At 66.5% G+C, this 110,865-nt stretch carries 106 protein-coding genes and 3 tRNA genes (1 of these 109 cut by a window edge); 49 read left to right on the top strand and 60 right to left on the bottom strand.

Going from position 1 to position 110,865, the window contains the following annotated elements:
- Positions 1–1,179: a glutathionylspermidine synthase family protein gene (locus ACW6W5_RS00710; RefSeq protein ID WP_121040774.1), complete on the top strand. Its 1,179-nt coding sequence runs from the start codon at positions 1–3 to the stop codon at positions 1,177–1,179.
- A gap of 3 nt (positions 1,180–1,182) precedes the next feature.
- Here ACW6W5_RS00710 and ACW6W5_RS00715 read toward each other — a convergent pair whose 3' ends face one another.
- The 9 genes from ACW6W5_RS00715 to ACW6W5_RS00755 all read right to left on the bottom strand — a co-directional run bounded on the left by ACW6W5_RS00715 (position 1,183) and on the right by ACW6W5_RS00755 (position 11,768).
- Positions 1,183–2,481: a DUF58 domain-containing protein gene (locus tag ACW6W5_RS00715; RefSeq protein ID WP_121040772.1), complete on the bottom strand. Its 1,299-nt coding sequence runs from the start codon at positions 2,479–2,481 to the stop codon at positions 1,183–1,185.
- A 31-nt stretch (positions 2,482–2,512) separates the two neighbouring features.
- A complete protein-coding gene (locus ACW6W5_RS00720) occupies positions 2,513–3,526 on the bottom strand; it encodes an AAA family ATPase (protein ID WP_121040770.1) in 1,014 nt (337 codons plus the stop codon).
- Positions 3,523–4,701: a DUF4350 domain-containing protein gene (locus ACW6W5_RS00725; RefSeq protein WP_152152168.1), complete on the bottom strand. Its 1,179-nt coding sequence runs from the start codon at positions 4,699–4,701 to the stop codon at positions 3,523–3,525. The genes ACW6W5_RS00720 and ACW6W5_RS00725 overlap by 4 nt, the downstream gene beginning before the upstream one ends.
- Positions 4,698–6,371: a DUF4129 domain-containing protein gene (locus tag ACW6W5_RS00730; protein WP_152152170.1), complete on the bottom strand. Its 1,674-nt coding sequence runs from the start codon at positions 6,369–6,371 to the stop codon at positions 4,698–4,700. The genes ACW6W5_RS00725 and ACW6W5_RS00730 overlap by 4 nt, the downstream gene beginning before the upstream one ends.
- Positions 6,361–7,353, bottom strand: a complete 993-nt coding sequence (locus ACW6W5_RS00735; RefSeq protein WP_121040766.1) for a stage II sporulation protein M — start codon at positions 7,351–7,353, stop codon at positions 6,361–6,363. Before ACW6W5_RS00735 ends, ACW6W5_RS00730 begins: the two co-directional genes overlap by 11 nt.
- On the bottom strand, positions 7,350–8,039 hold the full coding sequence (locus ACW6W5_RS00740; RefSeq protein WP_121041324.1) for an RDD family protein: 690 nt from the start codon (positions 8,037–8,039) through the stop codon (positions 7,350–7,352). Before ACW6W5_RS00740 ends, ACW6W5_RS00735 begins: the two co-directional genes overlap by 4 nt.
- A 153-nt stretch (positions 8,040–8,192) precedes the next feature.
- Positions 8,193–8,723, bottom strand: coding sequence for a gamma carbonic anhydrase family protein (locus ACW6W5_RS00745; RefSeq protein WP_121040764.1), 531 nt, complete (start codon positions 8,721–8,723; stop codon positions 8,193–8,195).
- A 135-nt stretch (positions 8,724–8,858) separates the two neighbouring features.
- Entirely contained in the window at positions 8,859–10,748 is a 1,890-nt protein-coding gene (mnmG, locus tag ACW6W5_RS00750) for a tRNA uridine-5-carboxymethylaminomethyl(34) synthesis enzyme MnmG (RefSeq protein ID WP_152152173.1), read from the bottom strand.
- Positions 10,749–11,243: 495 nt separating this feature from the next.
- Positions 11,244–11,768 (bottom strand): hypothetical protein, encoded by a 525-nt coding sequence (locus ACW6W5_RS00755; RefSeq protein WP_152152175.1) that lies wholly within the window; start codon positions 11,766–11,768, stop codon positions 11,244–11,246.
- Between the two features lie 148 nt (positions 11,769–11,916).
- Here ACW6W5_RS00755 and ACW6W5_RS00760 point away from each other — a divergent pair, with 148 nt between their 5' ends.
- Together ACW6W5_RS00760 and ACW6W5_RS00765 are read left to right on the top strand one after the other, a co-directional pair.
- Entirely contained in the window at positions 11,917–12,876 is a 960-nt protein-coding gene (locus ACW6W5_RS00760; protein WP_121040755.1) for a pyridoxal-phosphate dependent enzyme, read from the top strand.
- Positions 12,861–13,472 (top strand): YdcF family protein, encoded by a 612-nt coding sequence (locus ACW6W5_RS00765; RefSeq protein WP_193222775.1) that lies wholly within the window; start codon positions 12,861–12,863, stop codon positions 13,470–13,472. Before ACW6W5_RS00760 ends, ACW6W5_RS00765 begins: the two co-directional genes overlap by 16 nt.
- A gap of 69 nt (positions 13,473–13,541) precedes the next feature.
- Here ACW6W5_RS00765 and bioC read toward each other — a convergent pair whose 3' ends face one another.
- The 5 genes from bioC to bioB form a co-directional block, all read right to left on the bottom strand.
- A complete protein-coding gene (gene bioC / locus ACW6W5_RS00770; RefSeq protein ID WP_121040751.1) occupies positions 13,542–14,426 on the bottom strand; it encodes a malonyl-ACP O-methyltransferase BioC in 885 nt (294 codons plus the stop codon).
- A 36-nt stretch (positions 14,427–14,462) separates the two neighbouring features.
- Positions 14,463–15,245, bottom strand: a complete 783-nt coding sequence (locus ACW6W5_RS00775; protein ID WP_121040749.1) for an SDR family oxidoreductase — start codon at positions 15,243–15,245, stop codon at positions 14,463–14,465.
- A gap of 60 nt (positions 15,246–15,305) precedes the next feature.
- Positions 15,306–16,067 (bottom strand): pimeloyl-ACP methyl ester esterase BioH, encoded by a 762-nt coding sequence (gene bioH / locus ACW6W5_RS00780; protein ID WP_152152177.1) that lies wholly within the window; start codon positions 16,065–16,067, stop codon positions 15,306–15,308.
- 16 nt (positions 16,068–16,083) lie between these two features.
- Positions 16,084–17,295, bottom strand: a complete 1,212-nt coding sequence (gene bioF, locus ACW6W5_RS00785; RefSeq protein ID WP_152152180.1) for an 8-amino-7-oxononanoate synthase — start codon at positions 17,293–17,295, stop codon at positions 16,084–16,086.
- Between the two features lie 62 nt (positions 17,296–17,357).
- The gene (gene bioB, locus ACW6W5_RS00790; protein WP_121040743.1) at positions 17,358–18,392 is read right to left on the bottom strand and encodes a biotin synthase BioB; all 1,035 of its coding nucleotides are present in this window, start codon (positions 18,390–18,392) and stop codon (positions 17,358–17,360) included.
- A gap of 70 nt (positions 18,393–18,462) precedes the next feature.
- Between bioB and ACW6W5_RS00795 the strand changes: the two genes are divergently transcribed.
- The 3 genes from ACW6W5_RS00795 to ACW6W5_RS00805 all read left to right on the top strand — a co-directional run bounded on the left by ACW6W5_RS00795 (position 18,463) and on the right by ACW6W5_RS00805 (position 20,356).
- Positions 18,463–19,176 (top strand): ComF family protein, encoded by a 714-nt coding sequence (locus ACW6W5_RS00795; protein WP_121040741.1) that lies wholly within the window; start codon positions 18,463–18,465, stop codon positions 19,174–19,176.
- Between the two features lie 71 nt (positions 19,177–19,247).
- A complete protein-coding gene (locus ACW6W5_RS00800) occupies positions 19,248–19,808 on the top strand; it encodes an HdeD family acid-resistance protein (protein WP_121040739.1) in 561 nt (186 codons plus the stop codon).
- Between the two features lie 47 nt (positions 19,809–19,855).
- A complete protein-coding gene (locus ACW6W5_RS00805) occupies positions 19,856–20,356 on the top strand; it encodes a SecDF P1 head subdomain-containing protein (RefSeq protein WP_152150835.1) in 501 nt (166 codons plus the stop codon).
- Positions 20,357–20,380: 24 nt separating this feature from the next.
- Here the strand turns inward: ACW6W5_RS00805 and ACW6W5_RS00810 are convergent, their stop codons facing one another.
- The 6 genes from ACW6W5_RS00810 to ACW6W5_RS00835 are packed head-to-tail and all read right to left on the bottom strand — an operon-like array spanning position 20,381 to position 27,606.
- The gene (locus ACW6W5_RS00810; RefSeq protein WP_152150837.1) at positions 20,381–22,186 is read right to left on the bottom strand and encodes an MFS transporter; all 1,806 of its coding nucleotides are present in this window, start codon (positions 22,184–22,186) and stop codon (positions 20,381–20,383) included.
- Between the two features lie 54 nt (positions 22,187–22,240).
- Entirely contained in the window at positions 22,241–23,356 is a 1,116-nt protein-coding gene (gene nagA, locus ACW6W5_RS00815; RefSeq protein ID WP_152150839.1) for an N-acetylglucosamine-6-phosphate deacetylase, read from the bottom strand.
- Positions 23,353–24,129, bottom strand: coding sequence for a DeoR family transcriptional regulator (locus tag ACW6W5_RS00820; RefSeq protein WP_121040731.1), 777 nt, complete (start codon positions 24,127–24,129; stop codon positions 23,353–23,355). The genes nagA and ACW6W5_RS00820 overlap by 4 nt, the downstream gene beginning before the upstream one ends.
- Positions 24,130–24,163: 34 nt before the next feature.
- Complete coding sequence (locus ACW6W5_RS00825; RefSeq protein ID WP_152150841.1) at positions 24,164–25,492, bottom strand: D-tagatose-bisphosphate aldolase, class II, non-catalytic subunit; 1,329 nt, start codon at positions 25,490–25,492, stop codon at positions 24,164–24,166.
- Positions 25,493–25,515: 23 nt separating this feature from the next.
- On the bottom strand, positions 25,516–26,442 hold the full coding sequence (locus ACW6W5_RS00830; RefSeq protein ID WP_152150843.1) for an ROK family protein: 927 nt from the start codon (positions 26,440–26,442) through the stop codon (positions 25,516–25,518).
- 6 nt (positions 26,443–26,448) lie between these two features.
- Complete coding sequence (locus ACW6W5_RS00835) at positions 26,449–27,606, bottom strand: SIS domain-containing protein (RefSeq protein WP_152150845.1); 1,158 nt, start codon at positions 27,604–27,606, stop codon at positions 26,449–26,451.
- Between the two features lie 333 nt (positions 27,607–27,939).
- On the opposite strand from ACW6W5_RS00835, the gene ACW6W5_RS00840 reads away from it, so the two are divergent.
- From ACW6W5_RS00840 to ACW6W5_RS00850, 3 genes are all read left to right on the top strand, one after another.
- Entirely contained in the window at positions 27,940–31,299 is a 3,360-nt protein-coding gene (locus ACW6W5_RS00840) for a TIM-barrel domain-containing protein (RefSeq protein WP_152150847.1), read from the top strand.
- A gap of 133 nt (positions 31,300–31,432) precedes the next feature.
- Positions 31,433–34,405: a TonB-dependent receptor plug domain-containing protein gene (locus ACW6W5_RS00845; protein ID WP_152150849.1), complete on the top strand. Its 2,973-nt coding sequence runs from the start codon at positions 31,433–31,435 to the stop codon at positions 34,403–34,405.
- Between the two features lie 53 nt (positions 34,406–34,458).
- On the top strand, positions 34,459–35,814 hold the full coding sequence (locus ACW6W5_RS00850; RefSeq protein WP_152150851.1) for a Gfo/Idh/MocA family protein: 1,356 nt from the start codon (positions 34,459–34,461) through the stop codon (positions 35,812–35,814).
- 142 nt (positions 35,815–35,956) lie between these two features.
- Here ACW6W5_RS00850 and ACW6W5_RS00855 read toward each other — a convergent pair.
- Positions 35,957–36,033 (bottom strand) — tRNA-Arg (locus ACW6W5_RS00855).
- A gap of 158 nt (positions 36,034–36,191) precedes the next feature.
- Between ACW6W5_RS00855 and ubiA the strand changes: the two genes are divergently transcribed.
- The 3 genes from ubiA (at position 36,192) to ACW6W5_RS00870 (ending at position 39,103) form a co-directional block, all read left to right on the top strand.
- A complete protein-coding gene (gene ubiA / locus ACW6W5_RS00860) occupies positions 36,192–37,085 on the top strand; it encodes a 4-hydroxybenzoate octaprenyltransferase (protein WP_152150853.1) in 894 nt (297 codons plus the stop codon).
- 218 nt (positions 37,086–37,303) lie between these two features.
- On the top strand, positions 37,304–38,695 hold the full coding sequence (locus ACW6W5_RS00865) for a short-chain fatty acid transporter (RefSeq protein WP_152151094.1): 1,392 nt from the start codon (positions 37,304–37,306) through the stop codon (positions 38,693–38,695).
- A 267-nt stretch (positions 38,696–38,962) separates the two neighbouring features.
- The gene (locus ACW6W5_RS00870) at positions 38,963–39,103 is read left to right on the top strand and encodes a hypothetical protein (RefSeq protein ID WP_193222729.1); all 141 of its coding nucleotides are present in this window, start codon (positions 38,963–38,965) and stop codon (positions 39,101–39,103) included.
- Positions 39,104–39,168: 65 nt separating this feature from the next.
- Here the strand turns inward: ACW6W5_RS00870 and ACW6W5_RS00875 are convergent, their stop codons facing one another.
- Positions 39,169–39,840: a VOC family protein gene (locus ACW6W5_RS00875; RefSeq protein ID WP_121040708.1), complete on the bottom strand. Its 672-nt coding sequence runs from the start codon at positions 39,838–39,840 to the stop codon at positions 39,169–39,171.
- A 195-nt stretch (positions 39,841–40,035) separates the two neighbouring features.
- Between ACW6W5_RS00875 and ACW6W5_RS00880 the strand changes: the two genes are divergently transcribed.
- Positions 40,036–41,010, top strand: a complete 975-nt coding sequence (locus ACW6W5_RS00880; RefSeq protein ID WP_152150855.1) for a glutathione S-transferase family protein — start codon at positions 40,036–40,038, stop codon at positions 41,008–41,010.
- 74 nt (positions 41,011–41,084) lie between these two features.
- Here ACW6W5_RS00880 and ACW6W5_RS00885 read toward each other — a convergent pair whose 3' ends face one another.
- From ACW6W5_RS00885 to ACW6W5_RS00900, 4 genes are read right to left on the bottom strand one after another with little or no spacing between them, the layout of a single operon-like run.
- Complete coding sequence (locus ACW6W5_RS00885) at positions 41,085–42,260, bottom strand: ABC transporter permease (protein WP_193222730.1); 1,176 nt, start codon at positions 42,258–42,260, stop codon at positions 41,085–41,087.
- Between the two features lie 4 nt (positions 42,261–42,264).
- Entirely contained in the window at positions 42,265–43,152 is an 888-nt protein-coding gene (locus ACW6W5_RS00890; protein WP_193222731.1) for an ABC transporter ATP-binding protein, read from the bottom strand.
- A gap of 55 nt (positions 43,153–43,207) precedes the next feature.
- Positions 43,208–44,131, bottom strand: coding sequence for a transposase (locus ACW6W5_RS00895; protein WP_152150859.1), 924 nt, complete (start codon positions 44,129–44,131; stop codon positions 43,208–43,210).
- Complete coding sequence (locus tag ACW6W5_RS00900) at positions 44,121–45,116, bottom strand: HEAT repeat domain-containing protein (RefSeq protein ID WP_152150860.1); 996 nt, start codon at positions 45,114–45,116, stop codon at positions 44,121–44,123. Before ACW6W5_RS00900 ends, ACW6W5_RS00895 begins: the two co-directional genes overlap by 11 nt.
- A 704-nt stretch (positions 45,117–45,820) precedes the next feature.
- On the opposite strand from ACW6W5_RS00900, the gene ACW6W5_RS00905 reads away from it, so the two are divergent.
- Positions 45,821–46,183: a helix-turn-helix domain-containing protein gene (locus ACW6W5_RS00905; RefSeq protein ID WP_226956563.1), complete on the top strand. Its 363-nt coding sequence runs from the start codon at positions 45,821–45,823 to the stop codon at positions 46,181–46,183.
- Between the two features lie 221 nt (positions 46,184–46,404).
- Here ACW6W5_RS00905 and ACW6W5_RS00910 read toward each other — a convergent pair whose 3' ends face one another.
- A complete protein-coding gene (locus tag ACW6W5_RS00910) occupies positions 46,405–47,907 on the bottom strand; it encodes a YifB family Mg chelatase-like AAA ATPase (RefSeq protein WP_152150862.1) in 1,503 nt (500 codons plus the stop codon).
- 159 nt (positions 47,908–48,066) lie between these two features.
- Here ACW6W5_RS00910 and yidA point away from each other — a divergent pair, with 159 nt between their 5' ends.
- The gene (yidA, locus tag ACW6W5_RS00915) at positions 48,067–48,906 is read left to right on the top strand and encodes a sugar-phosphatase (protein WP_152150863.1); all 840 of its coding nucleotides are present in this window, start codon (positions 48,067–48,069) and stop codon (positions 48,904–48,906) included.
- Positions 48,907–48,915: 9 nt separating this feature from the next.
- On the opposite strand, the gene ACW6W5_RS00920 is transcribed toward yidA, so the two are convergent.
- Both ACW6W5_RS00920 and ubiK read right to left on the bottom strand, forming a co-directional pair.
- Positions 48,916–49,299 carry a hypothetical protein gene (locus ACW6W5_RS00920; protein ID WP_152150864.1) on the bottom strand — a complete coding sequence of 128 codons (384 nt, stop codon included), beginning with the start codon at positions 49,297–49,299 and terminating at the stop codon, positions 48,916–48,918.
- 88 nt (positions 49,300–49,387) lie between these two features.
- Positions 49,388–49,648, bottom strand: coding sequence for a ubiquinone biosynthesis accessory factor UbiK (ubiK, locus tag ACW6W5_RS00925; protein WP_152150865.1), 261 nt, complete (start codon positions 49,646–49,648; stop codon positions 49,388–49,390).
- Between the two features lie 126 nt (positions 49,649–49,774).
- Between ubiK and ACW6W5_RS00930 the strand changes: the two genes are divergently transcribed.
- Positions 49,775–50,113: a P-II family nitrogen regulator gene (locus ACW6W5_RS00930; RefSeq protein WP_123729924.1), complete on the top strand. Its 339-nt coding sequence runs from the start codon at positions 49,775–49,777 to the stop codon at positions 50,111–50,113.
- A gap of 31 nt (positions 50,114–50,144) precedes the next feature.
- On the opposite strand, the gene ACW6W5_RS00935 is transcribed toward ACW6W5_RS00930, so the two are convergent.
- The gene (locus tag ACW6W5_RS00935; RefSeq protein ID WP_070426140.1) at positions 50,145–50,798 is read right to left on the bottom strand and encodes an RIO1 family regulatory kinase/ATPase domain-containing protein; all 654 of its coding nucleotides are present in this window, start codon (positions 50,796–50,798) and stop codon (positions 50,145–50,147) included.
- 553 nt (positions 50,799–51,351) lie between these two features.
- Between ACW6W5_RS00935 and ACW6W5_RS00940 the strand changes: the two genes are divergently transcribed.
- The gene (locus ACW6W5_RS00940) at positions 51,352–52,257 is read left to right on the top strand and encodes an aspartyl/asparaginyl beta-hydroxylase domain-containing protein (RefSeq protein WP_176987925.1); all 906 of its coding nucleotides are present in this window, start codon (positions 51,352–51,354) and stop codon (positions 52,255–52,257) included.
- 135 nt (positions 52,258–52,392) lie between these two features.
- On the opposite strand, the gene speE is transcribed toward ACW6W5_RS00940, so the two are convergent.
- Complete coding sequence (gene speE / locus ACW6W5_RS00945) at positions 52,393–53,247, bottom strand: polyamine aminopropyltransferase (RefSeq protein ID WP_152150866.1); 855 nt, start codon at positions 53,245–53,247, stop codon at positions 52,393–52,395.
- Positions 53,248–53,439: 192 nt separating this feature from the next.
- On the opposite strand from speE, the gene speA reads away from it, so the two are divergent.
- Together speA and ACW6W5_RS00955 are read left to right on the top strand one after the other, a co-directional pair.
- Positions 53,440–55,329 carry an arginine decarboxylase gene (speA, locus tag ACW6W5_RS00950; RefSeq protein WP_152150868.1) on the top strand — a complete coding sequence of 630 codons (1,890 nt, stop codon included), beginning with the start codon at positions 53,440–53,442 and terminating at the stop codon, positions 55,327–55,329.
- A gap of 94 nt (positions 55,330–55,423) precedes the next feature.
- Complete coding sequence (locus ACW6W5_RS00955) at positions 55,424–55,747, top strand: DUF6122 family protein (protein ID WP_152150870.1); 324 nt, start codon at positions 55,424–55,426, stop codon at positions 55,745–55,747.
- 115 nt (positions 55,748–55,862) lie between these two features.
- Here the strand turns inward: ACW6W5_RS00955 and ACW6W5_RS00960 are convergent, their stop codons facing one another.
- The 3 genes from ACW6W5_RS00960 to ACW6W5_RS00970 are packed head-to-tail and all read right to left on the bottom strand — an operon-like array spanning position 55,863 to position 58,146.
- A complete protein-coding gene (locus ACW6W5_RS00960; protein WP_152150872.1) occupies positions 55,863–57,188 on the bottom strand; it encodes a sensor histidine kinase in 1,326 nt (441 codons plus the stop codon).
- Positions 57,185–57,847 (bottom strand): response regulator transcription factor, encoded by a 663-nt coding sequence (locus ACW6W5_RS00965; RefSeq protein WP_152150874.1) that lies wholly within the window; start codon positions 57,845–57,847, stop codon positions 57,185–57,187. The genes ACW6W5_RS00960 and ACW6W5_RS00965 overlap by 4 nt, the downstream gene beginning before the upstream one ends.
- The gene (locus tag ACW6W5_RS00970; protein ID WP_121040682.1) at positions 57,847–58,146 is read right to left on the bottom strand and encodes a PepSY domain-containing protein; all 300 of its coding nucleotides are present in this window, start codon (positions 58,144–58,146) and stop codon (positions 57,847–57,849) included. Before ACW6W5_RS00970 ends, ACW6W5_RS00965 begins: the two co-directional genes overlap by 1 nt.
- A gap of 140 nt (positions 58,147–58,286) precedes the next feature.
- Between ACW6W5_RS00970 and ACW6W5_RS00975 the strand changes: the two genes are divergently transcribed.
- A complete protein-coding gene (locus ACW6W5_RS00975; protein WP_152150876.1) occupies positions 58,287–58,721 on the top strand; it encodes a PepSY domain-containing protein in 435 nt (144 codons plus the stop codon).
- An 86-nt stretch (positions 58,722–58,807) separates the two neighbouring features.
- Here ACW6W5_RS00975 and ACW6W5_RS00980 read toward each other — a convergent pair whose 3' ends face one another.
- The 3 genes from ACW6W5_RS00980 to ACW6W5_RS00990 form a co-directional block, all read right to left on the bottom strand.
- A complete protein-coding gene (locus ACW6W5_RS00980; protein WP_152150878.1) occupies positions 58,808–59,314 on the bottom strand; it encodes a hypothetical protein in 507 nt (168 codons plus the stop codon).
- Between the two features lie 98 nt (positions 59,315–59,412).
- The gene (locus ACW6W5_RS00985) at positions 59,413–60,624 is read right to left on the bottom strand and encodes an NAD(P)/FAD-dependent oxidoreductase (RefSeq protein WP_152150880.1); all 1,212 of its coding nucleotides are present in this window, start codon (positions 60,622–60,624) and stop codon (positions 59,413–59,415) included.
- Positions 60,625–60,631: 7 nt separating this feature from the next.
- On the bottom strand, positions 60,632–61,126 hold the full coding sequence (locus tag ACW6W5_RS00990; protein WP_152150882.1) for a lipocalin family protein: 495 nt from the start codon (positions 61,124–61,126) through the stop codon (positions 60,632–60,634).
- A gap of 182 nt (positions 61,127–61,308) precedes the next feature.
- Here ACW6W5_RS00990 and ACW6W5_RS00995 point away from each other — a divergent pair, with 182 nt between their 5' ends.
- Positions 61,309–61,557 (top strand): hypothetical protein, encoded by a 249-nt coding sequence (locus tag ACW6W5_RS00995; RefSeq protein WP_121040674.1) that lies wholly within the window; start codon positions 61,309–61,311, stop codon positions 61,555–61,557.
- An 82-nt stretch (positions 61,558–61,639) separates the two neighbouring features.
- Positions 61,640–64,090, top strand: coding sequence for a DUF3772 domain-containing protein (locus ACW6W5_RS01000; RefSeq protein ID WP_193222733.1), 2,451 nt, complete (start codon positions 61,640–61,642; stop codon positions 64,088–64,090).
- Between the two features lie 170 nt (positions 64,091–64,260).
- On the opposite strand, the gene ACW6W5_RS01005 is transcribed toward ACW6W5_RS01000, so the two are convergent.
- Both ACW6W5_RS01005 and ACW6W5_RS01010 read right to left on the bottom strand, forming a co-directional pair.
- The gene (locus ACW6W5_RS01005; protein ID WP_121040670.1) at positions 64,261–66,363 is read right to left on the bottom strand and encodes a phosphoglycerol transferase I; all 2,103 of its coding nucleotides are present in this window, start codon (positions 66,361–66,363) and stop codon (positions 64,261–64,263) included.
- Positions 66,364–66,647: 284 nt separating this feature from the next.
- Positions 66,648–68,288, bottom strand: a complete 1,641-nt coding sequence (locus ACW6W5_RS01010; RefSeq protein WP_193222736.1) for an ABC1 kinase family protein — start codon at positions 68,286–68,288, stop codon at positions 66,648–66,650.
- Positions 68,289–68,469: 181 nt separating this feature from the next.
- Here ACW6W5_RS01010 and ACW6W5_RS01015 point away from each other — a divergent pair, with 181 nt between their 5' ends.
- On the top strand, positions 68,470–69,381 hold the full coding sequence (locus ACW6W5_RS01015) for a DUF808 domain-containing protein (RefSeq protein WP_121040668.1): 912 nt from the start codon (positions 68,470–68,472) through the stop codon (positions 69,379–69,381).
- Positions 69,382–69,393: 12 nt separating this feature from the next.
- Here the strand turns inward: ACW6W5_RS01015 and ACW6W5_RS01020 are convergent, their stop codons facing one another.
- The 3 genes from ACW6W5_RS01020 to ACW6W5_RS01030 are packed head-to-tail and all read right to left on the bottom strand — an operon-like array spanning position 69,394 to position 72,196.
- On the bottom strand, positions 69,394–70,053 hold the full coding sequence (locus tag ACW6W5_RS01020; RefSeq protein ID WP_152150886.1) for a hypothetical protein: 660 nt from the start codon (positions 70,051–70,053) through the stop codon (positions 69,394–69,396).
- Positions 70,054–70,063: 10 nt separating this feature from the next.
- The gene (locus ACW6W5_RS01025; RefSeq protein WP_152150888.1) at positions 70,064–70,588 is read right to left on the bottom strand and encodes an RNA polymerase sigma factor; all 525 of its coding nucleotides are present in this window, start codon (positions 70,586–70,588) and stop codon (positions 70,064–70,066) included.
- A gap of 45 nt (positions 70,589–70,633) precedes the next feature.
- Positions 70,634–72,196: a GGDEF domain-containing protein gene (locus ACW6W5_RS01030; protein ID WP_152150890.1), complete on the bottom strand. Its 1,563-nt coding sequence runs from the start codon at positions 72,194–72,196 to the stop codon at positions 70,634–70,636.
- Positions 72,197–72,328: 132 nt separating this feature from the next.
- Here ACW6W5_RS01030 and ACW6W5_RS01035 point away from each other — a divergent pair, with 132 nt between their 5' ends.
- The 5 genes from ACW6W5_RS01035 to ACW6W5_RS01055 all read left to right on the top strand — a co-directional run bounded on the left by ACW6W5_RS01035 (position 72,329) and on the right by ACW6W5_RS01055 (position 77,537).
- A complete protein-coding gene (locus tag ACW6W5_RS01035; RefSeq protein ID WP_152150892.1) occupies positions 72,329–72,967 on the top strand; it encodes an NAD-dependent epimerase/dehydratase family protein in 639 nt (212 codons plus the stop codon).
- Positions 72,968–73,038: 71 nt separating this feature from the next.
- Positions 73,039–73,917, top strand: coding sequence for a tryptophan 2,3-dioxygenase (locus tag ACW6W5_RS01040; RefSeq protein ID WP_088433557.1), 879 nt, complete (start codon positions 73,039–73,041; stop codon positions 73,915–73,917).
- A 243-nt stretch (positions 73,918–74,160) separates the two neighbouring features.
- Positions 74,161–75,663, top strand: coding sequence for a peptide MFS transporter (locus tag ACW6W5_RS01045; protein ID WP_121040656.1), 1,503 nt, complete (start codon positions 74,161–74,163; stop codon positions 75,661–75,663).
- Positions 75,664–75,671: 8 nt separating this feature from the next.
- Complete coding sequence (locus tag ACW6W5_RS01050) at positions 75,672–76,280, top strand: thioredoxin family protein (RefSeq protein ID WP_152150894.1); 609 nt, start codon at positions 75,672–75,674, stop codon at positions 76,278–76,280.
- A gap of 120 nt (positions 76,281–76,400) precedes the next feature.
- A complete protein-coding gene (locus tag ACW6W5_RS01055; protein ID WP_152150896.1) occupies positions 76,401–77,537 on the top strand; it encodes a hypothetical protein in 1,137 nt (378 codons plus the stop codon).
- Between the two features lie 24 nt (positions 77,538–77,561).
- On the opposite strand, the gene ACW6W5_RS01060 is transcribed toward ACW6W5_RS01055, so the two are convergent.
- Entirely contained in the window at positions 77,562–78,050 is a 489-nt protein-coding gene (locus tag ACW6W5_RS01060; protein ID WP_088433561.1) for a MarR family winged helix-turn-helix transcriptional regulator, read from the bottom strand.
- Positions 78,051–78,222: 172 nt separating this feature from the next.
- Between ACW6W5_RS01060 and hppD the strand changes: the two genes are divergently transcribed.
- A complete protein-coding gene (gene hppD / locus ACW6W5_RS01065; protein WP_121041316.1) occupies positions 78,223–79,293 on the top strand; it encodes a 4-hydroxyphenylpyruvate dioxygenase in 1,071 nt (356 codons plus the stop codon).
- Between the two features lie 106 nt (positions 79,294–79,399).
- On the top strand, positions 79,400–80,701 hold the full coding sequence (gene hmgA / locus ACW6W5_RS01070) for a homogentisate 1,2-dioxygenase (protein ID WP_121040650.1): 1,302 nt from the start codon (positions 79,400–79,402) through the stop codon (positions 80,699–80,701).
- A gap of 7 nt (positions 80,702–80,708) precedes the next feature.
- Here the strand turns inward: hmgA and ACW6W5_RS01075 are convergent, their stop codons facing one another.
- Positions 80,709–81,194: a hypothetical protein gene (locus ACW6W5_RS01075; protein ID WP_152150898.1), complete on the bottom strand. Its 486-nt coding sequence runs from the start codon at positions 81,192–81,194 to the stop codon at positions 80,709–80,711.
- Positions 81,195–81,324: 130 nt separating this feature from the next.
- On the opposite strand from ACW6W5_RS01075, the gene ACW6W5_RS01080 reads away from it, so the two are divergent.
- Positions 81,325–81,933, top strand: coding sequence for a hypothetical protein (locus tag ACW6W5_RS01080; protein ID WP_152150900.1), 609 nt, complete (start codon positions 81,325–81,327; stop codon positions 81,931–81,933).
- A gap of 100 nt (positions 81,934–82,033) precedes the next feature.
- Positions 82,034–82,990 carry a sodium:calcium antiporter gene (locus tag ACW6W5_RS01085; RefSeq protein ID WP_152150903.1) on the top strand — a complete coding sequence of 319 codons (957 nt, stop codon included), beginning with the start codon at positions 82,034–82,036 and terminating at the stop codon, positions 82,988–82,990.
- A 75-nt stretch (positions 82,991–83,065) separates the two neighbouring features.
- Here ACW6W5_RS01085 and ACW6W5_RS01090 read toward each other — a convergent pair whose 3' ends face one another.
- The 8 genes from ACW6W5_RS01090 to ACW6W5_RS01125 form a co-directional block, all read right to left on the bottom strand.
- Positions 83,066–83,479: a Na+/H+ antiporter subunit G gene (locus ACW6W5_RS01090; protein ID WP_121040642.1), complete on the bottom strand. Its 414-nt coding sequence runs from the start codon at positions 83,477–83,479 to the stop codon at positions 83,066–83,068.
- Positions 83,476–83,760 carry a K+/H+ antiporter subunit F gene (locus tag ACW6W5_RS01095; RefSeq protein WP_070472350.1) on the bottom strand — a complete coding sequence of 95 codons (285 nt, stop codon included), beginning with the start codon at positions 83,758–83,760 and terminating at the stop codon, positions 83,476–83,478. The genes ACW6W5_RS01090 and ACW6W5_RS01095 overlap by 4 nt, the downstream gene beginning before the upstream one ends.
- Complete coding sequence (locus ACW6W5_RS01100; protein WP_123729954.1) at positions 83,757–84,263, bottom strand: Na+/H+ antiporter subunit E; 507 nt, start codon at positions 84,261–84,263, stop codon at positions 83,757–83,759. The genes ACW6W5_RS01095 and ACW6W5_RS01100 overlap by 4 nt, the downstream gene beginning before the upstream one ends.
- Positions 84,260–85,795, bottom strand: coding sequence for a monovalent cation/H+ antiporter subunit D (locus ACW6W5_RS01105; RefSeq protein WP_121040638.1), 1,536 nt, complete (start codon positions 85,793–85,795; stop codon positions 84,260–84,262). The genes ACW6W5_RS01100 and ACW6W5_RS01105 overlap by 4 nt, the downstream gene beginning before the upstream one ends.
- On the bottom strand, positions 85,792–86,175 hold the full coding sequence (locus tag ACW6W5_RS01110) for a Na+/H+ antiporter subunit C (RefSeq protein WP_019185295.1): 384 nt from the start codon (positions 86,173–86,175) through the stop codon (positions 85,792–85,794). The genes ACW6W5_RS01105 and ACW6W5_RS01110 overlap by 4 nt, the downstream gene beginning before the upstream one ends.
- Positions 86,175–89,003, bottom strand: coding sequence for a monovalent cation/H+ antiporter subunit A (locus ACW6W5_RS01115; protein ID WP_152150905.1), 2,829 nt, complete (start codon positions 89,001–89,003; stop codon positions 86,175–86,177). Before ACW6W5_RS01115 ends, ACW6W5_RS01110 begins: the two co-directional genes overlap by 1 nt.
- A gap of 359 nt (positions 89,004–89,362) precedes the next feature.
- A complete protein-coding gene (locus ACW6W5_RS01120) occupies positions 89,363–89,845 on the bottom strand; it encodes an Mpo1 family 2-hydroxy fatty acid dioxygenase (protein WP_152150907.1) in 483 nt (160 codons plus the stop codon).
- Positions 89,846–89,980: 135 nt separating this feature from the next.
- Positions 89,981–90,907 (bottom strand): phosphoribosylaminoimidazolesuccinocarboxamide synthase, encoded by a 927-nt coding sequence (locus tag ACW6W5_RS01125; RefSeq protein WP_019185298.1) that lies wholly within the window; start codon positions 90,905–90,907, stop codon positions 89,981–89,983.
- Positions 90,908–91,050: 143 nt separating this feature from the next.
- Between ACW6W5_RS01125 and ACW6W5_RS01130 the strand changes: the two genes are divergently transcribed.
- From ACW6W5_RS01130 to ACW6W5_RS01175, 10 genes are all read left to right on the top strand, one after another.
- Positions 91,051–91,380: a J domain-containing protein gene (locus tag ACW6W5_RS01130; RefSeq protein WP_121040630.1), complete on the top strand. Its 330-nt coding sequence runs from the start codon at positions 91,051–91,053 to the stop codon at positions 91,378–91,380.
- A gap of 42 nt (positions 91,381–91,422) precedes the next feature.
- Positions 91,423–92,100 carry a ribulose-phosphate 3-epimerase gene (rpe, locus tag ACW6W5_RS01135; RefSeq protein ID WP_070426117.1) on the top strand — a complete coding sequence of 226 codons (678 nt, stop codon included), beginning with the start codon at positions 91,423–91,425 and terminating at the stop codon, positions 92,098–92,100.
- 12 nt (positions 92,101–92,112) lie between these two features.
- The gene (locus tag ACW6W5_RS01140) at positions 92,113–92,595 is read left to right on the top strand and encodes a GNAT family N-acetyltransferase (protein ID WP_152150909.1); all 483 of its coding nucleotides are present in this window, start codon (positions 92,113–92,115) and stop codon (positions 92,593–92,595) included.
- A gap of 190 nt (positions 92,596–92,785) precedes the next feature.
- Positions 92,786–93,718, top strand: coding sequence for a lipid kinase YegS (gene yegS, locus ACW6W5_RS01145; RefSeq protein ID WP_152150911.1), 933 nt, complete (start codon positions 92,786–92,788; stop codon positions 93,716–93,718).
- Positions 93,719–93,885: 167 nt separating this feature from the next.
- A complete protein-coding gene (trpE, locus tag ACW6W5_RS01150) occupies positions 93,886–95,361 on the top strand; it encodes an anthranilate synthase component I (RefSeq protein ID WP_152150913.1) in 1,476 nt (491 codons plus the stop codon).
- 60 nt (positions 95,362–95,421) lie between these two features.
- Positions 95,422–96,210 carry an SIMPL domain-containing protein gene (locus tag ACW6W5_RS01155; RefSeq protein WP_152150914.1) on the top strand — a complete coding sequence of 263 codons (789 nt, stop codon included), beginning with the start codon at positions 95,422–95,424 and terminating at the stop codon, positions 96,208–96,210.
- 2 nt (positions 96,211–96,212) lie between these two features.
- On the top strand, positions 96,213–96,791 hold the full coding sequence (locus tag ACW6W5_RS01160) for an anthranilate synthase component II (RefSeq protein WP_121040619.1): 579 nt from the start codon (positions 96,213–96,215) through the stop codon (positions 96,789–96,791).
- A gap of 32 nt (positions 96,792–96,823) precedes the next feature.
- The gene (gene trpD, locus ACW6W5_RS01165) at positions 96,824–97,861 is read left to right on the top strand and encodes an anthranilate phosphoribosyltransferase (protein WP_121040617.1); all 1,038 of its coding nucleotides are present in this window, start codon (positions 96,824–96,826) and stop codon (positions 97,859–97,861) included.
- Between the two features lie 64 nt (positions 97,862–97,925).
- Positions 97,926–98,720, top strand: coding sequence for an indole-3-glycerol phosphate synthase TrpC (gene trpC / locus ACW6W5_RS01170; protein ID WP_152150916.1), 795 nt, complete (start codon positions 97,926–97,928; stop codon positions 98,718–98,720).
- Positions 98,717–99,433 (top strand): haloacid dehalogenase-like hydrolase, encoded by a 717-nt coding sequence (locus ACW6W5_RS01175; RefSeq protein WP_121040613.1) that lies wholly within the window; start codon positions 98,717–98,719, stop codon positions 99,431–99,433. The genes trpC and ACW6W5_RS01175 overlap by 4 nt, the downstream gene beginning before the upstream one ends.
- 49 nt (positions 99,434–99,482) lie before the next feature.
- Here the strand turns inward: ACW6W5_RS01175 and ACW6W5_RS01180 are convergent, their stop codons facing one another.
- Together ACW6W5_RS01180 and crp are read right to left on the bottom strand one after the other, a co-directional pair.
- Positions 99,483–100,244 carry a sulfite exporter TauE/SafE family protein gene (locus ACW6W5_RS01180; protein ID WP_152150918.1) on the bottom strand — a complete coding sequence of 254 codons (762 nt, stop codon included), beginning with the start codon at positions 100,242–100,244 and terminating at the stop codon, positions 99,483–99,485.
- A 63-nt stretch (positions 100,245–100,307) separates the two neighbouring features.
- Positions 100,308–100,973 (bottom strand): cAMP-activated global transcriptional regulator CRP, encoded by a 666-nt coding sequence (gene crp, locus ACW6W5_RS01185; protein ID WP_088433580.1) that lies wholly within the window; start codon positions 100,971–100,973, stop codon positions 100,308–100,310.
- A gap of 170 nt (positions 100,974–101,143) precedes the next feature.
- On the opposite strand from crp, the gene speD reads away from it, so the two are divergent.
- Positions 101,144–101,938: an adenosylmethionine decarboxylase gene (gene speD / locus ACW6W5_RS01190; RefSeq protein ID WP_019185315.1), complete on the top strand. Its 795-nt coding sequence runs from the start codon at positions 101,144–101,146 to the stop codon at positions 101,936–101,938.
- A gap of 171 nt (positions 101,939–102,109) precedes the next feature.
- Positions 102,110–102,427 carry a quaternary ammonium compound efflux SMR transporter SugE gene (gene sugE / locus ACW6W5_RS01195; protein WP_152150920.1) on the top strand — a complete coding sequence of 106 codons (318 nt, stop codon included), beginning with the start codon at positions 102,110–102,112 and terminating at the stop codon, positions 102,425–102,427.
- A gap of 124 nt (positions 102,428–102,551) precedes the next feature.
- On the opposite strand, the gene coq7 is transcribed toward sugE, so the two are convergent.
- Complete coding sequence (coq7, locus tag ACW6W5_RS01200; protein ID WP_121040609.1) at positions 102,552–103,196, bottom strand: 2-polyprenyl-3-methyl-6-methoxy-1,4-benzoquinone monooxygenase; 645 nt, start codon at positions 103,194–103,196, stop codon at positions 102,552–102,554.
- 180 nt (positions 103,197–103,376) lie between these two features.
- Between coq7 and rplM the strand changes: the two genes are divergently transcribed.
- A complete protein-coding gene (gene rplM, locus ACW6W5_RS01205) occupies positions 103,377–103,805 on the top strand; it encodes a 50S ribosomal protein L13 (protein ID WP_038685795.1) in 429 nt (142 codons plus the stop codon).
- Positions 103,806–103,807: 2 nt separating this feature from the next.
- Complete coding sequence (gene rpsI / locus ACW6W5_RS01210; RefSeq protein WP_019185318.1) at positions 103,808–104,200, top strand: 30S ribosomal protein S9; 393 nt, start codon at positions 103,808–103,810, stop codon at positions 104,198–104,200.
- A 441-nt stretch (positions 104,201–104,641) separates the two neighbouring features.
- On the opposite strand, the gene ACW6W5_RS01215 is transcribed toward rpsI, so the two are convergent.
- Together ACW6W5_RS01215 and ACW6W5_RS01220 are read right to left on the bottom strand one after the other, a co-directional pair.
- Positions 104,642–104,716 (bottom strand) — tRNA-Gln (locus ACW6W5_RS01215).
- Between the two features lie 49 nt (positions 104,717–104,765).
- Positions 104,766–104,842 (bottom strand) — tRNA-Met (locus ACW6W5_RS01220).
- A gap of 121 nt (positions 104,843–104,963) precedes the next feature.
- On the opposite strand from ACW6W5_RS01220, the gene ACW6W5_RS01225 reads away from it, so the two are divergent.
- The 3 genes from ACW6W5_RS01225 (at position 104,964) to bfr (ending at position 106,497) form a co-directional block, all read left to right on the top strand.
- A complete protein-coding gene (locus ACW6W5_RS01225) occupies positions 104,964–105,596 on the top strand; it encodes an RNA pyrophosphohydrolase (RefSeq protein WP_121040607.1) in 633 nt (210 codons plus the stop codon).
- A gap of 116 nt (positions 105,597–105,712) precedes the next feature.
- Positions 105,713–105,919, top strand: a complete 207-nt coding sequence (locus ACW6W5_RS01230; RefSeq protein ID WP_121040604.1) for a (2Fe-2S)-binding protein — start codon at positions 105,713–105,715, stop codon at positions 105,917–105,919.
- Positions 105,920–106,026: 107 nt separating this feature from the next.
- The gene (bfr, locus tag ACW6W5_RS01235) at positions 106,027–106,497 is read left to right on the top strand and encodes a bacterioferritin (protein ID WP_121040602.1); all 471 of its coding nucleotides are present in this window, start codon (positions 106,027–106,029) and stop codon (positions 106,495–106,497) included.
- 1 nt (position 106,498) lies between these two features.
- Here the strand turns inward: bfr and ACW6W5_RS01240 are convergent, their stop codons facing one another.
- The 3 genes in view from ACW6W5_RS01240 to ACW6W5_RS01250 are tightly spaced (at most 57 nt apart) and all read right to left on the bottom strand, a layout consistent with a single transcriptional unit that may run on beyond the window.
- Positions 106,499–108,814 carry an ATP-binding protein gene (locus ACW6W5_RS01240; RefSeq protein ID WP_152150922.1) on the bottom strand — a complete coding sequence of 772 codons (2,316 nt, stop codon included), beginning with the start codon at positions 108,812–108,814 and terminating at the stop codon, positions 106,499–106,501.
- Between the two features lie 2 nt (positions 108,815–108,816).
- Complete coding sequence (locus ACW6W5_RS01245) at positions 108,817–110,676, bottom strand: EAL domain-containing protein (protein ID WP_121040598.1); 1,860 nt, start codon at positions 110,674–110,676, stop codon at positions 108,817–108,819.
- A gap of 57 nt (positions 110,677–110,733) precedes the next feature.
- Positions 110,734–110,865 carry the 3' end of a DUF4126 domain-containing protein gene (locus tag ACW6W5_RS01250; protein ID WP_121040596.1) on the bottom strand. The gene runs 495 nt beyond the window's last position, so 132 of the gene's 627 nt are visible here — the last part of the coding sequence; the start codon falls outside the window, past its right edge — the gene reads right to left on this strand; the stop codon is at positions 110,734–110,736.

Genomic DNA, 110,865 nt, shown 5'->3' on the forward strand with positions numbered 1-110,865 from the left:
ATGCAGCGCGTGCGTATCGCCGAGCGCAGCCAATGGCGCGCTCGGGCCGAAGAGTCGGGTTTCCGTTTCCACACCATCGATGGCCTGCCGTACTGGGATGAAACCGCGTACTACGCCTTCACCCTGCGCCAGATCGAACAGGACATCGAAGACCCCAGTGCCGAGCTGCATGCGATGGCGATGGACCTGGTGGACGAGGTGGTGGGCAGCCAGCAGTTGATGGACCAGCTGGCGATCCCGCCGCTGTTCCGCGACTGGATCGCTGACAGCTGGCGCCGCCGCGAGCCGCACCTGTATGGGCGGCTGGATTTCGCCTACGACGGCACCGGCCCGGCCAAGCTCTACGAGCTGAATTACGACACGCCCACCTCGCTGTTCGAAGCGTCGTTCTTCCAGTGGCAGTGGCTGGAGGACCAGCGCAACCAGAACCGGCTGCCACCGCATGCCGATCAGTTCAACGCGATCCATGAGGCGCTGGTCGAACGCTTCGGCGAACTGGCCGCGCAGCTGCCGCCGCCGCTGTATTTCAGTGCTGTCGGTGCGTCGGAGGAAGACCAGGGCACGGTCGCCTACCTGCGCGACTGTGCGGCCCAGGCCGGCCTGCGTGGCGACGCGATCGCGATCGAGGATATCGGCCTGTCCGAGGACGGGCGCTTCACCGCGCTCGACGACACCGTGATCGGCAGCCTGTTCAAGCTGTATCCGCTCGAAGACCTGATGACCGAGTCGTTCGGCCAGGCGCTGCCCGCTTCGGGCGTGCAGCTGCTGGAACCGGCATGGAAGGCGATCCTCAGCAACAAGGGCGTGCTGCCGCTGCTGTGGCAGCGTCACCGCGGCCACCCGAACCTGCTCGCCGCCGAGTTCGACGATGGCAGCGAGCTGCCGCGCGGCTGGGTCCGCAAGCCGTTGTTCTCGCGCGAGGGCGCGAACGTGGCGATGCACCTGGCCGATGGCAGCTGGCAGGAAAGCGAAGGCCCGTACACCGGCCCGGCGATCCGCCAGGCCGCGCATCCGCTCACCGCGTTCGATGGCGGTTATCCGCTGATCGGCAGCTGGATCGTGGGCGACCAGGCCTGTGGCATGGGTATCCGCGAAGACAACAGCCGGATCACCCGCGACAGCGCCCGCTTCGTACCGCACGCGATCATCGACGAAGCGCCGACGCGCATCTATCTCTGATCGTTACAACAACCCATCCCGCTTGACCGCCAGGTAGCGTTCCACCAGCGCGCCAGGCAGGGCCTCGGCGGTGACATCCAGCACCATCACCCGGTGGCTGCGCAGCGCGTCATGTGCGTCGCTGCGCTGCTGCAGGTAACGTGCGATCGCACCGGCCTGGGCAGCGTCCTGCAGGCTCTCCACCGGCTGGGCCAGCGCATCGTCCAGCGCGCGCTCGCGCAGGCTGGCCACGCAGACTAGATGCTGGCGCTGCAGCAGGCGCACGGCCGCGAGCAGATCTTCAATGTCCTCATCGCGCACGTTGGTGACCAGCATCACCAGCGAGCGACGGCGCTGACGCAGTGAAAGCTCGGTGGCTGCGGCGAGGTAATCGGTGGCGACCGGCTGCGCCTGCAGATCGTAGCTGGCGCGCAGCAGGGTATCGATGGTGCCCATGCCACGTTTCGGCGCGACCCAGCGGCTGTCGCCCCCGGCCGCGAACAGGCCCACGCCGTCGCCTTGGCGCAGCGCGAGGTAGGACACCACCAGCGCCGCATTGAGCACATGATCGAAGTGCGACAGCCCGCCTTCGCTGGCCATCATGCGCCGGCCGGTGTCGATCATCAGCACCAGCTGCTGGTTTTTCTCGTCCTGGTATTCGCGGGAGATCAGCTTGCGCGCGCGGGCGGTCGCCTTCCAGTCGACCTGGCGCAGGCTGTCGCCGACGCGGTACTCGCGCATCTGGTGGAAATCGGTGCCTTCGCCGCGGCGGCGCTTGAGGTGCGCGCCGACCAGGCGCGAGGCCTGTTCGGCACTGAACAAGGCGAAGCGCGTCAGCGGGGCGAAGTTGGGGTAGACGCGCACCGTCATCGCCGGCGGCAGCTGCCGCCGTTGATGCCACAGCCGCCACGCACTGTGCATGCGCAGGTGCACCCCCTCGAACACGAAACGGCCACGCGCGGTCGGGGTCAGTCGGTACGCCACGCTGCTGGTGACCAACGGTTTGAGCGCCAGTGACCGTGGCAGGCCCTGCAGGCTCCAGCCGCCGGGCACCAGATCGAATACCTCCACGCGCTGGTGCCGGCTCGATTCCAGCCGCAGCGTCGCCTCACGCTCGACATTCAGTGCCAGCGACTCCGGCAGCTCGCGGTGCACACTCGGCGAGGGTTGGCGACGCAGGCGCAGCAGGTCCACCAGCGCGATCAGCGCCACACCACCACCGATCGCCCACCAGACCGCGTGCGGCCAGGTGCCGATCACCACCGGCACGCCGAGCAGGCCCCAGCCGGCCAGCAATGCCAGCAGCAGTGCGCCCGGCCTCATGCCGGTCGCTCGCGATGGAGGACGCGCCCACTCATTTGCGCGGTGCGTCCACCTTGGCCAGCAGCGCGGTCAGCGCGTCGTCGGCGCTCTGTCCTTCGATCTGCAGTTCCGGTGCGAGGGCGATACGGTGGCGCAGGGCGGGCCTGGCGATATCGCGCACGTCATCGGGGGTGACGAAATCACGACCGGACAGCACCGCCTGCGCACGCGCCGCACGCACCAGCGCGATGCTCCCGCGCGGGCCGGCACCCAGCGCGATACCCGGCCATTGCCGCGTGGCGGCGACGATCCGTACCGCGTAGTCGATCACTTCCGGGTCGACCGTGATTGCAGCGGTCGCCTGCTGCAACGCGACCACCTCGGCCGCGTTCAGCACGCGTGGCACCTGCGACAGATCGAAATCGGCGGCGCTGCGGCCGGTGGTGATCGCATCGACCATGCGCTTCTCATCGTCCAGCGTCGGGTAGTCGATCAGCACCTTCAGCAGGAAACGGTCCAGCTGCGCTTCGGGCAGCGGGTAGGTACCTTCTTGTTCGACCGGGTTCTGCGTGGCCAGGGTCAGGAACGGCGGGGTCAGCGCGAACGCCTTGCCTTCGATGGTGACCTGGCCTTCCTGCATCACTTCCAGCAGTGCCGACTGGGTCTTGGCCGGGGCGCGGTTGATTTCATCGGCGAGCAGCAGGTTGGTGAACACCGGGCCGCGACGGATCTTGAAGCTCTCGGTCTTCGGGTCATACACCGCATGGCCGCTGACATCGCTGGGCATCAGGTCCGGGGTGAACTGCACACGGCCGTAATCCAGCTCCAGCGCCTGGGCGAGCGCGCGCACCAGCAGGGTCTTGCCCAGCCCGGGCACACCTTCGATCAGCACGTGGCCGCCGGCCAGCAGCGCGATCAGGATCTGGTCCAGCACCTCGGGCTGGCCGATGAAGGCGCGGCCCACGGCCTCGCGCACGGCATCGACGCGCTCGGACAACGGCGACGGCGATGGCGACGGCGTCACGGCGGGAGGGGACAGCGGCGGCGGAAGCGTCGGCTCGGTCATAGCAGGTTTCTCATCTGGATCAGCAGGCGGATGCGGTCGCGCAGGCCGGCGACGTCGTGGGAAGCGGGTGGAGTCAAGGCGGTCTGCACGCGCTCTTGCGACCACTGCAGCAGGCTGGCGACGGCCTGCACCCGGGCCTCGCCGGTCAGTGCGGCCGCACTCGGCGAACGCCGCCGCAGACGCGCCAGGAACGCGCGGCGGACCGCGTCATACAACAGCGGTGCCTTGCCGAAGCGCAGCAGGTGTTCGCCGCTGGCGCGGATGTGTTCGAGCAGCGAGCGGCGTTCCGCGGCAGGCGAGGGCAGCTCACTGCCCAGGCGCTGCGCGCGCTGCCAGAGCCAGCCGAGCAGCGCCAGCAGCAACGGCGCCCACACCGGCCAGCCGAGGTAGAACACGCGGTTCCACAACGACGGCGGGCGCGAGGCGTAGACCAGCCACATCGTGCCCTTGCCATAGTTGGGCGCCAGCACGTAGCGGGTCAGGTCGCGGTGGGCCTTGTCGTGCAGCCCATCAACGAGGGCGTTGGCGGCGTTCGGCGGGGCGGCCGGGTTGGGCCGGCCCTTGCCCTGCATGAAGGCCATGTCGGCCAACACATCGATGTGCCCCCGGCCGTGGCGCAGGCGGGCGAAGACCAGGTCGGCCGCGGTGCCCCACTCGCGCTCGACCGCCATGCCCGCGGCTGGCTCCACCGCGAAGCGACGGCCGGTGCAGAACTCCACATGCTGCGGGTCATCGCGCACGTGGAACTGCTGGCAATAGCTCCCGTAGCCCGCGCTGTCCACGCCGAGCGCGTCCAGCAGCGGGCCATTGCGGGCGGCGTCCTTGCCCACCGGTGGCGTGCGCACGATCAGGTGCCCACCACGCTCCACCCAGGCCATCAGCGTTGCTACGGCAGGTGCGGGCACTTCCGCGCTGTCCTGCAGCAGCACCACGGTATCGCCCGGTTCCAGCGGCATCCGGGTCAGGTCCAGGCGTGGCCGCGACTGCACGGTCAGCCCGTCCGCACGCAGCGCCTGGCCGAGTACGTACAGCGAGTTGTAGCTGGCTTCGCCCTGTGGCGGCAGGTGCTCTGTGTGCGTCACCCGCTCGTGGGTGCGCAGGAACAGGATCGCCAGCGGCACGCCGATCACCAGCAGGCCCAGGACGATCAGCAGCCAGCGCAGACGGACGCTCACGCGCGCCACCCGAACTGGGCCTGCAGAATCGTGGCCAGCGCATTGAAGTCTTCATCGCTGGGCAATCGGCCGGCATACGCCGCGTACTGCCAGATCCGCACGATGCGCGCGAACAGGCTGCGGTCGGCCTCGACCGGCATCCGACGCGAGGCACGCAGGCACTGCGCTTCGGTGGCACCCGGCGGAAGCGTGATCCCGGCGCGCTCGCTCATCGATTCCACACTGGCGCGGTACAGCAGCGCCAGCGCCTGGCGGGGGCGTCCTTCCTGCCACAGGGCACGCGCACGCGACGCCGGATCGGGCGGCACGACGTCCGGTATCCGGATTGGTTCTTCGATGACCGCTGCGGCCTTCGCACGACGGCGCTGGCCGGAGCCGCGCAGCCACGGCAGCCAGCGCGGTGCGGTGGCCAGCAGCAGCAACACCAGGACCCCGACCACCGCCCACAGCGTCCATTCGGCGATCCGGGCCGGCAACAGCGGCCCCTTGCTGCCGCGTTGGCCAGTGGCCTTGGCCGCAGCCTCACGTTTTGCCTTCTCCGCTTCGGTTGCGTCGCTTTCGATGCGCGTCCACTCGGTGACCTCGCGGGTCGGGCTCTGCAGCGGGTCTTCATACGCGCGCTGCACGGCTTGTCGGAAGCCAGCCGTATCCACCGCTTCAGCGCCAAAGATGACCGGGGGCGTGTTGTCCGGATCGTTGTCGTACGTACGCGGCGGGTCATCGGCGTCATCGTCTTCGCTACCGTCGGCGTCCGCGTCCGAAGCCGCATCGGCGTCTTGCGCAGGTGACGGAGCGTCATCGGCCGGCACCGGCAACGCACCCTTGGTGTTCGACTGCGCCGGCGCCTGTTGGGCGTGCAGTGCCGCGCCTGGCCAGACCAGCACGAGGGCCAGGACCAGCAGCGGCGCAGCCCGCTGCAACCGTGCATGCAGGCGCCGGAAGGCGATCTCCACATCCCATGCTTCCATCTGCGTGCGCCGGTCCAGGTACAGGCCGAAGCCGGCACCGACATAGAACGGCCCGATCAGCGTGGCGGCCAACCAGAACAGCAGGTTCACGCCCAGCTGCATCCATGCCGGCATGTCCTGCTTGGCCAGCTCCCACGCCGCGCGCCAGGACTCGGACAGCAGGTCCACCGGAATGAACAGGAACACCGCGGCGATGCCGCCGACCACCAGCACGATCTCGAAGACCATGCACACCAGCGTCAGCAGGACGGCATGGCCCATCGCACTCCCGGCGATGGCGCGCCGACGTTGGCGACGATGCGCCGGATCCGCGCCTTCCAACAGATTGACCGGCAGCAGCACCGAACGCAGCGGGCTCAGGCGCCGCCAGCCGAGATAGCCCCAGAAGCCCTCCCAGCCCCACGTGCGCTGCGCGCGCAATGTCTGCGGGGTGGTGGACGCATCGCCGAACACCCCGCGTGAGATCACGTACAGCGCGATGCGCTCGAACAATGGCTTGAGCCACCACATCGCCAGCCAGGCCCAGCCGAAGCTGTCGGTCCACCAGGCCAGCGCGTTGAGCAGCACGAATACCGGCAGCGACACGATGACCCAGGGCGCCCAGATCGCCGCGGCATGCCGGCGCACCAGCGCCATGCCCAGCTCCATGGCTTCCCAGCCCGAGCGTGCGCGAAGGACGACGTTGAGCCGATCAATCTGCATCGGCCGCTCCGCGTCCGCCGCGCCACAACCACACGAACACGGTGGTCCACAGCACGGCCGCCACGCTGTATTTGCCCCATGCCGGAACCGCGGCGATCGAGGACCAGAACGCTTCGATGAAGGCGGCGATCAGCAACATCGCCGCGACCCCCACGCACAGCCTGGCGCCGATCACGCCGCCCTCGACCAGCGCATCGATGCGCCGCCGGCGGCCGGGCGCGAGCAGTTTCATGCCCAGCTGCAATCCAGCGCCGCCGGCGATCACGATCGCCGTCAGCTCGAAGGCACCGTGACCGGCCACGAAGCGCCAGAACGGATCGCCATGGCCGACGTGCTGCAGATGGCCGGCGACCGATCCGATGCCGACGCCGTTGAACAGCATCACCAACACGGTGCCGACGCCGGCAATCAGCCCGAAGGCGAACGTGCGCAGGCCGATGCTGATGTTGTTCATGATGTAGTAGCCGAACATCGTCCAGTTGGTGCCGCTGTCGCGGCCCAGGTTCGGCGAGGCCGGGTCGTACATTCGTTCGAATTCGGCGATCCGCGCGTTGTCCATCAGCAGATGGATCAGTTCGGGGCGCCACAGGATCAGCGCGAAGCTGCCCACCAGCGGCACCACGAACAATGCGGCGGCCACCCACATGCTGCGCGCCTGGCTGCGCACCAGCTGCGGGAAATCGGCGAACAGGAAGGCGAGTGCGCGCTGCCACTGCGGACGTGGCGTGCGATAGAGCAACGTGTGGCCCTGCTGCATCAACTGCTGCAGGCGTGCGACCAACTGCGGGCTGTAGCCGCGTCGGCGCGCCAGCGCGAGCTGTTGGCACAGGCGGCGGTAGCGCTGCGGGAAATCGCCATCGTCCAGGCCCTCGTGGGCCGGCTGCCGGCGCGCCTGCCGCGGGCGCTCACCGCGCTGGGCCAGCCAGTGTTCCAGCGCCTGCCACTCGGCCTGGTAGCGGGCGACGAACTGCTCCTGTCTCATCGCCGTCCCAGCAGCCAGTTGGCCATCGCATACAGGCGCAGCACGCCGACCTGGCCGTGGCTCCCGGTCAGCGGCGAGGCGATGTCGGCCAGTTCCTGCTGGCGCGGCACCGACAGCCGCGGCGCGCGCTCGGCGAAGGCGACCACGGCGGCCTGTTCGGCCGGCTGCAGGGGCTGCGGCGGGGCCAGCACGCTGCCGACCGGTACGGTACCTCCCAACGGCGCTGCGCCCTGGTGGATCACCACGGTTCCCGCGACCAGGTCACCGAGACGGCGGCCATGGGTATCGAACAGACTCGACAGCAGTCCCAGCGCATAGCCGAACGGCAGCATGTCCACGGTGCGCAGCAGGTTGCGGGTGATCGCGCTCATCCAGCCGATGGGGCCGCCATCGCCCGCCACCACGCGCAGGCCCATCGCGCGCTTGCCCAGCGTGCGGCCCCAGCAGGCTTCCTGGACGATGGTGTAGGCCCACATCAGCAGGAACATCAGGCCCAGGTAGAGCCCTTGGCCGAACCCGCCGAGGAACGCCAGCGGAATGCTCAGCATCATCAACGCGCCAATGCGGATCACGAAGTCGATGGCCCAGGCCAGCGCACGCGGCAACGGCCCGGCCACGGGCAGGTGCAGAGGCACGCCTTCGGGGGTGATGACCTCCCGGTAGGTATCCAGCATGGGCGCGCTCATCGGCGGCGCATCACGGTGGATCGTACGGAAGGCCACAGGGGACGCCGGATTCCTCTCCGGTCTGCCAGCGGGGGCATGCGGTTCTCGACTGCTTCCTGGTCGGCTGAGGACTTTACCGCGCACGGATCCCGATGCCCAGCGGGGTGGCCGCAATCAACCCCGGTACTGGTCCTTCAGGCGCACGTAGTGATCGGCCGAGTAATGCAGCGACTCGATCTCCTTGTCGCTGAGCGTGCGCGCCAGCCGTGCCGGGTTGCCCAGCCACAGCTCGCCTTCGCCGACCACCTTGCCCGGGCCAAGCACCGCGCCGGCGCCCAGGAAGCCGTGCGTGCTTACCTGCGCGCCATCCAGGATGCAGGCGCCCATGCCGATCAGGCAGTAATCGCCGATCGTGCAGGCATGGATGATGGTGCCGTGGCCGACCGTGACGCCCTCACCGATGATCGTCGGGTAGCCGCCCTTGTTGAACGGGCTGTGGTGGCTGACGTGGATGATGGTGCCGTCCTGGATGTTGCTGCGCGCTCCGATCCGCACGTGGTTCACATCGCCGCGGATCACCGTGCCCGGCCACACCGAGACGTCATCGCCCAGCACCACATCGCCGATGATCGTGCACGCCGGATCGATGTAGACGCGCTCGCCGAGCATCGGCAGTGTGTCGAGGAAGGGGCGGATCGGGGACATGCGCAAACTCCGGCAACGCAGGGCTGGGACGCCGCCTGCAGCGTTGTCCCGGCCCCCGATGATAGCGCGGGTGCGCCCGCCACCTGCCGATGGTCCGTACACCACCGGTCGGCTCTACCGGCGGTCGGTGCCGTGTTACGCGGCGCGGGTACGGCGCGCGCGCTCCAGGTGCACCAGCAGCAGCGAGATCGCCGCCGGGGTCATCCCGGGGATGCGCTGGGCCTGGCCGAGGGTCTGCGGCCGCACGCGCTCGAGCTTCTGTTGCACTTCCGCCGAGAGACCGCGTACGCCGGCGTAATCGAAATCGGCCGCGATCGCGGTGTTCTCGTGACGCTGCTGGCGCTCGATCTCGTCGCGCTGGCGGTCCAGGTAGCCGGCGTACTTCACCCCGATTTCAACCTGCTCGGCGACCTTCGCATCGGCCACGGCCGGGCCGAGCGACGGCACCTGCATGAGCGTGGCGTAGTCCAGTTCCGGGCGCTTGATCAGATCCAGCACGTTGGTTTCGCGGCTGACCGCCACCCCCAGCGCAGCTTCCACCTCGCGGCCCAGCGCGTTGCCCGGCGTGGCCCACAGTGCACGCAGCCGTGCGGTTTCCTGCGTCACGGCGTCCTGCTTGGTCTGGAAGGCCGCCCAGCGGCGGTCGTCGACCAGGCCCAGCTCGCGGCCCAGGCCGGTCAGGCGCACATCGGCGTTGTCCTCGCGCAGCTGCAGCCGGTACTCGGCGCGGCTGGTGAACATGCGATACGGCTCGTTGGTGCCGTGGGTGATCAGATCGTCGACCAGCACGCCCAGGTACGCCTCGTCGCGGCGCGGGCACCAGCCGGCATCGTCGCGGGTGTAGCGCGCGGCATTGAGCCCGGCCAGCAGGCCCTGCGCGGCGGCTTCTTCATAGCCGGTGGTGCCGTTGATCTGGCCCGCAAAGAACAGGCCGCTGACGGTCTTGGTCTCCAGCGTGTTCTTCAGCCCGCGCGGATCGAAGAAGTCGTATTCGATCGCGTAGCCGGGGCGGGTGATGTGCGCGTTCTCGAAGCCGCGCATGCTGCGCACCAGCTCCAGCTGCACATCGAAGGGCAGCGAGGTGGAGATGCCGTTGGGATAGATCTCGACCACGTCCAGCCCTTCAGGCTCGACGAAGATCTGGTGGCTGGCCTTTTCGGCGAAGCGCACCACCTTGTCCTCGATGGAGGGGCAGTAACGCGGGCCGATGCCTTCGATCTGGCCGCTGTACAGCGGCGAGCGGTGCAGCGCATTGCGGATGATCTCGTGGGTGCGCTCGCTGGTGTGGGTGATCCAGCAGCTGACCTGCGCCGGGTGCTCGGCCACGCTGCCGAGGAAGGACATCACCGGGCGCGGATCGTCGCCGGGCTGTTCCTCCATGAGGCTGTAGTCCAGCGAGCGGCCATCGATACGCGGCGGGGTGCCGGTCTTGAGGCGGTCGATCACGAACGGACGCTCGCGCAGGCGCGCGGCCAGCGTGGTCGCCGGCGGGTCGCCCATGCGGCCGGCGGCGTACTGGGTCTCACCCACGTGGATCTTGCCGGCCAGGAAGGTGCCGGCGGTCAGCACCACGGCGGCCGCGCTGAAGCGCAGGCCGGTCTGGGTGATCGCACCGCGCACGGCATCGCCTTCGATGATCAGGTCATCCACCGCCGCCTGGAAGACGGTCAGGTTGGGCTGGGCTTCGACGATCTGGCGGATCGCCATCCGGTAGAGATTGCGGTCGGCCTGGCAGCGCGTGGCGCGCACGGCCGGGCCCTTGGAGGCATTGAGCGTGCGCCACTGGATGCCGGCGCGGTCGGCGGCATGCGCCATCGCGCCGCCCAGGGCATCGATCTCCTTGACCAGATGGCCCTTGCCGATCCCGCCGATGGCCGGGTTGCAGCTCATCGCGCCGATGGTTTCCACGTTGTGGGTCAACAGCAGGGTGCGCGCGCCACTGCGCGCGGCCGCCAGCGCCGCTTCGGTGCCGGCGTGGCCGCCGCCGATGACGATGACGTCGTAGCGATAGAAGGAGTCAGTCATTGGCGGGAGGAACTCGGGACGGGGCCGGGCGGCCCAGGGTCAGCCCTGGAGGCAGGGCGCGGGTGGCGATTTTAGCGCCATTCGTCGGGGGCGATGAAATCCACCCTCAAGTTGGCACGTTTTCTGCAGATAACCCAATAGCACCCAGGATGGCATGCGCCTTGTGCGTAACGGACCGGAATTGGAACAGGGGCCGGTCCAAGCGCATCGTGGGGAAGCAGAGGGGCCGGTAGTCGGGGGACTGCCGGCCCTGTTTTTTTGCCGGCGCGCGGCGGCTGGCTGGGCGCCAGATACAAAAGGCCCCGCCATTGGCGGGGCCTTCTGCGTTGTAGGTGCCGACATCCGACAGGGCCGGAACAGGGGGGATCCAGATGTTCCTGGCGGATATCGACATAGAGCCGAATGTGACGTCACTTGTCGCTTTTGGCACTTTGTGACCGTCACTGTCACTGCCCGACTAGAGTGAACTGCCGGGCGCGTGAAAATCAAGCCATCTCACGGCTCAACTGTGCGTTGGTTCGCATTGTTGAGATTCCGCCACGGGGAACCGTTCATCCTCGGCGCAGACGGACGCGGGGCCTGGGCCGGGCGTGCCTGGGGCGGTGGCGACGGGCGCTGCTGTTGCTGCTGCTGCGGGCGGCGCGGGGCACCCATCGAATCCATGTTCCGCCACGGCGAGCCGCCGTTGTTCGGACGCGGGCGATCCGGCGGACAGGTGGGGTTGCCGTTGCCGTTGCCGGGGCGCGGCGGCGGCCGATGATTGTGCGGCGGGCGATAGTTCGGGTACGGGCGATACACCGGATAGCCGTAACCACCGCCATACCCGCCGTAGCCGTAATAGCCACCGCCGCCGTAATAGCCGCTGCCGTAGCCGTAGGGATAGCCGGCCGGGTAGCGATACTCGACCGAGGGTGCGCCGTGGTAGTAGCCATTGCCGCCGCCACCGCCGACATAGTCGTACGTCGCGCAGCCGGACAGGGCCAATAACAGGCCACCGGCAAGAACAAGGCGCATTTTCATGATGGGGTCCCCCCAAAGGGCTGTAGGGCCAGCTTCAGCCCAGGGCATTGAATCGGCCCTTAACTCAGCCCGATCCGAATGAATGGTTGCCATGCTGACACGTTCATCCGGACGGGTGTGGGCATGGGGCATACGTTAATCTTGCGTCATGAGCGATTCACCCTTGCCCTGTGTTGACGACGTGCTGGCGGCGGCGGCGCGCATTGCCGTGCACGCCTGCGTGACGCCGGTACTGCGCTCGCGCACGCTGGATGCGATGACCGGCGCCACCGTGTTCTTCAAGGCCGAGCATCTGCAGCGCAGCGGGGCGTTCAAGTTCCGCGGTGCCTGCAATGCCGTCTGGGCGCTGGAGGAGGCGCAGGCCCGGCGCGGGGTGGTCACCCACTCCTCCGGCAACCATGGCGCGGCGTTGGCGCTGGCTGCGCGCACCCGCGGCATCGCCTGCCACGTGGTCGTGCCCGAGGGCGCGGTGGCCGCCAAGCTGGCCAACATCGGCCGTCACGGGGCGACGCTGTGGCGCTGCGATGCCTCGATCGCCGCGCGCGAAGCGATGTGCGCCCAGGTCCAGGCCGAAACCGGGGCGACCCTGGTGCATCCGTATACCGACCCGCAGGTGATCGCCGGCCAGGGCACGGCGGCGCTGGAGCTGCTGCACGCCAGCGAGGGCCTGGACATGATGGTGGTGCCGGTGGGCGGCGGCGGCCTGGCCTCGGGCACGCGGCTGGCGCTGCAGGCGGTCGCCCCGGCAACCGGGCTGGTTCTGGCCGAACCGCTGGGCGCGGCCGATACCGCACGCTCGCTGGCGGCTGGCGAGCGCCGCATCGACTTCACCCCCGACACCGTCTGCGATGGCCTGCGCGGGACGCTCGGCGCGCCCAACTTCGCCCTGCTGCAGGGCGCGGCGCAGGTCATCACCGTCGCCGATGAGGCCACCGTCGCCGCAATGCGGCAGATCTGGCAGGTGCTCAAGCAGGTGGTGGAACCGTCCTCGGCCATCGCCCTGGCGGCGATCCTCGCCGAACCGGCGCGCTTTGCCGGCAAACGGGTCGGCGTGGTGCTGTCCGGTGGCAATGTCGATCTGGATGCCCTGCCGTGGGGCGCGGCATGAGCCGGCGCACGCGGGTGGGTGTGTTCGGGTGGCTGTGGCGGCTGTGCATCGTGCTGGCGGTGTGGCTGCTCGGGGTCACCGCGTGGATCGTCTGGATCGGCGAGCGCGACCAGGCGCAGAAAGCCGATGCGATCATCGTGCTCGGCGCGGCGGCCTATGACGCCAAGCCGTCGCCGGTGTTCGAAGAGCGCATCCGGCACGGGTTGGACCTGTACCAGCAGGGCTATGCGCCGCTGCTGATCTTCACCGGTGGCTACGGCGGCACCGGCGCGCGCTTTTCCGAATCGCAGGTGGCGCGCCGCTATGCGCTCAAGCAGGGCGTGCCCGACGATGCGATCCTGATCGAGACCGCCTCACGCACCACGCGGCAGAACCTGATCGAGGCGCGGCGCTTGATGGATCAGCGCAAGCTGCACCGCGTGATCATCGTCAGCGACCCGCTGCACATGGCCCGCGCGCTGCGCCTGTGCCGCGAGCTGGGCATCGATGCGCTGGCCTCGTCCACGCCGAGCACGCGCTTCCGCAGCTTCCACACCAGCTGGCGGTTCCTGGCGCAGGAAATCTACTTCTTCCATCGCGATCTGTTCCCGTCGTAGAGCCGACCGTTGGTCGGCCGGACCACCGAGCCACCATACGGACAGCCGACCATCGGTCGGCGGGTCGGCTCAGGGCGTTTTGCGGCGGATCGGAATCGCCGAGACCGGCACCGTGGCAACATCGTGCCCGCGCTCGCGGATCGGCGCGCCGCCTTCCGGCGCCCAGGCGTGTGCGTAGATCACTTCCCAGCTGCTGGGCAGCGTGCCGTCTTCGCGCCGCAGCGGCTCGTAGGCCGCCCGCGCGGCATCGAAGCGCCCGCGCCCGGTCAGGGTGTGGCGGCGGTCCTGGCGCGCGTTGGTGGCGCCGATCGCCTGCAGCTCACGCATCAGTGCGGTCAGGTCGTCGTAGGTCAGGGTGAACAGGTCGCGGTCCAGCACCGGATCGCGGAAGCCGGACATCATCAGCGCATCGCCGAACTGTGCGATCGGTGCGAAACGGCTGACATGCGGCACCTCGTCGGCGGCGGCGAACGCATCGCGCAGTTCGATCAGGGTCTCCGGCCCGAACGTGGAGACCAGCAGCAGGCCCCCGGGCTTGAGCGCGCGGCGGAACCCGGCGAACACCGCCGGCAGATCCTCCACCCACTGCAGGCACAGGTTGCTGAAGATCACATCCACGCTCTGGTCCAGCACCGGCAGCGCCTGCGCATCGCCGCACACGCGCGAGAACGGCTTCCACCAGCCCGCCTGCTTCTTCGCCTCGCGCAGCATCGGCTGGGCCAGATCCAGCGCGATCACCTGGGCCTTCGGCCAGCGCTTCTTCATCACAGCGCTGGCATGGCCGGTGCCGCTGCCGACATCGAGCACCACCTGCGGCTGGCGGTTTTCCAGGTAATCCAGCGATTCGAGCAGGCGCTTTTCCACCTCGCGCTGCAGTGCCGCGGCGGCGTCGTAACTGCTGGCGGCGCGCGAGAAGGCGCGGCGGACGTGATGGGGATCGAAGCTGGACGTCATGGGGTACTCACGGCTCAAAACGGCGGTGCGGTGGACTCAGAAGGTGCCCGGGTAGGCGCCGCCATCGATCAGCAGGTTCTGCCCGGTGATGTAGCCGGCCTGTGCGCTGCACAGGAAGGCGCAGGCGGCACCGAACTCATCGGCGGTGCCGAAGCGGCCGGCGGGAATATGCGTGCGTTTGCGCTCGGCAAGCTGGCCGGCATCGATGCCCTGCTGCTGCGCCAGGTACGCGAAGTTGCCGCGCAGGCGATCGGTATCGAACTGGCCCGGCAGCAGATTGTTGAGGGTGACGTTGTGGGCGACGGTCTTGCGTGCCAGCCCGGCCACGAACCCGGTCAGGCCGGAGCGCGCGCCGTTGGACAGCCCGAGGATGTCGATGGGGGCCTTCACCGAGGAGGAGGTGATGTTGACCACGCGGCCGAAACCACGCTCGATCATGCCATCCACCGTGGTGCGGATCAGCTCGATCGGGGCCAGCATGTTGGCATCCAGTGCGGCAATCCAGTCCCCGCGGGTGAACTGGCGGAAATCGCCCGCCGGCGGGCCCCCCGCGTTGTTGACCAGGATGTCGACCTGCGGGCAGGCGGCCAGCGCGGCGGTACGGCCTTCCGGCGTGGTTATGTCGGCAACCACGCCGATCACCCTGCGTGCGCCCGGCAGGCCCTGCAGTTCGAGCACGGCGCGTTCCAGGGCCGCTTCACCGCGCGCGGCGATGACCACGTTGACGCCCTCGCGGGCGAGTGCGCGTGCACAGCCCAGCCCGAGGCCTTTGCTGGCGGCGCAGACCAGGGCCCAACGGCCGGCGATTCCAAGATCCATGGGGTCAGTCCTGTGGAGAAAGGCAGGCGTACATGATCGGCGATGCGCGGCCGGAACAGGTCAAGACAGCGCGGCAACAAAGTGTTGCAGCTGCGCGGCCACCTCGTCGGTATGGCCGAGAAAAGGGGCATGCCCGCCCTGGGCGATCACATGCGCCTGCGCGCCCGGCGCCAGCGCGGCGGCAGCCTGCATGGCGCGCGCCGAGACCAGCCGGTCGCGCTGGCCGGCCAGCCACAGGCTGGGCTTGCCCAGCTGGGCCAGGGCGCCGCGCAGATCGGTGTTCTCCAGCAGGTGCAGGCCTTCCTGCAATGCGCGTGGGGTGGGCTCACCGCGCGCGACGAGCATCCCGCGCAGCGTGCGCAGTTCCTGCCGGGCGTGTTCGGAGCCCATCGCATCCAGCGCGAGGAAGCGCTCCAGCGTGCCGCGATAATCCTGCGCGAGGTCCTGACCGAACTGTTCGAACACCGCCGGCTCCACCGCATGCGGCCAGTCGTCGCCGCGCACGAAACGCGGCGTGGCGGCGATCATCGCCAGCGCACGCACCTGGGGCAGGGTCGCGGCAGCATGCAGCGCGAACAGACCCCCTAGCGACCAGCCGCACCAGACCGCCGGCGGCGTGGCGGCGGCGATGGCATTGACCACGTACGGCAGGCGCAGCGGCGTGGTGTCAGCGCGGCTGGCGCCGTGGCCGGGCAGATCCACCAGGTGCAGCTGGAAGTGCGCCGACAGGCGGTCCACCAACGGTGCGAACACGCCGCCGTGCAGGGCCCAGCCGTGGATGAGGACCAGCGCGGGGCCCTGGCCGATGACATCGATCTGCATGCTCAACCCAGCGCTGTCACGCGGTCACGGCAGTCAGCGATGGCGGCTGCACCACAGTGTCGCGGGCGTGCGCGATCGCATCGACCAGTGCGCGCACCTCGGCAGGTGTGTGCAGGGCGGACAGGGTCACCCGCAGGCGCGCCTTGCCCTCCGGTACGGTGGGCGGACGGATCGCGCTGACCAGGAAACCGGCGGCTTCCAGCGCGGCCGACATGCCCATCACCGTCGATTCGGCGCCGCACAGCAGGGGTTGGATCGGGGTATCCGATGGCATCAGTTCCAGGCCGTGCTGGCGGGCGCCGGTGCGGAAGATGCCAATCAGTTCGGTGAGCTTTTCGCGGCGCCAGTCATCGCGGCGGGCCAGCTTCACCGCGGCCAGGGCGGCGGCCGCCTGCGCCGGCGGCACGGCGGTGGTGTAGATGTAGGGGCGCGCGGTTTCGGCCAGGTGCTGGATCATCGCCTCGTCGCCGAGCACGACCGCGCCGCTGCCGCCGAGCGCCTTGCCGAGCGTGGCCAGCTGCAGCGGCACATCGTTCACGCCCAGGCCCGCATCGGCCACGCAGCCGCGGCCGTGTTCGCCGACCACACCGATGCCGTGCGCGTCATCGACGTACAGCAGCGCTTCCTGCATGCGCGCCACCAACGACAGGGAACGCAGCGGGGCAATGTCGCCGTCCATGCTGAACACGCCGTCGGTGGCCAGCATCGCCGCGCCGCTGGGCGCGTGCTTGAGCTGACGCAGCGCGCCTTCGGTATCCAGATGCGGGTAGCGGCGCAGGCGGCAACCGGCCAGGCGCGATGCATCGAGCAGGCTGGCGTGGTTGAGGCGGTCCTGTACGCACACATCGTCTTCTTCGCTGAGCAGGGCCTGCTGCACCGCGAGGTTCGCCGCGAAGCCACTGCCGAACAGCAGCGCCCGCGGATAGCCGAGCCAATCGGCCATTTCCTGTTCAAGCGCTTCATGCAGCACGTGGTGGCCGCAGATCAGGTGCGATCCGGTGGCGCCGGTGCCTTCGCGCGCGGCCGCATCCTGCAGTGCGCTGACCACGCCGAACTGCTGCGACAGACCCAGATAGTCATTGCTGCAGAAACCGGTGAGCCACTGGCCATCGACGTCCAGCCGCACGCCATCGCGCCGGCTCACCACGCGGCGCACGCGAAGGCGCCCCTGCGCGTCGCGGAGCTTGCGCAGGGCCTGGATGCGGTCGTGCAGGTCAGGACGGGCCATGGTCGTCAGGGGGTCCGGGTGGGCCGTTAGCGTACCCGGTTGCCGGGCCCGCTGCTCGGGGCTCAGGCCGCCCGCCCGCAGCCGCCGCCGGCGGTGATGTCGGCGTGCACCGTGCCCGGGTGGTCGTGCCCGTCGGCATCCACCGTGACCGGCATCGGGCGCAGGCCCAGCCGCGCGAACAGGGCCAGGTCGCGCCCGGTGTCCGGGTTGCCGGTGGTCAGCAGCTTTTCGCCATGGAAGATGGAGTTGGCCCCGGCCAGGAAGCACAGCGCCTGCAGCTCGTCGCTCATCGCCTCGCGTCCGGCCGAGAGCCGCACCATTGCACGTGGCATCACGATGCGGGCCACCGCGATCATCCGCACGAACTCGAAGGGGTCCAGCTCGGCGGTGCCATGCAGCGGCGTGCCGGCGACCTGTACCAGGCGGTTGATCGGCACCGAATCCGGGTGGGCGGGCAGGGTGGCCAGCGCCAGCAGCAGGCCGGCGCGGTGCTCGCGGGTCTCGCCCATGCCGACGATGCCACCACAGCAGGTCTTCAGGCCGGCATCGCGCACGTGCGCCAGCGTGTCCAGGCGGTCCTGGTACTGGCGCGTGTGGATGATCGAATCGTAGTAGTCCGGCGCGGTGTCCAGGTTGTGGTTGTAGTAGTCCAGCCCGGCCTCGCGCAGGGCGGTGGCCTGCGCGCCGCTGAGCATGCCCAAGGTGGCGCAGGTCTCCAGGCCGAGTGCCTTCACCTCGCGGATCATCGCCGCCACCTTGGGGATATCGCGGTCCTTGGGCGAGCGCCAGGCCGCACCCATGCAGAACCGGGAGGCGCCGGCGGCCTTGGCCTGGCGGGCCTTGGCGACGACATCGTCGGTGGCCATCAGCTTCTGTGCGTCCACCCCGGTGCTGTAGCGCTGCGCCTGCGGGCAGTACGCGCAGTCTTCCGGGCAGCCGCCGGTCTTGACCGAGAGCAGGGTCGAAATCTGGACTTCCGCCGGATCGAACTGCTCGCGGTGCACGCTGGCCGCGCGGTGCAGCAGCGCCGGGAACGGCAGCGCGAACAGCGCCAGCAGTTCCTCGCGGTGCCAGTCGTGTCGGATGACAGAAGCCATGGGAGTGTCCTGACAGATAGTGGAACGAAAGGGCGGCAGTCTGGTGAGGCCGCCCCCATCTGTCAACCACATGGACTTATCAAAAGTTTACGGCGCCCTGGGCTGGCTCGGCTGGCACATCCTCCCGCTGCGCTGCCTGGTCTGCGAGTGCCCGGGCGAGGACGGGATGGATCTGTGCCGCGCTTGCCATCAGGCGCTACCGTGGAACGACCGCGCCTGCCGTCGCTGCGCCCTGCCGTTGGCGGCGACCGATCCCGGTGACGCAGCGGGGGACCACTGCGAGCGCTGCGTGGACGAGTATCCCCGCCAGGCGGCGGCCAGTGCCGCGTTCCTGTATGCGCCGCCGATCGACCGGTTGCTGATCCGGTTCAAATTCCACCAGGACCTGGCCGCCGGCCGGCTGCTGTCACAACTGATGCTGCAGCGCGTGCCGCCGTTTCTGGCCGGGCCGCTGCAGCCGATGCCGCTGCACCGCCGCCGGTTGCGCCAGCGCGGTTACAACCAGGCGCTGGAACTGAGCAAGCCGCTGGCGCGCGGGCTGTGCTGCCCGCTCTGGAACGGGCTGCAACGGACCCGCGAGACCGCGGCGCAATCGAACCTGGATGCGGATGCCCGGCGCTGCAACCTGCGCGATGCGTTCGCGGTACGCGGCCACCCGCCCGCCGGGCTGACCATCGTCGACGATGTAATGACCACCGGGGCAACCACCGATGCCGCGCTGCGCGCGCTGCAGTACGCCGGTGCCGGCCCGATGCAGGTCTGGGTCTGTGCGCGCGTGCCGTGAGCGCCGTTGCCGCGCCTTGCACGCTGCGAGGACGTACCATCGGGGTGTCATCACCCTCGCAAGGACGTCCCATGAACCTGCCGCCGGATCCGCGCACCTCGCCGCTTCTCACTGCCATCGGCCGCAGCTGGTGGGTGCTGATGCTGTACGGCGTGGTCGCCGTTGTCTTCGGTCTGGTCGCGATCGCACGGCCGCTCTCGGCCGCCACCGCACTGGCCTGGGCGATCGGCGTGATGGCGCTGGTGGAAGGCCTGATCAGCCTGTTCGCGCTGTTCGGCCGCAGTGGCGTGCCGCGCGGGTGGCTGCTGGTCTACGCGCTGGCCTCGGTGGTATTCGGTGTGCTGGCCGTGCTCAACCCGCTGGCCACGGCCAGTGTGCTGATCCTGTTGCTGGCCGCCTGGCTGATCGTCGCCGGTATCTACCGCATCGTGTTCGCGATCCGGGTGCGCAAGGAAATCCAGGGCGAGTGGCTGCTGATCCTCAGCGGCGTGCTGGCGATCGTGCTCGGCGCGATGATGGTGGCCAACCCGATTGCAGGCATTGCCGTCACCACGCTGTGGATCGGCATCGGCAGCCTGCTCTACGGCGTGCTGCAGATCGTGGTCGCCTGGCGCATCCGCCGCCTGCGCTGAGCACGCGCAGCGGCGATACTCGTGTCCTTCCTGATGGAGAGATACGCATGCGCAGCACCCTGTTGATCGTCATGATGGCGCTGGCGTCCGGCCTCAGCGCCTGCACCCAGGCGCCGCCTGCACCCGCCGCGCCCGAGACGCCGGCGGGCGTCGCACCGTTGGCGAACGCACGCATCCAGATGCGGGAGGTGGCCGAGGATGCCCAACGCCCCGGCGTCACCACGCTCAAGGACCGCGACGGCAACGCGCTGCCCTTGATCGAGCCGGCCTTCATCACCACGGCCGACATCGCCACGGTGGCCGTGGGCAGCGACGGCCACACCGGCCACGGGACCCTGATCCTGCGCTTCACGGATGACGCGGCACCACGCATCCTTGCGGCGACCGAAGCGCGCGTCGCCAAGCGTGTGGCGTTTACTGTCGGCGATCAGGTCCTCAATGTCGCCGTCATTGCCGGCCCCTTCGCCCAGACCATGCAGGTGAGCGGGCTGGACAGTACGGAAGAAGCGCACCGGCTGTATACGGAGATCACGGGCAAGGCTCCCTGAGCCCCAAGTCGGGCTGCGGACCGTTCAGCGGAAATTCGCCTCGATCTGCTCCAGCGATTTGCCCTTGGTCTCCGGCAGCCAGAACGCGGCGATCAGGAAGTACAGCAACGTACAGCCGGCCCAGAAGAAGAACATGCTGGCGTAACCATGATGGCCGACCGTGGGCAGGAAGATCGCGGCGATCACGGTGGAGACGAACTGGTTGATCAGCAGGGCGATGCTCATGCCGTTGGAGCGGATGCGGGTCGGCATCAGCTCGGACAGCGCCAGCCACACGCACACGCCCGGGCCCACCGCGAAGAACGCGACGAACAGCAGAATGCAGCCGGCGACCAGCCAGCCGTGGGTGGGCGAGGGCACCGGGCCGATCACCGCACGTTCGATCACCAGCGGCGCGTTGGCGGCCTGCGCCGGGTCCGGGAACGGGTTGAGATGCAGCGTGCGGAAGAAACGGCCGATCACGCTGTCGGCCGACACCGCGTCTTCGCGACGGATCTGCAGCGTGGCGTCGATCGGGTTGTCGCTGCGTAGTGAGCGCACGTTGCTGAAGCCGCCGTAGGCATACGACACGGTCAGCTGCTGCGGCGCGGCGCCGGCGTTGCCATCCAGCCGCTGCCATTGCGCGGCATCCAGCGGCAGCGACAGGGTGGTGCCGCTCACCTGTTGCTGAAGCGTGGCGTGCACGTCCAGCCGCCCACGCTCGCTCTGCACGAACAACAGTGCAGCGGCCAGCAGCGACAGCGTGATGCCGCCACTGCCAAGCATCAACAGGAACTTGCGGCCTTTGCGGTCCACCAGTACCAGCGCGACCACGGTCATCACCGCGTTGAGCAGCTTGATCGCCACATCGGCGCCGTTGGCCACCGAGCCGGGCAGGCCGGCCTGGTTGAGGATGTTGACGGCGTAGGCCAGCACCGAGTTGATGCCGGTGGCCTGGGTGAAGGCCAGCACCAGGCAGGCCAGCACGAACGGCCACACGTAGCGGCGGCTGAGCAGCGGGTCGCGCTTGCCGTTGCGGCCGATCTGGAGCTCGTCCGGCGCCCGCATGCGCTGCAGGGTCGGCTCCACCTCGCCCGCGGCGACGGTACGCTGCAGGGCACGGCGCGCCTTGTCGATGCGGCCACGGCGCACCAGCCAGCGCGGGGATTCACTGATCAGCAACACGCCCCCGGTGAACACCAGCCCGGGCAGCAGGCAGCTCCAGAAAATGGTGCGCCAGGCGTGATCCTTGACGTCGAACAGCAGGCGCTGCTGCTCCGCACCGGGTAGATGGCGCACGGCGGCGGTCGCGGCATCCACGGCATGCGCGTGGTACAGCCCGATCACCGCGGCCAGCACCAGGCCGATGGTCAGCAGCAGCTGGAACATCGCCGCGCCACGCCCACGTCGTTCCGGGCTGAGCACTTCGGCCAGATACAGCGGTACCACCACGCCGATCAGCCCGCCACTGATGCCCTGCAGCAGGCGCCCCATCAACAGCGCGCCATAGCCATCGGACAGGGCCATCACCGGAATGCTGGCGGTGAACAGCACGCCGGCCAGCAGCATCGCGCCACGGCGGCCGATCAGGTCGGCGACCATCCCGGCGAACAGTGAAGACAGCACACTGCCGAGCAGCACCGCGGCGACCACGAAGCCCAACTGCTGGCTGGTCAGGTGCCAGCTCGCGGTGGCGGTGGCCTCCAGATAGGGCAGGGCACCGGCGATGATGCCGATGTCGATGCCGTAGAGCAGCCCCCCCATGCCGCCGATGAACAACAGATAGCGTACCGGCCAGCGTGGCGCGGAGGCGCCTGCGTGCACGGGCATGGCTGCGGAAACATCGTTCATCGTGCCGGTCCTGTCTGCAAGTGCGTGCGCCATGGCGGCGCGGGGAGTCAACGCTCAGTCGAGCGCGATGTCATCGCCTTCCACCACCACGCCGCGCACGCGCAGGTCGTGATCGAGCACCACAAGGTCTGCCCAGGCACCGGTCGCGATGCGGCCACGGTCGTCGATGCCGAGGTAATCGGCCGGGTAGCGCGACAGGCGGTGGGAGGCATCGGCGATGTCCAGGCCGAGCGAGACCAGATTGCGCAGCGCCTGGTCCATGGTCAGCGCACTGCCGGCCAGCGAGCCGCTCGACAGCCGCACGCAGCCCAGGCATTTGTGCACGCGCTGTACGCCAAGCGCGTATTCGCCATCGGGCATGCCAGTCGCCGCGGTCGCATCGGTGACGCAGTACAGGCGCGGGATCGCGCGCAGCGCGGTGCGTATCGCGCCGGGATGCACGTGCTGCAGATCGGGAATGAGTTCAGCGTACTGCGCATGCGCGAGCGCGGCGGTGGCGATGCCGGGTTGGTAGTGATCCACGCCGGTCATGCCGTTGAACAGGTGGGTGAAGCCGGCCGCACCGGCGTTCAATGCGGCCACGCCGTCCTCATAGCTGCCGGCGCTGTGGCCGAGCTGTACGCGGATGCCGAGCGCGCTCAGCGCGGGAATCAGCGCCAGGTGCTGGCCGATTTCCGGGGCGAGGGTGAGTACCTTGATCGGGGCGATCGCATGCAGGCGCTGCACGTCGGCCAGCGTCGCCTCGACCACCAGCGGTGGCTGGGCGCCCAGGCGCTGCGCACTGATGAACGGCCCTTCCAGGTGCACACCGAGCACGCGGGCCATGCCGGGTGCGCGCGTGGCGATCGCGGTGGACAGGCCCTCAAGCGCGCGGGTGATGTCGTCTTCCTGCGCGGTCATGGTGGTGCCCAGCAGCGCCGTGGTGCCGTGCCGGGCATGCGCGCGGGCCACCGTCTGCGCGGTCGTGCCGCCCTGCATGATGTCCACGCCGGCGCCGCCATGCACATGCAGGTCGATGAAGCCGGGCAGGATCAGCGGGACTTCGTCGTCATTCCGCGGATCGGTGTACGCGGTATCGATGGCGGTGATGCGCTGGTCGAAATGGATATCGCCGCGGACCCAACCGGTGTCGGTGAGCAGGCGGCCGTGCAGGGAGCGGGACTCGGTCAAGGCGGGGACTCGGCAATGATCACTTCGACGCCCAGCCGTTGCAGCCCTTCCAGGTACTCAGGCTCGATGCTGCCGTCAGTGATGATGGTATGGACCTGGTCCAGCCGCGCGATGCGGTGCAGGCTGACCCGGCCGAACTTGGAGGCGTCGGTCAGCACCACGATGCGGCGCGCGCGCTCGACCATGCGGTGGTTGAGGCTGGCTTCGGCCTCATGGTGGGTGGTGAGGCCGAACTGCAGGTCCAGGCCATCCACGCCCAGGAACAGCGTGTCGAAGCTGTAGGTGTTGAGGCTCGCCTCGGCCTGGGTGCCATGCAGTGAGAGCGACTGCTTGCGCAGCAGCCCGCCGGTGAGCAGCAGCTCCACGCCGGGCGCGTTGGCCAGCTCCCAGGCGATGTTGAGTCCGTTGGTCATGACCGTGACATCGCGATGCCCGCGCAGGTGCCGCGCCAGGGTCATCGTGGTCGAGCCGGAGTCGATGATGATGTTGTCGCCGGCCTTCACCAGCTTGGCCGCCTCGATACCGATGCGGTCCTTCATCGGCAGGTTCAGCGCGTCCTTTTCGTGGATGTCCTGTTCCTGCGGCGGCGTGCGTACCAGCGTCGCGCCCCCGTGGGTGCGCGTGGCCAGCCCCTGCGACTCGATGTGGGTCAGGTCGGCGCGGATGGTGACCGCCGAGACCGCAAAGCGCGCCACCAGCTCGCTGACCTGCACGTTGCCGTGCTCGACCAGGGTCTGGAGGATCTGCTGGCGGCGCTGCCGTGTGTTTCGCATGGGGGCGATTCCGTTCGAAAGGGAAAGCCGAAGCTTACCGTTCCGAAAGCTCCTTGGCCTGCCGGGTTTCGTTATCCGCCCCTGAGCGGTTGCGATTGCAGGCCCGGGCATACTCGGCCAGGCGCAGCGCCACCTTGTGCTGGATCAGCGCCAACGGCGACGGCTGCAGCTCACCGGCCTCGATCGCCTTGAGCTGCTCGGGCATGAACTGGCTGAGCAGCATCTGCGGCGGCGCGTGCGCGGTGAGATTGGCGACCAGCGTGTCCAGCGCCGCCTGTACCGCTGGCTCGCCCCAGTAATAGCGGCTGCGGTCGCTGAGCGAGTACGCGCGCAGCAGGCGCAGTTCGTGTTCGTCGCCCTGGTAGTAGCTGCGCCAGCTGGCGGGCTTGTCGACCATGCAGCGGTCCAGCACCTCGATCAGATGCGAGCATTGCGCGGCGGGCAGCAGTTCGCGCTCGATCATCGCCAGCGCGAACACCGCCTCGCGGAACGCATAGGTCGCCGCCGGGCCGACTTTCAGGATCGCGAAGTGATCACGGACCAGTGCATGCAGGCCGGCTTCGGTCTGGTAATCGGTGGAGTGTGCTTCGAACACGATGCCCGGCTGCTGCTCGACGAAGGCCGACAGCTCCGCGGCGGCGGCCGGGTCGTAGTAGTGCACGCTGCTGTGGTCGAAATCCACGCCGGGCTGCACCACCATCGCGATCACGCGCTCCCAGGCCGGCAGCAGGTCCGGGGCGGAGAACGCCTCGCGGTGAATTGCCAACGTGGTCGCTGCGGCCGCCGGCGTGGTCACCTGCAGGCCGCCGGCCAGCGAGGCTTCACCGCCGGGAATCGGTACCTCGGTGCCGATCACGTAGACCGGTGGCGGCAGCCCGTGCTCGGCGGCCGTGCGCTCGGCAATCCGCGCCAGTTCGGCCGAGCGTGCGGCGACGATGGCGTCCGGCAACGGGGTCGGGTCATCGGCGCAGGACATGCTGCAGTCCAGGTGGATCTTGTGGAAACCGGCGGCGACATAGGCGGCGATCAGGTCACGCGCGTTCGCCATCGCCGTTGCTGCCGGGCCCTTCTGCCAGGCGTTGGGACCGAGGTGGTCGCCACCGAGCACCAGCCGCTCGGCCGGGAAGCCGGCATCGCGCGCCAGCTGCAGCACGTAGTCGCGGTACTGCGGCGGGGTCATGCCGGTGTAACCGCCGAACTGATCGACCTGGTTGGAGGTTGCCTCGATCAGCAGCAGGGTGTCGTAACGCTGCGCGACCTGCATCGCCGCCAGCAGCACCTGCGCGTTGCTGCAGCACACGCTGTACAGCCCGACGGGGTGGCCCTGGCGATGGGCGGCGATCAACGATTGGACGGCGGACATGGCAACTCCAGTAACAACGGTGTTCAGGGGGAGGGAGGGTGCTGGCGCGCGAGCAGGGCGGCGCCCCGCGCACCGCCGGCATCGCCGAAGGTGGGCGGCAGGATCGGCGGCACGCGTATGCCGTCGAACAGGTAGGGCGCGATCGCGGCCGGCAGATCGCGGTACAGCTGCTCCAGTTTGGACAGCCCGCCGCCGAGCACGATCACGTGTGGGTCCAGCGCGAGGATCAAGCTGGCGAAGCTGTAGCCCAGTAGATCGCGGTGGATGACCAGCGCCTGCTGCGCGATGGCATCGCCGGCCTGCGCGCGTGCGACCACCTCGGCGGCATCCAGCGCGTCGCCACCGCGGCGTTCATGGATCATCGCCAGGCCGCTGCCGGACACGTAACGCTCCAGGCAGCCGCGCAGGCCGCAGCCACAGTCCAGCACCGGCAGGTCGTGGCGCTGCTGCAGCGTGGCGGGCAGGCTCCAGTGGCCCCACTCGCCGGCGATGCCGTTGTGCCCGGCGATCAGCCGGCCGCCGACGCAGAAGCCACCGCCCGCCCCCGTGCCGAGGATCGCCCCGAACATGCTGGGGTAGCCTGCGGCGGCGCCGTCATGGGCTTCGGACAAGGCAAAACACTGCAGGTCATTGCCCAGCTCCAACGGGCGCTGCAGGCGTGCCTGCAGGTCCGCACCGACCGTCTGACCGGTCAGGCTGGGCACGTTGGCACTGAGCTGGCGGCCGCTGACGCGGTCGCGCACGCCGGGCAGGCCGATGCCGACCCCCAGGCCGCGCTGGCCGAGTGCGGCGTCTGCCGCCTCGACCAGATCGACGATCGCCTGCAGGAACGCGGCGTAGTCGCGGGTCGGCGTCGCCACGCGTTGGCGGTGATGGACCCCCAGCGCGGCGTCGCACGCGACCAGTTCGATCTTGGTGCCGCCGATGTCGATGCCGTACCAGGTCTGCATGCGCGCTCAGCCGTGGGGGTGGATGGTCACGCCCTGCACCACACGGTTGACCGTGCCGTCGGGGAAGGGATTGTCCGGGGTCATGCCGAGCGCGGCCGAACGCTGCAGCGCATAGCACTGCGGCACCAGCAGCCACAGCGGGGCCAGCCACGGATCCGGCAAGGCGGGTGCGGCGAGGACGAAGTCGCCGTCGGCGCGGTCCGCATCCTCCGGCCCGATCGACAGCACGCGTCCGGCGATGCCGTCGCGGCGCAGTTCGTTCAACAGGTCCTGCTCGTAACGGCGGGCCAGCGGCTGCGCGCTGCGCAGCATCACCACCAGGGTCTCGCCGTTGAGGGTGGACTTGGGCCCATGGCGGAACCCCAGCGGCGTATTGGCCAGCGCCAGCACGCGGCCGGCGGTGAGTTCGAGCACCTTCAGCGCGGCCTCGCGGGCAACCGCTTCGAGGGGACCGCTGCCGAGATAGATGACACGCGAATACGGCGCCTGGGCGAGGGTGGCCACCGCGCCATCCCAGGCATCCAGCGCACGCTCGCCCTGGCTGGCCAACGTGCGAAGACGCTCCAGGCGCGTTGCCCACGGGGCGCTGTCGAACGCACTCAGCGCGGCCAACAGCATGCAGCTCAGGCTGCTGGTCATGGCGAAGGCGCGATCACAGCTGGCCGGCGGCATCAGCAGCGACAACGTATCGCTGCGGCCGTGGCCACGCGTGGCGAGTTCGCCTTCGGCATTGCAGGTGATATCGACGAAGCGCGCGTGCTCCACCTGGTCGCGGACCAGATCCACCGCGGCCACGCTCTCCGGGCTGGAGCCGCTGCGCCCGAACGACACCAGCAGGGTCGGGCGGTCGCGGCGCAGGTACAGCGCCGGATGGGTCAGCAGGCTGGTGGTATGCACGGCGCGCACCTCGGCAGGCCACTGCGCATTGATCTGGTCGGCCACCATCTCGGCAATGAAGCCCGAGCTGCCGGCACCGGTGAAGATCACCAACTGGCTGGGATCGCGCAGGGCCTCCCCGAGGAAGCCATCGATGCGTACCTGCGCAGCCTCCAGCAGGCTGGCCAGCGCGGCCCACACGCGGGGCTGCTGGGCGATTTCTTCGGCGGTATAGGCGCCACCGAGGCGCTGCCACGTGGGCAAATCAGGGAGCAGAGAAGCGTCCATTCGCAATTCCTGTTGGGCGACCGCACCTTCTTCGTTTTCTTTCGAAATGTCAAATATCGAAAGATAAAGAAAAGGTCGGTGGGTCACAGTTCTCGCTGTTCGATCGGTGTCTGAACGCCATGGGTGGCCGTGGATGCCGCGCTGCACCAAGGTTTCAGGCGGCAACAAACGCGTATTCAGGTGGCGTTTGGAAAGTGTCGCGCCGCCACATCTTTCGTTTATGTTTAAATATCCTTCCTTTTTCTTTGCAATTTGTTGACATCTTTCGAGACCCTGCCCTAGAGTCGGCCGCACTGGTTTCAGTTTCCCGCTGACCGCGGGCTTGGGGGCAAGGTGGACTTCCGGTTTCGACGCACTGGTCTGACGATCGCACTGCTTACCGCAGTAGCTCTGGCTGCCACTGCCAACGCTGAGCCGGTGGGCAACCTGCGTGCGATCAGCGCCGCCCCCGCCAACGACGGCACCGCCGGCTGGACACTCAGCACGGATACCGGCGCCACCCTGCGCGTGGAGTTGCTGCGCGATGACGTGCTGCGTGTGCGCGCCGGCCGCAACGGCACGCTCACCGATGCCAGCGACAAGGCTGCCCCGATCGTACTGCCGCAGCCGGCCGCGAAGGTCGCCTTCGAGGTGGAGGAAGATGGCAACGAGGTGCGTATCCGTACCGACGCCCTGGTGCTGCGCATCCAGCGCCAGCCACTGCGCCTGTCGCTGGATCGCCGCGACGGCGAACGCGATGTCGCGTTGTGGCACGAACTGCAGCCGCTGGACCTGGACAAGGACCAGAGCGTGCAGGTGCTCTCCAGCGAAGGCGATGAGCACTTCTACGGCGGCGGCCAGCAGAACGGTCGCTTCGAGTTCAAGGGCCGCGAACTGGAGGTCTCGTATTCCGGTGGCTGGGAAGAAGGCGATCGCCCCAACCCGGCGCCGATGCTGCTGAGCTCGCGGGGCTGGGGCATGCTGCGCAACACGTGGAGCGACGGCACCTATGATCTGCGCCAGGCCGACCAAGCCACGCTGCTGCACCGCGAAGACCGCTTCGATGCGTACTACTTCGTCGGGCCCAGCCTGCACACGCTGCTGGACCGCTATACCACGCTGACCGGCCGCGCCGGCCTGCTGCCGCGCTGGGCGTTCTCCTATGGCGACGCCGACTGCTACAACGATGGCGACAACATCAAGAAGCCCGGCAGCGTGCCCGAAGGCTGGAGCGACGGCCCGACCGGCACCACGCCGGATGTCGTCGACAGCGTGGCCCGGCAGTACCGCGACCACGACATGCCCGGCGGCTGGATCCTGCCCAACGATGGCTACGGCTGCGGCTACAAGAAGCTGCCCGAGACCGTGCAGGGCCTGGCCAAATACGGCTTCAAGACCGGCCTGTGGACCGAGAACGGCGTCGACAAGATCGCCTGGGAAGTCGGTACTGCCGGCAGCCGCGTGCAGAAGCTGGACGTGGCCTGGACCGGCAAGGGCTACCAGTTCGCGATGGATGCCAACCAGTCCGCGTTCAACGGCATCCTGAACAATTCCGACTCGCGCCCGTTCCTGTGGACGGTGATGGGCTGGGGCGGCATCCAGCGTTACGCGGTGGCCTGGACCGGCGACCAGAGCAGCAGCTGGGATTACATCCGCTGGCACATTCCGACCCTGATCGGCTCGGGCCTGTCCGGCATGGCCTACGCCAGTGGCGACGTGGACGCGATCTTCGGCGGCAGCGCTGAGACGTTCACCCGCGACCTGCAGTGGAAGAGCTTCACCCCTGTGCTGATGGGCATGTCCGGCTGGTCCGGCAATGCGCGCAAGCACCCGTGGTGGTTCGATGAGCCCTACCGCAGCGTCAACCGCGACTACCTCAAGCTGAAGATGCGCATGACCCCGTACATGTACGGGCTGGCGCACGATGCGGCGACCAGCGGCGCGCCGCTGCTGCGCGCGCTGATGTGGGACTACCCGCAGGATCCGCAGGCCTATACCGAGGCGCACAAGTACCAGTTCCTGCTCGGCCGCGAGCTGCTGATCGCCCCGGTGTACCGCAGCCAGGCTGCGAGCCGAGGCTGGCGCCGCGACATCCACCTGCCGCAGGGCCGCTGGATCGACTACTGGGACGGCCGCCAGCTGCTCGCCGGCGCCGAGGGGCGCTCGCTGGACCGCCCGGTCGACCTGGCCACGATCCCGGTGTTCGTGCGCGCCGGCGCGATCATCCCGATGTACCCGGCGATGCTCTACGACGGTGAGAAGCCGCTCGATGAAGTGACCTTCGATCTGTACCCGCAGGGCACCTCGCAGTACACGCTGTACGAAGATGATGGCGCCACCCGTCGCTATGAGAAGGGCGAATCGAGCACGCAGGCGATCACGGTGCAGGCCCCGGCACAGGGGACTGGCCCGGTGCAGGTGCGCATCGAGGCGGTGCAGGGCCAGTACGCCGGCCAGCTGCCGCAGCGCCGTTATGCACTGCGCGTGCTCAGCCGCCAGCGCCCGGCGGCGGTGACGCTGGACGGCCGCGCGCTGCCGATGCTGGCCGATGCGGCGGCGTGGCAGGCCGCAGGCGAGGGCTGGTACTTCGATGCGGCCGAGCGCCGCGGCACCCTGCACGTACGCACTGCGCCGACCGACATCCGCCAGCCGCTCGCACTGCAGTTGGAGCTGCCGATCGCTGCCGCACCGGCCGACGATGCATTCCCGGCCGCGCCCGAGCTGGGCCGCGCGCTGCCCTCGGACAGCATGCTGGTGGTCAACCGCCCGGCCGAGGAGCAGGGCTACGAGATGGAAAAGGCCTTCGACGATGACCCGGCCACGTGGTTCCGCACCGTGCGCAACCAGGCGGTCAAGACCGGTGCGCACGAGTGGGTGCTCGGCTTCGGCGAACGCAAGCTGATCGACGGCATCGAACTGGCGCCACGCAACGACCAGCATTGGAAGAGCGGGCAGATCCGCGATTACGAAATCTACATGGCCGACAGCAATGGCGAGTGGGGTGAGCCGATCAAGCGTGGCCGCCTGACCCTGCAGCAAGGCATGCAGCAGATCGATTTCCCCGCCCATGCCGGCCGACTGCTGCGCTTCCGCGTGCTCAGCACGCAGAACCCGGAAGGCGACGGTGCCAGCGCTGCCGACCCGATGGTGACCGCGGCGCAGGGCAGCGTGGCGCGTGCAGTGGATGCGCTGCAGCCGCGCGATGTCGGCCCGATCGTGCTGTCCACCTTCCACGTGCTGGAGCATCCGCAGCCGGAGGGTCCCGCGCAGCAGCTGTATCTCTCCGCGCTGCCCATGCCGACCCCGTTGAAGGCCAGCGTGGCTGCCGACCGCGCCCTCGGTGGGCAGGCGGAGATGCGCATGAACGGGCTGCATTTCCGCCGCGGCCTGGGCGTCAACGCCAGCAGCCGGATCGATCTGCAGCTGGGCGGCGGCTGGCGCCTGCTGCGCGCCGACCTGGGGATCGATGATCAGTGCCGCACCGCCGGCGGCATGCAGTTCCAGGTGTGGGGTGACGGTCGGCTGCTGTACGACAGCGGCCTGGTCAACGCACCCGGCGTGGTCAAACCGGAGCTGGACGTGCGCGGCCTGCAGCGGCTGAGCCTGCGCACGCTCGGGGCGCAGGGCGATGACCCCGCGCAGGTCTGTGGCAACTGGGCCAATGCCGCCCTGATCGGACAGGAGGGCGATACCGCCAGCATCGTGTCGCCGTAACCAAACCGCCCGTCGAACCACCGCTCTCTCCCGTTTCCCGTCTGCGGCCGTCTGGCCGCGGCACGGGGGACGTTTGCCCGAAAACACCCATCCACCGCCAGCCCCACGCTGCGGATCGAACAAGGAGCCAAAGATGTTGACCGAACGCCATCGCCATCGCCGCATCACCGCCACCCCCTTGTCCATCGCACTCGGCCTGGCCGTCGCGGTGGTCGGCAGTGCCAGCGCCCAGGACGCATCACCCGATACGAAAGCCACCGAGCTGTCGCGCATCGAGGTGACCGGCTCCAACATCCGCCGCAGTGATGTGGAAACCGCCTCGCCGGTGCAGGTGATCAGCAAGCAGGACATCGAGAACATGGGCGCGCGCACCCTGCTGCAGGTGCTCGACAACCTGCCCGCCGCGCGGCCGGGCCAGCAGGACTCGCGCTCGCTGTTCACCGGTTCGGATGGTGCCTCGCAGGCCAACCTGCGTGGCCTCGGCGCACAGGGCACGCTGGTGCTGCTCAATGGCCGCCGTCTGTCCTACTACGGCGCGCCGGCCGGCTTCCAGACCCAGTTCGTCAACATCGATGCGATCCCCGCCGCAGCTATCGAACGCATGGAAGTCCTGACCGACGGCGCCTCGGCCGTGTACGGCACCGATGCGGTGGCCGGCGTGATCAACGTGATCACCAAACGCTCCTACCAGGGCGCGGAGATCAATCTCACCACGGACAAATCCTCGCGGATCAGCTCCTACGGCGAGCACCAGGGCAGCATCACCGCCGGCTTCGGCGATCTGGATGAAGACCGCTACAACGTCTACGCCTCGGTCAATCTGTACCGGCGCGATGCGATCCCGCTGAGCGACTTCTACGACAAGCGGCCCGACCAGTACTACGTCAACAACCCCAACTACCTGCCCAACCTGCGCCTGGGCACCGGCAGCAAGCCGGGCGAGTTCAACCCGGGCAGCTACTTCGCCTTCGATCCGGTCACCGGCCGCCGTGTGCAGGAGGCCGCGCCGGGCTGCAACAACGTGCTCACTAGCGAAGCGGCCGGCCCCCGCTGTATCTGGGAAACGTGGATGAACAACGAGATCGACGCCGGCGCCAAATCCGAGCGCAACACGGCGTACGTCAACGCGCACTTCCTGATCGGCGACAGCACCGAAGCCTTCGCCGAGGCCACCTACACCGACATCGACCTGACCGCCAACGGCGGTACGCCGCGCGCCTACGGCACCACCACCGGCAACCCGACCAGCTGGTTCTCGCGCAACACCGGCACCACGGTCAACCAGTTCCTGTATCCCTACCTGGGCCCGAACAACGAATACAACAACGCCTCGCCCGAACTGAAGGCACTGATGGGCGGCGTGGTCGGCCTGCAGTACCTGCTGCAGGACGTGGGCGCCAACCATTTCGGCCAGCGCAACACAGACCAGAGCTACCGCGTGGTGGCCGGGCTGCGCGGTGACATTGGCGACTGGAACTGGGAAACCGCCTTTGCCACAGCCGGCAGCCACTCGGTCACCTACCAGACCACCAACGTCAACCTGGCCGGCTTCGAGAAGGCCTTCGGCCCGTACTCGGTCGATCCGGGCACCGGCCGTGTGATCATTTCCGATCACCCGGCGTACAAGTTCGGTGAGATCAGCGAAGCCAACGCCGCCCTGATCCGTGAAGCATTCCCGACCTTCGACATCCAGTCCTGGACGCGCCTGCATACGCTGGACGGCAAGATCGAAGGCCCGCTGTTCCAGATGCCGGCCGGTGAAGTGCGTGCGGCCTTCGGCTTCAACGCCAGCCGCGAAACCTTCTACACCCCGGGCAACCCGGATGCGGCCAACGGCCTGATCACCCAGCAGGGCGGCTCGTGGTTCGACGGCAAGCGCAATACCTATGCGCTGTTCGCCGAGACGGTGGCGCCGCTCACCGAGAAGCTGGAGCTGGACGCCGCGCTGCGCGTGGACAAGTACCCGGACTTCAGCGCCAACCTGGCCCCGAAGATCGGCCTGAAGTACCAGATGTTCGACCAGCTGATGCTGCGCGGCACGTACTCCACCGGCTTCCGCGCCCCCAGCCTGGCCGAGTCCGGCAACGGTGGCGTGTTCGCCCAGTTGGGGGGCTACCGTGATGAAGTGCGCTGCAACGAGACCAACGCCATCGCCAACCTCCTGCTGCGGTCGCAGCGCGGGGGGGACGTCGACCTCGGCAACTCCCTGCTCAATACCGATTGCAGCCGCACGGTGGCGCGCATGACCCAGCCCAACCCGGACCTGAAGCCGGAGAAGGCCAAGATCACCACGCTCGGTTTCGTCTACGAGCCGACCCAATGGTTGTCGGTGTCGGCCGATTACTGGTTCATTTACCGCAGCAATGAAATCGTCGCCCCGGATTTCACCCGCGACGAAGACATCATTTCCTCCACGCGTTCGCCGATCACCGAAAGCGACCGCGCCAACCTGGCCGCCCTGGCGGCGATGTGCGCCGACCCGGCCAGCGGCGTGGCCTGTCCCGGCACGCTGCCCGGCTACAGCGTGGGCAACGTGGCCAGCGTGGTGGGCCAGTACAAGAACCGTGGCAAGACCTTGATCGACGGCTTCGACATCGATGCGCGCAGCCGCTTCTCGCTGGGCGAGTGGGGCAACCTCAACATCGGTATGGCCGCCACCATCGCCAACCGCAACCGTTCCTACCTGGATGATGAAAGCGGCTGGTACTACGGCGACCTGGTCGGCTATTACAACAACCCGAGGCTGCGCGCCACGTTGAACGCGGACTGGAGCTACAAGCAGGTCACCACCAGTGTCTTCGTCAACTACGTGGGTGGCACCAAGTGGGCGCTGCAGCAGATCGACGAGGAGGACAACAATCCGCAGACCTGCACCGCCGGCTACCTGCCGGTGGAGCAGAGCAAGTGCGATGGCGCCCCGTCGTGGTGGACCGCCAACCTGAGCGTGGCCTGGCGCCCGGATGCGCATTGGAACGTCGGCTTCACCATCAAGAACCTGTTCGACCGCCTGCCGTTCTATGACCCGAACAGCTTCCTCGGCGATTCCAGCGATTACGCCACCATCTTCGGTCGCGGCTACAGTCTCACCGTCGGCTATAAGTTCTGATGCTTCCCCCGCGCCGGTCCCGGCCGGCGCGATCTTCACACGAGGTACTGTCCATGAAACGCAGAGAATTCATCGCCGCCAGCGCGGCCGTCGCCGCCACCAGCCTGCTGCCGAACACGCCTGCCTGGGCGCGCGGGCGCAAGGTGCGGCTGGGCCTGATCGGCACCGGCATGCGCGGCCAGGTATTGCTGAAGGAACTGGTCCGCCGCGACGACGTGGAGGTGGTCGCGCTGTGCGACATCGAGCCGATCATGCTCAAGCGCGGCATGGACATGGTCGCCAAGGCCGGCAAGCCGGCGCCCAAGGCGTACGGCCAGGACGGCGACGTCAACGCCTGGAAGCGGCTGATCGAGCAGCGCGGCCTGGACGGCGTGATCATCGCCACGCCCTGGGAATACCACGCGCCGATGGCGATCGCGGCGATGCAGGCCAAGGTCGCGGTGGGCTGCGAAGTGGTCGCCGGCATCACCCTGCAGGACCACTGGGACGTGCTCAAGACCCAGCTGTCCACTGGCACGCCGTACATGCTGCTGGAGAACGTCTGCTATCGCCGCGATGTGATGGCGGCGCTGCAGATGGTGCGGCAAGGCCTGTTCGGTGAACTGGTGCACCTGCAGGGCGGTTACCAGCACGACCTGCGCGGGGTGAAGTTCAATTCCGGCGATCCCAGCCAGCCGTATGACAGCGGCGTGGAGTTCGGTGCCAAGGGCTGGTCCGAAGCACGCTGGCGCACCGAGCATTCGGTGCAGCGCAACGGTGAGCTGTACCCCAGCCACGGCATCGGCCCGTGCGCGATGTACACCGGCATCAATCGTGGCAACCGCTTCACCCACATCAACGCGTTTGCCAGCAAGGCGCGTGGCCTGCACGAGTACACCGTGGCCAAGAGCGGTGGCACCACCCACCCGAGCACCAAGGTGGCCTTCAAGCTCGGCGACATCGTCACCACCACCCTGGCCTGCGAAAACGGCGAAACCATCCTGCTGCAGCACGACACCTCGCTGCCGCGCCCGTACTCGATGGGGTTCCGTGTGCAGGGCACCAAGGGCCTGTGGATGGATGTGAACCAGTCCATCCACATCGAAGGCCGCAGCCCGCCGCACAAGTGGGAGCCGTTCCAGGCCTACCAGGACCAGTACGAGCACCCGCTGTGGAAGCAGCATGCCGCGACCGCTGCCAGCGCCGGCCACGGTGGCATGGACTGGTTCGTCATCCATGCCTTCGTGGAAGCCCTCAAGGCCAAGGCACCGATGCCGATCGACATCTACGACGCGATCACCTGGAGCGCGATCACGCCGCTGTCCGAGCAGTCCATCGCCAACAGCTTCCAGACGCTGGAATTCCCGGATTTCACCGCCGGGCTGTGGAAACAGCGCAAGCCGATCTTCGCGTTTGATGGGACGTACTGAGGAAGGTTGACGTTCAACGGCCGGTACCGATGCGTACCGGCCATTCCGTGCGCGCGTTCACCCGGTCGGCCAGGCGATGGCGCGGCCCAGCCTGGGCGCGGTCAGCGCAGGCAAAGCAATGAACACGGGGAAGTGGCAAGGATGGTGCGCCCGGAGGGATTCGAACCCCCGACCAATGGCTTCGGAAGCCACTACTCTATCCGGCTGAGCTACGAGCGCGTTGTGTCCTGCGTCCCGCCGGGCCGCCTGATGGGGCCACGGACCGCCAAAGCGGCGCGGGAGGAGCATTCTATCCGTAAACGCCGCGCAGGTCTGCCCCCTGCACCGATGCGCCCGGCGGCGGCGCGCCCGGCCAGCCCAGGCGGTATCCTTTACCGATGGCTTACGAACGTTTTGAAGCGCCCGAGGCGGCGCCCCCGTCGCGCTGGCGGCACTACTGGAAGTTGATGCGCGCCGACCGCCCGATCGGCACCCTGCTGCTGCTCTGGCCCACATGGTGGGCGCTGTGGCTGGCCTCCGGCGGGCTGCCGCCGCTGTGGACGCTGTTCGTGTTCACCGCCGGCGTGTGGCTGACCCGCTCGGCCGGCTGCGTGATCAACGATTACGCCGACCGCTGGCTGGACCCGCACGTCAAGCGCACCAAGGACCGCCCGTTGGCCAGTGGGGCCGTGTCCGGCCGTGAGGCGCTGGCGCTGTTCGCAGGGCTGATGATCGTCGCCTTCGCCCTGGTGCTGACCCTGAACTGGCTCACCATCGGCATGAGCTTCATCGGCGTGTTCCTGGCCGCCAGCTACCCCTACCTCAAGCGCTACACCCACCTGCCGCAGGTCTATCTCGGCATGGCCTTCGGCTGGGGCATCCCGATGGCCTTCGCCGCGGTGCAGGGCGAGGTGCCGGTGATCGGCTGGCTGCTGTACGGCGCCAACATCCTGTGGTCCACCGCGTATGACACCTGGTACGCCATGGTCGACCGCGATGACGACCTGAAGATGGGCTCGCATTCCACCGCGATCCTGTTCGGGGATCTGGACCTGATCATCCAGGGGATTCTCTACGCGCTGTTCCTGGGCACGATGGCGCTGGTCGGCCTGCGCGCCGGGCTGGGCGTTTACTACGGCCTGGGCGTCGGCGTGGCCGCCGGGCTGATCGCCTACGAGTTCTGGATCGCTCGCAAGCGCGAGCGCGACCCGTGCTTCAAGGCCTTCCTGCACAACAACTGGGTCGGGGCCGCGCTGTTCGCCGGCATCGCGGTGTCGTTGGGGGTGCGCTGAGGTGGCCACCCGACCAACGGTCGGGTGCTACCCGTAACGCGCGCAGTGGTAGTGCCGGCCGTTGGCCAGCTCCCGATCACCTCGCAGAGCCGGGCAGCGCCCGGCACTACGACCATTAGGCGACTGACAGCGCTGCGGCCAGCGCCCAGAATCCCTCCCATCGAATGATCGGGGAGGGCGGGGCAATGAGCACATCGACGGTGGTGCAGGACGGCTGGATGGCGCGCGCGGCACTGCGCTCGGCCGCCTGGGCGGAAAAATGGTTCCCGGATGCCTATGTGTTCGCGGTGCTCGGCGTCGTCATCGTCGCGGCCGCGGCGATGGGCTTCGGCGCCACCCCGCAGGCCACCGCCACCGCCTTCGGCGAGGGCTTCTGGAGCCTGATCCCCTTCACCATGCAGATGGCCTTCGTGGTCATCGGTGGCTATGCGGTCGCCACCGCACCGATCGTGGCGCGCTTCATCGAGCTGCTGGCCCGTGTGCCCAAGACCGGCCGTGGCGCGGTGGTCTATGTCGGCCTGATCAGCATGCTCGCCTCGCTGCTCAGCTGGGGCTTCTCGCTGGTGTTCGGCGGGCTGCTGGTCCGCGCGCTGGCGCGTCGCGAAGCACTCAACATGGACTACCGCGCCGCCGGTGCCTCGGCCTACCTTGGCCTCGGCGCGGTCTGGGCGATGGGCCTGAGCTCCTCGGCCGCCCAGCTGCAGGCCAACCCGGCCAGCATGCCGCCCGGACTGGTCGAGATCACCGGCGTGCTGCCCTTCACCGAAACCATCTTCCTGTGGCAGTCGATCGCGCTGACATCCGCGCTGATCCTGGTGTCGCTGCTGATTGCCTGGCTCACCGCACCCGGCGCCGCCACTGCGCGCACGGCCAAAGACTTCGAAGGCGCCGCCCGCGCCGAGGCCGAGCCGCTGCAACCGCGCACCCGCCCCGGCGAGTGGCTGGAGTACAGCCCGCTGCTGACCGTGCTGCTCTCGCTGCTCGCGTTCGGCTGGCTGTTCGGCGAGTTCGCCAGCAAGCCGGTGGTCACCGCCATCGCCAACCTCAACACCTACAACTTCCTGTTCATCTCGCTCGGCCTGCTGCTGCACTGGCGCCCGCGCAGCTTCCTCAACGCGGTGGCCAAGGCCGTCCCCAGCACCACCGGCGTGCTGATCCAGTTCCCGCTGTACGGCGGCATCGCGATGATCCTCACCCACGCCACCGGCAGTGGCGATGAGACCCTCGCCCATCGCCTGTCCACGTTGTTTGTGCATATCGCCACCACCGACACCTTCGCGCTGGTGATGGGCGTCTACTCGGCGGTGCTCGGCTTCTTCGTGCCCTCCGGCGGCGGCAAGTGGATCATCGAAGCGCCGTACGTGATGCAGGCGGCCAACGAACTCAAGGCCCACCTGGGCTGGGCGGTACAGGTCTACAACGCTGCCGAGGCGCTGCCGAACCTGATCAACCCGTTCTGGATGCTGCCGCTGCTGGGCGTGCTCGGCCTGAAGGCGCGCGACATCGTCGGCTTCACCTTCATCCAGCTGCTGGTGCACATCCCGCTGGTGCTTGGCCTGCTGTGGCTGCTCGGCATGACGCTGACCTACGTGCCGCCGGTGATGCCGTGATCGTCATCTGCGCGTCATCTCCACCCGCAGGATCGGGGATGCCCTGTTCAGTCACGCTCCGGGGCGTTTAGGGGATGGTGGCATAAGGGAATTCGAACCGTTCATATGCGGGCCAACGCTTACTGCGACATGGGGTTTGTACCTGCAGAAAACGTTGGCGTGGAGACGTTGACGAATTCGTATACAAACCCCCACACGTCGTTAACCTCGCGCTGCAGAGGATGGCCCCGACCGCGACATTCCGTTTGCGGCGACCGGAGAATCGAAATGGCTCAGCAGAACCAGCAGAACCCGAATCAGCGCGGTGAGCAGCAGGAACGTGGTCGCGACCAGCAGCAACAGCAGCAGGAACAGCAGCAGCGCAACCAGAACCAGCAGCAGGGCGCCCAGCAGGACGAGGAAGAGTGAGCCCAGCCGGCTGTTATGGGAACTGAAGCCCCGCTCCGGCGGGGCTTCGTTCGTCTGCGGCCTGCTCAGGCCGAGCGCAGGTGCCAACCCAGTGCTGCGTCTTCCACAGTCGCGCCAGGCACCACGTCATGCAGCACCACGCGGAGGCCACGCGCATTCGGCAGCACTTTCTGCTCGGGGAACCAGCGGCGCGTCGCATCGACCACGATCAACAGACCTTCGTCATCGCCGAGGGGTGCGAAGTGCGGCGTGGGCTGTGACAGCGGCTCCAGCCCGAACGCCGCTTGGGCCTTTGCCTGCACCTCAGCCACGTCTTCAGCGGGCAGGCCGACCTCGCTGATGCAGGTCATCTCGCTGCCATGGAACGCGCCCTGGCGTTCGCCGGCAGGCAGGCGCCGCCGCGCGATCAACTCCAGGATCAGCCCGTCCGGCCCCGTGAAATAGATCGACTCCGAATCCCAGCGGCCATCGAAGGTGAAGTGGTCATGGCCCTTCAGATCGCGCTGCAGGGTGGCGCGTGCTTTCAGCCAGTCGGTGGCCGCTTCGAATCGATTGGCTGGGACGTTGAAGGCCAGGTGCACACCGCCGACCGGATTCGATCCTGCGGGTTGCAGCTGCAGGGTGCTCCAGCCGATGCGCACGGCCGAGCCCTCGACCGGCAACTGAAGTTCATCGCGGAAGTACGCCACGGTGGCGGCGACATCGGACACGGGAAGATCGATCTGGTGGATACGCATGATGGTGGGAGTCTCGCGTAAATACATCGACATTCTGCCGCAGCTGCGTGTGCTGCGGCGATGAACGCGATGAAACATGCACCCGCTGCGAGGGCCCATCACCGGGCATTGCCGATGCGTTTGCTACAACCCGCTGTAGAAGCCGGCACACATCACCGGAGCATCACACACCGCTATCAGAGGAGTACTCCCGCGATGGGCATGCTGGTCGATGGAACATGGCAGGAAGGCACCGCGGGTGCCGCTGACAAGGACGGTCATTTCAAGCGCGAGGAATCCACCTTCCGCGATTGGTTGAGCGCTGACGGCAGCGCTGGCCCGAATGGCGAGCCTGGTGTCAAAGCCGCGCCTGGGGAGTTTCGCCTGTATGTGAGTCTCGCCTGCCCGTGGGCACACCGCGCGCTGATCGTGCGCGCGCTGAAGGGCTTGGAAGATCTGGTGCCGGTGTCGGTGGTCAACTGGCACATGGGTGATCAGGGCTGGACCTTTGAGCCCGGCCCGCAGGTAACGCCGGAGCCCGAACGCGGTGCACGCTATCTGCATGAACTGTATGCCGCCGCCAAACCTGGGATGACCGGCAAGGTGACCGTGCCGGTGCTGTGGGATCGCGAGCGCGGGACGATCGTCAGCAATGAATCGGCGGATATCATCCGGATGTTCAACACCGCCTACGACGGGCTGGGCGCGAAAGCCGGTGACTTCTATCCGGCTGCATCGCGTGCTGAGATCGATGCGGTCAACGAACGGGTCTATGCCACCGTCAACAACGGTGTGTACCAGGCGGGCTTTGCTTCAACGCAGCAGGCGTACGAAGAGGCTGTTGGACCGTTGTTCGATTCACTCAGCTGGTTGGACGAGCGCCTTCAGCAACGCGAGTGGCTGGTGGGCGATGCCATGACCGAAGCTGATATCCGTCTGTTCACCACCTTGATCCGCTTCGATTCGGTCTACTACGTGCACTTCAAGTGCAACGTGCGGCGCATTGCAGACTTCGCTGGTCTGCATGCGTTCGTGGCGCGGATGATGGCGATTCGCGAGGTGGCGAATACGGTGAACTTTGAGCACATCAAGCACCACTATTACGGGAGTCATCGGCATCTCAATCCGTCGGGGATCGTGCCGGTAGGGCCGGAGCGGGCTTGCTTAGGAAGTAGTAGGGGGTGGCGTTGAGCAAGCGACCGGAGCTCCCTCTCTATCGTCCGTCAACTATTGCGAGCTACGAGATTAGGAGGTCATTGAGAGCATCAGAGGCCGGAGGCTGTTTCCTTATGTGAGTAAGAGATCACTCCGTTTATTTTACCGCCAACGTTAAGAATGGCCCTGGTGAAGACTCTTAGTAAGATAAGTCTCAATGCAATGAGTGAGGCGATTGCGAATGCCATTGAGGCTAGGAACTCCAATGTCGACGCGGTGCCGGAAGCAATTCGGAGCGGCATAGAGAATGGCATCGTCGGTGGGAAGAAGGATAAAGCGACAATAAATGAATTGTCTGGTTCCTTTGCGCCATTCAAACAGAGCAAGAGGCAAGTCATTGGCGCCAGAACAAGTGTGTTGCGGATGGGTGACTTTGCATTTGGCAACAGCGCAGCCACTAGGGCGAACAGTACAATCCAGAATAGAAGACCGAGCGTTCCGCTGATGAGCGTAAATGCGATTCCACGCCAATGGTCAGGATCGGCGATCTGATCAAATCCAAAATAGCCAAGTAGAAGTGCTAATGTCAGACCATAGATTGTATAGCTGAGCATTGTCTTGAGGCCGTGTAGCGCCGCAGCAATGACTTTTCCGTCAATCCATGTCGGAACCGAGATGGCCGATAAGACGATTTCGCTTATACGGCCAAATTTTTCTCCTGCAATTCCTTGTAGCAGCAATGGCAGTGTTGAAATTATTCCGATAATGATGATTACCATTATCGAAATTGTTGAAATATAGGCGCTGAGGCCGCCGGCCTTTTCTTCAATTCCCGGATAGCTGGGCACAATCTGAGGAGGCGTGACAAGTCTTTCAATATCATTATGATCTACACCAATTTTAATGGTGCTCAACCACCGGTGAATAGGTAAGAACTCGGTCGCTAGAGCGTCTGTCCAAAATACGCGACTCTTTGTATAAAGGCGAAATGTGTTATTAGGCTCTTCTGCGAGAAGGCCTGCGATCTGACCGTTGTCTATTCGTTCAAGCGCCTGCTTCCGTTCGTGAGGGCTTGTAATGACAAAGCTGAACCTGCTCCTAAGAGTTTGATCTGGTAGTGAATGCGAGGTCGATTCAACGGCTATTACAAGATTCGTTGGCACAGACAGTGCCATTATAGCGTCACCGCCAAATCTGATTGCTGCAATCAAGGCAAGAATCGCCAGGCTAATTAGTTCGCCCTTGAAATCAAAGAAGCTCCGAAACTCAAAGGCCGCGACGTCCATGGTCCTACGATCCATGATTGATCCCAGATTGATAGTTTGAAACAGATTTCAGATAGGCTTGATGAAGCCCGGGCCGATCGAGCTCGATATCTAATACTTCATCACACGAGCATATGATAGTTAGTGCAGAAGCAAGCTCTTTTAGTCCCGAAGCGGGAAATGTGAGTACTAATCGACCGAGATGGTCGCGTTTTGCTGAGTGCTTCGCAATGTCCGCGAACTCTGGGGTATGGCGTCCTTTAAGATAGACCACAACAGTGCGATCCGATGCTGTTGGAGGCAGCTGGCGCGATCGACCGAATCCTTCCAGTGCGGATGTCAGCCCCTTATTCATAAGCACGACATCGGTCGCCAATCTCTCGACTAATGCCAACTGATGCGCTGAGATCACTACAACTGCACCCCGATCTGCCTGCTCCAGAAGCAAATTTGTAACCAGATCTTGGTTTGCCGGATCCAAGCCCGAGAAAGGTTCATCAAATACCAAGAGATCTGGAGAGTGAAGGAGGCAAATAGCAAGCTGGATCTTCTGCTGATTTCCTTTGGAAAGAGTGCTAACCAACACGTCCCTGTACGGAGCGATTTCAAGTCGATCCATCCACAGCTCAACTGCGTGCCGTATCGCATCGCTGCGCATTGACCGAAGCCTTGCCCAGTAAATAAGCAATCGCTCAACGGTGATGTCCTGATAGAGGCCGCGCTCCTCGGGCAGGAAGCCTAACCGCTCCTTCGACAAAAGGCTTATAGGGTTTCCACTCCAAGTTAACGCGCCGCTATCTGGATGGATAAGTCCGCAAATCATACGAAAGGTCGTTGATTTGCCAGCGCCATTCGGGCCGATGAGCGCCAGTATGCCCCCTGGGCTCGCTGCAAACGATGCGTCTTCGACCACGACGGCGCCACGAAAGCTTTTTCGAACTAGCTCAAGTTTTAGCAAACAAAGTCCCTCATGCAATCCGCTTGGACAACGATTCTATCTCAGTGGTTCTTACCCTTCGCCAACCGCGGAGAAAAGCTGGATCCGCCTCGCCAATGACAGACCAGACATCGAGAGCGTCTTCGGGACTTTTGGCCGCATTTGCTAATGCATCCAAGGCGGACAGGCGCACTCTATCTATTTCGTGCCTTTTCGCAATCGACCTTAGAACCTCCAGTTGCTCTCCCCGTCCAAGCGCCGCTACCGTGCTAAAGATCGAGACCGCTGACGATCTGTTGATAAGCCCTGATATTTGACCGGTTTTAAGATCGAACGCGTATTGATCCATCATCGAGGCTCTGATTGAGTTTTCCATGATGTTTAATGATACGGAAAAGGAGTCGGCGGGAAGTTGATTGTGGATATCTGTAAATGCGCGATAGAGGAGAACTTTTCCTTTTGACAGGCAAGACTGCTCGATGAAATTTAGAGAAACGTTCGCGCCGCAGACCCCGTCACAGCTATCGTAATCATATTCATAGTAATCACTGCAGTAGCCGGGTCCATGGTAGCCGACGGTCAGGAAATTGAAGTTGTGATCATGCGGTTTATGATAGAAGAATGGATCCGTGCCGCTTGTCTTGACAACCTGGTCCGCGTTCGATGGCCAGAAGCACGCGCGAATAAAAAATGCTTGACCTCTACGTTGCGGGAGATAGAGCATGAATACTTGAGCGGAATATGTGTTGGCGGTTTGTAGGTTGCGGAAGTCTTTTAGCTCCTCACATGCCCTCTCTGCAAGAAAGCTCCGGTTATTTGACAGCTTTCGAAGCATTGGTGCCGCTGCCGCAAGCGAGGCTTGATCCATCGGCTGAATGTTGTTATCAAATAGGAATTCGACAAGCTCATCGAGCTCGATCGAATCTGTATCCTGGCAATTCAGATTAAGTGGCATTGCCGTACTCCTCGCCAATCATTTCGATCGTCAGCTTAGCTGCATTGCGGACCTGTACATGCGGATCCGTTTTCGCGGCGCGAAGGAGATGCGGCAGCGCTGCGTCGATGCATAGTGCTGTTATCTCCCGCAATAACTGCCACCGTACAAAGTGATCCGGGTGCGACAGCAGCTGCGCTAACGCATCGATGCCATCTTCACATTTCAGTTCGCGAACCAAAGTGGCAAGAATTTGAATTCGTGAGGATTTCATTTCTGATGCAGTGCAGGAGTGCAGCTCGCCTTCTAACTCATAGTGCGCATTCACTGGAGATCGAGGGGTGTTGCGTGTCACAATTACGAAAAGAATCGGTGATGAACAGCTCGCGATTGACATTCCTTTCGAACCGCCTTCTAAGAATATTGCTTCGCCATCTGCGATGTGCTTGTCAGGAAGGCGCTTCATTCTTCTACCGCACAGCTCGTCGTTATGCAGGAAGGGCTCTGCTGACCAAAGGCTCAGCTTCGCATCTCCCGATCTAATGAAGCTGACAAGAGAGTCAGTTCCTTGGATGGTGACGCCAAGCTGTTTGCCAAGACTGTTTCGACGGTGAATTTTGATTCGGTGAGCCATCGGCCCTGCCGCAACAAGAGAGACTCGGAGCACGTTATCGTCAAACAGAACAAGACCGCTAAATATGTCGCTATCTACTGTTCGTGCCGGAACGGCATACAGAAGAGAGCTTGAGAATCTATTGAGTTCTTCACCAAGAAGTTCTGCCACATCGTCCTCGCCTATGGCGTCTGCGGCTTCGCGCAATAGATGTTCTACTGACTCTCCCCCATCATTCTTTGATATTTTACTTGATACATTCGATAGGGCCTTAGCTATCCCTAGAGATTCAACGCGCCCATCCAATCTCAACTCGCGGCTCGATAGTTTGAGGAACGACCGTTGGTGCTCAGTGTCATCGCAGATTTCAATAATTCGTGTTGGATTTCTCATGATCGATCTTCCGCCTGCTGATAGCCAAGACAGGCGTCCACCTGCCTTGGCTCTGTATCAGTGGATTCGCTCGTTGATAAACACGCCCGCAACGACACCCAGTACGAAACATGCGGGGCCCGCGGCTTCATCTAGCCCACTGCCACCACACACTGCAACATCGTAAGCAAGCGCGGGTAGATTATTCACAGTGATCATTTCTCACTCCTTTCTGCACGGGGCACTTAGAGAACTGCGATGATGATTGCTGTTACAAGCGTTACTGGCTCGAGCACACTCTCTAGTTGCGGACAGCTGTTAATTCCAACGTCGAATGCCAAAGCTGGGATCTGGCCGATGCTTGCATGGTTCATTGATATATCCTATTTAATGAAAAGAATATGCGAATCGCAGCAGTTATGGATTGTGATTTCGCCGCCCGAGGGTCAGCCGCGAGCGGCAATTTCTTATAGGCGAGATGGCGAAGTAAAGGCAAGTGGCTTGCAGGTGCGGAGTCGGTCAGGTTCGCTCACATGGTGTGAGTGATATCCTGCAAGAGCAGGGATTTACATGGGTTGCTGAGTGGGTCACTACAAGTGCAATGCAGGTTGATTCGGACCTGGATTTGTAACCGATACCTCATTATTGGTTATTCGGTCTCTGAAGGTTGCTACGTTTGATTATGATGCTAGTGTCCATATTCAAGTTTTGGGGGCGTTGGTATGATGTCGGATAGAGTTCGTCGCACGAGAATCCGCGCTGGAATGTCCCAATCCAGGTTTGCAAAAGAGTTGGGTGTGCACCGCTCGGCGGTGGCTCAGTGGGAGCGATCGGGTGGTTCTAGACCTTCTCTTGATAAGTTGGTCTTGATATCGAGCATTGCCAGGGTTTCGATCGATTGGCTAGTCACTGGAGTGCATGAATTTCGTTCGCCCGTGGCCGAGCTCAACTGTCCAGCTGACGTGCCTGAGTACGTAGCAAGAGATTATCTGGAAGAGCGCCTGCTGCTGGCAATGCGTTGTCTTCCTGCACACTCTCGTCTCAAGCTTGTAACTTATCTTGAGAGCACGCAGCTGGCGCAGTCATAGGAATGATGCTCGTGAATTGCCGGGGCATCAGCCGGGACTGAAAGTATGCGCGTTTGGGCGCTTCGATTGGTAGTCTGAGTACCTGGTGGATGGCGCCCCTGGGTGCGCGAGTTGGTTGTGCTTCGGTCTATTGAGATTTTGTGCTGCAACATCAATTCACGCATGATGTATGCGCTCTCACGCGATATCAGGGTGCTTGTTAGTCGGGATTCGATGAATTCTCATGTTCCTCCACCCCGATCCAACTGCCGATACCCGATCGCCTCCGCCACATGCGCGGTCTTGATCTCCTCCGCATGCCCCAGATCCGCCAACGTCCGCGCCACCCGCAGAATGCGATGCATCGAGCGCGCCGACAGCTGCAACCGCTCCACCGCATCCTCCAGCAGCTGCTGATCCTCCGGCGACAACCGGCAATGCTCGCTCAGCTCGAACGGCAGCAGCTGTGCATTCGCCTTCCCACTGCGTAACAGCTGCACCTCCCGCGCGGCGACAACACGGGCGCGGACACTCGCACTGTCCTCGCCCAGCGGCGCGTCATCCCGCAGCTCGCGCGGGTCCAGTCGAGGGACTTCCACATGCAGATCGATGCGATCCATCAACGGCCCGGAGACACGCCCGCGGTAGCGACGGATGACCTCCTCGCTGCAGAGACAGCGCCCGCTGCGATCCCCGGCCCAGCCACAGGGGCAGGGGTTCATCGCCGCAACGAGCTGAAACCGCGCAGGAAAACGCTCGGTACGCGCAGCGCGGCTGACCACGGCAACCCCGGATTCGATCGGCTCGCGCATGACCTCCAGCGCATGCCGGCTCCACTCGGGCAGCTCGTCCAGAAACAGCACGCCGTTGTGCGCCAGCGAAATCTCGCCAGGGCGCGGATGCGACCCACCGCCAATCAGCGCGACCGCGCTGGCGGTGTGGTGTGGCGCTCGGTAGGGCCGCTCTCTCCAGCGCCCCGCATCAATGCCTTGGCCACTGCACGACGCAATAGTGGCCGCTTCCAGTGCCTCAAGCTCGCTGGCCGCTGGAAGGATGCTGGGCAGTCGAGAGGCCAGCAGGGTCTTGCCGCAACCGGGGGTGCCAAGCAACAACAGGTGATGCCCGCCGGCCGCCGCGACCTCCAGCGCTCGCCGCGCCTGCAGTTGGCCGCGCACGTCGCGCAGGTCGGGAATGCTCACCGGCTGTGGGTCAGCCGCCACGGCCGGAGGCAGCGTGCCGCTCTCAAGGGCGCTGCAGACCTCCAGCAGGGTGCGGGCGATGCGTACGTCGGCATGCTGGGCCAGTGCGGCCTCTTCGCTGTTCGCGGCGGCCACGATGAGGCTGCGGCCGTCCCGGGCGGCAGCGATCGCCGCAGGGAGGACGCCGTCGACACCGCGCAGTTCGCCGGTCAGGGCCAGTTCGCCGAGGAACTCGTACGGGTCCAAGGACTGCGCATCGATCTGGCCACTGGCGGCGAGGATGCCCAGCGCGATAGCCAGGTCAAATCGCCCGCCCTCCTTGGGCAGATCGGCCGGGGCCAGGTTGATGGTGATGCGCCGCTGTGGAAACTCGAACCGTGCGCAGATCAGGGCGGCTCGCACGCGGTCGCGCGATTCCCGCACGGCGGCGGCAGGCAGCCCCACGATCTGGGTATGCGGCAATCCGCCGGACAGGAATACCTCGATCCGTACGGCCGGCGCTTTGACGCCGGCGCGGGCACGGCTGTGCACCAGCGCAAGGCTCATGCAGTTGTTTCCAGGGTCTGCGGCATGCCGTGCACAGTGGCAGCACACGGAGCACCCGATCCATCAGCACTTGCCGCGCCGTGGGGTAGGCAATCGCCGCCACCGTGTCCGGTAGTGCCGCTAGACTGGATGCCCCCACGCTCCACGCCGTCGAACACCATGGATATGCACCACCGCTCCGGTCCCATCGAACTGGTCGCCATCGATATGGACGGGACCCTGCTCGATCCGTCCCACACGCGCACGCCCCGGGTCATGCACGCCATCGCGCGCGCCCGCGCGCAGGGCGTCCAAGTGGTGCTGGCCAGTGGCCGCCCGGTGTCGGGGATGGAACCGTTCCTGCAGCAGTTGGGGATCGCGAGCGAGCAGGACTACTGCATCGCCTGCAATGGCGCGGTGGTGCAGAACATCGGCAGCGGCCAGCGCGTCATCGAGTTTCCGCTGAGCTTTGAGGACTTCGTGTTCTGCGAGCGGATCTCGCGCGAGCTGGGCATCCATTTCCAGGCGCTTGATGGCCGGCGCATGTATACGCCCAACCAGGACATCAGCCTGTATACGGTGGCCGATTCGCACCTGTCGAACGTGCCGCTGTCGTATCGCCGGGTGGCGGACATGGACCCGGCGATGCAGTTCATCAAACTGATGATGATCGACGAGCCGGAGGTACTGGATGCCGCCATCCAGCGCCTGCCGTCGGAACTGACCGACCGTTTCGCGGTGCTCAAGAGCGCGCCGTTCTTCCTGGAAGTGTTCGATCACCGCGCCGGCAAGGGCCCGAGCCTGGAGAAGCTGGCCGCGCACCTCGGCGTGGACCGCGCCAACGTGATGGCCGTGGGCGACCAGGAGAACGACCTGACCATGCTGCAGTTCGCCGGGACCAGCGTCGCCATGGGCAACGCGATCCAGGCGGTGAAGCAGACGGCGCGCTTCGAGACGGCGAGCAACGCCGAAGATGGCGTGGCGTTGGCGATCGAGCGGTTCGTCCTGCAGGACGTGTAATCCTGCGCGTTACTCGCCTGCGCCGCTGCGACGCGGCTTTGCGCGCGACCAAGGCAAGACCATCATCAGCGCGAACACCAGCAGAGTCGGCAGGGTGAAGACCCACATCTCCCCGGTACCTTTGCCTGCGCCGATGGCGAGCAGGCCGAGCGCACCCAGCTCCAGTTCGCTGATGGAGGTCAGGTTGAACGCCAGGACAGGTATGCAGGCGATGAATGGAGCAGGCAGAACACCATGGCCTGCGACAATCAATGTCGGTGCGAGCAGGGCGGCCAACCCGGAGAACGCGATGCGGTAGGCGTTGCGCGAGCGCACACCGTCAATGCGCATCAACCGCATCAGGCACAGTGCGGCGATCACCGCCGCGAGGCTGGCACCGGCGATAGCCAGCATCTGGGAACCTTGTTCACTCATTCGGACGTCCTTGTCGCATCGTGGATGGAGGGCAGCCGCTGCTGCCTCCGCAGATCCTGGCGTTGCCTCACTCGCGAGGCGCAGCGGCCCCACGCGCTTCCAGCTCGGACACCACCTTCTCCAGCGCCTCCAGCTTCTCGCGGGTGCGCAGCAGCACGGCACGCTGCACGTCGAACTCCTCGCGGGTCACCAGGTCCAGCTTGCCCAGCCCGGCCTGCAGCGCGGTCTTGAAAGTAGCCTGCAGTTCTTCGCGCGACTGGCGCAGGCCCGGGGGGACCATATCGCTCAGGCGACGGGCGAGGTCATCGAGGTGGTTGAGGTCGATCATGCTGCGGCTCCGCGGGGTATGTGCCAAGGATAAGCCGCCACGCTGCCGGCGGCACGGACTGCGCGCATCGCGTTCACCGGCGGACAGGCGTTATCCTCGCAGCCTGGAACACAGGAGTGCAGACGGATGAAGATGGTCATGGCGGTGGTCAAGCCGTTCAAGCTCGACGACGTGCGCGAAGCGCTGGCCGAGCGCGGCGTCACCGGGATCACGGTCACCGAGGTCAAGGGCTTCGGGCGGCAGAAGGGCCACACCGAGCTCTACCGCGGGGCGGAGTATGTGGTCGATTTCCTGCCCAAGGTGAAGATCGAAGTGGCCGTCGTCGACAACCAGGTCGAGGAGGTGGTGGAAGCCATCGTCAAAGCCGCCGGCACCGGCAAGATCGGTGACGGCAAGGTCTTCGTGTACGACCTGGGCACCGTGGTGCGCATCCGCACCGGTGAGCTGGACGCCGACGCGCTGTAACGCGCGCCGGCTTTCCCGAGAGCACCCGCGATCAGGCGTGGCCCTTGAACCAGCGGTAGAAGCGCTTCCAGGCCACGCGCACGCCGGCCACCCAGCGCGGGTCGGCCACCTGGGCCGCCTCGGAAGCGCTGGGGCGCTCGCCGGTCAGGCGCTGGCGCATCTTCAGCAGGTTCTTCATGTCGCTGCGGCGCAGCTGGCGCGAGACCGGGTGCACCGGCAGCCAGCGCGGGCTGCGCCAGGCCGAGGTGAAGTCCACCAGCACCGGCACGCCCCCGCTGACCATCACGTTGGTGCCATGCAGATCGTTGTGGGTGATGCCGGCGGCATGCAGGCGGGTGAGCGCGTACTGCAGCTGCTCGAAGACCTCGATGCCGACCGACTGGGCCGCGCTCAGGGTCTGGCCGGGAATGAACTCCATGCCCAGCGCGAGGCCACCGATGGTGCCGAGCAGGGCCGGGGCGTGCTTCCAGCCGCTCAGGCGCTGCAGGATGCGCGCTTCGCGGCGGACCAGCAGGCGCGCGATCGGCGACAGCGGGGTGCCGCGATACCGGGTGTAATCCTTGACCACTGCGGGCTGGCCATTGAGGCAGGTCCGGTAGACGTCAGGTTCCAGGAGGCGTTCGCCGCGCTTGAGCAGCTCGGCGGGGGCGGTGTCATCGACACACGAGGCAACAATTGTGTTCATAGGGGTCTGTGCGACCCGGCGGTCGGCGCAATGCGTCAGGCGTACCGGTGCTGCTTACTGTGGGGAACTAAAGATTTCGTTAATTTTAGTACTCGCCAGTACACGAATCCAGATGATGTCGGAGAAATGTCGTCGCCCGGGGTGGAACAGTTCGTCACGCTGAAGCGGACAATCTTGTATCGCTTGGAAGAATTTCGTTTTCAATCAGCGGGTTGGCTGCTAGTTCTGGAGAGTGCAGGGCAAGCATGGCTGCCGTGCGCCCTGTGCAGGAGGCCGTTCGATGGACCTCAGGGGCTCCGCGCGCCTGCCTGCTCCCAGCGCAGGCAACCAGCCGCAGGCTTCCGCTGGGGTGGTCCGTTGAGCCACGCCGCGCTGAACATCGCTCAGCCCATGCTTGACCGCGACGCAGGCGCTGCCGACCATATGCTGTTGCTCGCGACATCGGCGGCCGCCCCTCTCCGGCACGTCCCCGCCTTCTGCCGCCCTTTCGATGCCGGTCGCTACCGTGCATCGCCCCCACCATTTCGGGTCCGGCCATGCCGGAGGAAGACTGATGATCAAGATCGTGCTGGCAGGGCTGTTCATCGCCTGCGTGCTGTACATCCATTACCGCGGCAAGGTGCGCGCGCGCTGGTCGCGCCAGCTGCTGGACCACTCCAGCTTCATGGCCCCGATCAACGTGATCATGTACGCGTTCTCGAAGGTGCCGACCACGCCGTTCCTCGACCCGGGCAAGGAATTCCCGCAGCTCGAGCCACTGCGCCAGAACTGGCAGATGATCCGCGACGAAGCGCTGGCCCTGCGCGATGCGGACAAGATCGCCGCCTCCAGCACCTTCAACGATGCCGGCTTCAACTCGTTCTTCCGCCGCGGCTGGAAGCGCTTCTACCTGAAGTGGTATGGCCCGTCGCACCCGTCGGCCAAGGCGCTGTGCCCGAAGACCACCGCGCTGCTGGAATCGCTGCCGGACGTGCGCGCGGCGATGTTCGCCCAGCTGCCCTCCGGCAGCGAACTGCGCCCGCACCGCGATCCCTTTGCCGGCTCGCTGCGCCTGCACCTGGGCCTGGCCACGCCGAACGACGACGCCTGCTATATCGAAGTGGACGGCATCCGGAAGAGCTGGCGCGATGGCGAGTGGATGATGTTCGATGAGACCTACATCCACCACGCACACAACGAAACACCGGACGACCGCGTGATCCTGTTCTGCGATATCGCCCGCCCGCTGCGCTTCGGCCTGCCAGGCCTGTTCAACCGCGCGGTGGCCTCCACACTGCTGGCCGGTGGTGCTTCGCCGAACCTGCCGGGTGACCCGACCGGTGGCGTCAACAAGGCCTTCGGCAGCGTCTACAAGGTGCGCCTGAAGGCCAAGGCGCTGCGCGAGCGCAGCGTGGTCGCCTACCAGGTGATCAAGTGGGGCCTGGTGGTGGCGGTGATCGCCGGCATCTGGGCGATCTGAGCCGTTGGTTTGATGGGGTTGCCGGCCAGCGGCCGGCACTACCAGGCATAAAAAACCCGCGCTGTTGCCAGCGCGGGTTTTTTGTTGCCGCATCCTATACCGGTAGGTGCCGACCGTTGGTCGGCACGCCTTCGATCAGCCCTTAAGGGCTGAAGCCACGAACGGCGGGGTCACCAGCACACCGGTGTGCAGCGCGGCGGTGTAGTACAGCGTATCGAACGACTTGCCAGCCGAATCGGCCTGGCGGAAATCGAAGCTGCTCTCGCCCTTGCGGGCCAGGGTCACGCTCCACCAGCCGGTCGGGTAGCACGGCTGCGGGAACGGCAGGGTCTTGAACGAACCAAAGCCCGCCTTGCCCATCTCGGCGCGCATTTCGTTGATCAGGTCCAGCTGCATCAGCGGCGATTCGGACTGCTGCACCAGGATGCCGTCGTCCTTCAGGGCCTTGAAGCAGCTCTCGTAGAAGGCCTTGTTGAACAGGCCTTCGCCCGGGCCGACCGGATCGGTGGAGTCCACGATCACCACGTCCACGCTGCCGGCCGGGCAGTTGGCCATGTAGGCCACGCCGTCGTCGAACATCAGCTCGGCGCGCGGATCGTCGTTGGAATCGCACAGTTCCGGGAAGTGCTTGCGGGCCATCACGGTGACCTGCTCGTCGATGTCGCACTGGGTCACGCTCTCCACGCCTTCGTGCTTGAGCACTTCGCGCAGGGTGCCGCAGTCGCCGCCGCCGATGATCACCACGCGCTTGGGCGCGGCATGGGTGAACAGCACGGGGTGGCTGATCATCTCGTGATAGAAGAAGTTGTCCTTGCTGGTCAACATGATGGCGCCGTCGATGGTCATCAGGTTGCCCCAATCGGTGGTCGCGAAGATCTCGATCTTCTGGAACGGCGACTGCACTTCATCCAGCTTGCCGGTCAGGCGGTAGCCGATGGCCGAGCCGGTGCGCTCGAAGTGTTCGATGTACCAGTTGTTGTTGTCAGTCATGGAATAGCAGTCCTGTTCGGAAGGGTGTTGGAGCCGGGCTGGCGGCGGTGCCGCGTGGCGCAAGCCACGTCCGGACGGGTTGGCCCGTTCAGGTTTCAAGCCTGAGCACGGGCGCGGGCGCGCATGATAACGGAGCTGTCGCCACATAGGCGTTATCATGCACCCCCTTTTTTACCAACCAGGCCCACTGAAATGACCGATTGGTCCCTCGACCAAGCCCGCAAGACCTACTCGATTCCGCATTGGGCGGATGGCTACTTCGACGTGGATCAGGCAGGACACATGGTGGTGAGACCGACTGGCCAGGACGGCCCGGTGGTATCGCTGCCGAAAATCGTCGATGCCGCTCGCGAGGCCGGCGCCAAGCTGCCGCTGCTGGTGCGCTTCCCGGATATCCTGGGCCAGCGCCTGGGCAAGCTGCAGGCCGCGTTCGCGCAGGCGCAGACCGACTGGGAGTACCCGGGCGGCTACACCGCCGTGTACCCGATCAAGGTCAACCAGCACCGTGGCGTGGCCGGCACCCTGGCCAGTCACCACGGCGAGGGCTTCGGGCTGGAAGCGGGCAGCAAGCCCGAGTTGATGGCCGTGCTGGCGCTGTCGCGCCCGGGCGGGCTGATCGTCTGCAATGGCTACAAGGACCGCGAGTACATCCGCCTGGCCCTGATCGGCCGCAAGCTGGGCCTGCAGACCTTCATCGTGATCGAGAAGCCTTCCGAGCTGAAGCTGGTGCTGGAGGAATCCAAGGCGCTGGACGTCAAGCCGGGCCTGGGCGTGCGCATGCGCCTGGCCTCGCTGGGCGCGGGCAAGTGGCAGAACAGCGGCGGCGACAAGGCCAAGTTCGGCCTCTCGCCGCGCCAGCTGCTGGACCTGTGGAAGTCGCTGCGCGATACCGAGTACGCCGACTGCCTGAGCCTGCTGCATTTCCATATGGGCTCGCAGATCTCCAACGTGCGCGACATCGCCAACGGCATGCGCGAAGCCACCCGCTACTTCGTGGAGCTCTCGCGCCTGGGCGCGAAGATCACCCACGTGGACGTCGGCGGTGGCCTGGGCGTGGATTACGAAGGCACCCGCTCGCGCAGCTTCTGCTCGATCAATTACGGCCTGAACTCCTACGCCAGCAACATCGTGCAGCCGCTGGCCAATGCCTGCGAGGAGCACGGCCTGACCCCGCCGCGGATCGTCACCGAGTGCGGCCGCGCGATGACCGCGCACCACGCGGTGCTGATCGCCAACGTCTCCGAGGTGGAAGAGGCGCAGGAAGGCCGCGTGCCGGACCAGCACGACGACGAGCCGGCGGCGATCCGCCACCTGCGCGAGATCCACGCCGAGCTCGATGAGCGCCCGGCGGTGGAGCTGTTCCAGGAAGCGCAGCACTTCCATGCCGAAGGCCTGTCCAGCTATGCGCTGGGCCAGATCGACCTGCCGCAGCGCGCCCGTATCGACGATCTGTTCTACGCCATCGCCCATGCCGTGCGTGCCCGCCTGAGCTATGACGAAAAGAGCCATCGCCCGGCGCTGGACGAGTTGAACGAACGCCTGGTCGACAAGTACTTCGTCAACTTCAGCGTGTTCGAATCGATTCCCGATGCGTGGGCGATCGACCAGGTGTTCCCGATCGTGCCGATCGAGCGCTTGAACGAGCAGCCCGAGCGCCGCGGCATCATCGCGGACATGACCTGCGATTCGGACGGCATGGTGAAAACCTATGTCGAGAACGAGAGCCTGGATACCTCGCTGCCGCTGCATGCGCTGAAGTCCGGGGAGAGCTACCGCATCGCGTTCTTCATGGTGGGCGCATACCAGGAAATCCTCGGCGATATCCACAACCTGTTCGGTGATACCGACGCGGTGGAAGTGCTGGCCGATGCCGATGGCTACGCGATCACCCAGCAGCGCCGCGGTGATACCACCGATGTGATGCTGGACTACGTGGGCTACAGCCTGGCCGATCTGCGCGCCAGCTATGCCGAGCGCGTGGCGGCGGCGAAGCTCTCGCCCGAGCGCGCGCAGGAACTGGCCGAGGCACTGGAGGCCGGTCTGACCGGCTACACCTACCTGTCCGACGAGCCCCTGGCGTAAGCCGGTGGCGACGGGTGATGGCCTTCGGGCCTCACCCGGTCGTCGGTAGCGTCGGGCACGGCCCGTCGGTTCCTTCAAGGCACCTGGAAACCCCATGAGCGCCCGCGCGATCTTTCATCTGTTCCTGCATGCGGCCGTACCGGCGGTGCTGGCGTGGACGTTCTGGCGCAGGCGTTTCATGTCCGCCTGGGTGCTGATGCTGCTGGGCTGGATCATCGATCTGGATCACCTGCTGGCCGACCCGATCTACGCCCCGAACCGCTGCAGCATCGGTTTCCATCCATTGCACACGGCGCCAGCGATCGCGGTCTACGCGGGGTTGTGTGTGCCGAAGAAGACGCGGCTGTTCGGTATCGGTCTGATCATCCACATCGTGCTGGATGCGATCGACTGTTGGTGGATGCACGCCGGCAGGTAGATCCACGCCATGCGTGGATGACGTGCAGCCTCCGATCCGCTACACATGACCGGTAGTGCCGGCCAGCGGCCGGCACTACCAACGGCACAAGCAATGCCGTCAGCGAGGGCAGCTCTTACCCTGCCGGCAACGTCAACGTCGCCTGCAACCCCGGCGCGCCATTGGCCAGCACCAGCGTTCCACCGTAACTCTCGGCAATGTCGGCCACGATCGACAATCCCAGCCCACTCCCGGCCGCGCGCTCATCCAGCCGCACGCCGCGTTCCAGCACGTGCTGCAGCTGCTCCGCGGGAAGCCCGGGACCGTCATCACTCACCGTGATGCGCAGCTGACCCTCCCGTGGTGCCACCTCCATGCGCACTGCGTGACTGGCCCACTTGCCCGCATTGTCGAGCAGGTTGCCCAGCATCTCTTCCAGATCCTCGCGCGCACCGGCGAATACCCCCGTGGTGTCACTGTCGCACGTAAAACGCAGCCCACGCGCGGCATGCACGCGCTGCATCAGCCCGCACAGCGCACTCACCACCGGCGCCACCGGCGTGCGCTGCTGGCTGTCGGCGCCCAGACCTGCAGCGAGGTAACGATCGATGCTGGCCTGCATGCGCGCGGTCTCGCTGCGCAGGGTCTGGCGCCAGTCGCTGCCGTCGCCCTCGGCCTCGGTGGTGAGCACGGTCAGCGGCGTCTTCAGCGCGTGCGCGAGGTCCTCGGCGCTGCGGCGTGCGCGTACCACCATGCGCTGATGATGATCGAGCAGCGCGTTGAGCTGGCCAGCCAGCGGCGCGACTTCTTTCACCAGGCCCTGCTGCGGGAAGCGCACGTTCTCGCCGTTGCGGACCTGCCCGGCAATGCGGCCCAGCTCGGCCAGCGGCCGCAGGCCGTAATGCACCTGGGTCACCAGTACGCCGAACCACACAGCGATGAGCACGGCCAGTGCGAGCGCGGTGCGTTGCCGGAAACTGGCGACCTGGGCATTCAGCGGGCTGCGGTCGGTGGCGACCATCACGATCACCGGCGCGGCGGCGCGGGGCAGGGTGACCTGCTGGGCCAGTACGCGCAGGGATTGCTGCAGCGGGCCGGGAGCATCGAAGGCCTTGGCCGGCCCCGGCTGCGGTGCGCTTGGCGCGGCCAGCGAGCCGTCCCACAGCGAGCGCGATTGCCCGAGCGGGCGGCCTTGTTGGTCCAGCACCTGCCAGTAGTCGCCGGAGAACACGCGGCGGTAGCGCTCGTCAGCCAGCGTGTCGCGCCACTGCAGCTGGCCGTTGGCATCGCTTTCGGCCAGTGCCAGTACCGCGATCAGATCGTTGCCCAGGCGCTCATCCATCGCGGTCCGTGCTGAACGCTCGAACATCGCGCCCAGCCACCAGGTCGCCAAGGCCGACACCAGCACCAGGCCCAGGCCACCGGCCACCAGCAGGCGGGTGCGCAGCGAGCCGGTGGTCATGGCGTTGCCGAGAGGCGGAAGCCCTGGCCGCGATGCGTGTGGATCAGCTCGCTGCCGAGCTTGCGGCGGATGCGGCCGATCAGCACATCCAGCGTGTTGGAGTCTGGATCGAAGCCGTCTTCGTAGACGTTCTCGCCCAGCCGCGAGCGGCTCAACACGGTATCAGGGTGATGCATGAAGTAGCTGAGGATGCGGTGCTCCTGCGCGCTGAGCGCCAGCGGCGCGCCGTCCAGCTCGAAGCGGCCGGCGTTGACGTCCAGCACCAGCGGACCGCACTGCAGGCGCGGATGCGCGTGGCCGGCGCTGCGGCGGATCAGGGCGCGCAGGCGCAGCAGCAGTTCTTCGGGCTGGAAGGGTTTGGTCAGGTAGTCATCGGCGCCGGCATCGAAGCCGGCCAGTTTGTCGTGCCAGCGGGCGCGGGCGGTCAGCACCAGCACCGGGAAATCGCGCCCGGCCTGGCGCCAGCGTTCGATCACGCTCAGCCCGTCCAGGCCCGGCAGGCCCAGATCGACCACGGCCGCGGCGATGTCCTCGATCTGCCCCTGGTACTCGGCATCCCGCCCCTCCGCACTGTGGATGACCACATAGCCGGCCTCTTCCAGCAGCGTCTGCAGCCGGCGGGCGAGCAGGGCGTCATCTTCGGCAAGCAGCACGCGCATCAGTCTTTTTCCATTTTCAGCAGGCGGCCTGTCGCGGCATCGTAATCCAGCTCCATCACCACGCCATCCGGGCCGAGGATCTCGACCTCGTATTTCCCGTCATCCAGTTCCACCTCGATCAGCTTGCCGGGGTAGCGACGCAGCGCATCGGCGACTACCTGTTCCAGCGGCACGAAGCGACCCTGGCGCACCGCCTGGCGCACGCTGTCCTGCTGGCGGCTGCCACCGTCGAGCACCCGCATCGGGTCCTGCGGGGCGAGGGTCAGCAGCAGGGGCAGCATCAGGGACAGGGCAGACATGCGGGCACGCAGGCGAAGGGCAGGCCACCGGTATACCGGGGCGGTCTAAACAGTATCTAACAGTCGCCCTCATGGTCTGGTTAGGCGCGGTGACCAGACTGGCGGTGCCGGAATGGACCGGTGCCCCCTCAAGGATTCCCATGAAGACGATGATTGCCGCTACCGCCCTGGCCGCTGCGCTGTTCGCCACTCCGGCCTTTGCCGCCAACCTGTCGGCCGCCCAGGTCCAGGCCAAGCTGAGCGCGGCCGGCTACACCCAGGTGCATGAGCTGGAGCACGACGATGGCGTGTGGGAAGCGGACGTGACCCGCAAGGACGGCACGGTCGATGAAGTGATCATCGATGACACCCAGGGCGAGATCTTCGATCCACGCGATGGCCGCGCCGTGCTGGACGCCGGGCAGATCCTGGCGCTGGCGGGCAAGGCCGGGCTGACGCAGATCGAATCGATCGAGCGCGATGGCGCGACCTGGACCCTGGATGCGCGCAACGCCCGCAACCAGCGCGTGGAAGTGCGCATGAGTGGCTACGATGGCCGCGTGCTCGCCAGCAAGCGCGATGGCTGGTGGGATTGATCCGGCGCTACCGCGCACTGGATGTACGAACGGCCGGGATTCCCCGGCCGTCCGCGTCATTGCCTGGGGGCTGCAGCGCTTAGCGCTTACCAGCGCGCCGGGTAATCCCAGTAGCCCGGGCCACGGCCGTAACCGCCATAACCCCCGAAGCCGTCATAGCCATACGGACCGAAGAAGCCGGGGCCCTTGCCCTCGCTCACCCGGATATTGACGTTGACGTTGCGGGTGTTGCCCTCGTCCGTGGTGTAGTTCTTGCTCAGATTGAGCTCGGCCGCGTTGTAATGGCTGTTGCCGTAATTCTCGGAATAGCCGATGCCGGTGGTGAAGCTGCCGTTGACCCGCAGCTTGTCATCGGTCACGTGGGCGATGCCGTTGGCGGCCCGCTCGGTGGAGCGCCGGCCGGTGCGGTCGCCGTAGAAGGTGCCGGGTGGGTCGCCGCGCAGCGACTGATCGCTCAGGTACTGCAGCGGGGCGTCCGGGATGCTCAGGTCCAGCCCGGTCGAGGACTGCGGGCCGGTGGCGCCTGCGGCAGACTGGGCCAGCGCCACACCGGGCAGGGACAGGCACAGCAGCAGGGGAAGCAGGCGGGTCATGAGAGGCTCCGGAGCAGACAGGCGGGACGGCCGACAGCGCTGACGCTAGCAGCCGTAGTTTGAATGATGCCTGTCATGGCGTGCGTTGCAAGGGGAACTCAGCCCAACCGGTCAAATCCGAACAGCGTGGACAGCGGATGCCGGCGGCGTTCGATCCGCGCCCGCAGCAGTCCGGCGCCGATCATGGAGTAGGTGATCCCGTTGCCGCCGTAAGCCATCGCGAACAGTACCCGTGGCCCCCATTGCGGGTGCGGGCCGAAAAACGGCAGGCCATCGTGGGTCTCGGCGAAGGTGCCGCCCCAGGAGAAGGCCGGCTGCAGCGGCAGGTGCGGGAACAGTTTGGCGGTCTTCCTGAGCAGCTTGCCGGTCTTGCTCTCCACCCGCCGGTCGCGCCGGGCCGGGAGATCGATGGCATCGTCCTCGCCGCCGATCAGCAGCCGGTGGTCACCGGTGCTGCGCAGGTACAGATACGGCCGCGCCGATTCCCATGCCATGGTCTCGCGCAGGGGGCCGAGCAGGTCCGGATGGATCGGATCGGTGATGAAGGCGTAGCTGCTGCGGTTGCGGGCCACCGAGGGCTTCAACCAGCGCTGCCCGGCGTAGCCAGTGGCCAGCACCACATGGCGGGCACGGATGCGGGCGCCGCCCAGGGTGGTGGCGGTCACGCCGCGCGGGGTCGGGGTGAGCGTATCGAGCACGGTGCGGTCGTAGACGCCGCAGCCGCGCGTGTGCAGCCGCATCAGCAGCCGGTAGGTGAGCCGGTAGGGGTCGATGCGTGCGGCGAGCGCACTGAGGATCGCGCCCGGTGCGCGGATGCCGTACTCGGCCTGGACCGCCTCGCTGTCCAGCCAGCGCACATCGAAGCCGTGCTTGGCACGCAGTGCGCACTCTTCGGCCAGTACCGCCTGGTGCCCGCGCTTGCTCGCGTAGTACAGGCTGGCCATGCGGTGGCAGTCCACATCGCGGAACGGCGCGGCCACCTTGCAGATGGCCGGGATCGCCTCGGCACAGGCCTGATAGGCCAGCACCGCCGCGTCCTCGCCGTAGCGTTGGGCCAGGTCGATCAGGTGCGTGTCAATCTCATACTGCAGCAACGCAGTGCTGGCCGCGGTGCTGCCCCAGCCGATGTCGCGCTGTTCGATCAGCGCCACATCATGGCCGTGCGCGCACAGCTCGTCCGCAATCAGCGCGCCACTGATGCCGCCGCCGACCACCAGCACCTCGCAGTTGAGATCCTTCTCCAGCGGTGGGAAGGCATGCATCAGGCCGTTGCGCACGGCCCAGAACGGATACCCGCTCTTCAGATCCATGGCAGCCTCAGGCGGTGGGGTGGCCGGTGTGCGGGGTCTGGATCAGTTCGGTCAGGTCGAAGCCCTGCAGCCGTGCCTGGGCCAGGTAGTGCTCCTGCGTGGTGCGGTCGAGCGTGGGGGTGCGCGCCAGCAGCCAGAGGAACTTGCGGTCCGGGCTGCCGACCAGCGAGACGCTGTAATCCGGCGCGATCTGGATCACCCAGTAGTCGCCCTTGGTGAAGGGCAGCCAGCGCAGGCCTTTGGGCAGGAAGCTGACCTCCAGCCGCGCAGTGTCGTTGTCCACGGGGCAGGCTTCGCCATCGGCTTGCTCGATCTCGCTGCCCATGCGGCAGCGGTTGACCACGGCGACGTGGCCGTTGTCTTTCAGGCTGTAATGCGCGGACACATCGGTGCAGCCTTCCGGCTCGTGCTTCATCGGCAGGCGGGCGATCTCGTACCAGGTGCCCAGGTATCGCGGCAGCTTCAGGTCGGGAACGGTTTTCAGGTCGGGATGTGGGGTCATGGGCAACGGCTGGTGGGAATGCGATCCCACGATGCCGGGGCTGCTGCCACGGCCGGGTGAAGCCGGGGCGACTGCGGCGTCGAGACAGTCCGTTGTGGTCGCGTCATGTCCCGCTTGCGGTCGCAGCGCTATGCTGGGCCGGAGCGCCATCAGCGCTTCTTTCAACAGCGATGGAGATGCGGATGTACCAGGTGATTCTGCTCAAGAGCGAAACCGGCGTTGCCCGCCAGCAGCGCGAGACCGCCGACGATGTGCTCGACCACGAGGGGGTGACCTACACCCTGCGCGCTGGGCCGCGGCAGCCGTTGCCGACCGATCACGCCTGGGATGAGATCGCGGTCTACGCGCCCGAGGAGATCACCGAGGAAGAGTTCCAGGACTGGTATGCCCGCCTGCAGCCGCAGGTCGAGGAGCTCCGCCTGAAGTACTGAGCGCCCGCATACCTGTTCTGAACGGGGCCCGGTTTATAGTCGCGGGCAGGCGCGGTGGTCCGCGCGAACCGTTGGTGCTGGCGTGTCGCTTCGTCATTCTTCGTTTGTGGTGCGGTCGCTGGGCTGGCTGCTGTTGTTCACCTGGCTCGGCGCCGCGCCGGTCGCTCTCGGGCAGGCCACGGATCCGCCCCCGGATCCGGCCAAACAACTGATCCAGGCCGAAAAAGAGCTGCGCGCCACCAGTGACGCGCTGGAGGATGCGGGCACCACTGAAACCCTGAAGGCGCTGTCCGACCGCGCCCTGGCCGTCCAGCGCGATGCCGACGGCCTGCAGAGCGCCCTCGACCCGCAGCGTCAGCAGGTGGATGCGCGGCTCGAGCAGCTTGGCCAGGTCGCCGAAGGCACCGTCGAGCCGCCGGAAGTGAGCCGGCAGCGCAAGGCGCTGAACCAGCAGAAGGCTGACATCACCGCGCAGATCGCCCGCGCCAAGCTGCTCTCAGTGGATGCCAAGCAGCTCGGCGAGCGCATCGAGAAGATGCGGGTCACCCAGTTCAGCGAACAGCTGAGCCGCAAGGTCGCCTCGCCGCTGTCACCTGCGCTGTGGCGCAGCTTCGCCAAGGATGTGCCGGACGATGTGCACCGCCTGGCCATTCTTTACCGCCTGGGCGAAGACGCGGCCCGCAAAGCCATTGCCAAGCATGGCTGGAACTCGCCCTTGATCGGCCTGGCGGTCGCACTGGTGCTGTTCTTCCCGTTGCGGCTGTGGCTGCGCGCGCTGGGGCGCCGCTTTGCCGCCTCCGAGCGTGCACCCGATGGACGCCTGCGCCGCTCCGGCCTGGCGGTGTGGCTACTGCTGGTCGGCACGCTGTTGCCGGGCCTGGCGGCGGTGGCCCTGGTGGAATCGCTGGACGCGATCGGCGCGATCCCGCCGCGCCTGCAGCAGGTGGCCGAGACCTTCGAGGTAGCCACCTTCGTGGCCGCCTTCATCGCTGCGCTCAGCGCCTGTCTGCTGGTCCCCAAGCGCCCGTCGTGGCGGCTGCTGTCACTCGATGACAGCGCGGCGTTGCGCCTGCGCAAGTACGCCTGGGGCGCGGCCGGCCTGACCTGGCTGAGCATCATGCTGGTCGCCCTCGACCGTGCAGCCCGCACCAGCGAGGTGACCACGGTGGCCGCCGATGGGTTGATGGCGCTGACCTACCTGGGGCTGATCATCGCGATCCTGACCTCGCTGGCGCGCATGCACAACCGTCAGGCGGCCGAAGCCGCCGAGGCCGAAGCACGGGCCGATCCCCGCGCCGGTGGTGATGGCAAGGTGCGGGGGGCGCCTCGCCGCAGTGGCTGGATCGTGCTGGCGCGCCTGGTCGGCCACATCGCCGTGGCCGCGGCGGTGATCGCCACACTGCTGGGGTATCTCAACTTCGCGCTGTTCGTGGCCCAGCAGCTGGTCTGGGTCGCGGTGGTGTTCATGGCGGTCTCGCTGCTGCTCAAGTTTGCCGATGACCTGGCCACCTGGGTGCTCGCGCCCAGCAGCCGCGCCGGACAGACCATCGTATTGACCACCGGGCTCAGCGAGGCGCGGGTGGAGCAGGCCGGCGTGCTGCTCTCGGCGGTGCTGCGTGTCGGTGTGATCGTGCTTGGCCTGCTGGCGCTGGCGGCACCGTTCGGCAATCTCAACGCCTTCCTCGGTGGGCTGGATTCGCTGTCCGGTGGGCTGAAGATCGGTGAGACCACGCTCAGGCCGAGCAGCGTGATGTACGCGGTGCTGGTGTTCCTGGTGGTGTGGGCCGTGATGCAGGCGTTCCAACGCTGGCTCAGCGATACCTACCTGCCCAAGACCGAACTGGACGCCGGCGCACGCAACTCGATCAGCACCGTGACCCGCTACCTCGGCATCATCGCTGCGGTGTTGTGGGGCCTGACCGCGCTGGGTATCGGCTTCGAGAAGCTGGCGCTGGTGGTCAGCGCACTCTCGGTCGGTATCGGCTTCGGTCTGCAGGCGATCACCCAGAACTTCGTCTCCGGCCTGATCCTGCTGGCCGAGCGGCCGGTCAAGATCGGTGACTGGGTCAAGCTGGGCGACCAGGAAGGCGACATCAAGCGGATCAGCGTGCGTTCGACCGAGATCCAGGTCGGCGACAAGTCCACCTTGATCGTGCCCAACTCCGAGCTGATCACCAAGACCATCCGCAACATGACGATGGGCAACGCGCAGGGCCGGATCCAGATCCAGTTCTCGGTGCCGTTGAACACCGATGTGGCGGCGCTGCGGCAGATCCTGCTGGATGCCTACACCGATCACCCGGGCGTGCTGAGCGACCCGGCACCGTCGGTGTTCATCGACTCGATCGCCAATGGGCAGATCGCGATCAACAGCTTCGCCTACGTGTCAGGCCCGCGTGCGGTGTACGGCGCACGCAGCGAGCTGTACTTCACGGTGCTGCAGAAGTTTGCCGAGGCCGGGATCGCGCTGTCCTCGCCGACGGATATCCATCTGGTGCGGGATCCGGCGGCCAAGCCGGACCCGGACGCGTAAGCGCAACCGATGACGGACGGATGCCGACCGATGGTCGGTACCGTCCCGATGCAGGTAGTGCCGGCCGCTGGCCGGCAGATAGACGATGCAGAAAGAACCGGGAGCCGGCCAGCGGCCGGCACTACCGATAGGGACAGCCGACGGTCGCCGAGGCCGGCCGGGTTACCTCATCAGCCGCGGTTGCCGCGGCGCGACGGCACCAGCGCGAAGGTATCCACGGCCAGCTTCTCGGCGTGGTTCAACCAGGCGCGCACTTCCAGATCATCGACCTCGTGGTCCAGGCCGAAGCTCAGGTTGATGCGACCCTCGGCATCCGGCTGTACCCACTGCTGGGCGACCACCACCTTGCGCTGCGAGGAGACCGCTTCGATCCAGAAGCCGCGGTCGGGTGACTGCTTGGTCACCAGCTGCACCATGTACTGGCCGGCGCGGGTGCGGCGGCCCTTCTGGGTGATCATGTGCGCCTGGCGGATGCTCGGGCGCGGGCCGTTGAACGGATCCAGCGGGCCATCCACCGCCACGCCACCGCGCAGCTGGTCATCGCGGAACAGCTTGATGCCCTTGTCCTGGTTGACCAGCATCGCGCACCAGTCGCCATCGGCCGAGCCATCCTCGAACGCGGTGCAGCGATCCACGTAGGCCAGCGTATTGGACGGATCGGCCAGATCGAACTGCTTGGAGGTGTTCTCCAGGTAGACCGATTTCAGATCCCAATGCTTGTCGTACTCCAGCAGCACCGGCGGCTGCACATGCTGCAGGCCGATCACCACCTGGTTGTCGTCATCGATGCGTAGCTGGCGGGTCTTGTCGCCCAGCCACAGCGAGCGCGAGAACGCCAGGTAACGCGGGTAGTCCTTGCCGTTGTCGCGGAACACCGCCGCACTCGCACTGTCCGAACGTTCCGGGTGCAGCAGCGAGCGGCCGAAGCCGATCGAATCGATGGCCGGATCGATCAGGCTCAGCAGGGTGGCGCCCGAATCCAGCGTCGAGCCGGCCGGCGCGGTCAGCTGGCGCGGGGCGATGTCCTTGCCCAGGAACAGCAGCAGATTCTCGCGGTCCTGCTTGGCGAGGATGTGGCTGAGATCATTCGGCATGGCCAGGTGATCGGAAGCGATCACGATCAGGGTGTCTTCGCCGTACGGGCTGGCCTGGATACGGTCGACCAGCTTGGCGATCAGCCCGTCGGTGCACTTGAGCGCATTGAGCATGCCGATGTTGCCGTGCTCGCTCTGGTAGCGGGTGCCTTTGCAGGCCACGGGCAGGTGACCGGCCGGGTGATGGGTGTCCATGGTCAGCGTGGTCAGCATGAACGGCTCGCCCTTGCGCGAGAGCTGCACGAAGCGGTCGTACGCCTTGTCCAGCAGCACGTCGTCATGCACGCCCCACGGCGAGAAGTGCGCGCGGGTGATCTTCTGCTGCTTGAACCAGGCCAGGTCGTCCACGGTATCGAAGCCATGCGTGGCCAGGAACTGGCCCTTGCCGGCGAACTGGCCGTTGGCCCCGCCCAGATAGTGATTGGTGTAGCCCTGCTGCTTGAGGTAATCGCCCAGGCAGACCGCTTCGGGCAGGAAGCTGCCCATGCGGCCCATGCTGTTCTCATCTTCCTTGGCGGTGGTCAGCGGCACACCGCACATCGAGGAGACCAGCCCGGCGATGGTCCAGCCACCGCCCTCGGCCGAGACCAGCCCGCGCACATCCAGCGACTGCGCGGCCAGCCGGTTGATGTTGGGCATCAGGTCCGGGAAGGTGGTTTCATTGAGATAGGTGCGTTCCAGGCTTTCGCCGTAGATCCACACGATGTTGCGCGGCTTGGTCAGCGGCTGCTGTGGCACGCGGTACTCGGCCTTGACCATGCTGTAGTCGACCGGGCGCATCTGCTGGTACAGGCGCTGACCATCGCTGTAGAGCGGGCTGACCACGATCGCGACGAACCACATCGCCATGAAGCCGGCGAACACGGCCTTGCCATGTGCGGGGCGATCCCGACGACGGAAGCGCGCCAGCAGCAGCGGGGACAACGAGAGCAGGGCCAGTGCGATGAAGCCGGCGATGTAGTGCTTGAAATCGGCGATGCCGGCGCCTTCCATGTCCGCACCGAGGTGGTACAGGGTGGCGGCATTGAGACCATCACCGGACAACTTGTTGATCAACCACCACGCACTGAGGGTCAGCAGCAGCAATGACATCAGGCTTGCCTTCCACCACACCCATGTGTCAGATGCGAGGAACAGCCAGGCGAGCAGCAACAGAGACAGCAGCAGGATCCAGAGCATAAGCACTTTTGGCAGTGGAGACAGGTGGTGATGGACGTCATGACGACGTATGTCCCATCCGACCGGCTGTCCCAACCACACATGCATGACAAGCCGATGACTCGATCATGCCTGCACGAACCTGACTGAAATGTTTGTTGAAAACGACATTCGTACACACGCATCGCACCGCGATATGCGACGTAAAACACGCGTGAAGAAGCGCGCACGATGCTGCAGTGCATCGTGCGTTATCCGTGGTGTTTTCCGTTGGGTCTGAATGCGTGGTATGCGCGGCAGGTACGTCAGCGGTGCCCGCGTTCTTCCTTCGAGCGCGCACGACGATCGAAGATCAACGCACTGAGGATGATGCCCAATCCCAGGAACACACCGATCAACATCAAGGTGAATGCGATGGCCGGATAGCCGAACAGATGCCAGCCGGTATCGACCTTCATCATCATCGCCGCAGCAAGTATCAGGGCGGCGGTGACGATGCCGGCAGAGACACGGTTGGCGATCTTCTGCAGATTTTCCATCAGGCGTGATTCTTCCAGCCCGGTGACCTTCATCTGCAGGCGGTTCTCGGCGAGCAGCGCGAGGATGTCGGTCATCTTGCGCGGCCCATCGCGCAGCAGCTGCTGCATCTCCATCGCCTCGCTGGCGAGATTGGCGGCGGACAGTGATTTCTTCAGGCGTGCGCGCATCACGTGCTGCAGCTGCTTCTCCACGATGCGGCGCGTATCCAGGTCCGGTGACAGCAGCCGGCACACGGTTTCCAGATTCAGCAGCGCCTTGCCGAGCAGGCTCAGCTCCGGCGGGGTGCGCAGGCCACTGGCGGTGGCGATGCGGACCAGGTCCAACACCACGCGGCCCTCGGAGAAGCTACTGTTGGCGGCATATCGCGCAATGATCTGCCCGGTCTCGCGCAGATAGCGTTCCTCATCGAAGAACTCCAGCCGTGTGCTGATGCCGATGATTTCATCGGCGACTTCTTCGCCGCGCCCATCCACCGCCGCGAACAGCAGTTTCAACAAGCGCTCGCGCAGGCGTGGCGGCATGTGCGCGACCATCCCCAGATCGAAAATCGCCAGGCGACCGGCCGGCGTGACGCGTAGATTGCCAGGATGCGGATCGGCGTGGATCTCGCCGTGCACGAAGATCTGGTCGACATAGCCACGGATCAATGCCGCGGCGAGCGGCGCCATCGGCTGCTCCGTGCGGCGCACATCGGGGATCATGTCCACGCGCACGCCCTGGGCCAGCTCCATGGTCAACACGCGGTGGCTGCAGTAATCCCAGATCGGCTGCGGCACCCACAGTGGTTTGAACGGCTTGAGGTGCTGGCCGAAGCGTTGCAGGTTTTCGGCCTCAGCCTGGTAGTCGAGCTCCTGCATCAGGGTTTTGGCGAACTCATTGAGCCAGTCGCGCAGGCGCACGCGGCGGCCGACCTGAGTGAGGTGGTCAGCGGCCAGCGCGAAGCTGCGCAGCACCTCCAGATCCGAGCGCAGCTGCGCGGCGACCTCCGGCTTCTGCACCTTGACCGCCACCTGGCGGCCATCGTGCAGCTCGGCGCGGTGCACCTGGGCGATCGAGGCGCAGCCCAGCGGGACGGGGTCGAAGCTGGCGAACAGCTTGGATACCGACGCGCCCAGTTCCTTTTCGATGATCGCCGCGACGCGCTCGACCGGAATCGGCGCCACGTTCTCCTGCATGCGCTCCAGGGCCGTGGCGAACTCCACCGGCACCATGTCCGGGCGGGTGGAGAGCATCTGGCCCAGCTTGACGAAGGTCGGCCCCAGCGATTCCAGGTCGGTGACGAACTGCTCCGGGTTGCCGTCCGGCGGCACATCGTGGACCGCGCGTGCGTCCAGGTTCATGCCGGAAAACACGCCGGAATTACGGTAGCGCAACAGCAGGCGCAGGATCTGGCTGCGGCGGTTCATGCCCTTGACCAGCGACGGCGAACCGGTAACGACGGGCGTGGTATTCAAGCAGGACTCCGGGGCGACGATCACCGGCAGTGTGGCCGGGCGGCAGTGGTGGGCCGGTGAATCCGCCCCCGCTACCGCGACAGGGGCCGGATCGGTCAGAATCGGCGCTCCCGCTTCCTCCTTTGGATCCACCATGGCCGGTGCCAGTCTGTTCGCGTTGCTCGATGACATTGCGTCCCTGCTGGACGATGTGTCGGTGCTGACCAAGGTGGCGGCCAAGAAGACCGCCGGCGTGCTCGGCGACGACCTCGCGCTGAACGCGCAGCAGGTGACCGGGGTCAGCGCCAACCGTGAGCTGCCGGTGGTGTGGGCGGTGGCCAAGGGCTCGCTGGTCAACAAGGCGATCCTGGTGCCGGCGGCGTTGGCGATCAGCGCCTGGCTGCCCTGGGCGATCACCCCGCTGATGATGATCGGTGGCGCCTTCCTCTGCTACGAGGGCGTGGAGAAGCTGGCGCACCGCTTCCTGCATTCGCGCGATGAGGATGAACAGCGCAAGGCCGAGCGGGCCAAGGCCCTGGCCGACGAGAAGGTGGACATGGTCGCGTGGGAGAAGGACAAGGTGAAGGGCGCGATCCGCACCGACTTCATTCTGTCGGCCGAGATCATCGTGCTGTCGCTGGGCGTGGTCTCCAGCGCGCCGTTCCTCAACCAGGTCAGCGCGCTGGTGGTGATCGCGCTGGCGATGACGGTGTTTGTCTACGGCCTGGTCGCCGGCATCGTAAAGCTGGACGATCTGGGCCTGTACCTGTCGCGCAAGGGCGCGGCGCTGGCGGCGGTCGGCCGGGGCCTGCTGGTGGCCGCACCGTGGCTGATGAAGTTCCTCTCGGTGGCCGGTACCGCAGCGATGTTCTTGGTCGGTGGCGGCATCCTGGTGCACAGCATCGCGCCGCTGCATCACGCCATCCTGGCAATGGGCGGCGATGGCAGCTGGGGCTGGTTGATCAACGCGCTGGGCAACGTGATCGTCGGCGTGGTGATCGGCGCGGTGGTCCTGGCGGCGGTGACCGGGTTCCAGAAGCTGCGCGGGGCCAAGCCCGCGCACTGAGGGGCGACCCCATCAGGCCGGCTCCCAGCCGCGCAGGGCCTCCAGCTCGGCGTGTGCGTGGGCCAGCCGGCGGCCGGACAGCGCATCGATCACGCGCTGCAGCCACGGCGAGGCCGGTGCGCGCTGGGCCCAGCGGCGGGCAAGGATCAAGGCGGCCAGCATGGCCAGCGTCCCCGCGCCCAGCGAGGCGAGCAGCCACGGCGCGGCAAAGGCGCCCAGATCCACGCCCCAGGCCTGCCAGGCCACCAGCACCGGCACGGCCAACCATAGCCAGCACCACGGCAGGCCGAGCAGCAGCTCGGTCAGCGCGGTGTGGCGACGCAGCGCGGCCAGCTGCTGCGATTGCGCCAGCACCGTCTGCGTCGGCTGCAACTGCCGGCGGCGATGCAGGCGGGTGATGCTGGCGATGATCACCGCGATGCAATAGGCATGCAGCGCCACCGCGCTGAGCATCACCGCCAACGGAGGTTGCTGCCACCACTGGCTGCCGCAGTACACCGCCACGGCCAGCCAGACCACCAGTTGCAGCCCCTGCCACAGGCTGAAGAGGCCGAGCTGGCGTTGAACGCTGCGTTGCCGATGGCTGCGCCACGCTTCCAGCGCGAAGGTTTCCTGCGCATCGGTGGGGGTGCCGACGCTGTTCCACAGGTGCTTGAGGTCATCCGGTTGCATGGCGGGGCTCTCAGTCGGTGGGGTTCAGGCGCGTGCGCAGTTGCTGGCGCAGGCGGTGCAGGCGGGTGGAGACGTTGGCGACGCTGATGCCCAGCACCTCGGCGATCTGCCGGTGGTCGTGATCGTCCAGGTGCAGCAGCATCAGGGCACGGTCCAGTGGCGGCAGCGCATGGATGGCCACCTCCAGCTGATGCAGGGCATGGCGTTGCTCGGGGGGTGCACGGTCGTCCGCGGCGGGCAGGTCGTCGGCCAGCGCGGCGTGGTGGCGCTGCCGATGCTGCTGCCGGCGCCATTGCGAGATCGCCACGTTGAGCGCAAGCCGGTACAGCCAGGTCGAGAAGCGCGCCCGCGCCGGGTCGAATTCCTCGAATGCCGCCCATGCCTGCACGCTGATCTCCTGGACCAGATCGAGCCGATCCTCAGGGTGGCGGCAATAGCCGCGCGCCACCTTCAGCACGATGCCGCGGTGCTGCTCCAGCAGCGCGGCGAAGCGCGGGCGCAGATCAATGTCGGTAGCGGGCCGTGTCATGTCCATACCCGGGTGATTCGCGCCGGTGCGCGGAATATCACAGGCGCGGGCTCAGCGCGGTGGCTCGGCCGCCAGTACGCGGTTCTTGCCGACCCGCTTGGCCGCATACAGCGACGCATCGGCACGCCGCAGCAGCGCCTCGGCTGGCTCGCCCGGCTGCCATTGCGCCAGCCCGGCGCTGAAATGCACCGGCACGCGCTGTTCGTCCAACGGCAGCGGCCGCTGCGCCAACGAACGCTGCAGCCGAAGCAGGGTGGACATGCTGTCCGCTGCAGGTGTTTCCGGCAGCAGCAGGACGAACTCATCGCCGCCGAGCCGGGCGATGGCATCGCTGCTGCGCAGGTGCAGCTGGCAGACGGTCACCAGGTGGCGAAGCACCGCATCGCCACCGGCATGGCCATGCAGGGTATTGGTCTGATGGAAATCGTCCAGGTCCAGCAGGGCCAGCGCCAGCGGATGGCCGTGGCGGGCGGCACGCGCCAGTTCGCGCTCCAGCAGCTCATCCAGACCGCGGCGGTTGAGCGCACCGGTCAGCGGATCGGTCCGGATCAACCCGGAGACCTCGCGCAGCTCCTGCTCCAGCTCGGCGATGCGCTGTTCGGCCTGTTCCACTTCACGGCGTGCATTGCCCAGGTGGTCGCGCGCCTGCAGGGCCTGATCCTGCACCCGGCCGGTGTCCTGCAGCACGTCCTGCAGCAACTGGTTGAGGTCGGCGATGCTGCGCGCTTCCTTCAGGGCCAGCGCGTAGCTGCTGATCCGGTCATGGTATTCGCCCGTGCTCACCGCCATGCCGTCCAGGCGCTCGATGAAGCCCCCCATGACGTTCTTCATCGCCGCCTTGGATTCGACGATGCCCTGCTTGAGCAGCCCCTGCTTGTAGATCACCTCGCGCAGGTTGGCGCGCGCCTGTTCGACCGAATCGCGATCCAGCGGGCCGCCGATCAGCGAACGCACCGCGTGGACCTGGCCGTGCAGCCAGCTGCTGTCATCGAGCAGCTCGCTGATATTGTCCAGCAGCAGATCGAACAGGCTCAGCAGCAGCTCCTGCTGTTCCTGCCAGCCATCGCTGCGCACGCCGATCTGGTGCGAGAGCTCGCGCAGCCGTTGTTCGATCGGCTGCAGCGGCTGGCCGGGATGCCAGTGGCGCAGTTCACCGGCCAGCTGCACCGGCTCCTCGCGCAGCTCGGGCATGTTCTGCAGCAGGCTGGCCACGGTCACCCCGACGGTATGCCGCAGCAGCTCGCGCAGGCGCAGGCTGTCGGGCTGGCCATCCGGGGTTTCCTGTTCGATGGTGCGGATGTACTTGTCGATCAGCTGGCGCATCGCGCGGCCATAGCTGACCCAATCCGCGCTGCGCTGCGCCGACTGCAGGCGCAGGCCCATGTCGCCCAGCTCGCCGGGCAGGGTGGACATGCCATTGGCGAACGCGGCCAGCAGCGGCTCGGGCGCATCGATGCCGGCGAACAACCGTTGCAGCATCGCGCTGCTGCCCCCCTTGGGGCCGGGCGCCGGCTCGCTGGCGGCCTCCACCCCTGTGCCCACGCTCTGCCGCCGCGACAGCAGCCGCCCGACGGCGGTGCCGGGGCTGGGGGGAGCGTCGTGCGGGTCCGTCATGCGGCAGATCCTTGCAGGGCACGGCCGGAGCCGGAGCGGTGGAGAGGTGGGAACAGTATCGGCGCAGTGGGGCCGGCCTTGAACCGGTCATGCATGGCAGGATGGTAAGCACGGCGACGGCAGGAGAGTGCGATGAAGGTGATGCTGGTGGGGGCGACCGGACTGGTCGGCAGTCATGTGCTGCGGCAACTACTGGACGACCCCCGTTGCGATGCGGTGATCGCCCCGACCCGCCGCGCGCTGGATACCACGGATGCAGCGCTGCTCAACCCGGTGGTGGACTTCGCACAGTTGCCGGGCGAGGCCGACTGGTGGGCGGTGGATGCCGTGATCTGCGCGCTCGGTACGACGATCAAACAGGCCGGCAGCCAGGAGGCGTTCGCACGGGTCGACCATGATTTTCCGCTGGCCGTGGCACAGCAGGCACGCGCCCGCGGCGCGCATGCCTTCGCGTTGAACTCGGCGATGGGCGCCGATGCGGGCGCGCGGCTCTTCTACAACCAGGTCAAAGGCCGGCTGGAGCAGGACCTGCGGGAGCTGGGCTACCCGTCGCTGACCCTGGTCCGGCCCGGACTGATCGGCGGCGAACGTGCCGAGCGGCGTACCGGCGAGCATCTGGCCAGCGTGGTGCTGGGGGTGCTCGGTCCGGTCCTGCCGCGCGCCTGGCGGATCAATCCGGCCGGGACGATTGCCGCCGCGCTGGTCGAGGCGGCGTTGGTGCCGACGCCCGGCGTCAGGATCGTGGGTTCGGCCGATCTGGCGGCGCGCTGAGCCGCTGACGGCCGGATGCGCGGCCCCCCGGCCACTGCGCTACCCTTTCAGCCCCTTTAGCGGTCCCTGCCATGTCCGTCGACAAGAACCAACGCGATCTCGAAGCTGGTATCCACACCGATCTGGAGGGGCGGCTGACCTACGGCGGCTACCTGCGCCTGGATCAGCTGCTGTCGGCCCAGCAGCCGCTGTCCAACCCGCCGCACCACGACGAAATGCTGTTCATCATCCAGCACCAGACCTCCGAGCTGTGGCTGAAGCTGCTGGCACACGAGCTGCGCGCGGCGATCGGCTTCCTGCAGCGCGACGAGGTCTGGCAGTGCCGCAAGGTGCTGGCGCGCAGCAAGCAGGTGCTGCGCCAGCTGACCGAGCAGTGGTCGGTGCTGGAGACGCTGACCCCTTCGGAGTACATGGGTTTCCGCGATGTGCTGGGCCCGTCCTCGGGCTTCCAGTCGCTGCAGTACCGCTACATCGAGTTCCTGCTGGGCAACAAGAACGCGCAGATGCTGCAGGTGTTCTCGCATGACCCGGCCGGCCAGGCCCAGCTGCAGGAGGTGCTTGATGCCCCCAGCCTGTACGAGGAGTTCCTGCGCTACCTGGCCCGCTTCGGCCATCCGGTCCCGGCCGGCTATCAGGGGCGGGACTGGCAGCAGCCGCACGTGGCCGACGATGCGCTGCACCCGGTGTTCGAGCGGATCTACCAGAACACCGACCGTTTCTGGCGTGAGTACGCGCTGTGCGAAGACCTGGTCGATCTGGAAACCGCCTTCCAGCTGTGGCGGTTCCGCCACATGCGGACCGTGATGCGGGTGATCGGCTTCAAGCGCGGCACCGGCGGCTCCAGCGGGGTCGGCTTCCTGCGCCAGGCGCTGGAACTGACCTTCTTCCCGGAGCTGTTCCAGGTGCGCACCACGATCCGCAACGACGACCCGATGCCGCCGGACGCCTGATCCGGCATCGGCCGCAATAAGCCTATTCATATTTACCTGCCGCATCCGCCGTACGGTGCGGCAGGCCCCGCCGTTGCTGCGCTGCCGGGTTTTGCCCGGAAGTTGCAGATGCAAGTTCAGCGACCATGCTGCCAGCGGTCCACATCAGCGTGTATTTGACGTGAACGTGGTTGGTCTGGGATTCTCCCGCGCTGCTTTCGCACATCGGACGTGCATGTCTTCCACCGAACCCAGGAATCCCGCATGAGCGTAGACGCCGCCGCGAAATCCGTTCCCGATCCGGCGCTGCCGGAGTTCAAGACCACGCTGGGCCATCCGCGCCCGTTGTGGATGCTGTTCATGACCGAATTCTGGGAACGCTTTGCGTTCTACGGCATCCGTTGGGCCCTGGTGCTGTACATCGTCGCGCAGTTCTTCGACGGTGATTCGGCCGGCCAGGCCGCCGCCAGCCGGACCTACGGTGCCTATCTGGCGCTGGTGTACGCCGCCGCCATCTTCGGTGGCTACGTCGCCGATCGGGTGCTGGGCTACCAACGCTCGATCCTGACCGGCGCGGTGATCATGGCCGCCGGCCTGTTCATGGTCGCCATGCCCAACAAGGAAATCTTCGAACTGGGCCTGGCCACGATCATCATCGGCAACGGCCTGTTCAAGCCGAACATCTCCACCATGGTCGGCAAGCTGTACGGCCTGAAGGATGAGCGCCGCGATTCGGGCTTCACCATCTTCTACATGGGCATCAACATCGGCGCGATGATCGCCCCGGTGCTGACCCAGTACCTGGCCGAGCGCGTGTTCGGCACCCAGGCGATGCCGTCCTACAAGATGGTCTTCATCGCCTCGGGCATCGGCATGCTGATCAGCCTGGCCTGGTTCTACGTTGGCCGCGCCGGCCTGAAGGGCATCGGCGCCCCGCCGGCCGGTGCAGAGGGCTATGGCCGCATCGTGATGGTGTTCATCGGTGCGATCGTGGCGATCCCGATCGCGTTCTTCCTGCTCTCCACCGGCGCCACCGCGCTGGCCTGGATCCTGGGCGCGATGTTCATCGCGCTGGCGATCCTGCTGCTGGTTGAAGGCATCCGCGAAGGCAAGGTCCAGCGCGACCGCGTGATCGCGATGCTGATCATCTTCACCTTCAACGTGATGTTCTGGATGTTCTTCGAACAGGCCGGCAGCTCGTTCACCTTCCTGGCCGACAACATCGTCAACCGCAACCTGGGCGGCTGGGAATTCCCGACCGCCTGGTTCCAGTCGGTCAACTCGGTGGCGATCATCACCCTGGCCCCGATCATTGCCTGGATCTGGATCAAGCTGGGCCGCGCCAACCCGTCGATCCCGCGCAAGTTCGGCCTGGGCCTGCTGTTCAACGGTGCGGCGTTCGCGCTGCTGATGGTCGCCCTGTCGAGCATGGTCGTGGATGGCAAGATTCCGTTCTGGACGCTGTTCATGGTCTACGTCATCCAGTCCGTCGGTGAGCTGTGCCTGTCGCCGATCGGCCTGTCGATGGTGACCAAGCTGGCCCCGGTGCGCCTGGTTGGCTTCGGCATGGGTGGCTGGTTCCTGTCCACCGGCATCGGCAACAACATGTCGGGCATCTTCGCCGGCGTGGTCAGCGGCGAAGGCGGCATGACCGTGGAATCGGCGCTGAAGGGCTACACGTTCGGCTTCTGGGCGTTGATCATCTCCGGCGTGGTGCTGTTCCTGGTCGCCCCGCTGATCAACAAGCTGATGCACGGCGTCAAGTGAGGAAGGCGATGCGCATGAAAGCCGCGGGAATGTCGATGATCGTGGCCGGCCTGCTGGCCGCCTGTTCGCCGTCGTCGGCGCCTACCGCGGCGCCTGCGCAGCCGCTGGATACGTCCGAGCAGAAGGCCCCGGTCGCCGATCCCGGCGCACCGGTGGCCTCGGGCAACACCCCGGCCGCGGCGGACATCGCCGCGATCGCGGTGCTCAACGCCCAGTTCGATCCCGCCCGCGATCCGGTCGCCGATCTGGCCACGGCCAAGGTCGAGGCCCAGCGCGGGGGCAAGCGGATCATCCTGGATGTGGGCGGTGAGTGGTGCCCGTGGTGCCATCTGATGGATGGGTTCATCGAAGGGGATGCGGAGATCCGCCGCTTCCGCGATGCGAACTATGTCTGGATGAAGGTCAACTACAGCGAAGAGAACGAGAACGCGGCGTTCCTGTCGCAGTTCCCGCCAGTGAAGGGCTACCCGCACCTGTTCGTGCTCGATGCCGACGGCACGCTGCTGCATTCGCAGTTCACCGGTGAGCTGGAAGCGGACAAGGGGCAGAAGAAGGGCTACGACCGTGGCCGCTTCTTCGCCTTCATGAAGCAATGGGCGCCACCCAAAGCGTCGTGATCTGGAAAAGGCCGCGGATTCCGCGGCTTTTTTTTGCCCTCAATTTGTCCGCTGCCCTGCCGCTACCCCCAAGGACCTCATGCCGCGCTGTTCGTGGCGGACAACCGACGGAATCGACGCATGCAGCCGGGCACCAGCGACAGCACCACCGAAGTCTCTCTTGATGCGTCGGCCGGCGTGAGCCTGCCGCCGGTCGATGTGCTGCTCGATGACCACACCGCACCCGATGCGCTGGAGGCCGACACGCCGGCGCCGGGCGCGATCCGCTACCGCCTGCCGATGGTCTCCGTGCCCGACAACGTGCTGCTCAAGGCGGCCGTGCAGAAACTGGTGGAGCAGAAGGCGCAGCTGGACACGCTGGCACGCCAGGGCACGCTGCCGGGCCTGATTCCCACCGAGTGGCAGGGCAGCGGCCTGCGCGGCGTGGACCTGCAGGGCTTCGTGCTGAGCGTGGTGCCGTTCCTGCAGAACGCCAGCAAGGACGAAACCGCCCCGGCGCGCCTGCCGCTCAAACATGTGCTGGGCGACGCCGGGCGCTGGGACCAGCTCGATGTCGCCGAACCCAAATCGCTGGCGTTCTTCCTGGCCAGCGATGACCGCGCCACCGCCGGCACGAAGGATCCGGCCGAGGTGTATCTGGTCGGCGCGCTCGGCCTGGCCTGGGCGCACGAGGGACGTACCCGCCCGGGCTTCCTGCGTGAGATGGGCTACGACAGCATGGCCGCCCGCGTGCACCTGCTGCCTTATCCGGCGGCGGCGCAGCTGGCGCTGTACAGCGTCACCGCGCATGGCATGACCCAGATCTGGTGCGTGATGGACCGCCGCAAGGTACGGCCCTTGCTGGCACCCTGGATCAGCGTGCCGCTGCTGACTGCCTACGGGGTCAACGCCCCGCAGACCTGGCCGACCAGCTTCCCGGCGGTTGACGAGGTGGCCGCGATGCTGGCTGCCGCGCGTGGTGGCAAGGGGCCGGTCGAAGCGGACCTGGGCAAGGTGGCCGCGAAGGTTGCCCAGGACGCCTCAGGCGAAGCCTGGATGCCGGTCAGCCTGCTCCAGGTCGGTACGTGGTCACCGCGCTGGCGCTACTTCATGGCCACCTTCATCGGCCTGCCATCGCTGCTGCTGGTGGTCGCCGCGCTGGCTCTGCCGGGTGCGATCGAAGCGGCCGCCGTGGCCGCCTCGCTGGGGTTTGCCGGCGGTGCCATCGGCGCGCTGGCCGCGCCGTGGGTGCATGCGCGGCGCAAGCACCTGAGCTGAGCCGCAACGACCAACGGTCGCTGGCTACTCGTCCATCCGTTGCAGGCCTTCCCCGGCCAGGCGCAGGATCAGCGTCTCCAGCATCTGTTCTTCGTCCTCGCTGAGCACGGACATCAGCTTGCGGGTGATGTCGATCACCAGCGGCGCGATGGTCTCGTACACCTCGAATCCGGCCGCCGACAGCGCCAGCACCGAGCGGCGGCGGTCATCGCCATGGGTTTCACGCTTGATGAAGCCCCGTTCGAGCAGTCTGGCCACGGCGCGGCTGACCGCGACCTTGTCCATCGCGGTGCGATCGGACACCTCGCTGGCCGACGAGCCCGGATACAACGCCAGGACCGTGATTACCCGCCACTCGGGGATCGCCAGGCCATAACGGTCGCCGTACAGCTTGGCGATGTTGCCGCTGACGCGGTTGGACAGAACGCTCAGCCGGTACGGCAGGAACTGCTCCAGATCGAGCAGGGCGTGCGATGCGCGGATGCTGTGACTGCTGGGATCGGGCGGGCTCATGCTGCGGTGCACCTTGATGGTGGTTTCATGTGAAACTATAACCTACGTTCCGGACTCCGCATTCTCGCGGGTCTGCCTTCCTACCGCACCTGGTTTTTTCCGATGCGGACTGCTTTGGAGCCACAGCATGACCAGCCAAACGAGCACCGCGTCCTTCGCACCCGATCCGGGCATGCAGGTCACCACCTTCGAAAACCCGATGGGCATCGATGGTTTCGAGTTCGTCGAGTTCGCCGCCCCGGCCGGCCGTGGCGCGGAACTGCACGACTATTTCCGCAAGATGGGCTTCACCGCCGTGCTGCGCCACAAGCAGCGTGCGATCACGGTCTATCGCCAGGGCGACGTGAATTTCCTGGTCAACGAAGAGCCGGATTCGTTCGCCTCGGACTTCGCCGAGAAGCACGGCCCGTGTGCCTGCGGTTTCGCCATCCGCTTCAAGAAGCCGGGCGATGAGGTCTACCAGATGGCCCTGGGCAACGGTGCCGAAGCGATCGACTTCAAGCCCGAGACCCGCGCCGTCGCCGCCCCGATCATCAAGGGCATCGGCGACTGCATGCTGTACCTGGTCGACCGTTACGGCGCCAACGGCAGCATGTTCGATACCGATTACGCGCCGATCGAGGGTGTGGACCCGCGCCCGAAGGGCTTCGGGCTGACCTTCATCGACCACCTGACGCACAACCTGTACTTCGGCAACATGCAGCAGTGGTCGGATTACTACGAGCGCCTGTTCAACTTCCGCGAGATCCGCTACTTCGACATCAAGGGCCTCAAGACCGGCCTGGTGTCCAAGGCGATGACCGCCCCGGACGGCATCGTGCGCATCCCGCTCAACGAATCGTCCGATCCGAAGAGCCAGATCAACGAATACCTCGACGCCTACAAGGGCGAGGGCATCCAGCACATCGCCTGCTTTACCGAGAGCATCTACGACACCGTGGAGGCGATGCGCGCCCAGGGCGTGGAGTTCCTGGATACGCCGGACACGTATTTCGATGTGATCGACATGCGCGTGCCCAACCACGGTGAAGACGTGGCCCGACTGGCGAAGAACAAGATCCTGATCGATGCCGACCCGGAGACCAAACAGCGCAAACTGCTGCAGATCTTCACCACCAACTGCATCGGCCCGATCTTCTTCGAGATCATCCAGCGCAAGGGCAACGAAGGCTTCGGCGAAGGCAACTTCACCGCGCTGTTCGAAAGCATCGAGCGCGACCAGATGAAGCGCGGCGTGCTCTAAGGCACTCGGCCGCCACCCGCGCTACGCTTCAACGGTGGCATCCGCGCCCGCGCGGGTGCCATCGGCCGTATTCCCTTGCCATCCACGCCCCCGGCGGAGCAGGACCATGAACAACCCGATGTCATCGCGCGGCTATCAGACCGGTTTCGGCAACGAGTTCGCCACCGAGGCGGTGCCGGGTGCACTGCCGGTGGGGCAGAACTCGCCGCAGCGTGTCGCCCATGGTCTGTATGCCGAACAGCTGTCCGGCACGGCGTTCACCGCGCCGCGCGGGAGCAACCGCCGCAGCTGGGTGTACCGCATCCGCCCCGCGGTGACCCACGGCGAGTTCACCCCCTTTAGCCAGCCCCACCTACACGGCGACGTCGCGCAGGGCGCGGTCTCGCCCAACCAGTTGCGCTGGGATCCGTTGCCGCTGCCCAGCACGCCCACGGATTTCATCGAGGGGCTGTACACGATGGGGGGCAACGGTTCGCCCGACGCCCACCATGGCGTGGGCATCCACCTGTATGCCGCCAACCGCGACATGCAGGGCCGCTATTTCTACAACGCCGATGGCGAGCTGCTGATCGTCCCGCAGCTGGGTCGCCTGCGCCTGCTCACCGAAATGGGCGTGATCGAGATCGAACCGCAGCAGATCGCGGTGATTCCACGCGGTGTGCGCTTCCGTGTCGAACTGCCCGATGGCGACGCACGCGGCTACGTCTGTGAGAACTTCGGCGCGCTGCTGAAGCTGCCCGACCTGGGCCCGATCGGGTCCAACGGCCTGGCCAATCCGCGTGACTTCGAAACGCCGCATGCCGCGTTCGAGAACATCGACGGCGCGTTCGAACTGATTGCCAAATTCCAGGGCCAGCTGTGGCGCGCGGATATCGATCATTCGCCGCTGGACGTGGTCGCCTGGCACGGCAACTACGCGCCGTACCGCTACGATCTGCGCCGCTTCAACACGATCGGCTCGATCAGCCACGATCATCCCGATCCCTCGATCTTCCTCGTGCTGCATTCGCCCAGCGACACGCCGGGCACCAGCAACATGGACTTCGCGATCTTCCCGCCGCGCTGGCTGGTCGCGCAGAACACGTTCCGCCCGCCGTGGTTCCACCGCAACATCGCCAGCGAATTCATGGGCCTGATCCACGGTGCCTACGATGCGAAGGCCGAAGGCTTCGTGCCCGGCGGTGCCTCGCTGCACAACTGCATGAGCGGGCATGGCCCGGATGCGGCGACCTTCGAAAAGGCCTCCGCGGCCGACCTGAGCAGGCCGGACGTGATCAAGGACACCATGGCCTTCATGTTCGAAACCCGCGGCGTGATCCGCCCCACCGCACAGGCGATGGACGCGGCGCATCGCCAGCGCGGGTACCAGCACTGCTGGCAGGGATTGAAGGCGAATTTCTCGGGCTGACGCAGGCTCAAACCAGCGCGATCTGGAAGCGCTCGGCATGCTCCTTCGGCAGCACCTCCAGCAACCGCTGCCGCACCCGCTCGGCATAGCCGGTGGAGGTCAGGCCTGGCAGCGCGTCCAATGCGGTCTGCAGCGCCGCCATGACCGCGTCGTCGCTGCGGGCCTGCTGCAGGGTGTGGAACAGGGCTGCCGCCTGCGGATGACGCTGCAGTTCCAGGATGTCCAGCAGATAGATGCGGGCGGCCACCAGCGAGCGGCGGCGTTCGGTCACGGGCACCGGCGCCGCGGTCGGTGTCACCGCACTCAACACCAGATACCCGCTCTGGATCAGCTGGATCACCATCGCCGGGGTTTCCGGGCCCACCAGCTGGCCCAGCTGCACCAGGTCGCGCTGGCCGTCGCACAGGATCAACAGCCGGCGCTGGCGCATGTCCAGGGGCGCGCGGTGGGCCTGCAGGGCGGTGCGGGCGAGGTCGGTCTTCTGCGGTTGCATGGGGGCGGGGTCGATGCGGTGCAGGCCGAGCCTGAACGCGGCAGGTGAAACGCGGATGACAGCGACACTGTGCATGCCGCCCACACGGCGCTCGCGCTAGGCTGCGCCCATTCACCGGGAGGATGCAGGCATGAGACAGCTGGGAAGCGTGATGGCAGTGGGGATGGTGCTGGCCTTGGCCGCGTGCGAGCGCACGCCGGAGACGCCGTCGGCCGATGCCGAGGCGGCCGTGCCTGCACCGGCGGCGGACACCGCGCCGGCAGCGCCTGCCACGGCGGCCCCGGGCACGGTGACGCAGGGTCCGGCACGCCTGGATGGCTACGGCCCGGTGGCGCTGGGCAGCACCTTGGACGAGGTCCGGGCGGCCTGGAAGACACCCCTGCAGGGCGACGTCGCTGACGACTACTGCCATGCGCTGCGGCCGGAAGGCGCGCAGGCCGAGGACGTGATCTTCATGATCGAAGGCAAGCGTCTGGTCCGGTACGACGTGCGCAACGACCGCATCGTCGCCCCCGGTGGCGGCAAGGTCGGCATGTCGCTCGGCCAGCTGCAGACGCTGTACCCGGATCGCGGCGACCTGACCCCGCACAAGTACGACGAGCAGGGCCACAACCTGCGCGTGCGCCCGGCGACCGAGGGCGGCGCGCTGGTCAACTTCGAGATCAACGGCGATGGCAATGTGACCGCCTGGCGGGTCGGCAAGACCCCGCAGGTCGATTACGTGGAAGGCTGCTCCTGAGCCATCGGCACCGCGCCGGCCGCACTGCCGGGGCGGGCCTTCACTGTTTGGCGTGGGCTGGCCCTAGAATCGGCCCACATCTGTCACCGGGGAACACCAGATGATCGCTGCCACTGTTTGGTTCGTGCTGGGCCTGGTGCTGTTGGCACTGGGCGGCGACTCCATCGTCCGGGCCGCCTCGGGTCTGGCCCAGCGCTTCGGCGCGTCGCCGTTCGTGGCCGGGCTGCTGCTGGTGGCCTTCGGCACCTCGCTGCCGGAGCTGGTGGTCAACGCCCGTGCCTTCGTGGTCGGCGCGGAAGAACTCGCGCTCGGCAATGCGGTCGGCAGCAACATCGTCAACGTCGGCCTGACCCTGGGCCTGGCGGCGCTCGCTGCGCCGCTGCTGGTCCGTGCGCGGCTGCTCTCGCCCTTGCTGGTCTGTCTTGCCGCCGCCAGTGCGCTGCTGATCCTGTTCGGCCTGGATGGCGTGATCGCGCGCTGGGAAGGGGCCGTGCTGCTGCTCGCCTTTGTCGGCCTGCTGGTGTTCCTGCTGCGCCGCGCGCGGCTGGAAGTGGAGCCGGTGCGTGAGGGCATCGCCGGCTACGCCATGACCCGCACGGGACTGTTCCTCAACCTCCTGCGGCTGCTGTTCGCGGCGGTGTGCCTGTATTTCGGCGCGCGCTGGATCGTGCAGGCCGCGCCGGTGTTTGGCGCCGGGCTGGGCTGGTCACCGTTGCTGGTCGGCCTGCTGCCGGTGGCGATCGGCACGGCCTTGCCCGAAGTGGCTGCGGCGATCGCGGCGGCACGCCGTGGCCAGGGCGACATGGTGCTGGGCCACGTGATCGGCTCGAGCCTGTTCAACCTGCTGGTGGTGGTCGGCGGCATGGCCGCATTGCGCCCGCTGGCGCTGCCCGGATCGTTCGTGAAACTGGAGCTGCCGGCGGCGATCGCCTTCGTGCTGGTGCTCTACCCGATGCTGCGCGGTGACCTGACCATCAGCCGGCGCGAAGGCGCGGTGCTGGTGGTGGCGTTCCTGGGGTGGGTGGCACTGGAACTGGCGCTGGTCTGGGGCGGCTGAACGTCGCACTACGGAGCGCCGGCCGTGGGTCGGCTGCCCTCCGGCAGGATGCCTGCAGCCGACCAGCGGTCGGCTCTACTGGCTGTCCCGGGAAACGGGGGCCTTGGCACCCTCGGTGTCGCCCGGATGGCGCGGCTCCGGCGGCGGCAACTGTTCTTCCTTGGCGGTCTTGTGGCCCGGCAGGTCCGGCCGGGTTTCCATCAGCAGCGACAACGCGGCCTTGGCCATCATGTGCGCACTGATCGGTGCGGTGATGAACAGGAACACGGTGATCAGCAGCTCACGCGGCTGCGGGTCTTCGCCGAGGAAGATGTGATAACAGACCGAGCCGACCAGCACGCAGCCCACGCCCAGCGTGCTGGCCTTGGTCGGTGCGTGCAGGCGCTTGAAGAAGGTGGAGAGCTTCACCAGGCCGAGCGCGCCGACCAGGATGAAGAAGCAGCCGAACAGCAGCAGGATCGACAGCACGATCTGGATGAAGGTGATCATTCGACGATGTCCCGGCGCAGCACGAACTTGCTCAGCACCACCGTGCTGCCGAAGCCGAGCATGGCGATGATCAGCGCCGCTTCGAAGTACACCGCCGAGTTGAGGTACATGCCGAACAACATGAGTTCAGCGATGGCCGTCACCGACAAGGTGTCCAGCGCAAGGATGCGATCGGGCACGGTGGGGCCGCGCAGCAGGCGCCAGGTGGCCAGCAGCATGGCCAGGCCGACCACGTGCATGCACACCACCATCGTGGTCTGGATGAACATATATCCGGTCATGGGAAAATCTCCATCAGCGGGGCTTCGTAGCGGGATTTGATCTGCCGGATCAGTTCATCCGGATCATCCAGATGCAGCACGTGCACCAGCAGATACCTGCGGTCATCGGACAACGCGGCCGAGACCGTGCCCGGGGTCAACGTGATCATGCTGGTGAGCGCGGCGATGCCGTGGATGTTGGCGATATCCAGCGGCAGCCAGATGAAACCGGGGTGGATGCGGCGCTCCGGCCCCAGCACCTGGATCGCCACCCGGATGTTGGAGATCAGGATGTCCCACAGGGTCACGAACAACAGTTTGGGGAGGGGCTTGAGCGAGCCGATCCGCGCGAACTCGCGGTCCAGCCGGGCGGCGAACAGCGGCACCACCACGCCCAGGATCATGCCAAGCACGAACTGGCCCAGGGTGAAGCTGTCGGACATCAACAGCCAGAACGCCACGACCATCACGCTCAGCGAGGGCGAGGGCAGAATGCGCTTGTACAGGGAAGGCTTGCGCGTCATGGCTGGCGGATCTCCGGCGTGGTGGCGCGCAGTTCACCCACATAGTCCTGGGGCTGCAGCAACTGGGTGGCCATCGCATCGGTGTGCTGCATCAGCGGGCCGGCGAACACGCTCATCGCGATGCCATAGCTGAGCAGCAGCGCGGCGGCGAACAATTCCACGGTGCGCGTCGGCGCCTTGCGCGGCTTGGGTGCGCCTTCTTCGACCACCGGCACGCGCCAGAACAGGCGGATGCCGCCACGGGTCAGGCCGACGATGACCATCAGGCTGCTGCCCAGCACCGCGGCCCACACCGCCCAGGTGTACTGCGCCGGCATGCCGGCCAGCAGCGCAGCCTTGGCCAGGAAGCCGGACAACGGCGGCAGGCCCGCCACCGACACCGCACCGATCAGGAACAGCACCGCCGGCGTTTCCTTGCCCGGCATCGGCGCGATGACTTCCTTGCGATCGCTGGCACCGCCGCGGCGGCGGCGGATCAGATCGGCAATGAGGAACAGCGCGGCGGCCACGAAGGTGCTGTGCGGCAGGTAGTAGAGGCCGGCCGAGAGCACTTCGGGCGTACGCACCGAGAACGCGATGAACAGCGTCGCCGCCGAGACCACCACCAGATAGGAGATCAGCACGCGCAGGCGTGCCGCAGCGAGCACGCCCAGGCCGCCCAGCACGAGGGTGGCCACACCGGCCCAGAGCAGCCATTCGCTGCCGTAGCCGGCCATCGGGCCGGCACCCTCGCCGAACCACAGGGTGCTGACCCGCAGCACCGCGTACAGGCCGACCTTGGTCATGATCGCGAACAGCGCCGCCACCGCGGCCGGCGCACGCGCATACGCTTCGGGCAACCACAGGTACAGCGGCATCAGCGCGGCCTTGCTGCAGAACACCAGCAGCAACAGCCCCATCGTCGCCTTGACCAGGGTCAGGTGCGAGGCCGGCACTTCAGCGATGCGCTGCGACAGTTCGGCCATGTTGAGCGAGCCCAGCGAGGCGTACAGCAGGCCGAGTGCGATCAGGAACAGGGTGGAGGCGGTGACGTTGAACACCACGTAGTGCAGGCCGATGCGCATGCGCAGGCCGCGCCCGCCGCTGAGCAGCAGGCCGTAGGAGGCGATCAGCATCACCTCGAAGAACACGAACAGATTGAAGATATCGCCGGTCAGGAACGCGCCGTTGAGGCCGACCAGCTGGAACTGGAACAAGGCATGGAAGTGCGGCGCGCGGCGGTCCCAGCCCGAGCAGGCGTGCAGCAGGCAAGGGATGGCCAGCAGCAGTGTGGTCACCAGCATCCATGCCGAGAGGCGGTCGGCCACCAGCGCGATGCCCAGCCGCGAGGGCCAGTCACCCAGCAGGTACACCGCGATGCTGCCGTCAGCGGTCTGCGCGAACAGCAGCGCGACGGCTGCGGCGAGCGCGGTCAGCGTGGTCCACGCCACCGTGCGCTGCACCTTCGGCCCGTAGCGGCGATGCTCGACGAACAGGGAGCAGGCCGCGCCGAACAGCGGAATCAGGATGGGCAGGATCACCGCATGGTTCATGCGCCGCCCTCCCGGCCCGGCGCGGTATCGGCGGGAAGCTCTTCTTCTTCGTGCGCGTCTACGTGGTCGCTGTGGTTGTCGCTGCGGCTGCGCATCGCCAGCACGATGCTGACCGCCGTCATCGCGAACGCGATCACGATGGCGGTCAGCACCAGCGCCTGCGGCAGCGGATCGGTGTAGTTGCCCAGATCGCTGTCGATGCCCTCACGCAGCACCGGCGCCTTGCCCTGCACCAGCCGGCCGCCGGCAAAGATCAGCAGGTTGGTCGCATACGACAGGAAGGTCATGCCGAGGATCACATCGAAGCTGCGCGCGCGCAGCAACAGGTAGATGCCGATCGCGCTCAGCACGCCGATGGCGCTTGCCAGAGCCAGTTCCATCAGTGCATCTCCCCGGTTTTTGCCGAACGGCGGTTGGGATCGATTTCGCCTTTACGGGCATTGCGGGTGCGCGAGGGCTTGATCGTGCCCATCATCGAGAGCATCAGCATCACGCCACCAAATACCACCAGGTACACGCCGGTATCGAAGCCGATCGCGCTGGCCAGCGGTACCTCGCCGATCAGCGGAATGTGCAGGTCCAGATGGCCGCTGGTCAGGAACGGCACGCCGAACAGCATCGACGCGCAGCCACTGAGGATGGCGATCAGCAGGCCGGCACCGATGCAGCGGATGTAATCGAAGCCGAAGCGCGATTCCACCGAGGTGGTGCCCTGGATGACGTACTGGATCAGCAGCGGCACGGCCAGCACCAGGCCGGCGATGAAGCCGCCGCCGGGCGCGTTGTGGCCGCGCAGGAACAGGAAGATCGAGACGGTCAGGGTGAGCGGGAACATGATCTGGGCCAGATCGGCCGGTACGGGCAGCTTGATCGGCGGGCCGGGCATGATCTGTTCCGGCGCCATCCGCGAGCGGCGCAGCATGGCGTGCACCACCAGCGCGGCGATGCCGAACACGGTGATTTCACCGAAGGTATCAAAGCCACGGAAGTCGACCAGGATCACGTTGACCACGTTCTGCCCATAGGCTTCCGGCAGCGCACGCGCCAGCAGTTCGCCGGCCATGGTGTTGGGCGGCAACGTCATGGCGGTGTAGGCCATCGCGGCCAGGCCGCCACCGGCGACGATCGCGATCACCGCATCGCGCCGCTTGCGCCAGACCGACTTCTCCGGTGGCGACTGGATCGGCAGGTAGTTCATGCCCAGCAGCATCAGCACCAGGGTGACCATCTCCACCAGCAGCTGGGTCAGGGCCAGATCCGGCGCGGAGAGGAACACGAAGGTCAGCGACACCATCAGGCCGACGCCGCCGACGACCAGCACCGCCAGCAGGCGCTGCCGGTAGACAAACAGTGCGCCCAGCGCGCAGGCCATCATCACCAGCCACAGGGCCCAGCCCAACAGCGGGATCGGCTGCGGCGAGGGCCAGTTGGGCGAGGCCGGATTGGCCACGAACGGTGCCACGGCGACGATGATCGCCACCACCACCAGCGCCATCAGCATGCGCTGCAGGCTGCCGTTGGCCAGGCCCTGGGTGAGGCGGTGGGCGAAGCCGAACACCAGGTCCAGCTGCTTGTGGAAAATATTGCGGCCGATGCTGCGACTGACCACCGCATGCAGGTTGATCAGGCGGCGCAGGCCGAAGTACAGCGCGATACCGCCGATCACGCCGGCGATGCTCATCATCAACGGGGTGTTGAAGCCGTGCCAGACCGAGAGGCTGTAGGCCGGCATTGCCGCGCCCAGGATCGAGGAGGCGGCCGCATGCAGCACCGGGGCGATGGTGATCGCCGGGGCGACGCCGACGGCCACGCAGACCACGACCAGGATCTCCACGGGCACCTTCATGAAGCGCGGCGGCTCATGTGGGACGCGGTCCAGATCGTGTGGGCCGTTGCCGAAGAAGGTGTCGTGCACGAAGCGCAGACTGTAGGCCACGCCGAACACGCCGGCCAGCAGCGCGGCGATCGACATCACCACGCGCATGGTTTCCGGGCCGCCCGCGGTCAGCGCTTCGGCGAACAGCATTTCCTTGGACAGGAAGCCGTTGAGCAGCGGAATACCGGCCATCGCCAGCGAGGCGATGATCGCCAGCGCGCTGGTGATCGGCATCAACCGCCGCAACCCGCCCAGCTTGCGCATGTCACGGGTGCCGGTTTCATGGTCGATGATGCCGGCGGCCATGAACAGCGAGGCCTTGAAGGTGGCGTGGTTGAGGATGTGGAACACGCCGGCCACCACCGCCATCGGCGTGGACAGGCCGAACAGCATGGTGATCAGGCCCAGATGGGAGATCGTCGAATAGGCCAGCAGGCCTTTGAGGTCATGCTGGAAGATCGCGTTCCAGGCGCCGATCAGCAGGGTGATCGCCCCGATGCCGCTGACCGTATAGAAGAACAGATCGGTCCCGGCCAGCGCCGGGTGCAACCGCGCCAGAAGGAACACGCCGGCTTTGACCATCGTCGCCGAATGCAGGTAGGCCGAGACGGGCGTCGGCGCGGCCATCGCGTGCGGCAGCCAGAAGTGGAACGGGAACTGGGCGCTCTTGGTGAAGATGCCGGCCAGGACCAGGAACAGGGCATACGGGTACAGCGAACTGGCGCGGATCAGATCGCCGGCGGCGAGCACCGCATCCAGCTCGAAGCTGCCCACGATGCGGCCGATCAGCAGCACGCCGCCGAGCAGCGCCAGACCGCCGCCGCCGGTGACCACCAGGGCCATCCGGGCGCCCTCGCGGGCATCCTGGCGGTGCGACCAGAAGCCGATCAGCAGGAACGAGCTGATGCTGGTCATTTCCCAGAACACCATCAACAGCAACAGGTTGCCCGAGAGCACCATGCCCAGCATGGCGCCCATGAACAGCAGCAGGTAGCAGTAGAAGCGGTGGGCGCTGTCGCGGGCACTGAGGTAGTAGTGGGCGTACATCACCACCAATGCGCCGATCGCCAGCACCATCCCGGCGAACATCCAGGCCAGGCCATCCAGGCGCAGCGAGAAGGCTAGGCCGATCTGCGGTATCCACTCCCCGTAGCTGCGGACGATCCCGCCGTCCATGATGGCCGGGGTCATCGTCGCCAACAGCGCCAGTCCTCCCAGCGGAGCGGCCGCGGCTACCCAGGCGGCCGTGGAGCGGGAGGTGCGGCGGAATGAAGCGACGGCCACTGCCATCAGGAAGGGCAGGGCGAGCAGCAGGAGCAGACTAGGATTCATGCAGGGAATGCGGGATTCACGAGCAGGTCGTTCAGTCTAACAGGCAGGCAATTGCTGCCGATACACCCGAATACGCCCTCAATTGCATGTAACGTGCGCTGATTCATTTTTTCAGGGCGGCGCGCGGTCCCATTCGGGCGCGTCGGCGGCCGTATGGAGACCCGCTGGCGACTTTGCCGACTGTGGCCTCCCGGCGCCCGTCGAAACGGGTCTGGAACCAGTCGTCGCAGGGCCTGCGGGACCGCGTGGATGTGCACGAAGATGAACGGTGACCGTCGCTCGAAAGGTCACTGGGCACGATGCTGGACGGTCCGGCGTGGACTGCTGGTGAGCGTCCTCGCTCGTTCAGGAAAAAGCGGTCAGTAGCGCCAACCCATCCGGCGGTAGAGCTTGGCCAGCACCCACAGCGGGCCGATCAGCAGGTAGACCAGATCGGTCAGGAAGCTCGGCTTGCGGCCTTCATGCTTGTGGCCGATGAACTGCGCGACCCAAGCCACGGCGAAGACGCCCAGGGCCAGCCAGAACAGGTTCACCAGCCCGATTTCGGCTTCCAGCAGCCGGCAGACGCAGCCGCTGACGAAGAAGAACGCCAGCATGCCGTAGCCCAGCGTGCGCGACAGGCGGTTGTAGAAGCACCAGGCGGCGAACATCGCCAGGCCGGCCCAGATTCCGTTCTGGAACCAGGTGATCAGCGGCGGCAGGCACCACAGCAGGGCAATCGCCGACCATGCGATCGCCGGGACGGCCACGACGTGGATGCGCTGGTTCAGCGCATTGCGGTGGTCGTCGGAATAACTGGCGAAATAGCGGTCGATCGGGCGTGCGACGGTGGTGGTGGCCATGTTCCCTCCCAGGATCTGCAGAGCATACCGCCGGTAGAGCCGACCGTTGGTCGGCTGCCTTCCATCGGCTGCCCGACATGGCCGCGGCATCGGAGACCGCGTTCCCCGGCGCAGGGCCGGGGAACGCCGTGCCGGTCAGTCGACCGAGATGCCGGCCAGGCGCTGCAGCGCCTCGGCGTACTTGGCGCGGGTGCGCTCGATGATCTCGGCCGGGATGCTCGGGCCCGGGGCGGTCTTGCCCCAGTCCAGCGTCTCCAGGTAGTCGCGGACGAACTGCTTGTCGTAGCTCGGCGGGCTGGTGCCCACCTCGTACTCGTCGGCCGGCCAGTAGCGCGAGGAATCCGGGGTCAGCATCTCGTCCATGATGTACAGACGGCCATCGGCATCGGTACCGAACTCGAACTTGGTGTCGGCCAGAATGATCCCGCGCTCGCGGGCGTAATCGGCGGCGAAGGCATAGATGCGCAGGGTGGCATCGCGCACGCGCTCGGCCAGGTCCGCACCCACCGCCTTCACCATCGCATCGAAATCGATGTTCTCGTCATGGTCGCCGACGGCGGCCTTGGTCGAGGGGGTGAAGATCGGTTCGGGCAGCTGTTCGGCCTGGCGCAGGCCGTCGGGCAGCTCGATGCCGCTGATCTTGCCGGTGCGCTGGTAGTCCTTCCAGCCGCTGCCGATCAGGTAGCCGCGGGCGATCGCCTCGACCGGAACCGGCTTGAGCTTGCGGGTGACCACCGCGCGCTTGGCGTACAGGGCCGGATCGACACCTTCGGGCAGCACGCTGGCGACATCGATGCCGGTCAGGTGGTTGGGCATCAGGTGCGCGGTCTTGGCGAACCAGAAGTTCGAGACCTGGCAGAGCATCTCGCCCTTGCCGGGGATCGGATCGGGGAGCACCACGTCGAAGGCTGACAGACGGTCGGTGGCGACCATCAGCAGGTAGTCCCCCGGCGGAGTGCCGGCGGGGAGCCGGTCGCGCGGAATGTCGAAAACATCACGCACCTTGCCGCGATGGCGCAAGGGCAGGCCGGGGAGATCGGATTGCAACAACGTGGTCGGCACGGGCACTCCTGAGGCTTCGTCATGACAGCTGTCCAGGGGACCCGGAGGGCCCGCACAGACAGCGGGCGGCCTAGTGTAAAGCGGGTTGGGCCCGCTGTGACGTAAAATGAGGATCCTTTGTCGCCTTGGCTGCCCAGACCACCATGCGCTGGTACGGAAAACTGCTCGGATTCATCGCTGGCGCCCTGCTGTGCAGGCCCAATCCGCTGTTCGGGGCCGCGTTCGGGCTGTTGCTGGGGCATGCCTTCGATGCCGACTGGTTCCGGCTGAACAGGGAGAACCCCTACCGCGAGCTGGGGCTGACCTCCGAGGCGACCGATGCCGAGATCGACCTGGCCTACCGCCGGCTGATGTCCCAGTACCACCCGGACAAGGTGGTCGGCGCTGCCCCGGAGCTGCGCCAGCAGGCCGAGCGCAAGTCGCGCCAGCTCAATGCCGCCTACGACCGCATCAAGACCCTGCGCAAGCGCTGAGTCCGCGCGGCGCCCCCTTTCAACCTCCTGAAGGCCCCGGCCATGTCCAACTGCATCATTGCTCCCTCCATTCTGTCCGCCGATTTCGCCCGCCTGGGCGAGGAAGTGGACAACGTGCTCGCGGCCGGCGCCGACTGGGTGCATTTCGATGTGATGGACAACCATTACGTGCCGAACCTGACCATCGGCCCGCTGGTCTGCCAGGCGCTGCGCAAGCACGGCGTGACCGCGCCGATCGACGTGCATCTGATGGTGGAGCCGGTGGACCGGATCATTCCGGATTTCGCCGAGGCCGGCGCGACGTACATCAGCTTCCATCCGGAGGCGAGCCGCCACGTGCACCGCACGATCCAGCTGATCCGTTCGCTGGGCTGCAAGCCGGGCGTGGTGCTCAATCCGGCCACGCCGGTGGACATCCTGGACTGGGTGCTCGATGACCTGGACCTGGTGCTGGTGATGTCGGTCAATCCGGGCTTCGGCGGCCAGGCGTTCATTCCCTCGGCGCTGGACAAGGTGCGCGCGATCCGCAAGAAGATCGATGCCAGTGGCAAGGACATCCGCCTGGAGATCGACGGCGGGGTGAAGGCCGACAACATCGGCGCCATCGCGGCGGCCGGTGCGGATGCGTTCGTGGCCGGCTCGGCGATCTTCAATGCGAAGACCAGCTACCAGGACATCATCGCGCAGATGCGCGGCAACGTCGCCGCGGCGCGGGGCTGAGCCATGGGCTCGGTGGCTGCCGTGACCATCCGCGTGGCCACCGCCGAGGATGCGGGGCTGATCCTGCGCTTCATCCGCGAGTTGGCGATCTACGAGAAGGCCGCGTCGTCGGTGCAGACCGACGAAGCGGGCATCCGCGCGAGTCTGTTCGGGCCGGCGGCGAAGGCGCACGCGCTGATCTGCGAGGCCGACGGCGTGGCGATCGGGTATGCGGTGTATTTCTACAACTACTCGACGTGGCTGGGCCGTAACGGGATCTATCTGGAAGATCTGTACGTGAGTCCGGAGCGCCGCGGCAGCGGTGCCGGCAAGGCGCTGCTGCAGCACATCGCACGTATCGCGGTGGCGGAAAACTGCGGGCGGTTCGAGTGGTCGGTGCTGGACTGGAATGCACCGGCGATACAGTTCTACGCGGCCGCAGGGGCGAAGCCGCAGAGCGAGTGGACGGTGTACCGGATGGAAGGCGAGGCGTTGCGGGCGTTTGCCGCAGGCTGAGCTGTCCTCAAAAAAAACCGCACCATTGCTGATGCGGCCCTGGGAATAGCGGGAGGCTGATCCTGCCTCCATCCATCTTCCTTGCTATGGCCTTTCATTCTCCGGGCCATCGGTGACGCTTTGATGACGTTCACCGGCGGCCACGCCGTCCGCTGCTAGCCTTCGCTTCCCCACTCCCTGGAAGTACCGCATGAGCCGTCCCCATTGGCGTTTGATCCTCAACGGCAAGGCCACCGGCAATGAGGATGTGCGCGAGGCGGTGGCCGCGCTGCGTGAGCGCGGGGTGCAGCTGGAGGTGCGGGTGACCTGGGAATCGGGCGATGCCGAGCGCTATGTGGCCGAAGCCATCGCGCATGGGGTCGACACGATCATCGCGGCCGGCGGCGACGGCACCCTCAGTGAGGTGGCCGAGACACTGGCCCACCGGGAAGAGGGGGCCGATGCATTGCCGTCGCTGGGGCTGCTGCCGCTGGGCACGGCCAATGATTTCGCCACCGCGGCGGAGATTCCCGATGCACCGCTGGCGGCGCTGGAGCTGATCACGCACGCTCCGGCACGCCCGGTCGACCTGCTGCGCATCGATGCCGATGGCAAGGTGTGGTGGTGCGCGAACGTGGCCAGTGGCGGTTTCGGCACCGAGGTCACGGTGGAGACCGATGAGGGCTTGAAGAAGGTGCTCGGTGGGCTGGCCTACCTGGTCACGGGGGTATCGCGGCTGCGGCGGATCGATCCGATCCAGGCACGGGTGCGGGCGCCGGGGTTCGAATGGGCCGGTGGTTTCATCGCACTCGGCGTGGGCAATGGCCGTCAGGCCGGCGGCGGGCAGGTGCTGTGCCCGGAGGCGTTGATCGACGATGGTCTGCTCGATATCACGGTGATCCCCGAGTTGAGCGGGGAGGTCGCCTCCACCTTTGCCGCGCTGGTCAAGGGCGGCAAGCGCGGCGCGCTGGAGCAGGTGGCCGAGCGTGTGCAGGCGCCGTGGGTGGAGATCGAGGCCGACGTGCCGCTGACGCTCAATCTGGATGGCGAGCCGGTCCAGGCCCGGCACTTCCGCATCGACTGCGTGCCGGGCCGGGTCAACCTGCATGTGGCGCTGGACAGCCCGCTGCTGTCGCGGGGCTGATGCCATGGGCGGCGCCGGGTTCCATCCGGTGCCGTCAATGCGGTACAGTCGCCGGGTGTCCATTCTGACGACCCCGCATACCCTTTCTTCCGCTCGCCGTTGGTGGCGATGGTGGCCTGTTGCCGTCGTCCGTCCCGCCACCGCCGTTTCCCGGAAGGAAAGTCGTCTTGATTACGCTCGAGCAGTTCCAGCAGCAGGCCGCTGAAGGCCACACCCGCATCCCCGTCGTCCGTGAAGTGCTGTCCGACCTGGACACGCCGCTGTCGGTCTATCTGAAGCTCGCCGACGGCCCGCATACCTATCTGTTTGAATCGGTCGAGGGCGGCGAACGCTTCGGGCGCTATTCGATCATCGGCCTGCCGGCACGCCGGGTGTATGCCTTCCACGGCCATACCCTGACCATCAGCGAGTCCGGCGCCGTGGTGGAAACCCGCGAGGTCGCCGATCCGTTCACCGAGGTGGAGGCGCTGCGCAGCGCCCACTCGGTGCCCAAGCTGGCGGGTCTGCCGGGCTTCACCGGTGGCCTGGTCGGCTGGTTCGGCTTCGAGTGCATCGGTTACATCGAACCTCGCCTGGCACCGCCGCGTGGCCGCGACGAGCTGGGCACGCCGGACATCCTGCTGCTGCACTCCGAAGAGCTGGCGGTGTTCGACAATCTCAAGGGCCGCCTGTACCTGATCGTGCATGCCGACCCGGGCCAGCCCGGTGCATGGGAGGACGCCCAGGCCAAGCTGGATGCGCTGGTCGCCAAGCTGCGCGCCCCCGGCGCCGGCTACCCCGCGCCGATCACCCGCGATGTGCTGGACGAGAACGATTTCGTCTCCGGCTTCACCCGCGAAGGCTTCATCGCCGCGGTCGACAAATCCAAGGAATACATCCGCGCCGGCGACATCTTCCAGGTGGTGCTGAGCCAGCGCCTGAGCGTGCCGTTCAAGGCGCGCCCGGTGGATGTGTACCGCGCGCTGCGTGCGCTCAATCCCTCGCCGTACATGTATTTCCTCGATACCGGCGACGTGCAGGTGGTCGGCTCCTCGCCGGAGATTCTGGTGCGGCTCCAGGATGGCGAAGTCACCGTACGCCCGATCGCCGGCACCCGCCCGCGTGGCGCCACGGTGGAAGAAGACAACGCACTGGAAGTTGAGCTGCTGGCTGATCCCAAGGAGCGTGCCGAGCATCTGATGCTGATCGATCTCGGCCGCAACGATGCCGGCCGCGTGTCCAAGGCCGGCACGGTGGAAGTGGGCGAGCAGTTCGTGATCGAACGCTACAGCCACGTCATGCACATCGTCAGCGAAGTCACCGGTCAGCTGCAGCCGGGCCTGAGTTATGCCGACGTGCTGCGCGCGACGTTCCCGGCCGGCACCGTCAGCGGTGCGCCGAAGATCCGCGCGCTGGAAGTGATCCGCGAGCTGGAACCGATCAAGCGCAACGTCTACGCCGGCAGCATCGGCTACATCGGCTGGCATGGCGATGCCGACACCGCCATCGCGATCCGCACCGCGGTGATCAAGGACGGCCGCCTGCACGTGCAGGCCGGCGCCGGCATCGTCTACGACTCGGACCCGGGCAAGGAATGGGACGAGACGATGAACAAGGGCCGCGCCCTGTTCCGTGCCGTGGCGCAGGCTGCCAAGGGCCTGTGAGTTTCCCGCGCCGTGGCCTGGCCGCGGCTCCCTTTGCACCCTTCTGACAAGGAATACCGCATGAAGCTGCTGAGCGCATTGCTGTTGTCGTCGACGTTGGCCGTGGTGGCCGGGTCCGCATGGGCGCAGGCCAATACCATTCCCTCGCAGCCCCATCTGCTGGTCAAGGGCAGTGCCACCCGCACGGTGATGCCGGACCGCTTCACGGTGAAGGTGGCGCTGGAATCGATCGACATGCAGACCGACACCGCCCGCGCCCGCGTACAGGCCAACGCCGAGCGGGTGCTGCAGCTGTTTGCCCAGCATGGCGCCATCGACGGCAGCGTCCTCGCCGCCAACCTGAGCATCGCGCCCTCTACGCGCTATCGCAACGATGAGGAGGTGTTCAACGGCACCGCCGCCCGACGCGACCTGAAGGCCGAGTTCCCGGACGCGCAGGCGCTGAAAGCCTTCCTGGGCGAACTGAAGGCCAGCCGCGAGGTCCAGGTCAGTACCGCTGAACCCACGTATTCGGGTGAAAGCCGCCTGCGTGGCGACCTGAAGGCCGAGGCCGCCGCGCAGACGCGCGAATCGGCCAAGGGCCTGGCTGGCGCCTACGGCACGAAGATCACCGGTCTGTACAGCATTTCCGACGTCGCGCCGAACTTCGCTTATGGCGTGCAGGCCGGCACCTGGGGCACGCCCGGCCGGGATGGCTTCGGCTACGGCGGGGAAAGCGCAACGCTGGACAAGGTTGCTGTGACCGGATCGCGCTATCGCGCGTCGTCGGGCGGCGAACTGCTCACCGCCGCGCCCATTACGTACACCGAGAACGTGTACGCCATTTTCCTCATTCAAGACGGACCCTGACCATGTTGTTGATGCTCGACAACTACGACAGCTTCACCTACAACCTCGTGCAGTACCTGCAGACGCTGGGCGCCGAGGTGAAGGTGGTGCGCAACGACGCGTTGAGCGTCGATGAAATCGCCGCGCTCGCGCCCGAGCGCATCGTGATCTCGCCTGGCCCGTGCACGCCCAACGAAGCGGGGGTGTCGCTGGAGCTGATCCGTCGGCTTGGCCCGACCACGCCGATCCTGGGCGTGTGCCTGGGCCACCAGAGCATCGGCCAGGTGTACGGCGGCGATGTGATCCGCGCGGGCAACATCATGCACGGCAAGACCTCGCCGATCCGCCATGAAGGCAGGGGCGTGTTCGCCGGCCTGCCGGACCGCTACCAGGCCACGCGCTACCACTCGCTGGTGGTGGACAAGACCACGCTGCCGGCGTGCCTGGAAATGACCGCCTGGACGGAGAACGCGGACGGCTCGATCGAAGAGATCATGGGCCTGCGCCATCGCGAACATCCGGTCGAGGGCGTGCAGTTCCATCCCGAGTCGATCCTCACCGAGCATGGCCACGCCCTGCTGAAGAACTTCCTGCAGCGCTGAGCGCGCCGCACCTGCATCACAAAGGACCCCGCATGACCTTCTCCCCCCAGGAAGCCCTGCAGCGCACCATCGAGCACCGCGAAATCTTCTTCGACGAAATGGTCGACCTGATGCGGCAGATCATGCGCGGTGAAGTCTCGCCGGTGATGACCGCCGCGATCCTGACCGGCCTGCGGGTCAAGAAGGAAACCATCGGCGAAATCGCCGGTGCCGCCACCGTGATGCGCGAGCTCGCCCGCGCGGTGCCGGTGGAAGACAGAACGCATCTGGTGGATATCGTCGGCACCGGTGGCGATGGCTCGCACACCTTCAACATCTCCACCTGCGCGATGTTCGTGGTGTCCGCGGCCGGGGCCAAGGTGGCCAAGCATGGCAACCGGAGTGTCTCTTCCAAGTCCGGCAGTGCCGATGCGGTCGAGGCGCTGGGCGCGATCATCGATCTGCAGCCGGAGGACGTCGCGCGCGCGATCACCGAAACCGGCATCGGTTTCATGTTCGCGCCGATGCACCACCCGGCGATGAAGGTCGTCGCACCCGTGCGCCGCGAAATGGGCGTGCGTACGATCTTCAACATCCTTGGCCCGCTGACCAATCCGGTCGGTGCGACCAACGTGTTGATGGGCGTGTTCCATTCGGATCTGGTCGGCATCCAGGCGCGCGTGCTGCGCGAACTCGGTGCCGAACGCGCGCTGGTGGTGTGGGGCCGCGACAACATGGATGAGATCTCGCTCGGCGCCGGGACGCTGGTGGGCGAACTGCGCGACGGCAAGGTGCGCGAGTACGAGATCCATCCGGAAGATTTCGGCATCGCGATGTCGGCCAGCCGCAACCTCAAGGTGGACAGCCCGGCGGAATCCATCGCGATGCTGCGCGGTGTGCTCGACAACCAGCCCGGCCCCGCGCTGGATATCGTGGCGCTCAATGCCGGCGCCGCGCTGTACGTGGCCGGTGTCGCCGACAGCATCGCCGATGGTCTGGCCCGTGCCCGTGCGGTGCTGGCCGATGGCAGTGCGCGCTCGCGGATGGAGCAGTACGTCGCCGCCACCCGCCGCATCCGCGGGGCCGTCTGAGCCCGCGTTTTCCGAATTCAGCGGGGCTGGTCGATAATGGCCGGCCTCCAGGACCCCCAATGACATGAGCGACATCCTCGATACCATCCTGGCCCGCAAGGCCGAAGAAGTCGCCGCACGCCGGGCCCAGGTGCCGCTTGAAGCACTGATCGCGCGCGTGGAGCAGGCGCCGCCCGTACGCGGCTTCGCTGATGCGCTGCGCGCCTCGATCACCGCCGGCAACCCGGCCGTGATCGCCGAGATCAAGAAGGCCAGCCCGTCCAAGGGCGTGATCCGCCCGGACTTCCATCCGGCCGACATCGCGGTGAGCTACGAATTCGGCGGCGCCAGCTGCCTGTCGGTGCTGACCGACGTGGATTTCTTCCAGGGCAGCGACGCCTACCTGCAGCAGGCGCGTGAAGCGTGCACGCTGCCGGTGCTGCGCAAGGACTTCGTGATCGACGCCTATCAGGTGTATGAGGCGCGCGTGCTCGGCGCGGACTGCATCCTGCTGATCGTCGCCGCCCTCGACGACCGCCAACTGGCCGAGTTGTCCGACCTGGCCATGCAGCTGGGCATGGACGTGCTGGTGGAAGTGCACGACATCGACGAGCTCGAGCGCGCCATCCAGGTGCCGGTGCCGCTGATCGGCATCAACAACCGCAACCTGCGCACCTTCGAGGTGTCGCTGCAGACCACGCTGGACATGCGCCAGGCCGTGCCGCGCGACCGCCTGCTGGTCACCGAAAGCGGCATCCTCGGCCCGGCCGATGTCAGCGTGATGCGTCAGGCCGGGGTCAACGCCTTCCTGGTCGGTGAGGCCTTCATGCGCGTGGAAGAGCCCGGCGAGGGCCTGCGTCAGCTATTCTTCAGCGCATGACAGCGATCTACCCAACGCCGCGCGACGACGCCCCGCTGGTGGTCTTCGATTTCGATCACACCCTGTATGACGGCGATTCCGGCAGCCATCTGTTCGCCTGGCTGATCAAGCGCAACCCGCTGCGGCTGCTGGCCGCCCTGGTCGCCACGCCGCTGCTCGGCCCGCTGGTGGCCTTCCTGCCCACCCGCCGCCGCGGCATCTCCGGCTATGTCTGGATCGCCACGTTTGGCCTGCATCGGGCGCGCGAGTTCAACAAGGTGATCGACCGCTACGTCCTCAAGCACGAGGCCGATATCCGCCGCCGCCTGCTGCCGGTCGCGCTGGAGGTGTTCGCGCGTCACCGCGCCGCCGGCGACCGCGTGGTGGTCGCCACCGGCGCACCGCCGGAACTGGCCCGCGCGATCCTGGCCTTCGTGGCGCATCAGGGCGTGCCGGTGATCGGCAGTGAGGTCGGCCCGTTCCTGGGCGCGGTCATCGCCACCCGCCACTGCCACAACGAAGAAAAGATGCGGATGCTGCGCGAGCGCGGCTACGGCGAGATCGACGTCGCCTACTCCGACAGCAGCGCCGACCTGCCGCTGCTGCTGGCCGCGGCGGCGCCGGTGGTGGTCAATCCGAAGGCGTCACGGGTGGACTATTTCCGCCAGGTGCTGCCGCCGGGCACCCCCGTGCTCAACTGGGGCTGCGTGGATCGCGCCGGCGATCCGGTCTGAGGCCGCGCTGAAATAGCCGGAAACTGCGTGAAATAGTGTCGCGTCCGGCTCAGCCTGCGCGCCACTGCACGATGGCATGGCCGATCTGGAACACGCTGATGCCCAGCACCAGCACGCCAACGGCCACCAGCACCCAGCGTTCCTTGACCTTTTTGACCAGGATCGCGGCCACCGGTGCGGCCATCATCCCGCCGATCAGCAGGCCGGCCACGATGTTGAGGTACTGCAGGCCCATGGTCAGCAGGAAGGTGATCGACACGGCGAGGGTCACCACGAACTCGGCGGCGTTGACCGTGCCGATGGTGGTGCGGGCCTGGCCGCCGCGAGCGAGCAGGGTGGATGTTGCTACCGGTCCCCAGCCGCCGCCACCGCTGGCATCCAGCAGGCCGGCCACGAATCCCAGCAGGGGCACCCGCTTCACTTCCTGGGCTGGCAACAGCCGCCCGGCCGCGCGCAGCAGGATGAAAATCGCCAGCACCAGCAGATACATATAGATAAGCGGGCGGATCACGTCACCGGGTAGCTGGGTCAGCACGTACGCGCCGACCACGCCGCCGACCGCACCGGGCAGGGCCAGGCGCAGGAACAGCCGCCGGTCCACATTGCCCGCGACCAGGTGCGAGACCCCGGAGGCCCCGGTGGTGAAGACCTCCGCGGTATGGATGCTGGCGCTGACCGCGGCGGGCGGCAGGCCCATGCTGAGCAGCACCGAAGAGGACACCAGCCCGAAGGCCATGCCCAGCGCGCCATCGATCAGCTGCGCGCCGAGGCCGATCAGGATGAACCAATAGAATTCGCTGCCAAGCTCCATGCCGACAGCCTAGCGGCAAATGGGCGGGGTTGCCGGCCAGCGGCCGGCACGACCAAGGCCCGATCAGCGGGTGCCGTACAGAACGACGGTCTTGCCGCGGGCATGCAGCTGCCCGTCGGTCTGCAGCTTCTTCAGCACGCGGCCGGCCATTTCACGCGAGCAACCGACCAGGCGGGCCAGTTCCTGGCGCGAGACGCGCAGCTGCGTGCCCTGCGGGTGGCTCATCGCCTCCGGCTCGCGGGAAAGATCGTGCAGGGTCCGCACGATGCGGTCGGTCACATCCAGGAAGGCCAGGCGGCTGGCTTTCCTGCTGGTGTCGAGCAGGCGCTTGGAGAGCTGCTGGCCGATCGAGTAGAGCAGGCGCGGCGCATCGGCCGAGAGCGGGCCCAGGAACAGCTGATGCAGGCGCTCGTAGCTGATCTCGGCCAGCTCGCACGGGGTGCGGGTGCGCAGGATCACCTCGCGCCGGTCCGATTCGACGAACAGCCCCATCTCACCGACGAACTCTCCCGAGCCGAAGTAGCCCAGCACCAGCTCACGATCGTCATCTTCCTCAGCCATTATTGAGACTGAGCCACTGATCACGTAGTAGAGGGTGCCGGCCGGATCGCCTGGACGGAACACGTCGGTACGGGCGGGGTAACGGCGGCGGTGGCTGTGGGCCAGGAAGCGATCGATTGTTGCGATATCCAGGGCCAATGGACTTGTGGCAAGGCGCACAGTTGACACGTTGAGGCGCTCCGATTGCTCATGAAGAATTCACGGCTATGTGCCGGGAGCTTAACGATCCGAATTGTTAAGGGCAAACCGAGCACAGGTACTCGTTTCAATGCAAGTTTCGCCCCCGATCACTTTGCCCCATAATTACTTCTTTCCCACCACACACAGGATCGACCGCCGTGGTCAAGCCGTTGCCTCGCCTGAGGTTGCAGGGTTTCAACAACCTCACCAAGGCGCTGAGCTTCAACATCTATGACGTCTGTTACGCCCGCACCGAAGAGGAGCGTCAGCGTTACATCGAATATATTGATGAAGAGTACAACGCCGATAGGCTGACTCAGATCCTGACCGACGTTGCCGAGATCATCGGCGCGAACATCCTGAACGTGGCCCGCCAGGACTACGACCCCCAGGGTGCCTCGGTGACGATCCTGATCTCGGAAGAGCCGGTGATCGACAAGAAGCAGGCCGGCAAGGAGCTGATCTCCGACGCCGTGGTTGCCCACATGGACAAGAGCCACATCACTGTCCATACGTACCCGGAAACCCATCCGCAGGAGGGCATCGCCACGTTCCGCGCGGACATCGATGTGGCCACCTGTGGCGTGATTTCCCCGTTGAAAGCGCTGAACTACCTGATCGAGAGTCTGGAATCGGACATCGTGATCATGGATTACCGCGTGCGTGGCTTCACTCGTGACGTGAAGGGCAAGAAGCACTACATCGATCACAAGATCAACTCGATCCAGAACTTCCTGGCCAAGAACATCAAGTCGCGTTACGAGATGTTCGACGTCAATGTCTATCAGGAAAATATCTTCCACACGAAGATGCACCTGAAGGACTTCGATCTGGACCAGTACCTGTTCGAAGAGAAGGCCAAGAACCTGTCGTTCAAGGAACGCATGAAGATCGAGGCGCTGCTGCGTCGTGAGATCGAAGAGCTGTTCCATGGGCGCAATCTGGCCGAGTAAGGCACGTCGCGATGTCGTCCGGGCTTGGCCCGGGCAACCTCGTCCAGGCGGGACGGCCCGCCCTGTGAAACCGGTGTTTGCGCAAAACCCGGTTCCACGGCAGCTACCGACGACGGTCCGGTGTGAAAACACCGGGCCGTTTTGCTTTTGTTAACCCAAGGAATCCCCCCCATGCCCTGGATCTATCTCCTGGTTGCCGGTCTGTTCGAGATCGGCTTCGCCATCGGAATGAAGTACTCCGAAGGCTTCAGCAAGCCCCTTCCCACGCTGGCCACCGTTGCTGCCGCCCTGATCAGCCTGTACCTGATGAGCCAGGCCATGAAATCCATCCCGGTCGGCACGGCGTACGCGATCTGGACCGGGATCGGCGCACTGGGCGTGGCGATGCTGGGCATCTTCCTGTTCGGCGACAGCGCCTCGCCGTCGCGGCTGGCCTGCATCGCGTTGATCGTGGCCGGTGTGATCGGGCTGAAGCTGGTCTCTGCCTGATCGTCGCCCGACCAACGGTCGGGCGCTACCGGTGGCAAGCCGGCCCGCAACCCATGCCGCGCGCGCCGTTCCGGTAGGTATCGACCGTTGGTCGATACGCCGTTACAAGTTGGTCGATACGCCGTTACAACCGGTACGCGATGGTCTTCATGACCTTGGAGGCCAGCGCCATCACCGACGGGATCGGTGCGGGCAGCTTCCGCGCGCCGGCATGCTCGGCGTGGTCGGCGTGGCGGGCCTCGTCGATCTTCATCACCTTGATCACCTCACGGCTGCGCAGGTCGGCCGGGGGCAGGGTGTCCAGGTGTTCGTCCAGATGGGCTTCGACCTGGCGTTCGGTCTCGACCACGAAGCCCAGGTTCCAGCCATCCCCACGCAGGCCGGCCAGGGTGCCGATGGTGTAGCTGCCGGCATACCAGATCGGGTTGAACAGGCTGGGGCGGCTGTCCAGCTCGCGCAGGCGCTGGGCGCACCAGGCCAGATGGTCGGTCTCTTCCTGGGCGGCATCGAGCAGGTGGGCGCGGGTTTCCGGCTCACGGGCAACCGCGGCCTGGCCGAAGTACAGGCCCTGGGCGCAGACCTCGCCGACATGGTTGATGCGCATCAGCCCGGCCGCGTGGCGGCGCTCGGGGTCGGCCATCTGCACGTCCGGGGTGGCCTCGGCGGGGTAGGGGCGGCTGGCCGGCGGGTTGCCGAACACGGTATCCAGGGCCCGCTGGGCTTCGGTCAGCAGGTGGTCGAGCGGGGTGATCTGGCGGAGCGCGGTCATGGCAGGTGGTGTCGCGGCGGGGGACTGTCGATTCTCGCCCCCGCGGACCGGTGTGCCAAGCCGGGATCCGGTCAACTTGCATGTGGCGGGCATGGCCAGTACAATCCCGCCTCTTCACAACGCGTGGCAGAGTTCCGGCCGTACTGCGCCGTAATGAGCCCGACCTACTAGAGTTCTTTCATGAGCACTTTCACTGCAAAGTCCGAGACCGTCCAGCGCGACTGGTATCTCGTCGACGCATCCGGCAAGACGCTGGGCCGTCTGTCCACCGAGCTGGCCCGCCGTCTGCGCGGCAAGCACAAGCCGGTTTACACCCCTCACGTTGATACCGGTGATTACCTGGTTGTCATCAATGCAGAAAAGATTGTCGTCACCGGCAACAAGCTGCAGGACAAGCTGTATCACCGTTTCACTGGCTACATCGGCAACCTGAAGACCGAAACTCTGGCCCAGGCGCTTGAGCGCCATCCGGAGCGTGTCATCGAGACCGCCGTCAAGGGCATGCTGCCGAAGGGCCCGCTGGGCCGCGCCATGTACCGCAAGCTCAAGGTGTACTCGGGTTCCGAGCACCCGCACGCCGCTCAGCAGCCTCAGGTTCTGGATATCTAATCATGGCTATCACGCAAAACTACGGCACCGGCCGCCGCAAGTCCTCCACCGCCCGCGTGTTCCTGCGCAAGGGCGCCGGCAACATCACCGTCAATGGCCGTCCGCTGGACGAGTTCTTTGGCCGTGAGACGGCGCGCATGATCGTGCGTCAGCCGCTGGAACTGACCAAGAACACCGAAACCTTCGACATCATGGTCACCGCCGCTGGTGGTGGTACCACGGGTCAGGCCGGTGCGATCCGTCTGGGCATCGCCCGCGCGCTGATCGAATACGACGAAACCCTGAAGTCAGAGCTGCGCAAGGCTGGCTTCATGACCCGTGACGCCCGTGAAGTCGAGCGTAAGAAGGTCGGCCTGCACAAGGCACGTCGCGCCACCCAGTTCTCCAAGCGCTGATCCATCGCGCCTGGCGTGGGATCCTTCGGGGTCCCGCTGGGAGGTACGCAAAAGCCCGGCTTCGGCCGGGCTTTTGTCGTTTCCGGGGGGTGGGTTTCGTCCCCGCAGATCGCTTGGTTGTCAGGTGGATGCAGCGAGGGATGGCGACGCTTCCGGCGGCACTGCTGCGCTCGCCGCTGTTTCATAGGGGCGGTAGTGCCGACCGCTGGTCGGCTACTCTCGCGGTCCGGCATGGGCGGGGTGTCGGCTGGCCGTCCTCTCTCTGGTGAAACAGCCCCCTTGGAGTACAAGGGGGCGCGCCGTCAGGCGCGGGGATGTGGCAGGGGAGGGCTGGCGCCCACACCGTGCTGCGCAAGGTGTGGGGTCCGGGCGCTTCGCGCCCGGACAAACGCCCAAACAAACAGAAAAGGCCGATCTTTCGATCGGCCTTTTCTGTTTGTTTGGCTGCCCCGGATGGATTCGAACCACCGAATGCCTGAGTCAGAGTCAGGTGCCTTACCGCTTGGCGACGGGGCAAAATGTGCGTGCAATTATTGCACTTTCTCCCTGAAAAACCAAGCGAACTTGGTGGCTATGGGTGGACTCGAACCACCGACCCCAGCATTATGAGTGCTGTGCTCTAACCGGCTGAGCTACATAGCCTCAGGGAGCCGGCAATTCTGGAGATGTATTCGGAATCTGTCAACACTTTTTCACCGCGCTTGTGAGTGGGCAGCGGGCGTGGCACAGTCCCGATCAGTAGATTTTTCTAGGAGTCCGCATCGTGATCGATCCGGACGGCTATCGACCGAACGTCGGTATTGTGCTGATGCGGCAGGATGGGCAGGTTTTCTGGGCACGACGTGTGCGCCGGGATGGCTGGCAGTTCCCGCAGGGCGGCATGAACACCGACGAGACGCCTGTCGAAGCCATGTATCGCGAGTTGCAGGAAGAAACCGGGTTGTTGCCGGAGCACGTTGAAGTGCTCGGGGCGACGCCGGGTTGGCTTCGCTATCGGCTGCCGGCACGGGCCATCCGCCGCAATGAACGGCAGGTCTGTATCGGCCAGAAGCAGGTGTGGTTCCTGCTCCGGCTGGCCGGGGACGAATCCCACGTCACCCTGGACCATACGGACAGCCCCGAGTTCGACCAGTGGCGTTGGGTCGATTTCTGGTACCCGGTGGAGCATGTGGTGATGTTCAAGCGGGGCGTCTATGCACGTGCCCTGCGCCATCTGGCGCCGCTGGCACGGGGGGTGGCCGGGACGGGGGTGGAAACGATGCCCAAGTCCGCCCAGGAAGCCTGGATGCCGGGCAACGCCGCCGGTCATGATCGGCCGCGCAAGCGCACCACGCCCAAGCGGGGGGGCGGCTACTGGCCGCGCAGCAAGGCCAAGGGCGAGCCGGGCGCCGTCTGAGCGCTGCTGGCGGCTCTGAACCGTATCGAGAATGATTCAGGTTCGAAATTGACAACCATTCGCATTTCGATTGGAATAGCAGCAGGCCGATCCGGGCCTGCCTGCCGAGTCCGCACGTGTACGTCTGCATCTGCAACGGGGTTACCGACCATCAGATCCGCGAAGCCGCCCAGAGCGGTGTCGTGAGCGTGTCCGAGTTGACGATGCGCACCGGCTGCGGCGCCACCTGCGGTTCCTGCCTGGACATGGCGGCCGACCTGCTGGTCAAGTTCAGCGCCACCCACGACCTGCCACTGCCGGTTCTCGGCCTGCAAGCCGCCTGAGCTCGGCCCGCCCGGTTGCGGGCCGCAACTGAGCACGATTCGCGTTCCTTCATGCCTGCGCGCGACGCGCTACAGTGCCCGCGATTCCACGCAGCAGGAGCACGCTCATGAAGGGCGACGCCAAAGTCATCGAATTCCTCAACAAGGTCCTCTACAACGAGCTGACCGCGATCAACCAGTACTTCCTGCACGCCAAGATGCTGAAGAACTGGGGCCTGAAGGAACTCGCCGATCACGAATACAAGGAATCGATCGAAGAGATGAAGCATGCGGACATCCTGTCCGACCGCATCCTCTTCCTCGAAGGCCTGCCGAACTTCCAGGCGCTGGGCAAGCTGCGCATCGGCGAGAACCCGGCTGAGATCCTGCAGTGCGACCTCAGCTTGGAACGCGACGGCGTGGTCACGCTGCGCGAGGCTGTGGCGTATGCCGATTCGATCGGCGATTACGTCAGCCGCCAGCTGTTCGTGAAAATCCTCGCGTCCGAGGAAGAGCACATCGACTGGCTGGAAACCCAGCTGGATCTGATCGAGCGCATCGGCGAACCGAACTACCTGCTGACCAAGATCGAAGACTGAGTCAGCCCTGCAGCGGGGCGCGCAGGCGGGCGTGATAGCCGGCCAGCGCGATCCGTGCACGCGCGAACTCGGCGATCAACAGCGCCACCGCCACGGCGGGGCGCTCCAGCGTGCCGGCGCGGGCATCGTGCTCGATCCGCCAGGCCGCTGCCGACAGCGCCATCGCACCCACATTGGCGCTGGCCGACTTGAGGCTGTGCGCCAACGCGCGCAGCTGGTCCAGGTCCGCTGCGACCGAGGCGTCCTGCAGCTGGCGGATCAACGGTGGCGTGTCATCCAGGAACACGCCGATGATGCGCGCGGTATCGGGACCAATAACCTCCAGCAGTTCATCCAGCACGTCCTGATCAAGCACCGGGGCCGGCGCCTCGTCGCGTGCTGGCGGCGCCGCGGGCGGTGAAGGCTGCTGCTCGGGCAGGGACGGTGGCTGCACGGCCGGGTCGTCGGCCATCACGCTTCCCCAGCGAGCCAGCACGGCCTGGAGTGTTTCGCGGTGGATCGGTTTGGACAGGTAATCGTCCATGCCGGCCTGCAGGCAGCGCTCGCGGTCGCCGGCCATCGCATTGGCGGTCATCGCCACGATCGGCAGCCGTGCCGCGCCCCGTGTGGCCTCGTGCGCGCGCCAGCGGCGGGTGGCGTCGTAGCCATCCAGCACCGGCATCTGGCAATCCATCAGCACCACATCGAACGGCCGGGCGTGCAGTGCCTCCAGTGCCTGCTCGCCCTCGGTGGCGGTCTCCACCTCGCAGCCCAGCACCTGCAGCAGCCGCTGCGCGACCAGCAGGTTGACGCTGTTGTCTTCCACCAGGAGCACGCGCAGCGGGAACTGCGGCAGTGCCGTGGGCGAGCCTGCGTACTCCACCTCGGCCAGCAGCGCGGCCGGGCGCGCGCTGGGCACCACCGGGCGCAGCAGCGCGTGCAGTTCACTGTCAGCGCCCTGCCGCGACAGGGCGGGTCCCGGGCCAAGCGCCTCGGGCGCGGGCGCCTCATCGCCATACAGCCACAGCAGCTGCGCAGCGGGATGCTGTTCGTTCCCGGCCACCGCCTTCTGCAATGCCTGGGTGCCATGGCGCAGGCCGTCAGTGTCGGCGATCACCCAGGCCAGGGCCGGGTCGATACCGGGGCGCTGTGGGGCGCGCAGGGCGTCGATCGCTTCGGCGCTGGTCTCCACGGTGTGCAGGCGCAGATCATGGAGCTGGGTCACCCGCTCGATGCGCTGGGCGAGCACCGCATCGCGGGTGATCAGCAGGGCGCGCCGCGTGTTGCCGACGGCAGGCAGATCACCGATCACCTTGAGCAGCGGAATCTCGAACCAGAACGTAGCACCGCGCCCCACGGTGGACTGCACGCCGATGCGGCCATGCATCAGGTCGATGATGCGCTTGCAGATGGCCAGGCCCAGCCCGGTACCGCCATACAGGCGCGTGGTCGAGGCATCGGCCTGGCTGAAGGATTGGAACAGGCGCGCCTGCAGGGCGTCGTCGATGCCGATCCCGCTGTCGGCGATCTCGAACCGCAGTTGGTGCTGCGCGTTGGTCTCGCCCTGGCGCAGCACGCGCAGCCGGATCTGGCCACGCTCGGTGAACTTGATCGCGTTGACCAGCAGGTTGCTCAGCACCTGGCGCAGGCGCACCGGGTCGCCACGGACGGACAGGCGTACCGCCGGGTCGAGTTCGAGCAAGAGCTGCAGGCCTTTCGGATCGGCGGCGCGCTGCATCAACTGCACCAGCCCTTCGAGCAGCTCGCGCAGGTTGAACGTGGTGATCTCCAGGTTCAGGCCCTTGGCCTCGAGCCGGGAGTAATCGAGGATGTCATCGACGATGCGCAGCAGCTGCTGCGAGCTGGTCGCGGCGGTCTGCAGCATCTGGCGCTGGTCGCTGCCGAGCTGGCCGCGCGCGATCAGATCGAGCATCGGCAGGATGCCGTTGAGCGGCGTGCGGATCTCGTGGCTCATGGTGGCCAGGAACTCACCCTTGGCCAGCGCCGCGGCTTCGGCGGCCTGCTTGGCGCTGAGCAGTTCCTGTTCCAGCTGGTTCTGCTGCTGACGGCGCTGCTGCAGCTGATCGCGCTCGAGCACCAGCGCCTCATTGCCCCGCTGCAGCCTCTCCAGCTGGTCCTGCGCGTCACGCCAGCGGCGTACCGCCTGGATGCCGGCGATCAGTGCCAGCACGCCGGTGCCGGCGGCAATGTCGATCCATGGCCCATTGGCACCGATGCGCGCCATCACCGCGGCAGTGGCACACAGGGCGGCCGCCGCAGCGCTGATCCACAGCGAGGCCGGGGTGGAGGAGGGGGCTGGCCGTCCGTGGCGTCCCATGCTCAGAGCACCGAGTTCTGGAAGTCGAAGTTCAGTTCGCTGCCGGCGGACTGGACCATGTTGCCCTGGATGAAATCGACCCCGCCGATCCACATCGCGGCCGCGGCCTGCGGGTCTTCGATCTGCTGGCCGATGATGCGCAGCCCGGCGCGGTGCGCCAGGTCGATCGCCGCGCGCAGTTCGTCGCGCGTGTGCTGGTTGGTGTGGCTGTTGGAGAAGCGCGCGGCCATGCGCACATAGGCCAGCGGCAGCTGCGCCATCAATGCATTGGCCTCATCGCCCGGCTCGAACTGGCTCAGGCAGAAGCGCACGCCGGCCGCATGCATGCGCGTGCAGAACTGCTGCAGGGTGACGGTGTGGATCAGGGCATCGGGCAGACGCACGTCGATGACCAGCGCGCTGCCGTCGATCTGCCGGCTCGCCAGCGATTCCAGCAGCCAGTCACCGAAGGCATCACGGGCCAGTGTGCGCAGCGACTGCGAGACGAACAGGTGCAACGGCTGCGCGGCGTGGCGATACAGATCCAGCAGCCCCAGCGCATGGTCGAGCACCTGCTGGTCCAGATCGGCGATGCGCCCGGCCGCTTCGGCGGCCGGGATCACCTGCCCGGCGGCCAGCACGCTGCCATCGGCCTGGCGCAGCCGCAGCAGCACCTGGTACTGCGCGGTGTTGCCACCGGCCACGGCGACGATCGGCTGGTAGGCCAGTTCCAGCTGCCCTTCAAGCAACGCCAGGTGTTCCTGCGCGGCCACATCTTCGCGGCGCACGTAGGCGGCCACGCCGGCGGTCAGCAGGCGTGCCTGCAGGGTGGTGCGTTCGACCGCTTCCAGTGCGCTGCCCGCATCGGAGAAGCCCGGCGAGAGCTGGGCATGACCGACCACGCCGCGCAGGTGCACGGATTCGTCATCGCGGATCACGAACGCGCGCGTGGACAACTGCTCGCGCAGGGCATGCGCCATCGCATCCAGCGTGGCCTCGTCGGCCCCGCGGGCCAGCACCAGGAAGCTGTTGTCGTTCAAACGTGCCAGCAGGTGGGGCTGGGCGGCATCGGCCAGCCGCTGGCCGGCCTGGGTCATCAGCCGTTCGAACGCGGCATAGCCGTAGCGCTCGCGCAGGCCCAGCGCGCTGGCGATCTCGATGAAGAACAGACCGCCCTGATCGCGGTGCGCCAGCGAGGCGCCGAGCTGTTGCATCACATGATGGCGGGTCGGCAGGCCGGTCTCGGGGTTGTTCATCGCCGGTGCGCTGCCGTTGCCCGCCTGCGAGGCGGCCTGCGCACGTGCGCGGCGGATCCGGTTGGAGACGGCGGCGATCAGGTGGCGCGGGCGGATCGGCTTGCTGAGGAAATCATCGGCGCCGCTGTCGAGCACCTCGAACTGGCGCTCCGGATCCGGGTCGCCACTGAGGAACACGATGGGCAGCAGCTGCTGGCCGGGTTGCTGGCGGATCAGTGCGGTCAGCCGCATCCCATCCAGCCCGGGCAGGTGCAGGTCCATCAGGATCAGATCGGGGCGATGCTCGGCGATGGCCTGCTGCACCCCCTCGGCATCGCTGTGCACCAGCGCCTGCATGCCGGCGCCGTGCAGCACGCTTTGCGCGAACAGGGCCTGCGAGCGGTCGTCTTCGACGATCAGCACGCGGTACGCAGCGTCGATGGCGGCCGGCGGCAGGCTGCCGGTCTCGGCGTGCATCGGGGGGAGCAGGGGCGGCGGGCTGGCCGGCGCCGGCGTCAGTGCGACGACATTGCTGTGCATCACGGGTGCGGGTGAGCCCTGGCGTTGCCAGCGCTGCCAGTGGTCGGCCGGCGGCGTTTCAGCGCGCACGGCGCGGGCGGATGCAACAACGTTGTCGTGAACGGCCATCAGTACTCCCAGTCTGCGCCGCAATTATGCGATGAACACCCGAAGGCAGGGCACGCCTCACCGTGGCAGGGTTCCCGGTTTGACCTGCGTCTGACCACTGTCGGCCTGCCGCATCAACCAGCGCATGCCCTTCCACAGCGTCCGCCAGATCATCCAGACGATCAACGCGCCGATCAGGCTGCACGCCAC

The organism is Stenotrophomonas sp. IS26 (assembly GCF_054188265.1).

Bases quoted from the DNA above. Each gene is read 5' to 3' on its own strand.
- ACW6W5_RS00710 (WP_121040774.1), top strand. From the start codon at position 1: ATGCAGCGCGTGCGTATCGCCGAGCGCAGCCAATGGCGCGCTCGGGCC.
- ACW6W5_RS00715 (WP_121040772.1), bottom strand. From the start codon at position 2,481: ATGAGGCCGGGCGCACTGCTGCTGGCATTGCTGGCCGGCTGGGGCCTG.
- ACW6W5_RS00720 (WP_121040770.1), bottom strand. From the start codon at position 3,526: ATGACCGAGCCGACGCTTCCGCCGCCGCTGTCCCCTCCCGCCGTGACG.
- ACW6W5_RS00730 (WP_152152170.1), bottom strand. From the start codon at position 6,371: ATGCAGATTGATCGGCTCAACGTCGTCCTTCGCGCACGCTCGGGCTGG.
- ACW6W5_RS00735 (WP_121040766.1), bottom strand. From the start codon at position 7,353: ATGAGACAGGAGCAGTTCGTCGCCCGCTACCAGGCCGAGTGGCAGGCG.
- ACW6W5_RS00740 (WP_121041324.1), bottom strand. From the start codon at position 8,039: ATGAGCGCGCCCATGCTGGATACCTACCGGGAGGTCATCACCCCCGAA.
- ACW6W5_RS00745 (WP_121040764.1), bottom strand. From the start codon at position 8,723: ATGTCCCCGATCCGCCCCTTCCTCGACACACTGCCGATGCTCGGCGAG.
- mnmG (WP_152152173.1), bottom strand. From the start codon at position 10,748: ATGACTGACTCCTTCTATCGCTACGACGTCATCGTCATCGGCGGCGGC.
- ACW6W5_RS00755 (WP_152152175.1), bottom strand. From the start codon at position 11,768: ATGAAAATGCGCCTTGTTCTTGCCGGTGGCCTGTTATTGGCCCTGTCC.
- ACW6W5_RS00760 (WP_121040755.1), top strand. From the start codon at position 11,917: ATGAGCGATTCACCCTTGCCCTGTGTTGACGACGTGCTGGCGGCGGCG.
- bioC (WP_121040751.1), bottom strand. From the start codon at position 14,426: ATGACGTCCAGCTTCGATCCCCATCACGTCCGCCGCGCCTTCTCGCGC.
- ACW6W5_RS00775 (WP_121040749.1), bottom strand. From the start codon at position 15,245: ATGGATCTTGGAATCGCCGGCCGTTGGGCCCTGGTCTGCGCCGCCAGC.
- bioH (WP_152152177.1), bottom strand. From the start codon at position 16,067: ATGCAGATCGATGTCATCGGCCAGGGCCCCGCGCTGGTCCTCATCCAC.
- bioF (WP_152152180.1), bottom strand. From the start codon at position 17,295: ATGGCCCGTCCTGACCTGCACGACCGCATCCAGGCCCTGCGCAAGCTC.
- bioB (WP_121040743.1), bottom strand. From the start codon at position 18,392: ATGGCTTCTGTCATCCGACACGACTGGCACCGCGAGGAACTGCTGGCG.
- ACW6W5_RS00795 (WP_121040741.1), top strand. From the start codon at position 18,463: ATGGACTTATCAAAAGTTTACGGCGCCCTGGGCTGGCTCGGCTGGCAC.
- ACW6W5_RS00800 (WP_121040739.1), top strand. From the start codon at position 19,248: ATGAACCTGCCGCCGGATCCGCGCACCTCGCCGCTTCTCACTGCCATC.
- ACW6W5_RS00805 (WP_152150835.1), top strand. From the start codon at position 19,856: ATGCGCAGCACCCTGTTGATCGTCATGATGGCGCTGGCGTCCGGCCTC.
- ACW6W5_RS00810 (WP_152150837.1), bottom strand. From the start codon at position 22,186: ATGAACGATGTTTCCGCAGCCATGCCCGTGCACGCAGGCGCCTCCGCG.
- ACW6W5_RS00820 (WP_121040731.1), bottom strand. From the start codon at position 24,129: ATGCGAAACACACGGCAGCGCCGCCAGCAGATCCTCCAGACCCTGGTC.
- ACW6W5_RS00825 (WP_152150841.1), bottom strand. From the start codon at position 25,492: ATGTCCGCCGTCCAATCGTTGATCGCCGCCCATCGCCAGGGCCACCCC.
- ACW6W5_RS00830 (WP_152150843.1), bottom strand. From the start codon at position 26,442: ATGCAGACCTGGTACGGCATCGACATCGGCGGCACCAAGATCGAACTG.
- ACW6W5_RS00835 (WP_152150845.1), bottom strand. From the start codon at position 27,606: ATGGACGCTTCTCTGCTCCCTGATTTGCCCACGTGGCAGCGCCTCGGT.
- ACW6W5_RS00845 (WP_152150849.1), top strand. From the start codon at position 31,433: ATGTTGACCGAACGCCATCGCCATCGCCGCATCACCGCCACCCCCTTG.
- ACW6W5_RS00850 (WP_152150851.1), top strand. From the start codon at position 34,459: ATGAAACGCAGAGAATTCATCGCCGCCAGCGCGGCCGTCGCCGCCACC.
- ubiA (WP_152150853.1), top strand. From the start codon at position 36,192: ATGGCTTACGAACGTTTTGAAGCGCCCGAGGCGGCGCCCCCGTCGCGC.
- ACW6W5_RS00865 (WP_152151094.1), top strand. From the start codon at position 37,304: ATGGCGCGCGCGGCACTGCGCTCGGCCGCCTGGGCGGAAAAATGGTTC.
- ACW6W5_RS00870 (WP_193222729.1), top strand. From the start codon at position 38,963: ATGGCTCAGCAGAACCAGCAGAACCCGAATCAGCGCGGTGAGCAGCAG.
- ACW6W5_RS00875 (WP_121040708.1), bottom strand. From the start codon at position 39,840: ATGCGTATCCACCAGATCGATCTTCCCGTGTCCGATGTCGCCGCCACC.
- ACW6W5_RS00880 (WP_152150855.1), top strand. From the start codon at position 40,036: ATGGGCATGCTGGTCGATGGAACATGGCAGGAAGGCACCGCGGGTGCC.
- ACW6W5_RS00885 (WP_193222730.1), bottom strand. From the start codon at position 42,260: ATGGACGTCGCGGCCTTTGAGTTTCGGAGCTTCTTTGATTTCAAGGGC.
- ACW6W5_RS00895 (WP_152150859.1), bottom strand. From the start codon at position 44,131: ATGCCACTTAATCTGAATTGCCAGGATACAGATTCGATCGAGCTCGAT.
- ACW6W5_RS00900 (WP_152150860.1), bottom strand. From the start codon at position 45,116: ATGAGAAATCCAACACGAATTATTGAAATCTGCGATGACACTGAGCAC.
- ACW6W5_RS00905 (WP_226956563.1), top strand. From the start codon at position 45,821: ATGTCGGATAGAGTTCGTCGCACGAGAATCCGCGCTGGAATGTCCCAA.
- ACW6W5_RS00910 (WP_152150862.1), bottom strand. From the start codon at position 47,907: ATGAGCCTTGCGCTGGTGCACAGCCGTGCCCGCGCCGGCGTCAAAGCG.
- yidA (WP_152150863.1), top strand. From the start codon at position 48,067: ATGGATATGCACCACCGCTCCGGTCCCATCGAACTGGTCGCCATCGAT.
- ACW6W5_RS00920 (WP_152150864.1), bottom strand. From the start codon at position 49,299: ATGCTGGCTATCGCCGGTGCCAGCCTCGCGGCGGTGATCGCCGCACTG.
- ubiK (WP_152150865.1), bottom strand. From the start codon at position 49,648: ATGATCGACCTCAACCACCTCGATGACCTCGCCCGTCGCCTGAGCGAT.
- ACW6W5_RS00930 (WP_123729924.1), top strand. From the start codon at position 49,775: ATGAAGATGGTCATGGCGGTGGTCAAGCCGTTCAAGCTCGACGACGTG.
- ACW6W5_RS00935 (WP_070426140.1), bottom strand. From the start codon at position 50,798: ATGAACACAATTGTTGCCTCGTGTGTCGATGACACCGCCCCCGCCGAG.
- ACW6W5_RS00940 (WP_176987925.1), top strand. From the start codon at position 51,352: ATGATCAAGATCGTGCTGGCAGGGCTGTTCATCGCCTGCGTGCTGTAC.
- speE (WP_152150866.1), bottom strand. From the start codon at position 53,247: ATGACTGACAACAACAACTGGTACATCGAACACTTCGAGCGCACCGGC.
- speA (WP_152150868.1), top strand. From the start codon at position 53,440: ATGACCGATTGGTCCCTCGACCAAGCCCGCAAGACCTACTCGATTCCG.
- ACW6W5_RS00955 (WP_152150870.1), top strand. From the start codon at position 55,424: ATGAGCGCCCGCGCGATCTTTCATCTGTTCCTGCATGCGGCCGTACCG.
- ACW6W5_RS00960 (WP_152150872.1), bottom strand. From the start codon at position 57,188: ATGACCACCGGCTCGCTGCGCACCCGCCTGCTGGTGGCCGGTGGCCTG.
- ACW6W5_RS00965 (WP_152150874.1), bottom strand. From the start codon at position 57,847: ATGCGCGTGCTGCTTGCCGAAGATGACGCCCTGCTCGCCCGCCGGCTG.
- ACW6W5_RS00970 (WP_121040682.1), bottom strand. From the start codon at position 58,146: ATGTCTGCCCTGTCCCTGATGCTGCCCCTGCTGCTGACCCTCGCCCCG.
- ACW6W5_RS00975 (WP_152150876.1), top strand. From the start codon at position 58,287: ATGAAGACGATGATTGCCGCTACCGCCCTGGCCGCTGCGCTGTTCGCC.
- ACW6W5_RS00980 (WP_152150878.1), bottom strand. From the start codon at position 59,314: ATGACCCGCCTGCTTCCCCTGCTGCTGTGCCTGTCCCTGCCCGGTGTG.
- ACW6W5_RS00985 (WP_152150880.1), bottom strand. From the start codon at position 60,624: ATGGATCTGAAGAGCGGGTATCCGTTCTGGGCCGTGCGCAACGGCCTG.
- ACW6W5_RS00990 (WP_152150882.1), bottom strand. From the start codon at position 61,126: ATGACCCCACATCCCGACCTGAAAACCGTTCCCGACCTGAAGCTGCCG.
- ACW6W5_RS00995 (WP_121040674.1), top strand. From the start codon at position 61,309: ATGTACCAGGTGATTCTGCTCAAGAGCGAAACCGGCGTTGCCCGCCAG.
- ACW6W5_RS01005 (WP_121040670.1), bottom strand. From the start codon at position 66,363: ATGCTCTGGATCCTGCTGCTGTCTCTGTTGCTGCTCGCCTGGCTGTTC.
- ACW6W5_RS01010 (WP_193222736.1), bottom strand. From the start codon at position 68,288: ATGAACCGCCGCAGCCAGATCCTGCGCCTGCTGTTGCGCTACCGTAAT.
- ACW6W5_RS01015 (WP_121040668.1), top strand. From the start codon at position 68,470: ATGGCCGGTGCCAGTCTGTTCGCGTTGCTCGATGACATTGCGTCCCTG.
- ACW6W5_RS01020 (WP_152150886.1), bottom strand. From the start codon at position 70,053: ATGCAACCGGATGACCTCAAGCACCTGTGGAACAGCGTCGGCACCCCC.
- ACW6W5_RS01025 (WP_152150888.1), bottom strand. From the start codon at position 70,588: ATGGACATGACACGGCCCGCTACCGACATTGATCTGCGCCCGCGCTTC.
- ACW6W5_RS01030 (WP_152150890.1), bottom strand. From the start codon at position 72,196: ATGACGGACCCGCACGACGCTCCCCCCAGCCCCGGCACCGCCGTCGGG.
- ACW6W5_RS01035 (WP_152150892.1), top strand. From the start codon at position 72,329: ATGAAGGTGATGCTGGTGGGGGCGACCGGACTGGTCGGCAGTCATGTG.
- ACW6W5_RS01040 (WP_088433557.1), top strand. From the start codon at position 73,039: ATGTCCGTCGACAAGAACCAACGCGATCTCGAAGCTGGTATCCACACC.
- ACW6W5_RS01045 (WP_121040656.1), top strand. From the start codon at position 74,161: ATGAGCGTAGACGCCGCCGCGAAATCCGTTCCCGATCCGGCGCTGCCG.
- ACW6W5_RS01050 (WP_152150894.1), top strand. From the start codon at position 75,672: ATGCGCATGAAAGCCGCGGGAATGTCGATGATCGTGGCCGGCCTGCTG.
- ACW6W5_RS01055 (WP_152150896.1), top strand. From the start codon at position 76,401: ATGCAGCCGGGCACCAGCGACAGCACCACCGAAGTCTCTCTTGATGCG.
- ACW6W5_RS01060 (WP_088433561.1), bottom strand. From the start codon at position 78,050: ATGAGCCCGCCCGATCCCAGCAGTCACAGCATCCGCGCATCGCACGCC.
- hppD (WP_121041316.1), top strand. From the start codon at position 78,223: ATGCAGGTCACCACCTTCGAAAACCCGATGGGCATCGATGGTTTCGAG.
- hmgA (WP_121040650.1), top strand. From the start codon at position 79,400: ATGAACAACCCGATGTCATCGCGCGGCTATCAGACCGGTTTCGGCAAC.
- ACW6W5_RS01075 (WP_152150898.1), bottom strand. From the start codon at position 81,194: ATGCAACCGCAGAAGACCGACCTCGCCCGCACCGCCCTGCAGGCCCAC.
- ACW6W5_RS01080 (WP_152150900.1), top strand. From the start codon at position 81,325: ATGAGACAGCTGGGAAGCGTGATGGCAGTGGGGATGGTGCTGGCCTTG.
- ACW6W5_RS01085 (WP_152150903.1), top strand. From the start codon at position 82,034: ATGATCGCTGCCACTGTTTGGTTCGTGCTGGGCCTGGTGCTGTTGGCA.
- ACW6W5_RS01090 (WP_121040642.1), bottom strand. From the start codon at position 83,479: ATGATCACCTTCATCCAGATCGTGCTGTCGATCCTGCTGCTGTTCGGC.
- ACW6W5_RS01095 (WP_070472350.1), bottom strand. From the start codon at position 83,760: ATGACCGGATATATGTTCATCCAGACCACGATGGTGGTGTGCATGCAC.
- ACW6W5_RS01100 (WP_123729954.1), bottom strand. From the start codon at position 84,263: ATGACGCGCAAGCCTTCCCTGTACAAGCGCATTCTGCCCTCGCCCTCG.
- ACW6W5_RS01105 (WP_121040638.1), bottom strand. From the start codon at position 85,795: ATGAACCATGCGGTGATCCTGCCCATCCTGATTCCGCTGTTCGGCGCG.
- ACW6W5_RS01110 (WP_019185295.1), bottom strand. From the start codon at position 86,175: ATGGAACTGGCTCTGGCAAGCGCCATCGGCGTGCTGAGCGCGATCGGC.
- ACW6W5_RS01115 (WP_152150905.1), bottom strand. From the start codon at position 89,003: ATGAATCCTAGTCTGCTCCTGCTGCTCGCCCTGCCCTTCCTGATGGCA.
- ACW6W5_RS01120 (WP_152150907.1), bottom strand. From the start codon at position 89,845: ATGGCCACCACCACCGTCGCACGCCCGATCGACCGCTATTTCGCCAGT.
- ACW6W5_RS01130 (WP_121040630.1), top strand. From the start codon at position 91,051: ATGCGCTGGTACGGAAAACTGCTCGGATTCATCGCTGGCGCCCTGCTG.
- rpe (WP_070426117.1), top strand. From the start codon at position 91,423: ATGTCCAACTGCATCATTGCTCCCTCCATTCTGTCCGCCGATTTCGCC.
- yegS (WP_152150911.1), top strand. From the start codon at position 92,786: ATGAGCCGTCCCCATTGGCGTTTGATCCTCAACGGCAAGGCCACCGGC.
- ACW6W5_RS01155 (WP_152150914.1), top strand. From the start codon at position 95,422: ATGAAGCTGCTGAGCGCATTGCTGTTGTCGTCGACGTTGGCCGTGGTG.
- ACW6W5_RS01160 (WP_121040619.1), top strand. From the start codon at position 96,213: ATGTTGTTGATGCTCGACAACTACGACAGCTTCACCTACAACCTCGTG.
- trpD (WP_121040617.1), top strand. From the start codon at position 96,824: ATGACCTTCTCCCCCCAGGAAGCCCTGCAGCGCACCATCGAGCACCGC.
- trpC (WP_152150916.1), top strand. From the start codon at position 97,926: ATGAGCGACATCCTCGATACCATCCTGGCCCGCAAGGCCGAAGAAGTC.
- ACW6W5_RS01175 (WP_121040613.1), top strand. From the start codon at position 98,717: ATGACAGCGATCTACCCAACGCCGCGCGACGACGCCCCGCTGGTGGTC.
- ACW6W5_RS01180 (WP_152150918.1), bottom strand. From the start codon at position 100,244: ATGGAGCTTGGCAGCGAATTCTATTGGTTCATCCTGATCGGCCTCGGC.
- sugE (WP_152150920.1), top strand. From the start codon at position 102,110: ATGCCCTGGATCTATCTCCTGGTTGCCGGTCTGTTCGAGATCGGCTTC.
- coq7 (WP_121040609.1), bottom strand. From the start codon at position 103,196: ATGACCGCGCTCCGCCAGATCACCCCGCTCGACCACCTGCTGACCGAA.
- rplM (WP_038685795.1), top strand. From the start codon at position 103,377: ATGAGCACTTTCACTGCAAAGTCCGAGACCGTCCAGCGCGACTGGTAT.
- rpsI (WP_019185318.1), top strand. From the start codon at position 103,808: ATGGCTATCACGCAAAACTACGGCACCGGCCGCCGCAAGTCCTCCACC.
- bfr (WP_121040602.1), top strand. From the start codon at position 106,027: ATGAAGGGCGACGCCAAAGTCATCGAATTCCTCAACAAGGTCCTCTAC.
- ACW6W5_RS01240 (WP_152150922.1), bottom strand. From the start codon at position 108,814: ATGGGACGCCACGGACGGCCAGCCCCCTCCTCCACCCCGGCCTCGCTG.
- ACW6W5_RS01245 (WP_121040598.1), bottom strand. From the start codon at position 110,676: ATGGCCGTTCACGACAACGTTGTTGCATCCGCCCGCGCCGTGCGCGCT.